Origin of the sequence: Flintibacter faecis, assembly GCF_014287875.1 — a bacterium.
Lineage (GTDB): Bacteria > Bacillota > Clostridia > Oscillospirales > Oscillospiraceae > Lawsonibacter > Lawsonibacter faecis_A.
On the sequence record NZ_JACOPN010000006.1, the window covers coordinates 57086 to 169402 of the forward strand.

At 58.7% G+C, this 112317-nt stretch carries 112 protein-coding genes and 1 pseudogene (2 of these 113 only partly in view); 56 read left to right on the forward strand and 57 right to left on the reverse strand.

Going from position 1 to position 112317, the window contains the following annotated elements:
• Positions 1 to 1576, reverse strand: partial view of a pyruvate:ferredoxin (flavodoxin) oxidoreductase gene (nifJ, locus tag H8S55_RS09295; protein WP_186878746.1) — the 5' portion only. Its footprint begins 2057 nt before the window's first position; 1576 of the gene's 3633 nt are visible here — the first part of the coding sequence; its start codon is at positions 1574 to 1576; the stop codon falls past the left edge of the window.
• 434 nt (positions 1577 to 2010) lie between these two features.
• Between nifJ and H8S55_RS09300 the strand changes: the two genes are divergently transcribed.
• The 3 genes from H8S55_RS09300 to H8S55_RS09310 all read left to right on the forward strand — a co-directional run bounded on the left by H8S55_RS09300 (position 2011) and on the right by H8S55_RS09310 (position 5412).
• A complete protein-coding gene (locus H8S55_RS09300; protein ID WP_186878747.1) occupies positions 2011 to 3519 on the forward strand; it encodes a YifB family Mg chelatase-like AAA ATPase in 1509 nt (502 codons plus the stop codon).
• Positions 3520 to 3633: 114 nt separating this feature from the next.
• A complete protein-coding gene (gene thiI / locus H8S55_RS09305; RefSeq protein ID WP_186878748.1) occupies positions 3634 to 4800 on the forward strand; it encodes a tRNA uracil 4-sulfurtransferase ThiI in 1167 nt (388 codons plus the stop codon).
• A gap of 3 nt (positions 4801 to 4803) precedes the next feature.
• Complete coding sequence (locus H8S55_RS09310) at positions 4804 to 5412, forward strand: GNAT family N-acetyltransferase (RefSeq protein ID WP_186878749.1); 609 nt, start codon at positions 4804 to 4806, stop codon at positions 5410 to 5412.
• Between the two features lie 48 nt (positions 5413 to 5460).
• Here H8S55_RS09310 and H8S55_RS09315 read toward each other — a convergent pair whose 3' ends face one another.
• Positions 5461 to 5772 (reverse strand): RNA polymerase sigma factor, encoded by a 312-nt coding sequence (locus tag H8S55_RS09315; RefSeq protein WP_186878750.1) that lies wholly within the window; start codon positions 5770 to 5772, stop codon positions 5461 to 5463.
• 225 nt (positions 5773 to 5997) lie between these two features.
• Here H8S55_RS09315 and H8S55_RS09320 point away from each other — a divergent pair, with 225 nt between their 5' ends.
• The 4 genes from H8S55_RS09320 (at position 5998) to sigG (ending at position 12019) form a co-directional block, all read left to right on the forward strand.
• The gene (locus H8S55_RS09320; protein WP_366467743.1) at positions 5998 to 6849 is read left to right on the forward strand and encodes an undecaprenyl-diphosphate phosphatase; all 852 of its coding nucleotides are present in this window, start codon (positions 5998 to 6000) and stop codon (positions 6847 to 6849) included.
• Between the two features lie 65 nt (positions 6850 to 6914).
• Entirely contained in the window at positions 6915 to 9833 is a 2919-nt protein-coding gene (locus tag H8S55_RS09325) for an FtsK/SpoIIIE family DNA translocase (protein WP_186878751.1), read from the forward strand.
• A gap of 103 nt (positions 9834 to 9936) precedes the next feature.
• On the forward strand, positions 9937 to 11163 hold the full coding sequence (locus tag H8S55_RS09330; RefSeq protein ID WP_186878752.1) for an MFS transporter: 1227 nt from the start codon (positions 9937 to 9939) through the stop codon (positions 11161 to 11163).
• Between the two features lie 85 nt (positions 11164 to 11248).
• Complete coding sequence (gene sigG, locus H8S55_RS09335) at positions 11249 to 12019, forward strand: RNA polymerase sporulation sigma factor SigG (protein WP_147562930.1); 771 nt, start codon at positions 11249 to 11251, stop codon at positions 12017 to 12019.
• 34 nt (positions 12020 to 12053) lie between these two features.
• Here sigG and H8S55_RS09340 read toward each other — a convergent pair whose 3' ends face one another.
• A complete protein-coding gene (locus tag H8S55_RS09340; protein WP_186878753.1) occupies positions 12054 to 12491 on the reverse strand; it encodes a 2-thiouracil desulfurase family protein in 438 nt (145 codons plus the stop codon).
• A 184-nt stretch (positions 12492 to 12675) separates the two neighbouring features.
• On the reverse strand, positions 12676 to 12927 hold the full coding sequence (locus H8S55_RS09345; protein ID WP_147562932.1) for an IreB family regulatory phosphoprotein: 252 nt from the start codon (positions 12925 to 12927) through the stop codon (positions 12676 to 12678).
• A 307-nt stretch (positions 12928 to 13234) separates the two neighbouring features.
• Between H8S55_RS09345 and H8S55_RS09350 the strand changes: the two genes are divergently transcribed.
• Both H8S55_RS09350 and spoVAE read left to right on the forward strand, forming a co-directional pair.
• The gene (locus tag H8S55_RS09350; RefSeq protein WP_186878754.1) at positions 13235 to 14254 is read left to right on the forward strand and encodes a stage V sporulation protein AD; all 1020 of its coding nucleotides are present in this window, start codon (positions 13235 to 13237) and stop codon (positions 14252 to 14254) included.
• A gap of 144 nt (positions 14255 to 14398) precedes the next feature.
• Positions 14399 to 14755, forward strand: a complete 357-nt coding sequence (gene spoVAE, locus H8S55_RS09355) for a stage V sporulation protein AE (RefSeq protein ID WP_186878755.1) — start codon at positions 14399 to 14401, stop codon at positions 14753 to 14755.
• A 45-nt stretch (positions 14756 to 14800) separates the two neighbouring features.
• On the opposite strand, the gene H8S55_RS09360 is transcribed toward spoVAE, so the two are convergent.
• Positions 14801 to 16648, reverse strand: coding sequence for an LTA synthase family protein (locus H8S55_RS09360; RefSeq protein WP_186878756.1), 1848 nt, complete (start codon positions 16646 to 16648; stop codon positions 14801 to 14803).
• A 324-nt stretch (positions 16649 to 16972) separates the two neighbouring features.
• Between H8S55_RS09360 and H8S55_RS09365 the strand changes: the two genes are divergently transcribed.
• From H8S55_RS09365 to H8S55_RS09375, 3 genes are all read left to right on the forward strand, one after another.
• Positions 16973 to 17818, forward strand: coding sequence for a transporter substrate-binding domain-containing protein (locus H8S55_RS09365; RefSeq protein ID WP_186878757.1), 846 nt, complete (start codon positions 16973 to 16975; stop codon positions 17816 to 17818).
• 121 nt (positions 17819 to 17939) lie between these two features.
• Positions 17940 to 18671 carry an amino acid ABC transporter permease gene (locus tag H8S55_RS09370; protein WP_186878863.1) on the forward strand — a complete coding sequence of 244 codons (732 nt, stop codon included), beginning with the start codon at positions 17940 to 17942 and terminating at the stop codon, positions 18669 to 18671.
• Positions 18658 to 19380: an amino acid ABC transporter ATP-binding protein gene (locus H8S55_RS09375; RefSeq protein ID WP_186878758.1), complete on the forward strand. Its 723-nt coding sequence runs from the start codon at positions 18658 to 18660 to the stop codon at positions 19378 to 19380. The genes H8S55_RS09370 and H8S55_RS09375 overlap by 14 nt, the downstream gene beginning before the upstream one ends.
• Positions 19381 to 19453: 73 nt before the next feature.
• Here H8S55_RS09375 and rbr read toward each other — a convergent pair whose 3' ends face one another.
• The 3 genes from rbr to H8S55_RS09390 all read right to left on the reverse strand — a co-directional run bounded on the left by rbr (position 19454) and on the right by H8S55_RS09390 (position 21200).
• Complete coding sequence (gene rbr / locus H8S55_RS09380) at positions 19454 to 19990, reverse strand: rubrerythrin (RefSeq protein WP_186878759.1); 537 nt, start codon at positions 19988 to 19990, stop codon at positions 19454 to 19456.
• A gap of 108 nt (positions 19991 to 20098) precedes the next feature.
• Positions 20099 to 20611: a spore maturation protein gene (locus tag H8S55_RS09385; protein WP_147562979.1), complete on the reverse strand. Its 513-nt coding sequence runs from the start codon at positions 20609 to 20611 to the stop codon at positions 20099 to 20101.
• Positions 20612 to 20624: 13 nt separating this feature from the next.
• The gene (locus H8S55_RS09390; RefSeq protein ID WP_207721822.1) at positions 20625 to 21200 is read right to left on the reverse strand and encodes a nucleoside recognition domain-containing protein; all 576 of its coding nucleotides are present in this window, start codon (positions 21198 to 21200) and stop codon (positions 20625 to 20627) included.
• 214 nt (positions 21201 to 21414) lie between these two features.
• On the opposite strand from H8S55_RS09390, the gene H8S55_RS09395 reads away from it, so the two are divergent.
• The gene (locus tag H8S55_RS09395; protein WP_147562940.1) at positions 21415 to 21663 is read left to right on the forward strand and encodes an AbrB/MazE/SpoVT family DNA-binding domain-containing protein; all 249 of its coding nucleotides are present in this window, start codon (positions 21415 to 21417) and stop codon (positions 21661 to 21663) included.
• A 93-nt stretch (positions 21664 to 21756) separates the two neighbouring features.
• Here the strand turns inward: H8S55_RS09395 and rsmI are convergent, their stop codons facing one another.
• Positions 21757 to 22587, reverse strand: a complete 831-nt coding sequence (rsmI, locus tag H8S55_RS09400; protein WP_186878761.1) for a 16S rRNA (cytidine(1402)-2'-O)-methyltransferase — start codon at positions 22585 to 22587, stop codon at positions 21757 to 21759.
• Positions 22588 to 22704: 117 nt separating this feature from the next.
• Between rsmI and H8S55_RS09405 the strand changes: the two genes are divergently transcribed.
• Complete coding sequence (locus tag H8S55_RS09405; protein ID WP_186878762.1) at positions 22705 to 23343, forward strand: tRNA1(Val) (adenine(37)-N6)-methyltransferase; 639 nt, start codon at positions 22705 to 22707, stop codon at positions 23341 to 23343.
• A gap of 109 nt (positions 23344 to 23452) precedes the next feature.
• Here H8S55_RS09405 and obgE read toward each other — a convergent pair whose 3' ends face one another.
• The 8 genes from obgE to H8S55_RS09445 all read right to left on the reverse strand — a co-directional run bounded on the left by obgE (position 23453) and on the right by H8S55_RS09445 (position 29367).
• Positions 23453 to 24733 carry a GTPase ObgE gene (obgE, locus tag H8S55_RS09410; protein WP_147562944.1) on the reverse strand — a complete coding sequence of 427 codons (1281 nt, stop codon included), beginning with the start codon at positions 24731 to 24733 and terminating at the stop codon, positions 23453 to 23455.
• A 33-nt stretch (positions 24734 to 24766) separates the two neighbouring features.
• Positions 24767 to 25189 carry a PPC domain-containing DNA-binding protein gene (locus H8S55_RS09415; RefSeq protein WP_186878763.1) on the reverse strand — a complete coding sequence of 141 codons (423 nt, stop codon included), beginning with the start codon at positions 25187 to 25189 and terminating at the stop codon, positions 24767 to 24769.
• A gap of 67 nt (positions 25190 to 25256) precedes the next feature.
• Complete coding sequence (gene rpmA, locus H8S55_RS09420) at positions 25257 to 25544, reverse strand: 50S ribosomal protein L27 (RefSeq protein ID WP_186878764.1); 288 nt, start codon at positions 25542 to 25544, stop codon at positions 25257 to 25259.
• 4 nt (positions 25545 to 25548) lie between these two features.
• Positions 25549 to 25878: a ribosomal-processing cysteine protease Prp gene (locus H8S55_RS09425; protein WP_186878765.1), complete on the reverse strand. Its 330-nt coding sequence runs from the start codon at positions 25876 to 25878 to the stop codon at positions 25549 to 25551.
• Positions 25879 to 26190: a 50S ribosomal protein L21 gene (gene rplU, locus H8S55_RS09430; protein ID WP_147562948.1), complete on the reverse strand. Its 312-nt coding sequence runs from the start codon at positions 26188 to 26190 to the stop codon at positions 25879 to 25881.
• Between the two features lie 170 nt (positions 26191 to 26360).
• Complete coding sequence (locus H8S55_RS09435; RefSeq protein WP_147562949.1) at positions 26361 to 26999, reverse strand: NUDIX hydrolase; 639 nt, start codon at positions 26997 to 26999, stop codon at positions 26361 to 26363.
• A 99-nt stretch (positions 27000 to 27098) separates the two neighbouring features.
• Positions 27099 to 28847: an arginine--tRNA ligase gene (gene argS, locus H8S55_RS09440; protein ID WP_186878766.1), complete on the reverse strand. Its 1749-nt coding sequence runs from the start codon at positions 28845 to 28847 to the stop codon at positions 27099 to 27101.
• Between the two features lie 76 nt (positions 28848 to 28923).
• Positions 28924 to 29367: a YwiB family protein gene (locus H8S55_RS09445; RefSeq protein ID WP_186878767.1), complete on the reverse strand. Its 444-nt coding sequence runs from the start codon at positions 29365 to 29367 to the stop codon at positions 28924 to 28926.
• A 261-nt stretch (positions 29368 to 29628) separates the two neighbouring features.
• Between H8S55_RS09445 and H8S55_RS09450 the strand changes: the two genes are divergently transcribed.
• The 3 genes from H8S55_RS09450 to H8S55_RS09460 all read left to right on the forward strand — a co-directional run bounded on the left by H8S55_RS09450 (position 29629) and on the right by H8S55_RS09460 (position 30587).
• Positions 29629 to 30042 (forward strand): hypothetical protein, encoded by a 414-nt coding sequence (locus tag H8S55_RS09450; RefSeq protein ID WP_147562952.1) that lies wholly within the window; start codon positions 29629 to 29631, stop codon positions 30040 to 30042.
• A gap of 164 nt (positions 30043 to 30206) precedes the next feature.
• Positions 30207 to 30368, forward strand: a complete 162-nt coding sequence (locus tag H8S55_RS09455; protein WP_186878768.1) for a hypothetical protein — start codon at positions 30207 to 30209, stop codon at positions 30366 to 30368.
• Between the two features lie 30 nt (positions 30369 to 30398).
• Positions 30399 to 30587 carry a hypothetical protein gene (locus H8S55_RS09460; protein WP_186878769.1) on the forward strand — a complete coding sequence of 63 codons (189 nt, stop codon included), beginning with the start codon at positions 30399 to 30401 and terminating at the stop codon, positions 30585 to 30587.
• A gap of 258 nt (positions 30588 to 30845) precedes the next feature.
• Here H8S55_RS09460 and H8S55_RS09465 read toward each other — a convergent pair whose 3' ends face one another.
• From H8S55_RS09465 to H8S55_RS09475, 3 genes are read right to left on the reverse strand one after another with little or no spacing between them, the layout of a single operon-like run.
• Positions 30846 to 31691 (reverse strand): metal ABC transporter permease, encoded by an 846-nt coding sequence (locus H8S55_RS09465; protein ID WP_186878770.1) that lies wholly within the window; start codon positions 31689 to 31691, stop codon positions 30846 to 30848.
• Entirely contained in the window at positions 31688 to 32494 is an 807-nt protein-coding gene (locus tag H8S55_RS09470) for a metal ABC transporter ATP-binding protein (protein ID WP_366467753.1), read from the reverse strand. Before H8S55_RS09470 ends, H8S55_RS09465 begins: the two co-directional genes overlap by 4 nt.
• A 1-nt stretch (position 32495) precedes the next feature.
• On the reverse strand, positions 32496 to 33479 hold the full coding sequence (locus H8S55_RS09475; RefSeq protein ID WP_186878771.1) for a metal ABC transporter substrate-binding protein: 984 nt from the start codon (positions 33477 to 33479) through the stop codon (positions 32496 to 32498).
• 124 nt (positions 33480 to 33603) lie between these two features.
• Between H8S55_RS09475 and sfsA the strand changes: the two genes are divergently transcribed.
• A complete protein-coding gene (gene sfsA, locus H8S55_RS09480; RefSeq protein WP_186878772.1) occupies positions 33604 to 34296 on the forward strand; it encodes a DNA/RNA nuclease SfsA in 693 nt (230 codons plus the stop codon).
• 122 nt (positions 34297 to 34418) lie between these two features.
• Here sfsA and H8S55_RS09485 read toward each other — a convergent pair whose 3' ends face one another.
• From H8S55_RS09485 to H8S55_RS09500, 4 genes are all read right to left on the reverse strand, one after another.
• The gene (locus tag H8S55_RS09485; protein ID WP_186878773.1) at positions 34419 to 35423 is read right to left on the reverse strand and encodes an NAD(P)H-dependent glycerol-3-phosphate dehydrogenase; all 1005 of its coding nucleotides are present in this window, start codon (positions 35421 to 35423) and stop codon (positions 34419 to 34421) included.
• A gap of 16 nt (positions 35424 to 35439) precedes the next feature.
• The gene (locus H8S55_RS09490; RefSeq protein ID WP_186878774.1) at positions 35440 to 36123 is read right to left on the reverse strand and encodes a glycerol-3-phosphate acyltransferase; all 684 of its coding nucleotides are present in this window, start codon (positions 36121 to 36123) and stop codon (positions 35440 to 35442) included.
• A 3-nt stretch (positions 36124 to 36126) separates the two neighbouring features.
• Positions 36127 to 37452, reverse strand: coding sequence for a ribosome biogenesis GTPase Der (gene der, locus H8S55_RS09495; RefSeq protein ID WP_147562959.1), 1326 nt, complete (start codon positions 37450 to 37452; stop codon positions 36127 to 36129).
• 288 nt (positions 37453 to 37740) lie between these two features.
• Positions 37741 to 39120: a DUF512 domain-containing protein gene (locus tag H8S55_RS09500; RefSeq protein ID WP_186878865.1), complete on the reverse strand. Its 1380-nt coding sequence runs from the start codon at positions 39118 to 39120 to the stop codon at positions 37741 to 37743.
• Positions 39121 to 39473: 353 nt separating this feature from the next.
• On the opposite strand from H8S55_RS09500, the gene trpS reads away from it, so the two are divergent.
• The 4 genes from trpS to H8S55_RS09520 are packed head-to-tail and all read left to right on the forward strand — an operon-like array spanning position 39474 to position 43594.
• On the forward strand, positions 39474 to 40472 hold the full coding sequence (trpS, locus tag H8S55_RS09505) for a tryptophan--tRNA ligase (RefSeq protein ID WP_186878776.1): 999 nt from the start codon (positions 39474 to 39476) through the stop codon (positions 40470 to 40472).
• Positions 40473 to 40520: 48 nt separating this feature from the next.
• Positions 40521 to 41648 (forward strand): MraY family glycosyltransferase, encoded by a 1128-nt coding sequence (locus H8S55_RS09510; protein WP_186878777.1) that lies wholly within the window; start codon positions 40521 to 40523, stop codon positions 41646 to 41648.
• Entirely contained in the window at positions 41645 to 42793 is a 1149-nt protein-coding gene (wecB, locus tag H8S55_RS09515; protein WP_186878778.1) for a non-hydrolyzing UDP-N-acetylglucosamine 2-epimerase, read from the forward strand. The genes H8S55_RS09510 and wecB overlap by 4 nt, the downstream gene beginning before the upstream one ends.
• Positions 42794 to 42832: 39 nt before the next feature.
• Positions 42833 to 43594: a hypothetical protein gene (locus H8S55_RS09520; RefSeq protein ID WP_186878779.1), complete on the forward strand. Its 762-nt coding sequence runs from the start codon at positions 42833 to 42835 to the stop codon at positions 43592 to 43594.
• 11 nt (positions 43595 to 43605) lie between these two features.
• Here the strand turns inward: H8S55_RS09520 and H8S55_RS09525 are convergent, their stop codons facing one another.
• Genes H8S55_RS09525 through H8S55_RS09535 form a run of 3 tightly spaced genes read right to left on the reverse strand, consistent with a single transcriptional unit; the run spans position 43606 to position 44664 of the window.
• Positions 43606 to 43959, reverse strand: coding sequence for a hypothetical protein (locus H8S55_RS09525; RefSeq protein WP_186878780.1), 354 nt, complete (start codon positions 43957 to 43959; stop codon positions 43606 to 43608).
• Entirely contained in the window at positions 43952 to 44371 is a 420-nt protein-coding gene (locus H8S55_RS09530; RefSeq protein ID WP_186878781.1) for a hypothetical protein, read from the reverse strand. The genes H8S55_RS09525 and H8S55_RS09530 overlap by 8 nt, the downstream gene beginning before the upstream one ends.
• Before the next feature lie 23 nt (positions 44372 to 44394).
• Complete coding sequence (locus H8S55_RS09535; protein ID WP_147562966.1) at positions 44395 to 44664, reverse strand: hypothetical protein; 270 nt, start codon at positions 44662 to 44664, stop codon at positions 44395 to 44397.
• A gap of 63 nt (positions 44665 to 44727) precedes the next feature.
• Here H8S55_RS09535 and H8S55_RS09540 point away from each other — a divergent pair, with 63 nt between their 5' ends.
• The 3 genes from H8S55_RS09540 (at position 44728) to H8S55_RS09555 (ending at position 48629) form a co-directional block, all read left to right on the forward strand.
• Positions 44728 to 45186 carry a metallophosphoesterase family protein gene (locus H8S55_RS09540; protein WP_186878782.1) on the forward strand — a complete coding sequence of 153 codons (459 nt, stop codon included), beginning with the start codon at positions 44728 to 44730 and terminating at the stop codon, positions 45184 to 45186.
• 66 nt (positions 45187 to 45252) lie between these two features.
• Positions 45253 to 46743, forward strand: coding sequence for a cardiolipin synthase (cls, locus tag H8S55_RS09545; RefSeq protein ID WP_366467759.1), 1491 nt, complete (start codon positions 45253 to 45255; stop codon positions 46741 to 46743).
• Positions 46744 to 47345: 602 nt separating this feature from the next.
• Complete coding sequence (locus H8S55_RS09555; RefSeq protein ID WP_186878784.1) at positions 47346 to 48629, forward strand: O-acetylhomoserine aminocarboxypropyltransferase/cysteine synthase family protein; 1284 nt, start codon at positions 47346 to 47348, stop codon at positions 48627 to 48629.
• 257 nt (positions 48630 to 48886) lie between these two features.
• Here H8S55_RS09555 and H8S55_RS09560 read toward each other — a convergent pair whose 3' ends face one another.
• The gene (locus H8S55_RS09560) at positions 48887 to 49690 is read right to left on the reverse strand and encodes a tyrosine-type recombinase/integrase (RefSeq protein WP_186878785.1); all 804 of its coding nucleotides are present in this window, start codon (positions 49688 to 49690) and stop codon (positions 48887 to 48889) included.
• Positions 49691 to 49984: 294 nt separating this feature from the next.
• Here H8S55_RS09560 and H8S55_RS09565 point away from each other — a divergent pair, with 294 nt between their 5' ends.
• Both H8S55_RS09565 and H8S55_RS14180 read left to right on the forward strand, forming a co-directional pair.
• Positions 49985 to 51541, forward strand: a complete 1557-nt coding sequence (locus H8S55_RS09565; protein ID WP_186878786.1) for an S-layer homology domain-containing protein — start codon at positions 49985 to 49987, stop codon at positions 51539 to 51541.
• A 403-nt stretch (positions 51542 to 51944) separates the two neighbouring features.
• On the forward strand, positions 51945 to 52328 hold the full coding sequence (locus H8S55_RS14180; RefSeq protein WP_366467807.1) for a hypothetical protein: 384 nt from the start codon (positions 51945 to 51947) through the stop codon (positions 52326 to 52328).
• On the opposite strand, the gene H8S55_RS09575 is transcribed toward H8S55_RS14180, so the two are convergent.
• On the reverse strand, positions 52261 to 53106 hold the full coding sequence (locus H8S55_RS09575) for a magnesium transporter CorA family protein (RefSeq protein ID WP_186878787.1): 846 nt from the start codon (positions 53104 to 53106) through the stop codon (positions 52261 to 52263). The two genes, H8S55_RS14180 and H8S55_RS09575, sit on opposite strands and share 68 nt — an antisense overlap.
• 139 nt (positions 53107 to 53245) lie before the next feature.
• Between H8S55_RS09575 and H8S55_RS09580 the strand changes: the two genes are divergently transcribed.
• Both H8S55_RS09580 and H8S55_RS09585 read left to right on the forward strand, forming a co-directional pair.
• On the forward strand, positions 53246 to 53647 hold the full coding sequence (locus H8S55_RS09580; protein WP_186878788.1) for a PaaI family thioesterase: 402 nt from the start codon (positions 53246 to 53248) through the stop codon (positions 53645 to 53647).
• A 243-nt stretch (positions 53648 to 53890) separates the two neighbouring features.
• Entirely contained in the window at positions 53891 to 54283 is a 393-nt protein-coding gene (locus tag H8S55_RS09585; protein ID WP_186878789.1) for a thioesterase family protein, read from the forward strand.
• A 52-nt stretch (positions 54284 to 54335) separates the two neighbouring features.
• On the opposite strand, the gene H8S55_RS09590 is transcribed toward H8S55_RS09585, so the two are convergent.
• Together H8S55_RS09590 and fba are read right to left on the reverse strand one after the other, a co-directional pair.
• Positions 54336 to 54863, reverse strand: a complete 528-nt coding sequence (locus tag H8S55_RS09590) for an amidase domain-containing protein (protein WP_186878790.1) — start codon at positions 54861 to 54863, stop codon at positions 54336 to 54338.
• Positions 54864 to 54966: 103 nt separating this feature from the next.
• Positions 54967 to 55935 (reverse strand): class II fructose-1,6-bisphosphate aldolase, encoded by a 969-nt coding sequence (gene fba / locus H8S55_RS09595; protein ID WP_186878791.1) that lies wholly within the window; start codon positions 55933 to 55935, stop codon positions 54967 to 54969.
• Between the two features lie 146 nt (positions 55936 to 56081).
• Between fba and H8S55_RS09600 the strand changes: the two genes are divergently transcribed.
• Complete coding sequence (locus H8S55_RS09600) at positions 56082 to 57326, forward strand: 6-phosphofructokinase (RefSeq protein ID WP_186878792.1); 1245 nt, start codon at positions 56082 to 56084, stop codon at positions 57324 to 57326.
• Positions 57327 to 57395: 69 nt separating this feature from the next.
• Here H8S55_RS09600 and H8S55_RS09605 read toward each other — a convergent pair whose 3' ends face one another.
• The 7 genes from H8S55_RS09605 to leuC form a co-directional block, all read right to left on the reverse strand.
• Positions 57396 to 59660, reverse strand: coding sequence for a hypothetical protein (locus H8S55_RS09605; protein ID WP_186878867.1), 2265 nt, complete (start codon positions 59658 to 59660; stop codon positions 57396 to 57398).
• Positions 59661 to 59916: 256 nt separating this feature from the next.
• Positions 59917 to 61191, reverse strand: coding sequence for an AI-2E family transporter (locus H8S55_RS09610; RefSeq protein ID WP_186878793.1), 1275 nt, complete (start codon positions 61189 to 61191; stop codon positions 59917 to 59919).
• Positions 61192 to 61266: 75 nt separating this feature from the next.
• Positions 61267 to 62703, reverse strand: a complete 1437-nt coding sequence (gene purB, locus H8S55_RS09615) for an adenylosuccinate lyase (RefSeq protein WP_186878794.1) — start codon at positions 62701 to 62703, stop codon at positions 61267 to 61269.
• 227 nt (positions 62704 to 62930) lie between these two features.
• Positions 62931 to 64130, reverse strand: coding sequence for a pyridoxal phosphate-dependent aminotransferase (locus tag H8S55_RS09620; protein ID WP_186878795.1), 1200 nt, complete (start codon positions 64128 to 64130; stop codon positions 62931 to 62933).
• A 433-nt stretch (positions 64131 to 64563) separates the two neighbouring features.
• Complete coding sequence (gene leuB, locus H8S55_RS09625; RefSeq protein ID WP_186878796.1) at positions 64564 to 65640, reverse strand: 3-isopropylmalate dehydrogenase; 1077 nt, start codon at positions 65638 to 65640, stop codon at positions 64564 to 64566.
• Positions 65637 to 66122, reverse strand: a complete 486-nt coding sequence (locus tag H8S55_RS09630; protein ID WP_147563192.1) for a 3-isopropylmalate dehydratase small subunit — start codon at positions 66120 to 66122, stop codon at positions 65637 to 65639. The genes leuB and H8S55_RS09630 overlap by 4 nt, the downstream gene beginning before the upstream one ends.
• Positions 66123 to 66172: 50 nt before the next feature.
• Positions 66173 to 67432, reverse strand: a complete 1260-nt coding sequence (leuC, locus tag H8S55_RS09635) for a 3-isopropylmalate dehydratase large subunit (RefSeq protein ID WP_147563193.1) — start codon at positions 67430 to 67432, stop codon at positions 66173 to 66175.
• A 116-nt stretch (positions 67433 to 67548) separates the two neighbouring features.
• On the opposite strand from leuC, the gene H8S55_RS09640 reads away from it, so the two are divergent.
• The 3 genes from H8S55_RS09640 to H8S55_RS09650 all read left to right on the forward strand — a co-directional run bounded on the left by H8S55_RS09640 (position 67549) and on the right by H8S55_RS09650 (position 69545).
• On the forward strand, positions 67549 to 68193 hold the full coding sequence (locus H8S55_RS09640; protein ID WP_243200548.1) for a Crp/Fnr family transcriptional regulator: 645 nt from the start codon (positions 67549 to 67551) through the stop codon (positions 68191 to 68193).
• Positions 68194 to 68245: 52 nt separating this feature from the next.
• Positions 68246 to 68689, forward strand: coding sequence for a hypothetical protein (locus tag H8S55_RS09645; protein WP_186878797.1), 444 nt, complete (start codon positions 68246 to 68248; stop codon positions 68687 to 68689).
• A 115-nt stretch (positions 68690 to 68804) separates the two neighbouring features.
• Complete coding sequence (locus H8S55_RS09650) at positions 68805 to 69545, forward strand: N-acetylmuramoyl-L-alanine amidase (RefSeq protein WP_186878798.1); 741 nt, start codon at positions 68805 to 68807, stop codon at positions 69543 to 69545.
• Here the strand turns inward: H8S55_RS09650 and H8S55_RS09655 are convergent.
• Positions 69532 to 70284 (reverse strand): LytR/AlgR family response regulator transcription factor, encoded by a 753-nt coding sequence (locus tag H8S55_RS09655; protein ID WP_186878799.1) that lies wholly within the window; start codon positions 70282 to 70284, stop codon positions 69532 to 69534. The genes H8S55_RS09650 and H8S55_RS09655 overlap by 14 nt on opposite strands.
• 251 nt (positions 70285 to 70535) lie before the next feature.
• Here H8S55_RS09655 and H8S55_RS09660 point away from each other — a divergent pair, with 251 nt between their 5' ends.
• From H8S55_RS09660 to H8S55_RS09670, 3 genes are all read left to right on the forward strand, one after another.
• A complete protein-coding gene (locus H8S55_RS09660) occupies positions 70536 to 70769 on the forward strand; it encodes a DUF6514 family protein (RefSeq protein WP_186878800.1) in 234 nt (77 codons plus the stop codon).
• A 250-nt stretch (positions 70770 to 71019) separates the two neighbouring features.
• Positions 71020 to 71256 (forward strand): DUF2508 family protein, encoded by a 237-nt coding sequence (locus H8S55_RS09665; protein WP_186878801.1) that lies wholly within the window; start codon positions 71020 to 71022, stop codon positions 71254 to 71256.
• Positions 71253 to 71525 carry a pro-sigmaK processing inhibitor BofA family protein gene (locus tag H8S55_RS09670; protein ID WP_366467768.1) on the forward strand — a complete coding sequence of 91 codons (273 nt, stop codon included), beginning with the start codon at positions 71253 to 71255 and terminating at the stop codon, positions 71523 to 71525. Before H8S55_RS09665 ends, H8S55_RS09670 begins: the two co-directional genes overlap by 4 nt.
• A gap of 84 nt (positions 71526 to 71609) precedes the next feature.
• On the opposite strand, the gene H8S55_RS09675 is transcribed toward H8S55_RS09670, so the two are convergent.
• The 4 genes from H8S55_RS09675 to H8S55_RS09690 all read right to left on the reverse strand — a co-directional run bounded on the left by H8S55_RS09675 (position 71610) and on the right by H8S55_RS09690 (position 75358).
• The gene (locus tag H8S55_RS09675; RefSeq protein WP_147563200.1) at positions 71610 to 71987 is read right to left on the reverse strand and encodes an Asp23/Gls24 family envelope stress response protein; all 378 of its coding nucleotides are present in this window, start codon (positions 71985 to 71987) and stop codon (positions 71610 to 71612) included.
• Positions 71988 to 72104: 117 nt separating this feature from the next.
• Positions 72105 to 72362, reverse strand: a complete 258-nt coding sequence (locus H8S55_RS09680; protein ID WP_147563201.1) for a heavy-metal-associated domain-containing protein — start codon at positions 72360 to 72362, stop codon at positions 72105 to 72107.
• A 41-nt stretch (positions 72363 to 72403) separates the two neighbouring features.
• On the reverse strand, positions 72404 to 74911 hold the full coding sequence (locus tag H8S55_RS09685; RefSeq protein WP_186878802.1) for a heavy metal translocating P-type ATPase: 2508 nt from the start codon (positions 74909 to 74911) through the stop codon (positions 72404 to 72406).
• 135 nt (positions 74912 to 75046) lie between these two features.
• Positions 75047 to 75358 (reverse strand): metal-sensing transcriptional repressor, encoded by a 312-nt coding sequence (locus tag H8S55_RS09690; RefSeq protein ID WP_147563203.1) that lies wholly within the window; start codon positions 75356 to 75358, stop codon positions 75047 to 75049.
• Between the two features lie 175 nt (positions 75359 to 75533).
• On the opposite strand from H8S55_RS09690, the gene H8S55_RS09695 reads away from it, so the two are divergent.
• Complete coding sequence (locus H8S55_RS09695) at positions 75534 to 76214, forward strand: TIGR00266 family protein (RefSeq protein WP_186878803.1); 681 nt, start codon at positions 75534 to 75536, stop codon at positions 76212 to 76214.
• Here the strand turns inward: H8S55_RS09695 and H8S55_RS09700 are convergent.
• Positions 76187 to 76654, reverse strand: a complete 468-nt coding sequence (locus H8S55_RS09700) for a hypothetical protein (RefSeq protein WP_186878804.1) — start codon at positions 76652 to 76654, stop codon at positions 76187 to 76189. The two genes, H8S55_RS09695 and H8S55_RS09700, sit on opposite strands and share 28 nt — an antisense overlap.
• 18 nt (positions 76655 to 76672) lie before the next feature.
• Between H8S55_RS09700 and H8S55_RS09705 the strand changes: the two genes are divergently transcribed.
• Complete coding sequence (locus tag H8S55_RS09705) at positions 76673 to 77542, forward strand: hypothetical protein (RefSeq protein ID WP_186878805.1); 870 nt, start codon at positions 76673 to 76675, stop codon at positions 77540 to 77542.
• 82 nt (positions 77543 to 77624) lie between these two features.
• Here the strand turns inward: H8S55_RS09705 and H8S55_RS09710 are convergent, their stop codons facing one another.
• Together H8S55_RS09710 and H8S55_RS09715 are read right to left on the reverse strand one after the other, a co-directional pair.
• A complete protein-coding gene (locus H8S55_RS09710) occupies positions 77625 to 78026 on the reverse strand; it encodes a DUF4363 family protein (protein WP_186878806.1) in 402 nt (133 codons plus the stop codon).
• Complete coding sequence (locus H8S55_RS09715) at positions 78023 to 78703, reverse strand: DUF421 domain-containing protein (protein ID WP_186878807.1); 681 nt, start codon at positions 78701 to 78703, stop codon at positions 78023 to 78025. The genes H8S55_RS09710 and H8S55_RS09715 overlap by 4 nt, the downstream gene beginning before the upstream one ends.
• A 250-nt stretch (positions 78704 to 78953) precedes the next feature.
• On the opposite strand from H8S55_RS09715, the gene H8S55_RS09720 reads away from it, so the two are divergent.
• From H8S55_RS09720 to H8S55_RS09730, 3 genes are all read left to right on the forward strand, one after another.
• Positions 78954 to 80036, forward strand: a complete 1083-nt coding sequence (locus H8S55_RS09720) for a carbamoyl phosphate synthase small subunit (protein WP_186878808.1) — start codon at positions 78954 to 78956, stop codon at positions 80034 to 80036.
• Complete coding sequence (gene carB, locus H8S55_RS09725; protein ID WP_186878809.1) at positions 80036 to 83245, forward strand: carbamoyl-phosphate synthase large subunit; 3210 nt, start codon at positions 80036 to 80038, stop codon at positions 83243 to 83245. The genes H8S55_RS09720 and carB overlap by 1 nt, the downstream gene beginning before the upstream one ends.
• 122 nt (positions 83246 to 83367) lie before the next feature.
• On the forward strand, positions 83368 to 83895 hold the full coding sequence (locus tag H8S55_RS09730) for an immunoglobulin-like domain-containing protein (protein WP_186878810.1): 528 nt from the start codon (positions 83368 to 83370) through the stop codon (positions 83893 to 83895).
• Positions 83896 to 83952: 57 nt separating this feature from the next.
• Here the strand turns inward: H8S55_RS09730 and H8S55_RS14370 are convergent, their stop codons facing one another.
• Positions 83953 to 84075, reverse strand: coding sequence for a hypothetical protein (locus H8S55_RS14370; RefSeq protein ID WP_255654140.1), 123 nt, complete (start codon positions 84073 to 84075; stop codon positions 83953 to 83955).
• A 142-nt stretch (positions 84076 to 84217) separates the two neighbouring features.
• Here H8S55_RS14370 and guaA point away from each other — a divergent pair, with 142 nt between their 5' ends.
• The gene (guaA, locus tag H8S55_RS09735) at positions 84218 to 85759 is read left to right on the forward strand and encodes a glutamine-hydrolyzing GMP synthase (RefSeq protein ID WP_147563212.1); all 1542 of its coding nucleotides are present in this window, start codon (positions 84218 to 84220) and stop codon (positions 85757 to 85759) included.
• A 140-nt stretch (positions 85760 to 85899) separates the two neighbouring features.
• On the opposite strand, the gene H8S55_RS09740 is transcribed toward guaA, so the two are convergent.
• Complete coding sequence (locus tag H8S55_RS09740; protein WP_186878811.1) at positions 85900 to 86436, reverse strand: helix-turn-helix domain-containing protein; 537 nt, start codon at positions 86434 to 86436, stop codon at positions 85900 to 85902.
• 421 nt (positions 86437 to 86857) lie between these two features.
• Between H8S55_RS09740 and H8S55_RS09745 the strand changes: the two genes are divergently transcribed.
• The 13 genes from H8S55_RS09745 (at position 86858) to H8S55_RS09805 (ending at position 96585) form a co-directional block, all read left to right on the forward strand.
• Complete coding sequence (locus H8S55_RS09745; protein WP_186878812.1) at positions 86858 to 87070, forward strand: DNA-binding protein; 213 nt, start codon at positions 86858 to 86860, stop codon at positions 87068 to 87070.
• Positions 87057 to 88130, forward strand: a complete 1074-nt coding sequence (locus H8S55_RS09750) for a site-specific integrase (protein WP_186878813.1) — start codon at positions 87057 to 87059, stop codon at positions 88128 to 88130. Before H8S55_RS09745 ends, H8S55_RS09750 begins: the two co-directional genes overlap by 14 nt.
• 2 nt (positions 88131 to 88132) lie before the next feature.
• Positions 88133 to 88468: a plasmid mobilization protein gene (locus H8S55_RS09755; RefSeq protein WP_186878814.1), complete on the forward strand. Its 336-nt coding sequence runs from the start codon at positions 88133 to 88135 to the stop codon at positions 88466 to 88468.
• Positions 88458 to 89744 (forward strand): AAA family ATPase, encoded by a 1287-nt coding sequence (locus H8S55_RS09760; protein WP_186878815.1) that lies wholly within the window; start codon positions 88458 to 88460, stop codon positions 89742 to 89744. The genes H8S55_RS09755 and H8S55_RS09760 overlap by 11 nt, the downstream gene beginning before the upstream one ends.
• Positions 89741 to 89974, forward strand: a complete 234-nt coding sequence (locus H8S55_RS09765; RefSeq protein WP_186878816.1) for a complexin-2 — start codon at positions 89741 to 89743, stop codon at positions 89972 to 89974. Before H8S55_RS09760 ends, H8S55_RS09765 begins: the two co-directional genes overlap by 4 nt.
• 471 nt (positions 89975 to 90445) lie before the next feature.
• Positions 90446 to 91780, forward strand: coding sequence for a plasmid recombination protein (locus H8S55_RS09770; RefSeq protein ID WP_186878817.1), 1335 nt, complete (start codon positions 90446 to 90448; stop codon positions 91778 to 91780).
• A gap of 145 nt (positions 91781 to 91925) precedes the next feature.
• Positions 91926 to 92225: a hypothetical protein gene (locus H8S55_RS09775; protein WP_186878818.1), complete on the forward strand. Its 300-nt coding sequence runs from the start codon at positions 91926 to 91928 to the stop codon at positions 92223 to 92225.
• Between the two features lie 143 nt (positions 92226 to 92368).
• Positions 92369 to 92584: a helix-turn-helix domain-containing protein gene (locus tag H8S55_RS09780; RefSeq protein WP_021659469.1), complete on the forward strand. Its 216-nt coding sequence runs from the start codon at positions 92369 to 92371 to the stop codon at positions 92582 to 92584.
• 46 nt (positions 92585 to 92630) lie between these two features.
• A complete protein-coding gene (locus tag H8S55_RS09785; protein ID WP_186878819.1) occupies positions 92631 to 93593 on the forward strand; it encodes a DNA cytosine methyltransferase in 963 nt (320 codons plus the stop codon).
• A complete protein-coding gene (locus tag H8S55_RS09790; protein WP_154039725.1) occupies positions 93565 to 94422 on the forward strand; it encodes an NgoMIV family type II restriction endonuclease in 858 nt (285 codons plus the stop codon). The genes H8S55_RS09785 and H8S55_RS09790 overlap by 29 nt, the downstream gene beginning before the upstream one ends.
• Entirely contained in the window at positions 94422 to 94841 is a 420-nt protein-coding gene (locus H8S55_RS09795; RefSeq protein WP_186878820.1) for a very short patch repair endonuclease, read from the forward strand. Before H8S55_RS09790 ends, H8S55_RS09795 begins: the two co-directional genes overlap by 1 nt.
• Before the next feature lie 58 nt (positions 94842 to 94899).
• Positions 94900 to 96039 (forward strand): GmrSD restriction endonuclease domain-containing protein, encoded by a 1140-nt coding sequence (locus H8S55_RS09800; RefSeq protein WP_186878821.1) that lies wholly within the window; start codon positions 94900 to 94902, stop codon positions 96037 to 96039.
• Between the two features lie 27 nt (positions 96040 to 96066).
• Entirely contained in the window at positions 96067 to 96585 is a 519-nt protein-coding gene (locus H8S55_RS09805; protein WP_186878822.1) for a HEPN domain-containing protein, read from the forward strand.
• Positions 96586 to 96872: 287 nt separating this feature from the next.
• Here H8S55_RS09805 and H8S55_RS09810 read toward each other — a convergent pair whose 3' ends face one another.
• The 6 genes from H8S55_RS09810 to H8S55_RS09830 all read right to left on the reverse strand — a co-directional run bounded on the left by H8S55_RS09810 (position 96873) and on the right by H8S55_RS09830 (position 108837).
• Positions 96873 to 106193: an S-layer homology domain-containing protein gene (locus H8S55_RS09810; protein ID WP_186878823.1), complete on the reverse strand. Its 9321-nt coding sequence runs from the start codon at positions 106191 to 106193 to the stop codon at positions 96873 to 96875.
• A complete protein-coding gene (locus H8S55_RS09815; RefSeq protein ID WP_186878824.1) occupies positions 106190 to 106543 on the reverse strand; it encodes a glycosyltransferase in 354 nt (117 codons plus the stop codon). The genes H8S55_RS09810 and H8S55_RS09815 overlap by 4 nt, the downstream gene beginning before the upstream one ends.
• Before the next feature lie 157 nt (positions 106544 to 106700).
• A complete protein-coding gene (locus H8S55_RS09820; RefSeq protein WP_238043779.1) occupies positions 106701 to 107330 on the reverse strand; it encodes a PrsW family glutamic-type intramembrane protease in 630 nt (209 codons plus the stop codon).
• A complete protein-coding gene (locus tag H8S55_RS14185; protein ID WP_243200550.1) occupies positions 107327 to 107953 on the reverse strand; it encodes a histidine kinase in 627 nt (208 codons plus the stop codon). The genes H8S55_RS09820 and H8S55_RS14185 overlap by 4 nt, the downstream gene beginning before the upstream one ends.
• Complete coding sequence (locus H8S55_RS09825) at positions 107940 to 108302, reverse strand: DUF4179 domain-containing protein (protein WP_186878825.1); 363 nt, start codon at positions 108300 to 108302, stop codon at positions 107940 to 107942. Before H8S55_RS09825 ends, H8S55_RS14185 begins: the two co-directional genes overlap by 14 nt.
• Positions 108289 to 108837: an RNA polymerase sigma factor gene (locus H8S55_RS09830; protein WP_243200551.1), complete on the reverse strand. Its 549-nt coding sequence runs from the start codon at positions 108835 to 108837 to the stop codon at positions 108289 to 108291. Before H8S55_RS09830 ends, H8S55_RS09825 begins: the two co-directional genes overlap by 14 nt.
• Positions 108838 to 109483: 646 nt before the next feature.
• Here H8S55_RS09830 and H8S55_RS09835 point away from each other — a divergent pair.
• Positions 109484 to 109813, forward strand: coding sequence for a plasmid mobilization protein (locus H8S55_RS09835; protein WP_186878871.1), 330 nt, complete (start codon positions 109484 to 109486; stop codon positions 109811 to 109813).
• A 32-nt stretch (positions 109814 to 109845) separates the two neighbouring features.
• Here the strand turns inward: H8S55_RS09835 and H8S55_RS14195 are convergent.
• The 3 genes and pseudogenes from H8S55_RS14195 to H8S55_RS09850 all read right to left on the reverse strand — a co-directional run.
• Positions 109846 to 110025, reverse strand: a pseudogene (locus H8S55_RS14195) (VirB6/TrbL-like conjugal transfer protein, CD1112 family); the annotation flags it as partial.
• A gap of 111 nt (positions 110026 to 110136) precedes the next feature.
• Positions 110137 to 110448 carry a ParB N-terminal domain-containing protein gene (locus H8S55_RS14525; protein WP_366467782.1) on the reverse strand — a complete coding sequence of 104 codons (312 nt, stop codon included), beginning with the start codon at positions 110446 to 110448 and terminating at the stop codon, positions 110137 to 110139.
• Between the two features lie 1724 nt (positions 110449 to 112172).
• On the reverse strand, positions 112173 to 112317 hold the 3' portion of the coding sequence (locus H8S55_RS09850; protein ID WP_186878827.1) for a hypothetical protein. Its footprint extends 92 nt past the window's final position; the window shows 145 of its 237 coding nt (coding positions 93–237); the start codon falls outside the window, past its right edge — the gene reads right to left on this strand; its stop codon occupies positions 112173 to 112175.

A 112317-nucleotide genomic window follows, 5' to 3' on the forward strand; every position in this document is an offset into this window, starting at 1 on the left:
GGTGGTGGGCCACCTCCTCGTCAGACCACTGGCAGTTGATCATGAACACGCCGCCGGGCTTGACGTCCCGGACCATGGGGAAGTCCTTGGTCACATAGGAGGGGTTGTGGCAGGCCACGAAGTCGGCCTTGTTGATGTAATAGGGGCTGCGGATGGGCTTGTCGCCAAAGCGCAGGTGGCTGATGGTCACACCGCCGGTCTTCTTGGAGTCGTACTGGAAGTAGGCCTGCACATACTTGTCGGTGTGGTCGCCGATGATCTTGATGGAGTTCTTGTTGGCACCCACGGTACCGTCGCCGCCCAGACCCCAGAACTTGCACTCGATGGTGCCCTCGGCGGCGGTGTTGGCGGAGTGCTTCTCCTCCAGGGAGGAGCCGGTCACGTCATCCACGATGCCGATGGTGAAGTGATCCTTGGGCTTGTCCTGAGCCAGGTTGTCATACACGGCGAACACGCTGCGGGGCGGGGTGTCCTTGGAGCCCAGACCGTAACGGCCGCCCACAACCACCTTGTCGGTGATGCCGGCACCGGCCAGAGCGGTGACCACGTCCATGTACAGGGGATCGCCCAGAGCGCCGGGCTCCTTGGTGCGGTCCAGCACGGCGATCTTCTTGGCGGTGGCGGGGATGGCGGCCACCAGCTTGTCGGCACGGAAGGGCCGATACAGGCGGACCTTGACCAGGCCGACCTTCTGGCCGTTGGCGTTCAGATAGTCGATGACCTCCTCAGCCACGTCGCAGATGGAGCCCATGGAGATGATGACGCGGTCGGCATCGGGGGCACCGTAGTAGTTGAACAGCTGATAATCGGTGCCCAGCTTGGCGTTGACCTTGGCCATATACTCCTCCACGATCTCGGGCAGAGCGTCGTAGTAGGTGTTGCTGGCCTCGCGGTGCTGGAAGAAGATATCGCCGTTCTCGTGAGAGCCGCGCATGGTGGGGTGCTCGGGATTCAGAGCGCGCTTGCGGAAGTCCTCCACAGCCTGCATGTCCACCATCTCAGCCAGGTCCTTATAGTCCCAGATGGCGACCTTCTGGATCTCGTGGGAGGTACGGAAGCCGTCGAAGAAGTTGATGAAGGGAACGCGGCCCTTGATGGCGGCCAGATGGGCCACAGGGGACAGGTCCATGACCTCCTGCACGTTGCCCTCGGCCAGCATGGCAAAGCCGGTCTGGCGGCAGGCCATCACGTCGGAGTGGTCGCCGAAGATGTTCAGGGAGTGGGTGGCCACGGTACGGGCGGACACATGGAACACGGCGGGCAGCAGCTCACCGGCGATCTTGTACATGTTGGGGATCATCAGCAGCAGGCCCTGAGAGGCGGTGTAGGTGGTGGTCAGGGCACCGGCGTTCAGAGAGCCGTGAACGGTACCGGCGGCACCGGCCTCAGACTGCATCTCGATGACTTTCACGGTGGTGCCGAAGATGTTCTTCTGGCCCTGGGCGGCCCACTGGTCCACATAGTCGGCCATGGGGCTGGACGGCGTGATGGGGTAGATGCCCGCTACCTCGGTGAAGGCGTAGCTGACATACGCAGCAGCGTTGTTGCCGTCCATGGTTTTAAATTTTCTTGCCATAGAGTTCCCTACTTTCTTCCTTATTTGGGTTTGTCCAGACGGTCACCCGCCTGTCCAAGTTCGCTCCACATCCGTCCTGCCCTCAGCCACCCCTCGGCGGACCGCAGACACGACAGCGCCGCCCTCCGGCAAAAGTGGAGAGCGGATCTTGTTTTTCAACGGCTCTTATTCTATCACTCTTTCGTCCGTTTGTAAATCAAAAAAAGTAACTTTCTCCCGGATTTTGGTGCTTTTTTGCCAGTAAAAGCGCACAATTTTTTATTTTATGTGCTTTCTTCTTCCGTCACATCGCTTAATTTGCATCCGTTTTCTCGTTTTTCCCTCTTTTTCAGTAACCTTTCGTTCATCCGTTGCAATTCTGTGAAAAAAAGAGTACAATGATCCTGTCAAAAACTGCCTGTGGGCGCTGTCCCGCAGCTTGGGAGGAACACGCTATGGTCTGCTCGATCCCCTCGCTGGGTCTGCACGGAGTGTCTGGCTATCCCGTCACCGCCGAGTGCGATCTGTCCGGCGGCCTGCCCGCCTTTACCATCGTCGGTCTGCCCGATGCCGCCGTGACCGAGGCCCGGGAGCGGGTGCGCTCGGCCATCAAAAACTGCGGCTTCGCCTTCCCCGTCAGCCGGATCACGGTGAATCTGGCTCCCGCCCATCTGAAAAAGGTGGGCACCCTGTACGACCTGCCCATTCTGGTGGGCATTCTGGCCGCCGGGGGACAGATCCGGCTGACCCAGCCCGGCTGCGCCTTTTTGGGGGAGCTGTCCTTGTCCGGCCAGCTGCGCCCCTGTGCCGGGATGCTGCCCATGGCCCTGGCCGCCAAACAGGCCGGCATCCGATCCCTGTTCGTGCCCGAGGAGAACGCCGCCGAGGCCACGCTGGCCCAGGGGCCGGCGGTCTATCCCGTGCGGGATGTGGCCCAGCTGGCCCGGCACCTCACCGGGGAGGAGCCCATCTCCCCCGCCCCGCCCTGGCAGCCCGGGGCCGCCGTCCACGCCGGCCCGGACTTTGCCGAGGTAAAGGGCCAGGAGCAGGTGAAGCGGGCCCTGGAGATCGCCGCCGCCGGGGGCCACAACGTGCTCATGTCCGGCCCGCCCGGCTCTGGCAAGTCCATGCTGGCCCGCCGTCTGCCCGGCATCCTGCCCGACATGACCCTGGCCGAGTCCCTGGAGACCACCCAGATCCACTCCGTCATGGGGCTCACCTCCTCCCGCTGCCCCCTGGTGGAGACCCGGCCCTTCCGCTCCCCCCACCACACCATCTCCCCCATGGGCATGGCGGGGGGCGGCTCCAACCCACGGCCCGGCGAGATCTCCCTGGCCCACAACGGGGTGCTGTTTCTGGACGAGCTGCCCGAGTTCCCGAAAGAGGTCCTGGAGGTACTGCGTCAGCCCCTGGAGGACGGCGAGGTGCAGATCTCCCGGGCGGCGGGCTCGGTGGCCTATCCCAGCCGGTTCATGCTGGTGTGCGCCATGAACCCCTGCAAGTGCGGCTGGTACGGCCACCCCTCCGGCCGGTGCCACTGCTCCGATGCGGAGGTCAAGCGCTATCTCTCCCGCCTGTCCGGCCCCCTGCTGGACCGCATCGACCTGTTCGTTCAGGTGGATGCCCTGGACTTTGAGGAGCTGTCCACCCGGCAGAACGGCGAGTCCTCCGACCAGATCCGCCAGAGGGTGAACAGGGTCCGCACTTTACAGAGCAATCGGTCCGAGGCCTCCTGCAACGCCCACATGGGTCCCAGTGAGCTGGACCGCTTCTGTGCCCTGGACGAGGACTGTCTGACCCTTATGCGGGGAGCCTTTGCCCGCATGGGGCTCACCGCCCGCAGCTATGACCGCATCCTGCGGGTGGCCCGCACCATCGCCGATTTGGATGAGAGCGAGGCTATCCGCCCCGGCCACCTGGCCGAGGCCCTGCAGTTCCGCCCGCCGGAATACCTGCGGCGGTAAATCTCCTCTCGACAAACGGGGCGCTTCCCCTTATAATAAATTTGTTTCCTGTCATTGCGAGGAGGGGCGCAGCCCCGACGAAGATATTTTTAACACTGGAATGGAGAGATACCCATGAATGAAATGTTCCTGCTGAAGCTGGGCGAGATGGTCCTGAAGGGCCTGAACCGACACAGCTTTGAAGATAAGCTCCAGGCCAACATCCACCGCCGGCTCAACGGCCTGGGCCGCTTCCGGGTGTACACCCGCCAGTCCACCACCTATGTAGAGCCCATGGAGGACAGCTGCGACATGGACGCGGCCTGGGAGGCCATGAAGAAGGTCTTCGGCGTGGTGGGCCTCAGCCGGGCCCGGGCCTGTGACAAGGACAAGGATGCCATCCTCCAGGCCTGCCACGAGTATCTGGATGACCGGCTGCGCTCCGCCCGCACCTTTAAGGTGGAGACCCGCCGGGCGGACAAGACCTTCCCCATGACCTCCATCCAGCTCAGCCAGTATGTGGGCGGCGAGCTGGACGAGCTCTATCCCAACCTCCAGGTGGATGTCCACCACCCGGAGCTCACCGTCTATGTGGAGATCCGGGACTACGCCGCCTTTGTCCACGCCAACCCCGACCCCGGTGCGGGCGGCCTGCCCGTGGGCATCAATGGCCGGGCAGTCAGCCTGCTCTCCGGCGGTATCGACTCCCCCGTGGCCAGCTATATGATCGCCAAGCGGGGCGTGGCTCTGGACATGGTCCACTTCTTCTCCTACCCCTACACCTCCCCCGAGGCCAAGGAGAAGGTGCTGGAGCTGGCCCGGCTGCTCACCCCCTGGTGCGGCCACCTCACCGTCCATGTGGTCCCCTTCACCGCCATTCAGGAGGAGCTGCGCCGCTCCTGCCCCGAGGAGATGTTCACCCTGGTCATGCGCCGGTTCATGATGCGCATCGCCCAGCGGGTGGCCAAGCGCTGCGGAGCCAAGGCTCTGGTCACCGGCGAGAGTCTGGGCCAGGTGGCCAGCCAGACCATGGATGCCATGACCGTCACCGGCCAGGTGGTGGATATCCCCGTCCTACGCCCCGTGGTGGGCATGGATAAGGAGGAGATCGTGCAGATCTCCCGGAAGATCGGCACCTATGACACCTCCATCCTGCCCTATGAGGACTGCTGCACCGTATTTACCCCCCGCCACCCCCGCCTGCGCCCCACTGTGGAGGAGGCCGAGGCGGCGGAGGCCGGGCTGGACATTGAGGCCATGGTCCAGGCCGCTGTGGACGGCATCGAGCGCATCCGGCTGTAAGCCATGAGGACCATCCGACTGGCCCGACAGGCGGACGTGGACGACCTGCTGGCCATCTATGCCCCCTATCTGTCCACCACCGTCACCTTTGAATATGTCCTGCCCAGCCGGGAGGAGTTTTCCCGGCGCATCGCCGATGTACAGGCCCGCTTCCCCTATCTGGTGCTGGAGGAGGACGGACAGCCCGTCGGCTATGCCTACGCCCACCCGCTGGGCCAGCGTGCCGCCTATCAGTGGAGCGGGGAACTGTCCATCTACCTCTCCCCCGCCGCCGCAGGGAAGGGCGGCGGGCGGCCTTTGTACCTAGCTCTGATGGAGCTGCTGCGGCTGCAGGGGATGCGCACCGTCTATGGCGTGGTCACCCATCCCAATCCCGCCAGCGAGGCCTTCCACGCCGCCATGGGCTTTCGTCTGCTGGGCACCCAGCACAACTCCGGCTATAAAAACGGCCGGTGGCTGGACGTGGCTCTGTACGAAAAGCCCCTGTCCAACTACCCAGACGCCCCTCCCGTCCCCGTCCCCCTGGACCAACTGCCCCGGGAGACGGTGGAGGAGGTGCTGGCAAAGTATACGCGAATGCTGAATGAAACAAACCGGGGACGGCTCCCGTGATCTGCATCGATCACAGGGGCCGCCCCCTTTCGTATCCCCTGCGTCGGTTCACTCCACCAGCTCCTCCAGCGAGCGCACCGCCGTTGGGTTCCGCTTTTGGGCATTCACATGATCATATCGCTTCAGGGCCAGATTTCTGGCAATGCGGGCGATGAACACGGAAAAGCGCTCCGGTCTCTGGGGCGGGATGGCGTTCCAAAGGCCCAGATAGGTGTCGTTGACACACTCCTCGCTGTCCTCCCGGCTGGACAGGATATTGTGGGCGATGGTATAGCACAGTCCGCCGTATTTGGCCGCCGTCTCATGGATGGCCGCCTCCATGCGCTGCCAATACAGGGCGATGATGTCTCTGTCGTCCATGTTCGCGCTCCTCTCTTCGGTCCCATCCTCTGCTTTCCCTTATTATTATAGTACGGTTTTCCCGGGAACGGTTGCAGAACTGGAGAGATTTTTACTATTCTTATAGAAGCAGCCCTTGAATTCCGGTTTTCTCTTTCTAGAAAAGGTCTGGAATTTTCAGAACAGTTGTGCTAATATAGTAAAAGAGATTTTATGTCATTTATCATCTGTAAGGAGGTACTTATCGTGACCTATCTCATGTCCGCCATTCTCGGCCTGGTCCAGGGAGTGGCTGAATTTCTGCCCATCTCCAGCTCGGGCCATCTCACCCTGCTCCAGCACTTCTTCGGTATGGAGGAGCCGGACCAGCTGCTGAACATCCTGCTCCACTTCGCCACCCTGCTGGCGGTGTGCGTCTATTATTTTCAGGATGTTGTGGGGATGATCCTGGAGTTTTTCCGGGGTATTGCCGAGATATTTTCCCGCCAGCCCGGTAAGGGCGAGCCGCCGGAGACCCGCCGTCTGGTCTTTCTGGTCATCGTGGGCACCCTGCCCCTGTTCCTCATCCTGCCCGTAAAGAAGTATGTGGAGGGCCTGGGCAGCAGCCCCGTGTTCGTCAGCTGCGCCCTGCTGGTCACCGGCTGCATCCTCTTCTTCTCTGACCGGATGGCCAGCGGCAGAAAAACCGCCCGCAGCGCCACGGTAAAAGATGTGCTGCTGGTGGGCGTGGCCCAGGGCATCGCCACCATCCCCGGCCTGTCCCGCTCCGGCTGCACCATCTCCGCCGGCATGGCCCTGGGCTTCCGCCGGGAGTTTGCCGTGCGGTACTCCTTCCTCATGTCTCTGCCCGCCGTATTCGGCGCCACCCTGCTGGAGGTGAAGGACACCCTCAGCGCCGGCTCCGGTATCCCCGACGGGATGCTTGGCAAGTATCTGCTGGGCATGGTCATCGCCGGTGTGGTCGGCTACTTCGCCATTCGCCTGGTGAACCTGCTGGCCAACAAGGGCAAGTTCGGTGCCTTTGCCTATTACTGCTGGATCGCCGGTGTCCTCTTCCTGGTGCTCTCCCTGCTGGGGGTCACCTTTGTCCCCGCCTGAGTATTCTTCCCTCCTCCCCCGCAGCGGGATATCTCTAACCACCTGACGAAAGGAATTGCAGTGCCATGGCAACCAAGAAAAAGAGTTCGGGCGGCAGCCGCACCGCCTCCGGCGGGAGCAGAGCCGCCAGCGGAAGCCGCTCCTCCGGCGGCAAGCGCACCACCGGCAGCGGCAGCAGAGCCTCTTCCTCCCGCTCCGGTCCCGCCAAGCGCCAGACGGCCCCCGCACCCAAGCCCTTCCGCCGGGAGGTGGGCGCCCTGGTCTGTCTGCTGCTGGCCATCTTCGCCGCCTTTGGCTATTTCCACATGAAGGCCCTGTTCATCGACCTGTTCTGCGCCCTGCTGAAGGGGCTGCTGGGCTACGGCTTCTGGCTGATGCCCCCGGCCCTGGTCCTGTGTGCCTATATCCTGGCCTTCCACCGTGGCCGCCCGGTGGCCCTGCGGCTGTGCTGTGCGCTGGCCCTGCCCCTGGCCCTGTCTGTGATGCTCCACGGGCTGCTGGGCCAAGTGCTGCCCTGGGACGCCGCCTTGCTGAAGGCCCTGTGGACCAGCGGCGAGGAATTAAAGTCCGGCGGAGCCCTGGGCGGTCTGCTGGGGCAGGGCTTTGTCAGCCTGTTCACCAAGGTGGGCTGCACCATCGTCTGCGTCCTGTGCGGCTTCTTCCTGGCTCTGGCCGCCTGCAACCGCTCCGTCGTGGACGTGGCCGAGTGGCTATTTGACCGCCCCCAGTACGAGTATGAGCCCAAGCCCGAGCGCCCCCGCCGCCGGGAGGCGCAGCAGGCCCCCGCCCAGGCTGCGGCCTCTTCCTGCCCCTCCCGCCGGGCGGAGGTGGACATCGACATCCCCGTGGACGACGGCCCCCTCGTCGCTCAAAGCCGCCGGAGCGCCCCGCCCCCGGAGAAAAAGAAGAGCTTTTTCGACCGCAAGCCCCGGGTTCCCTCCCCCGACCAGCTGCTGGCCGGCCATCTGGGCCGGGGGCAGACCCAGTCCGATCTCCATCCCGAGCCGGAACACACGCAGCCTGCAGACATGGAGCCCATGGACGAACCCATCCCCGTCACCCCCGAGGAGCTGACCCTGGAGCCGGAGGACGAGCCCGCCTTTCTCTCCCAGCCCATTTACGCCCCCCAGGACCCCGCACCTGCGCCCCAGCCGGAACCGGAGCCTGTGTTTGCCCCGGTCAGCCAGCCTGCGCCCGCAGCGGCGGCGGCTCCCCCCCGGCCCCTGTCTGTCCAGCCCAGCCCCCATGTGCCTGAGCCCTCCGCCCCCCTGCCCGTGCCGGAGGAGCCGGAGACCGTCTCCAAGGGGGAGGTGGCCCAGCAGGCCGCTCAAGTGGCCCAGGACATCCAGGGCAATCTGGGCCAGACCATCCCCCCTTATCAGTACCCCCCTCTGTCCCTGCTGACGGAGGGCCCGGCGGAGATGGGCGGTCAGGCCATGGCTGAGCTCAACGCCAACCGCCAGCGGCTCACCGACACCATCCACTCCTTCGGCATCGACGCCAACATCGTCAACGTCACCCGGGGGCCCTCTGTCACCCGGTATGAGCTGGAGCTGGACCAGGGCGTCCGGCTGAACAAGCTGACCAACCTGGCCGACGACATCGCCCTGTCCCTGGGGGCCACCGGCGTGCGCATCGCCCCCATCCCCGACCAGATCTCTATGGTGGGCATCGAGGTACCCAACAAGGCGGTCACCCCGGTGAACATCCACTCGGTCATCGGCTCCAAGGCCTTCACCGACAGCGCCTCCAAGGTCTCCTTCGCCGTGGGCAAGGACATCGGCGGCAACCCCATCGTGGGCAACATCGCCAAGATGCCCCACCTGCTCATCGCCGGTACCACCGGCTCCGGCAAGTCCGTGTGTACCAACTCCATCATCACCTCCCTGCTGTACAAGGCCACGCCGGAGGAGGTCCGTCTCATCATGGTGGACCCCAAAATGGTGGAGCTGGGCATCTATAACGGCATCCCCCACCTGCTCATCCCCGTGGTCACCGACCCGAAAAAGGCCGCCGGCGCCCTGCAGTGGGCCGTCACCGAGATGATGAAGCGCTACCGTACCTTCTCCGAGGTGGGGGTGCGCAAGCTGGAGGAGTACAACGCCCTGGCCGCCCGCACCGAGGGCATGGAGAAGATGCCCTATATCGTGGTCCTCATCGACGAGCTGGCCGACCTGATGCTGGTGGCCGCCAAGGAGGTGGAGGAATCCATCTGCCGGGTGGCCCAGATGGGCCGTGCCGCCGGGATGCACCTGATCATCGCCACCCAGCGGCCCTCCGCCGACGTGATCACCGGCCTGATGAAGGCCAACATCCCCAGCCGCATCGCCTTCGCCGTGGCCTCCAGTCTGGAGTCCCGCATCATTCTGGACATCACCGGCGCAGAAAAGCTGGTGGGCCGGGGCGATATGCTCTACTTTCCCCTGGGCTCTGGCAAGCCCACCCGGGTGCAGGGCTGCCTGATCTCCGATCAGGAGGTGGCCTCGGTGGTCAACTTTGTAAAGAAGAGCGGCGCAGCCCAGTATGACGACGATGTCATGCGGGAGATCGAGCAGCACGCCGCCGAAAAGGAGAAGGGCAGCAAGGGCGTGGGCGGCTCCGCCCCCGACGACGTAGACGGCGAGTTCGACGAGCTCATTGACGCCGCCGCCGAGGTGGTGGTGGAGACGGGCCAGGCCTCGGTCTCCATGCTCCAGCGGCGGCTGAAGCTGGGCTATGCCCGGGCCGCCCGCCTGGTGGACCAGCTGGAGGAGAAGGGCATCGTGGGCCCCTTCGAGGGCAGCAAGCCCCGCCAGCTGCTGATCACCAAGGAGCAGTGGCAGGAGCTGAAATACCGCCAGGGCGTGGTGAGCGATCCGCCGCCCCAGAGCGAGAGCGCAGCGGTGTCTCCTGCTGCTCCGGCCCCGATGCCCCCCGCTTCCGATCCTCCCCCCTGGTCCGATGCCCCCTCCCCCCTGGACCGCACGGAGGAGGACACGTTATAATTCCAATCCTCCCGGCAAAAAGCCCCTCCTCCTGCCATTGCATTGCGAGGAGGGGCTTTCGCCCCGACATGTTGATCCGTACTTTTGAAGGAGAGAGAGTTTCATGGAGGAATCCGTCCGTCAGCGCAGCATCCGCCTGTTTACTCTGGTCCTGGCCTTTCTGGCCGTGGCCGGGGGATTAGGGGCCAGCATCTTTTCCAACTACTACAGCGAGGTCTATCACATCGACGCCATCCAGCGGGGCTTTCTGGAGATCCCCCGGGAGAGCCCGGGCATCCTATGTATGCTGCTGGTGGCCGTGCTGGCTCCCTTGGGCAACCTGTGGATGTCGGTGGTGGCCCAGGCTCTGGTCCTCATCGGCCTGGTGGTCATGGGCCTGTTCTCCCCCAGCTACGGGGTGATGCTGGCCTTTCTGTTCCTCCACTCCATGGGCATGCACCTGTTCATGCCCCTGAACGACGCCATCTCCATGGACCTGGCAGAGCAGGGAAAAGTGGGCGCTATGATGGGCCGGTTCAAGTCGGTGAATACGGTGGTGACCATGCTGGCCGCCTGCGCCGTGTTCGTGGGCTTTCGGACGGGCATCTTCTCCTTCGCCGCACCGGTGATCCTGCCCTTTGTCATCGCTGCCCTGGCCGCCGGGGCCGCCATCATCCTGCTGACCGTTATGGCCCGGGGTATGGGCAGCCCCAAGGGCCGCACCCACCCCTTCCGCCTGCTGTTCCGGCGGCAGTACACCCCCTATTACCTGGTCACCCTGGCCTATGGCTGCCAGAAGCGCATCAAGATCGTCTTTGCCCCCTGGGTCATCATCCAGCTGCTGGGCAAGGGGGCGGACACGGTGGCCCTGCTGTCCATCGCCACCTACTTCGTGGGCAGCTGGTTTGCCCCTCTGCTGGGGCGGATGCTGGACAAGCTGGGCACCCGGAAAATGCTGTGGCTGGAGTCGGGCTATATCCTGGCCTCCTTCACCCTGATGGGCGTGCTGGCGGGGATGCTGTCCTCCGGGGCACTGGCCGCTGACGGCTGGCAGTGCTGGCTGGTGTACGCCGCCTATGTGCTGTGCATCCTGTTCGAGCAGTTCAACATGGTCCACTCCTTTCTGATGCGCTCCATCGCCCTGGACCCGGAGGAGGTGACGGAGACCCTGTCCGTGGGGCTCAGCGTGGACCACATCATGGCCATCTCCGTCTCCCCCGTCATGGGCATCATCTGGGCCAAGTTCGGCGTGTCCTATGTGTTCTATCTGGCCGCCCTGTCCTGCGTGCTGCAGCTGGCGGCAGCGCATTTGGTGGGGAGAAAAAATCCATCGAAACCCGTCCCACGATAAAATATTTTGCCCTCCGCCAAAAGGATAAAAGCCCCCCGCCAGGAGATACTGGAAGTACAGTATCACAGGCGGGGGGCTTTGTTTTATGCAACACAAGGTAGAGATATGCGGGGTGAACACCGCCAAGCTGAAGGTGTTGAAAAACGAGGAGACCCAGGCCCTGCTCCTGCGGGCCAAGGCGGGGGACGCACAGGCCCGGGATGAGCTGATCGCCGGGAATCTGCGTCTGGTGCTGTCCGTCATCCAGCGCTTTGCCAACCGGGGGGAGAATCTGGACGACCTGTTCCAGGTGGGCTGCATCGGGCTGATAAAAGCCATAGACAACTTCAACACCGACCTGGACGTGCGGTTTTCCACATATGGAGTACCCATGATCCTGGGCGAGGTGCGGCGATATTTGCGGGACAACAGCGCCCTGCGGGTGTCCCGGGCCATGCGGGACACGGCCTATAAAGTTCTCCAGGCCAAGGACGCCTTTATGGCCCAGCACCAGCGGGAACCCACCGTGGATGAGATCGCCGCCGTTCTGGGTATCCGCCGGGAGGACATCGTCTTTGCCCTGGATGCCATTGTGGACCCCGTGTCCCTGTACGAGCCGGTGTACTCTGACAACGGGGACACTCTGTGCGTCATGGACCAGGTGAAGGACAGCAAGAACACCGACGAGATGTGGGTGGAACGCATCGCCCTGGGCCAGGCGGTGTCCCGGCTCAGCGACCGGGAGCGGAAAATACTGGCTCTGCGGTTTTTTCAGGGCAAGACCCAGATGGAGGTCTCCGCCGAGATCGGTATCTCCCAGGCCCAGGTGTCCCGGTTGGAGAAGAACGCGCTGCGGCAGATCAGAAAAGAGATGTGACCGGCCTTCCCCCTGTGTGGGAGAAGGCTAAATTTTACCCCAATTCTCTCCAATTTATCTCGTCCAGCAGCTTCACGCCCATCTCTGCCAGCCGGCGGGCGGCGCAGCCCTGACCGGGGATGAGTTTTTTGGAAAAGCTGCCGTCATACACCTGTCTGCCCCCGCAGGAGGGGGACTTGGCCTTTAAGACGGCCACGGTGCAGCCGTGTTCTTGGGCCAGTCTGGCCGCCAGCTCCGCCCCCGCCTGATATTGGGCGGTGACCTCTTTCCCCTCCTGGTTCACCACCCGGCCGTCGCTTTGAAGCTCCGCCGGGGGGCGGGGGGTGGGCAGACCGCCGTCCACCTCCGGGCAGATCGGGATCAGGGTGTGTCCCGCCCGGGTCAGGGCCTCCTCCAAATCGGGGACGGGGACGCTTTTCCCGTCATACCGGCAGGGTACGCCCAGCAGACATCGGCTGATGAGAATGTTCATGGTCGGCTCCTTCCTTCTCTTAAAAAAGAACTTCCAAGTTCATTTTGTGTTTCCTAGACGACCAAAGCCCTGTATTCCCCGCCCCCTGCGGGGGCGGGGAATACGAAAAAGAATTGGGAGAAACAGAAAAGCGGCCCGCCGGGACAGGCGGACCGCTGTTTGTCTGAAATAAGCCTTTGGCGCTTTAGTGGGTCAGATAATACTTCACCAGCGTCTGCAGCAGCTCGTCCCGGTCCACCCTGCGGATCAGGGCCCGGGCATTGTTGTGGTTTGTAATGTAGGTGGGGTCCTCAGACAGGATGTACCCGACGATCTGGTTGATGGGATTATAGCCCTTCTCCTGTAAGGCCTGATAGACCGTGGACAAGATCGCCTTGATCTCCATGTCCCGCTGGTCGCCCAGACTGAACTTTCGGGTCAGGTCCAACTCTTCCATTTGGAACACCTCCTGTAACAACAACTGTGATTAGTTTACTCCAAATTTCCCCGTCTGTAAAGGGGGCGGGAAGAAATTAAAGGAAATTTAAACAAAGTTCCCTCCGGTCATTCGGCCGACACTACTTTTGCGCACGCGGCCCGTCATCATCATTGCGTTCACCACAAGCGGAACCCGATCTGACGGCGTACAGGCAGAATTCTCATGCAGTTTCACCCGCCGATCCTTTGTGGTTTCGTCGCAGCAGGGATAATTTTCTCCCTTCCGGGCAAGCTAATCCCGCAATGCTTGGGCGAGGTGGTGCTCTATGACGGAAAAGAAGCTGGGCGGACAGACCGCCGCCCTGGCCTGTCCCCCGGTGCTGGCGGGCTGGGCCAATGTGGTGGGCCAAAAGGAGGGGGCGGGCCCCCTTGGGCCCTATTTCGATGTGGTAGCCCAGGACGACTCCCTGGGCCAGCCCTCCTGGGAACGGGCAGAGCGGCTGATGCAGCAGCAGGCCCTCTCCCTGGCTCTAGACCGGGCGGGCCCCGGTGCGCCCCAGCCCGACTGGCTGTTTGCCGGGGACCTGCTGAACCAGTGCATCGGCGCATCCTATGCCGCCCGGGCCCACGGGCTGCCCTATTTCGGGCTGTACGGGGCCTGCTCCACCCTGGGGGAGGGCCTGTGTCTGGCGGCCATGACCCTGGACGGCGGCTTTGGCGCTCGGGCGGGGGTGGTGGTCTCCTCCCACTTCTGCACCGCCGAGCGGCAGTACCGCACCCCCTTGGAATACGGCGGCCAGCGCACCCCCACCGCCCAGTGGACGGCCACCGCCGCCGGGGCGGTGATCCTGTCCCGCTCCGGCAGAGGGCCTAAGATCACCCACGTCACCGTGGGCCGGGTCATCGACCTGGGGGTGACCGATGCCAACAACATGGGGGCAGCCATGGCCCCCGCCGCCTGCGACACCATCGCCGCCCACCTCCGGGACACGGGCCGCAGCCCCGGTTTCTATGACCTCATTGTCACCGGGGACCTGGGGCGGCTGGGCAGTCAGCTGCTGCTGGAGCTGCTGGAACGCCGGGGCATCGTCCTGGAAAACCACGCAGACTGCGGCTGTCTGCTCTTCGACCAAAAGAGCCAGGACGTCCACTGCGGCGGCTCGGGCTGTGGCTGCTCCGCCGCAGTGTTCACTGGCTATCTCCTCACCGGACTGACGGAGGGGCGGTGGAACAATCTGCTCTTCTGCCCCACCGGGGCCCTCCACTCCCCCGTGGCCACCGCCCAGGGGGAGTCCATCCCCGGCATCTGCCACGCCGTGGCCCTGACCGCCCCGGAGGGGGTCTAGCACATTGTCATTGCGAGGAAGGGCGCAGCCCTGACGTGGCAATCCGTACCCCCGTCATGGAGAAACGGATTCCCACGTCGCTGCGCTCCTCGGAATGACAAGATTCGTTGCCCTGTGATATCGATTTGAAGGGATGTCATCTTCATGGAATATATTCGTGCCTTTCTGCTGGGCGGGCTGCTGTGCGCCCTGGGGCAGATCTTGATCGACCGCACCGCCCTCACCCCCGCCAAGATCCTCACCGGCTATGTCACCGCCGGGGTGCTGCTCAGCGCCCTGGGGGTCTATCAGCCCCTGGTGGATTGGGGCGGGGCCGGGGCCACCGTCCCCCTCACCGGCTTTGGCCATCTGCTGGCCCGGGGGGTGCGGAAGGCGGTGGCGGAGCAGGGCCTGCTGGGGGTTCTCACCGGCGGCATCACTGCAGCCGCAGGAGGCATTACCGCAGCCATCTTCTTTGGTTTTTTTGTTGCTGCGATATTCAAAAGTAAGCCGAAGGGGTAAGAATTGGCCGCTGCCCTGGCATCAGGGCAGCGGCCTTGCCTTGTATTATTTTTCGTCCATGCAGAACATGGGCCTGGCCTGGTCAAACAGGTCCACCATGCCGCAGTAGTTCAAAATAGCGTATTGGTCCAGCCAGTCCTGCTGCCGGTCGCTCAGCTCCTTCTTGGACAGGAACACCCCGTCCTTTGAGACAAAGCCCACGGGGGTGACGACGGGCAGTTCCGCATACATCTGGTCCAAAAAGTTCATATAGCCCGTCAGGGGCAGCCCGGCCAGCTTGGCGGTGAGCACCCCCAGATAGTTGGGGCTGATGACCACGTCCTCGGTCTGCAGCTCCTCCGCCCCGCTCAGGTCGTAGTTGGTCCAGATGAAGAAGGGCACCGCATACTGCTGCATCACCTCTTCCGTGGTCCGCTGGTCCAGGGACTTGCCATACAGCCGCTCGTAAAAGGCATTTTTCAGGGGGGGCTGGTGGTCGCCGAAGAAGACGATCATGGTGGGCTCGTCGCACCGGCTGTAATAGCCGATCAGCTCCCGCAGGGCGTTGTCCGTCTGGCGGGCCAGGGCGAAATACTGCTCGGCGTTGCTGTCTGCCAGCTTCAGGCTGTCTGGCAGAGAGATGGTCCGCTCCAGGTTGTTCCACCCCTGGGCATAGCCGCTGTGGTTCTGCATGGTCACGTTGAAGAAGAAGGACTTCACCTGCTGCTGGGTGGTCTGGAAGATGGTCTGAAAGTCGCACGCGTCGGAGATATAGTGGCGGATATACTGGGGGTCCGTCACGTCCTCCTCATACATCTGGTTGTCAAAGGCCAGGTCGTGATAGGCCACAGGCCGGTTCCAGCCGGAGGACTTATAGGGGTGGAAGGCGGTGGTCTCATACCCCTGGCTCCCCGCCAGGGCGGCCAGGGAGGGCATCCCCTCGTCCACATACAGCTGATAGGCCACGGTGTGGGGGGGCTGGAAGTAGGTGGAGAAGCCGGTGAGATATTCAAACTCCACGCTGGCCGTGCCCCCGCCGGTGACGGGGGAGTACATCCAGCCCTTGATCGTGTTTTTCTTCAAGGAGTGAAGGAAGGGCGTGGGGTCCTCTGAGGACTCAAAGCCGTCGAAGATGGTAAAGTCGGCAAAGGACTCGTCCATAATGCCGATGATGTTCACCGGATGGGTGACGCTGTCGTCCCCCGCCACGGTGGGGTACTGCTCCATCAGATCCAGCACCGCCTGCTTGGAATAATCCCGAGGCTTGTCCACCGAGCTGTACCGCAGGGCCACGGTGAAGTTCAGCAGAAAGCCGTTGCGCTGGGTGACCCACTGCTGGGTGTAGATGTCCAGGGCGGGCAGCATCCCGGTGAAGAAAAAGGCGTAGGTATAGCCCAGGATGGCCGCCCACAGGGGGATGGACGCTGCCAGGGGCAGCCTGGCCCGCTTCCGCTGGGGGGCACACATCCACAGCAGAAACAGATAGCCCACCAGCAGAATGGCCGCCTGGACGATGTACTGGTCCATGGAATAGTCAAAGCCGTCGGCCACGTTGGCCGCCGTCTGCCACCCAGCCACGTCGGCAGGGAACAGAATGCGCCCGCGAAAGCGCAGGATATAGTGGTTCAGCAGCCCCACCAGAAAGGACAGGACCGCCGACAGAGCTGCCGCCCGGCGCAGCCGGCCCAGGATCAGACGGCAGACAAAGAACAGGGCATAGTACCAGATCAGGTTCATGGCCACCTGCCAGACATCCAGGTCCTGGAATACATCGTTCTGGTTGAGCACCTCCACCATCCACAGGCACAGCCAGGGGCCCAGCAGGAACACCAACCGGGCCAGATACCGGTCCAGATGCTCCCCAACGTCCCGCCGCAGCCATTGCAGGGGGTGTTTTCTTTCTTTTTGTATCATGGTTTCCTCCTAGAGATCAGGGCCCCCAGGCCCGGGTTCATATGTAATAGCATACCGCGCCGGCGAAAAAAAGCAAGAGGGCAGGGAAATTTTTCTGCTGCCCGTCTCAGCAATATACATATTTTTCTGTATATTCATTTTGTGTTCTTTTCCCTTTCTCCGGCCCTGATTTTCCCGTATCACGAAAAAATCCCTGTTTTTCCGGGTTATTTTTCCGGGTTATTTGTATATTTATCTATTGACTGTGCATAGGCTGCTGGGGTATACTCAAGCTAACGCCCTGGGGTCCGCCCCGGGGAAATAAGAAAGGAAGATCCCATTACTATGAAAAAGATTCTTGCAATGGCCATGGCTGTTGTCATGGCGCTGGGCCTGTCCGCCTGCGGCGGCAGCAATTCCGCTGCCTCCAGCTCTGCCGCCGGTTCCGTCTCCGGTTCTGCCAGCGGCTCTGTCAGCAACGGCGACCCGGCCTTTACCACCGTCACCCCCGGCAAGCTGACCATGTCCACCAACGCCTCCTTCCCTCCCTATGAGATGGTGGCCGACGACGGCTCCTTCGAGGGCATCGACATTGAGGTGGCCGGCGCCATCGCCGAGAAGCTGGGCCTGGAGCTTCAGGTGGACGACATGGGCTTCGATGCCGCCCTGCAGGCCGCTCAGACCGGCAAGAGCGACATGGTCATGGCCGGCGTCACCGTCACCGAGGAGCGCCAGGCCGTGATGGACTTCTCCAACAGCTATGCCAACGGCGTGCAGGTGGTCATCGTGAAGGAGGGCTCCCCCATTCAGACCGTGGACGACCTGGCCAACGCCAACATGATCGGCTGCCAGATGGGCACCACCGGCTACATCTACTGCTCCGACACCCCCGAGAACGGCGGCTTCGGCGAGGACCACGTCACCCCCTATGACGACGGCGCCGCCGCTGTCCAGGCCCTGATGAACGGCCAGATCGATGCCGTGGTCATCGACAACATGCCCGCTCAGGAGTATGTGGCCGCTAATCCCGGCCTGAAGATCCTGGACGGCGAGTTCACCAACGAGGACTACGCCATCGGCGTGGCCAAGGGCAACACCGCTCTGCTGGATGCCATCAACGGCGCGCTGGAGGAGCTGACCAACGACGGCACCATCCAGTCCATCGTGGACAAGTACATCTCCGCGAATTAAATCTGTCGCGGCTTGCAGAAAAAGGGCGGCGCTGTGCCGCCCTTTTTCCCTATGAGAACAAACAGAAAGGAGCATGTCTGTGAACCTGGCGGAACTGTATTCCTCCCTGAACCAGCGCATCATGGGGGGAGAGACGCTCCCCTTTGCGGAAAAGACCTTTGTAGGCTTTTACAAGGCCTTTGTGGACGGGGGCCGCTGGCAGCTGTATATCGACGGCGTGCTGAACACCCTGCGTATCACCGCCATGGCCCTGATCCTGGGCGTGATCCTGGGCATTTTGGTGGCTGTGGTCCGCACTGCCCACGACCAGCAGCGCCCCGGCCGCAAGAACCCTGTCCTGGGTCTGCTCAACACCGTCTGCCAAGTGTATACCACCATTATCCGGGGCACCCCCATGATGGTCCAGCTGCTGATCATGGGCTTTGTCATCTTCAGCAAGAGCCGGGAGTTCACCCTGGTGGGCACCCTGACCCTGGGCATCAACTCCGGGGCCTATGTCGCCGAGATCTTCCGGGGCGGTCTGATGAGCGTGGACTCCGGCCAGAACGAGGCCGGGCGTTCCCTAGGGCTGAACTATCTGGACACCATGCGCTTTATCGTGGTGCCCCAAGCCTTTAAGAACGTGCTGCCCGCCCTGGGCAACGAGTTCATCACCCTGTTCAAGGACACCGCCCTCATCAACATCATCGGCGGCAAAGAGCTGGTCTATGCGGCCAAGGCCGTGGGCAGCAAGACCTATGATGTGATGTATCCCTATCTCGGCATCGCCGTCATCTACCTGGTCATGGTGATGCTGCTCACCTGGCTCCAGGGCAAGCTGGAAAGGAGGCTGCGTCAAAGTGATCGACGTTAAACATCTGTCCAAGTCCTTCGGCGACCACCTGGTACTGGACGACATCTCCGAGCACATCGCCCCCGGCGAAAAGGTGGTAGTGCTGGGCCCCTCCGGCTCCGGCAAGTCCACCTTTCTCCGCTGCCTGAATCTGCTGGAGACCCCCACCAAGGGCACCATCACCTTCCAGGGCACCGAGATCACCGACCCCAAGGCGGACATCAACAAGATCCGCCAGCAGATGGGCATGGTGTTCCAGCACTTCAATCTGTTCCCTAACATGACCATCCGCAGGAACATCACCCTGGCCCCGGTGCGCACCGGTCTGATGGCCCAGGCCCAGGCCGATGACCTGGCCACCACCCTGCTGCGGCGGGTGGGGCTGGAGGAGAAGGCGGACGCCTATCCCAACCAGCTCTCCGGCGGCCAAAAACAGCGCATCGCCATCGTCCGGGCCCTGGCCATGCAGCCCAAGGTGATGCTGTTTGACGAGCCCACCTCCGCCCTGGACCCCGAGATGGTGGGCGAGGTGCTGGAGGTCATGAAGCAGCTGGCCGATGAGGGCATGACCATGGTGGTGGTCACCCACGAGATGGGCTTTGCCCGGGAGGTGGGCAGCCGGGTCCTGTTTATGGACGGCGGCCATATCCTGGAGCAGAACACCCCCAAGGAGTTCTTCGACCACCCCCAGAACGCCCGTACCCAGCTGTTTTTGTCCAAGGTCCTGTAAAGCTTCCAAACGAAAAAACGTCCTGCCGCAAAGCCTTTTGGCCCCTGCGGCAGGACGTTTTTGCGATTCTCTGTTAATAGTTTTCCGCTCTCAGCTGGAAGTAGGACTGGGGATGGGCACAGACGGGGCAGACCTCGGGGGCCTGCTTGCCCACCACAATGTGGCCGCAGTTGCTGCACTGCCACACCATGTCCCCCTCCCGGGAGAAGACCAGGCCGTTCTCCACGTTGGAGAGCAGCTTGCGATAGCGCTCCTCGTGCTCCTTCTCGATCTGGCCCACCTGTTGGAACAGGTCGGCAATGTGGTCAAAGCCCTCCTCCCGGGCCTCCTGGGCCATGTGGGCATACATGTCAGTCCACTCGTAGTTCTCCCCCTCGGCGGCGGACTTCAGGTTCTCCTCGGTGGAGCCGATACCGTTTAGCAGCTTGAACCAAATTTTCGCGTGCTCCTTCTCGTTGGCAGCCGTCTCCTCAAACAGCTTGGCGATCTGGACATAGCCGTCCTTTCTGGCCTTAGAGGCAAAGTAGTCATACTTGGTGCGGGCCTGGGTCTCCCCAGCAAAGGCGGTGCGTAGGTTCTGCTCAGTCTTGCTCCCTTTCAATTCAGGCATCTTGTTTTCCTCCTTATTTCTACTAACAAGAATTATTCTTACTTGTAGTCTTAATATACGCCTTTTATTCTACCCTGTCAAGCGGTATTTCAGCAGAAATTTTCTCTGTCACCCAAACACCACGCCCACCGCCCAGGCGGAGGCCAGAAAGCCCGCCGCATCGGCGCACAGGGCGGCCGGAAGGGCATATCGTGTGCGGGTGATGCCCGCGGCGCTGAAATAGACGGCGATGGTGTAAAACGTGGTCTCGGTGGAGCCCAGCATCACCGCCGCCATCCGCCCCAGGTCAGAGTCCGGGCCATAGGTGTTTATCAGGTCGGCCCCCACACCCAGGGCCGCCGAACCGCTGATGGGCCGCACCAGCATCAGGGGCAGCAGCTCCGGCGGCAGCCCCAGCCGCCCCAGAACCGGGGACAGCCAGCTTGCCAGCGCCTGCAGCAGGCCGGATGCCCGAACCATGGACACCGCCGTGAGCAGGCAGATCAGGGCCGGGGCGATGCGGGTCAGTGTCTCCAGCCCCTGCCCCGCTCCCTGGACCAGGGCCCCGTATACATCCACCCGGCGGAGGGTCCCGTACAGGGCCGTCCCCGCCAAAACACAGGGGACCAACAGCTGGGTCATCAGCGTCACGCCCTCACCTCCCCCGCCACAGCCGGGAGAGCAGCCTGCAGGCCCATATCCCCGCCGTTACCGACAGGGCGGAGGCCAGCCACACCGCCGGCAGAATGTCGAAGGGACTCCGGCACCCCGCCGCCGCCCGCACTGCGGCCACCGTGGTGGGCAACAGCTGGATGGACGCGGTGTTGCACACCACCAGCAGGCATAGCTCATCGCTGGCCACGCCGGGACTTTTCCGGCTCATGCCCTTGGCGGCCTGGATACCCAGCGGAGTGGCCGCATTCCCCAGGCCCAGCAGATTGGCGGACACGTTGGCCGACAGGCTGTCCATCACCGCCCCGTCCTTCGACGCATCGGGGAACAGCCGCCCCAGCACCGGGCGCAGCAGACGGGACAGCCCGCCGGCCAGCCCGGACTGGCGCATGACCTCCATCACCCCCGTCCACAGGCACAGCATTCCGGCCATAGACAGACACAGCTCCACCGCGTCTCTGGCCCCCGTCACCGCCGCCGCCGCCACCGCCTCTCCCCGGCCCCCAGCTATTCCAAATAGTATGGATGCCGCCGTCATCCCAGTCCACAAAATCGACATAACCACGCTGTCTGCCCCCTTTTTTCCACTATATGCCGTATAATCCGGTGTTATACCAGAACGTATGTTTTGTTTCATAAAATTTTCTTCATTCTTTCAATAAAATGTAATGAAAACAGTTGACAGTTTTCCCCTTTTTCGCTAAAATGTCAATGTTGACAAAATGACGACAACTCGCTTACATAGGTCACGAAAAGAGAAAGGATTTGGTGGTATGAAATCTACCGGTATCGTGCGTAAGGTGGACGAGCTGGGACGCATCGTGCTCCCCATCGAGCTCCGCCGCACCCTGGACATTGCAGAGAAGGACTGTCTGGAGATCTACATGGACGGCGAGTCCATCGTGCTGAAGAAGTATCAGCCCGCCTGCATCTTCTGCGATGAGGCCGACGGCATCACCGTCTTCCATGGGAAGAACATCTGCGCCGGCTGCATGAAGGCCCTGCGCGAGGGCAAGCTGTAAGCTGACCCTCAAAAGACCGCAAAAAGTCCCCACGCCGAGATTTGGGATCTTCGGCATGGGGACTTTTCTCTTTCTTGTGCATGTATCTGGTGCTTATTTGCCCACCACAGCGTCATACAGCTGGTTTCTGGACAGTCCCAGGGTCTTGGCCGCCTGCTTCACCGCGTCCCGCTGAGAGGTCCCCTGGGCTATCAGCTCCTCCACCAGGGCCTGTCCGTCCTCCAGGGTGGCCTCTTCCTCCCGCTTGGGGGGCGCCCCCCGGACCACCAGGACAAACTCCCCCTTGGGCGGGTTCTCCCGGTAGTATTCCTCCGCCTGGCCCAGGGTGGTGCGGCGGATCTCCTCGTGGAGCTTGGTCAGCTCCCGGCACAGGGACACGGGCCGGTCCGCTCCAAAGGTTTGGCACAGGTCCTTCAGGGTGGCCTGGAGCTTGTGCGGGGCCTCGTAAAAGATCATGGTCCGCTCCTCCTCCCGCAGGGCATCCAGGTGGGTCCGGCGGTTTTTCTTGTTCATGGCCAAAAAGCCCTCGAACGTAAACCGCCCGGTGGGCTGGCCGGAGGCGGCCAGGGCCGTGACCAGGGCGCAGGGGCCGGGGATGGTCACCACCGGGATACTCTGCTGGGCACACCGGGCCACCAACTCCTCGCCGGGGTCAGAGATGGCGGGCATCCCTGCGTCGGTGACCAGGGCGCAGTTCTCCCCCGCCAGCAGCCGGTCGATCACCGCCTGTCCCCCCGTCTCGGTGTTATGCCGGTGATAGGTCACCATGGGCTTTTTCAGCCCCAGGTGGTTGAGCAGCTTGATGGACACCCGGGTGTCCTCCGCCGCGATAAAGTCCGCCTGTTCCAGCGTCTGGGCCATACGCTGGGAGATGTCCCCCAGATTGCCGATGGGGGTTGGGACCAGATAGAGTGTACCTGCCATGATATGCTCCTTTCGCCCGCCAAACAAAACAGCAGACGTTGTTTTTCATTTATTATAGCACAGGCCGCCCCGGTTGTGGTATATTCTTTTCACGGACCACGCAAGGAGGCGGCAAATATGCACATTGAATACTTGGACCCCTATACCCTCTCCTGGCCGGAGGGGGTGTTCCCCCTGGGGAGCGACGCCCTGGCTTTGGGGGAGTTTGCCACGGTACGCCGGGGCTGGCGGGTGTGCGACCTGGGCACGGGCAGCGGGGCGCTGCTCCTTCTGCTGGCCCGGCGGGCACCCGACCTGGCCCTCTCCGCCGTGGAGCGGGACCCCCTGGCCGCCCAGACCGCCCGGGACAACCTGGCCCAAAACAGCCTGACGGGGACGGTGGTCACCGGGGACCTGCGGGACAGGCTCCTCCCGGCGGGGCAGTTTGACCTGGTGGTGTCCAATCCGCCTTATTTTCCGGTGAACGCCGGGGGCAGCGGCGGCCCGGAGCGCAGCGAGGCGTTCTGCACCCTGGAGCAGCTGTGCGCCGCCGCCGGATACCTGGTGAAAAACGGGGGCCGCTTCGCTCTGTGTCACCGGCCGGAGCGGTTGGCCGACCTGCTCTGTTCCCTCCGGGCCCACGGCCTGGAGCCCAAGCGCCTGACCCTTCTCTCCCACAGTCCAAACCACGCCCCCTCCCTCCTGCTGGTCGAGGCGGTGAAACAGGGCAAGCCGGGGGTGAAAGTGGAGACGCGCCTTCGCGTGAGAGATGAGTGATGAGTTAGGAGTGATAAGCTGCAACTCCTATCTCATCACTCCTAACTCCTACCTCAAAAGAGCCGCCCCCAGCTGCCGTATCACAAGCGGCAGCCGGGGGCGGTTTTGCTCAGCGCTGATATTCAAATTCCAGGTCGTACATGGAGACGATGTCGCCGTCGCGGATGCCCATCTCCTCCAGCTTGTCGAACAGGCCGGACTGGCGGAGCATCCGGTCGAACCAGTTCCGGGACTCGAAGTCGGAGAAGTTCACGTTGGCGATGAGCCGCTGGAGCCAGGGGGCCTCCACCACCCAGGTCTCGTCAAACTGCTGGATGTTCACCTCGCCGGAGGTGTCCACCTCCGGGGGCCGCTCCACATAGGTGGGCTCATACACCACCACGGCGGGCAGCTGGGCCAGCTCCTGGGCGGCCCGCTTCACCAGTTCCCGCACCCCCTGGTGGGCGGCGGCAGAGATTTCAAAGAGCTCATAGCCCTTGCCCTCCACATGGGCACGCAGCTTCTCCAGCAGGCTGGGGTCGGTCATGATATCCACTTTGTTGGCCGCCACGATCATCTTTCGGGAGGCCAGCTCCGGGGAGTACTGCTCCAGCTCGGCGTTGATGGCCTCAAAATCCTCCACGGGGTCCCGGCCCTCAGAGCCGGACACGTCCACCACATGGATGAGCAGGCGGCAGCGGTCGATGTGCCGCAGAAAATCGTGGCCCAGGCCGGCGCCGTCCGCCGCCCCCTCGATGATGCCGGGGATGTCGGCCATGACGAAGGAGACCCCCTCCTCCACATACACCACGCCCAGGTTGGGGAACAGGGTGGTGAAGTGATAGTTGGCGATCTTGGGCTGGGCCCGGCTGACCACCGACAGCAGGGTGGACTTGCCCACGTTGGGGAAGCCCACCAGACCCACATCGGCCAGCAGCTTCAGCTCCAGCACCACATCCCGGCTCTCCCCGGGCAGCCCCGCCTTGGCAAAGCGGGGCACCTGGCGGGTGGGGGTGGCAAAGTGCTTGTTGCCCCAGCCGCCCCGGCCGCCCTTGCACAGGATGAAGGGCTGCTCGTCCGACATATCCTTGATGATCTCCCGGGTCTCTGCGTCCCGGATGATGGTGCCCCGGGGCACCCGCAGGATCAGGTCGGCCCCGTCCTTGCCGGTGCACCGCTTGCCCTGGCCGTCCATGCCGTTTTCCGCCACATACTTGCGCTTATAGCGAAAGTCCATCAGGGTGGACATGTGGTCGTTCACCATGACCACCACATTGCCGCCCCGGCCGCCGTCGCCGCCGTCAGGGCCGCCCGCGGCCACATATTTCTCCCGGTGAAAGGAGACCACGCCGTTGCCGCCGTTGCCGGAACGGACGGTAATGCGTGCGGTATCTACAAAAGGCGCTGCCATAGGATGCGCCTCCTTCCATGATAAATTAGAATATTAAAAGTCCAGCAGATTCAGCCCGATCCGGTCGCTGAATCTGCGCCCCACCTGTCCATCCCAGGTCTGGACGAACAGCTCCGCCGTGGCGCTGATGACGCACTTGGCCAGGTGGCCCGCATACACCTCGCCGGTGGTGGGGCTGCCGAAGGTGATGTGCAGATGGAGATAGGGTTCCCCGTCCTTCCGGGTGATACTGCCCACCAGAGAGGCGATCTCATACTCCCCCTGGCAGTGCCGGGCCTGAAACTGCTTCTCTGCGTTGTTGAAGATGCCAACGGTGATGTCGTTGGCCGCCCCCAGTCCGGTAACGCTGGCCAGTTGAATATTCTCCTGCTCCGCCAGACGGGTGAGACCGTCCACGATCTCCTCCCCCGGGTCCAGCCGCAGTACATAGCCCTGGGAAAATTTCCGATATTCCATCAAAAGCCCTCCTCCCTGAAAAAAGAAGCCGCAAACGGTTTCCGTTTGCGGCTTTTGTCAGCAAAAATTACTGGGCAATCTCCTCAACGATGGAGACCTGCTTGCGATCCTTGCCCAGACGCTCGAACTTGACCTTGCCGGCCTTCAGAGCGAACAGGGTATCATCGCTGCCCTTACCCACGTTGACACCGGGGTGAATGTGGGTGCCGCGCTGGCGGACAATGATGTTGCCGGCCAGAACGAACTGACCGTCGCCCCGCTTCACGCCAAGGCGCTTGGCCTCGGAATCGCGGCCGTTACGGGTGGAACCAACGCCCTTTTTGTGGGCGAAAAACTGCAAACCGATATTCAGCATAAACTTACACCTCCAAGACAGAAATATAGTCGGGGTACTCCTCAGCCAGCTGGACGAAATGGACCATCAGCGCCGTCAGAAGTGCCTGACAGGTGCTCTCGTTGGTCTGGCCCAGGCTGCTGGGGAGTTTCAGGGTGATGGATGCGTCTTTTTCCCGCACCTTCACGGCGGCCTCCAGCCCCAGTACGTCGTTAATGGCGCACTCGGTCAGGCGGACGGCACTGGTGACGGCGGCACAGACGATATCCTCGCCCTGGGGGGCGTATCCGCTGTGGCCTTTGACCTCAAAGCCCACGATGCGGCTGCCCTCGGAACAGAAGGTCACGGTGGTCATTTAGGCCTTGATCGCGCCGATCTGCACCTTGGTGTAGGGCTGACGATGGCCCTGACGCTTGCGGTAGCCCTTCTTGGGGGTATACTTGAAGATACGGATCTTCTTGCCCTTGCCATTCTTCACCACGGTGGCATCCACAGAAGCACCCTCCACGGTGGGAGCGCCGAAGGTGGCCTTATCGCCATCCAGAACGGCCAGTACCTGATCGAACACCACGCTCTGACCGGCCTCGGCCTCCAGCTTCTCGATGAACAGGACGTCGCCCTCGCTCACCTTATACTGCTTGCCGCCGGTAACAATGATTGCCTGCATTTATTTCAACTCCTTCACTACGGACTCGCTCTCCTGGGAGGGGACTTGCCTGTCCCGCTTGACCATCTGAAAATACAGATGTCCCACTCAAAGCGGCTCTGTTATTTTATCAGCACACCCGCCCCGTGTCAATAGCTTTGACCGGATTTTTGGGGAATTTTGAAATTTTTTTACGTCTCCCTCGGCAGGCGGCGAATATAGCCCAACAGGTTCCGGGTGATGCGCCCGGTCAGACCCCAGATCACCCGGTCCCGCCAGCGGTAGACGGGTACGGTCTCCCGCCCCAGCCGCCAGGCATAGTCCCGTGGGATACCCGCCTGCTCATAGGGGAAGTCCGGGCCAGGTTCCGGCACCAGCTTATAGCTCAGGTCCATAGGCGGGTGGGTCAAAAGATACTCCAGGGGGACCAGAAAGGTCTCGTCCACCTCGTCCGGGCCTGGGTGCATATGTTCCACCGCCTCCCGGTCCACCTTGGCCGCCACGGCGTGCATGAGAAAGCCCGCCCGGTGGGCGATGAAGTCCAGCCGCCCCAAGATATGGACCGCCCGGGGCGGGATGGCAAGCTCCTCCCACGTCTCCCGCAGGGCACACTCCTCCGGTGTCTCGTTCCCCTCCGCCCGGCCTCCGGGAAAGCAGATCTCCCCCGGCTGGCTGTGCATGGTCTTTGCCCGCACCTCGTACAGCAGGGACAGTCCCTCGTCCCCCTCCACCAGGGGGACCAACACGGAGAACTCCCCCCGCTTGTCCATCAGATCGGGCTTCCGCCCCGCCAAAAGCCGGGACAGATCGTCGGTCAGCTGCTGCCCCATGTGCATTCCTCCTACGAGAAGTAGGGGCGGCTATTAGCCGCCCGTCGTTGGCGCATCGGACATCGCGGGCGGATGATATCCGCCCCTACTTATTATTTATCACATCTTCTCCGGTGCGGACACGCCCAGCAGGCCCAGGCCGTTGGCCAGAACGGCACGGACGGTGTCGGCCAGCTTCAGGCGGGCCAGCAGCAGATGCTGCTCCTCCCCCTTGATGCGGCAGGCGTTATAGAACCGGTGGAAGTCCCCGGCCAGGGCCACCAGATAGCGGTTGATGCGGCTGGGGTCATAGTCCCGGGCGGCCAGGTGCAGCTCCTCGGGGTACTGGGCCAGGGCCTTTACCAGGGCCAGCTCCTCGGGAGCACTCAGCAGGGCGGCATCCATGTCGGCGGCGGCGGGGACGGCGGAGCCCTCCTCGGCCAGACGGGCCGTCAGGGAGCAGATACGGGCGTGGGCATACTGGACATAGTACACCGGGTTCTCACTGTCCTGGCGCACGGCCAGGTCCAGGTCAAAGTCCAGGGGGCTGGTAGAGGCCCGGGAGTTGAAGAAGTACCGGGCGGCATCCACGCTGATCTCGTCCAGCAGATCGTGCAGGGCGATGGCCTTGCCGGAGCGCTTGGACATGCGCACGGGCTTGCCGTCCTGCATCAGGTTCACCAGCTGCATCAGCACCACCACCAGGCGCTCAGAGCCGTTCAGGCCCAGGCCGTCCAGAGCGGCCTGGAGGCGGGCCACATGGCCGTGGTGGTCGGCACCCCAGATGTTGATGGCCAGGTCAAAGTTCCGCACGGCCAGCTTGTTGCGATGATAGGCGATGTCGGCGGCAAAATAGGTGTAGAAGCCGTTGGCCCGGCGGAGCACGTCGTCCTTCAGGTCCAGCTTGTCCACCTGCTCCTGGGTCTTGCCCTCCCGCAGATACTTCTCCTTCAGCAGCTGGGTGGTGTTCAGCCACAGGGCCCCGTCCTTCTCATAGGTATAGCCGCGCTCCCCCAGCAGGGCCACCGTCTCGGCCACATAGCCGGACTGGTGCAGGCTGGACTCGAAGAACCACTGGTCATACTCGATGCCATAGCGCTTCAGGTCGGCCTTCATATTGGGGATGTTCACGGACAGGCCGTATTCGGACAGCTTGTCCAGCCGCTCCTCCTCGGGCAGCTGAAGCCAGCTGTCCCCGTGGGCGGCATACACCGCCTGGGCCAGGGCCTTGATGTCGTCCCCGTGATAGCCCTCCTCGGGGAAAGGCACGTTCTCCTCCCCCTGGATGAGCTGGCGATAGCGGGCATCGATGGACACGGCAAACTTGTGGATCTGGTTGCCGGCATCGTTCACATAGAACTCCTTCCAGGTGTCCCAGCCGTCCCGGCGCAGCACGTTGGCCAGGGTGTCGCCCAGCACGCCGCCGCGGGCGTTGCCCATGTGCATGGGGCCGGTGGGGTTGGCGGAGACGAACTCCACCATCACCCGCTTGCCGTGGCCCTCGTCCCCGGAGCCATAGGCTGCGCCCTGGGCCTCCACGGCGGACAGCACGTCGCCAAACCACTTGGGGCCCAGCGTAAAGTTCAAAAATCCGGGCCCGGCGATCTCTGCCTTCTGAAAGAAGCTGCCCTCCAGCTCCAGATGGTCCACAATGGCCTGGGCGATGGCCCGGGGGGCCATGTGCATGGCCTTGGCCCCGGCCATGGCAAAGGAGGTGGCATAGTCCCCGTGGGCGGTATCCTTGGGGATCTGGATGGTGGCGTTCACCTCCACCCCGGCGGGCAGAACGCCGGCCTGGGCCGCCTTCTCATAGGCGGCCTGGGTCAGTTGGGCCACCTGCTGCCGGGCGGCCTGGATCATGTTGCTCATATTATCACCTTTTCTATCAAAATCAAACTCACACATTGTTCCCGCCCCGTTGGAGCGGGAGCGCATATCAAGGGCCTTACTGCCGCAGGGTGGCTCCGTCGGCCTCCCGCACCTTGATCTGAAACACGCTGCGTCCGGCGATGGCGTGGTCGATCTCGATGGCATAGTCGATCTCGATGTCGCCCCCCTTGTCGCTCAGGTCGGCCAGCAGGTGCCGGGTATTCACTCCAACGGACATTGCACCATAAGGTGTATTGTACATAGAGAGATGCCGCCGCCCCTCCTGAAAGACCATCTGAGAGTTGAATTCCCCCATGCGCATCAGGGTCACCTGCTCCCCCTCCACCTGGATGGTGGTCAGGGTGCCCTCCAGGCCGGTGATCTCGCTCTCCTGATAGCTGAGGGTGTAACCGGCCTTGTCCTTCATCAGGCGGCCCGCCGTCACCAGTTCCACGGTGTCCGGGTCGTTGCCCTCGTATTTCTGCATCCCCTTAATGGAGATGACCACGTCTTTTTCCATTGTTCCGCCTCCAAATGGCTCTCATTCCCACGTTCGCCCAGAGACGTCCACAGGTGGGGGTATTATACACGCTTTCCCCCCGCTTGTAAAGGCTGGGGTCCAAATTCAGGCAGAGTTTATTTTATGTCATTTTCTCTGGAATGACAAGGGGAAATATTTCTGCTCTGCCCCCATTTTATTCCCTTCCCCATTTGACAAATGGTTTTCCCCGACTATAATAAGAATGACTTCGTATCAACTCCGGGAAAGGAGGTCCCATCTATGAACCTGGAATTGAGCAAAAAACAGTTTCGCCGTCTGCTGGACCTGGTCTACATCGGCAACTGGATTCTGAACTCCACCCGGGGACAGGAGCGCTTTGCCGACTATGACGAGGTGGAGAGCCTGGTCTTCGCCCGGGCCGCCATAGAGGGTATGCCCGGCCTGGCCGAGCTATATCAGGGGGAGATCGTCCCCTCCCGTGCCTTCGTGGAGGGCGGCATCCACGAGGCCATCGCCGAATACGAAAACAACGTCTTTTTCGACATCCTGGCCGAGGACCTGGCCCGCCGGGACATGGACGACGTGCCCATCGACGAGAGCAACTACGCCGAACTCACCAGCCGCATCGACGCCTACATCGCCGAATTTGAAGAACATGGCACAGATAACGTGCTGGTGGACATCGACACCTGAAATTTTCAGAAAAACAGCCGCTGAGAAAGCGGCTGTTTTTTCGTCTATTGACGCGATCCTGAAAACCCTTTATAATACAGATATAGACAATCACCATTTCAAATTTTCAAGTTATATTGGTCAATATTTATAATTCTCATACAGTCTTTGCGGAGGTGACCTCGATGCTGCTGTTAAAACTAGGCTCCATCGCCATCGTCCCCGTCATTTACAGCGTCGTGCTGGGCGAGGATGCGTTCTTTGACCGGATGCGCGTGCAGGGCGAGCTGTCCAAGATGCTCTTTTTGACCTTTTATGTGACCGTACTCTTCTTCCACATTCTCTGACTGCAAATCAGCATCGTGAGGTGAATGCGAATGACAACAGAACTTCAGGTATTGTTGACTTTGGGGTCTATCGCCATCGTGCCTGCCATTTACCGCGTGATACTGGGCCAGGAAAAATTCACTCAGCGGATGCGTGTTCAGGGTGAACTCTTCAAACTGCTCTTCCTGACCTTTTACGCCACGCTGTTCTTCTTCCAAGTCTTTGGCCGGATCAGATAAATAACCCCAAAAAAGTCCAAGGGGGCCTGTGTTTTCCCACAGGTCCCCTTGATACTGTCAAAAAAGCCTGTCATTGCGAGGAGGCCCAACGGGCCGACGTGGCAATCCGTTCCAAAAAGCTATGATTATCAGTATATTTTCGGCTTTTGAGTTACGGATTCCCACGTCGCTGCGCTCCTCGGAATGACAGAAATGGGTTTATCGACACGCTGAAGGGGGCCTGTGTTTTTCCCACAGGTCCCCTTATTTTTATATCTCTTAATTCTTCTTCCGCAGCAAAAACGTGACCAGGAACCACGCCGCCAAATACAGGGTGATGGACGCACCGGCGGAGGGGCCCATGTAGTAGGAGGTCAGCAGTCCGGCCACCCCGGCGCACACCGCCCCCAGGAAGGACAGCAGGTGATACTGCCACATATTCCGGGCGATGTTCCGGGCCGCCGCGCCGGGCAGCACCAGCAGGGAGTTGATGACCAGCAGGCCCACCCAGGTCATGGACAGCGTGACCACCACGGCGATGGCGATGGAGAACACCGTCTCCTGCCAGAACACCCGGATGCCCCGGCTGTCGGCCAGGGCGGGGTGGACGGCGGAGAGCATCAGCTGGTTGAAGGACAGCACCCACAGGGCGATGACCAACGCCAAAATCAGGGCCAGCACCCCGATCTTTCCCGGCTCCACCGACAGGATGTCGCCGATGAGCAGGTTATTGAACTTGGTGAAGGAGCGGCCGTTCAGGGTGGACAGGAAGATGCCCAAGGCCACGGCGGTGGAGGAGAACACCCCGATCACCGTGTCGCTGCCCAGGGCGGACCGCCGTCGCACCACGTTAAAGAGCAGGGCGAACAGAATGGCAAAGATCACCGCCGCCCAAGTGGGCTCCTGAAAGCCGCAGATGGCTCCGATGGCCATGCCGGTGAAGGCGGAGTGACCCAAAGCGTCGGAGAAGAAGGACATGCGGCTGTGGACCACCATGGTGGACAGGATGCCGAACAGGGGCGAGATGACCAGCACCGCCAGCAGGGCGTTTTTCATGAACAGCATGGTATCCGGCGCGGCCCACTCAAAGGGCAGCAGGGACACCAGGGAATACCACCAGGTCATTGGTGCTCCCCCCCTTTCCCCATGCGCAGATGGAAGGTCTGATAAAATTCCGGGGAGGACAGCACCTCATCCGGGGAACCCATCTTCAGCACCTTGCGGTCCAGCAGAATGACCTTGTCGGCATACTGGTCCAGGGTGGCAAAGTCGTGGGTGGACAGAAAGATGGACAGGTCATACTGGGTGCGCAGCTCGTCCAGCATCTCCAGCAGTTGGTGTTCCCCCTCGATGTCCACGCCGGACAGGGGCTCGTCCAGGATAAGGATGTGGGGCACCGGCTCTAACGCCAGAGCCAGCAGCACCCGCTGGAGCTGACCGCCGGATAGACCGCCCATGGGCCGGTCCAATAGTTCCTCCCCGTGGACCCGGGCCAGACTGGCCGCCGCCTGCTCCCGGTATTTCCTGGGGATGGGCAGCCACACAGGCCATTTGGCCGTGGCCGCCACGAAAAAGTCCAGCACCGACACCGGGTCCCCCCGGTCAAAGCTGGGGGCCTGGGGGACATAGCCGACCAACGGGCGCTTTCCCCCCGTCGCCGACCCGTCGGACAGGCGGATGGCTGGCCCCCCCGCCGGGGAGAAGGTGATGGTGCCCTTATAGGGCAGCTGGCCCAGGATGCTGCGAAACAGGGTGGACTTCCCTGCCCCATTCGGGCCGATGAGAGCCACGATCTCGCCGCAGTGGAGGTGGAAGGCCACATCCTGTAAAATGGCCTCCCCCTGCATACTGACGGACAGCCCCGTCAGCTTCAGACAGCAGGCGTCGGCACAGCCGGAGGCCAGCTTGCCATGTTTGATCTGTCTCACGTTACTTCACCAGTTCCTCTCCCGCAAAGCCGTCGATCACGGCCTTGGCGTTAGCCAGCAGGGCATCGTAGTAGTTTTCCAGCTGGTCGTCCGGCCCGTCCATGATCATGGTCAGCTGCTCCACGGCACAGCCCGTCTCCCGGCGGATGGCCTGGGCGGTGGCATCGGAGCCGTTGACCTCGGTGAAGATGACGGGGATGCCCTTTTCCTTCACCAGGTCGGTGATCTCAACAATTTCTTTGGCGCTGGCCTCGCTGCCCGCCTCCTCCTCGATGGAGGCCAGCAGGGGCAGGTCATAGGCGGCGGCAAAATACTGGAACCCGTCGTGGAAGGTGATGAGGCCGGAGAAGTCCACCTCCTGCCGCCGGGCGCTGTCAAACAGATCGTTCAGCTCCTCCTCCCAGCCGCTGAGCTGCGCCGTGCAGCTTTGGGCCGCTCGGGCGTAGTCCTGGGCGTGGGCCGGGTCGGCCTGACTCAGCCCATCGGCCAGGTTTTCCATCATCTGCACCGCCCGCCGGGGGTCCATCCAATAGTGGGGGTCGATGTCCCCGTGGTCGTGGTCCTCGTGGTCGTGGTCATGCGCGTCGTGCGCGTGATCCTCCTCCACGTCGTGGCTGTTCAGGGCGGGCAGCAGGTCCACTCCCTGGTCGCAGTCGATCACCGCCGCATTGGAGGTGGCCAGGGCGTCATCCATAAAGTCCTCCAGCCCCGCCCCGTTTAGGGCGATCACATCGGCATCGGCCAATTTTTTCATGTCGTTCACCGACAGGGTGTAGTCGTGGAGACAGCTGGTGGAGCCGGTGTCCAGCCGCTCTACCACCACTCCGTCCACGTCCCGGGTCAGGGCGCTGGTGAAGAGATAGATGGGATAGGTGGTGGTCACCACCCGCATACGGGCGTTTTCTGCGCCGACAGAGCCGCCGCTCCCGCACCCGGCCAAACACAGAGCAAGGATCAGGAGTAAAGGAATGATGCGTTTTTTCATAGAGTACCTCATTCTATAAAATCTTGTAGACTCTTAGTATACCCTACTTTTCTGCCGTTGTAAATTGCTTTTCGCTCCCCAGGACGCTATACTAAAGGTATCCTTGACCCACGGAGGTATTTTCATGCACTATTCCAACTGTACTGCCGGAACATTTCTCTCCCGGCCCAATCGGTTTGTGGCTCAGGTTGCGCTGGACGGCCGCACCGAGACCTGCCATGTGAAGAACACCGGCCGCTGCCGGGAGCTGCTGATCCCCGGCTGCCGGGTCTATCTCACCCGGAGCGACAACCCAGCCCGCAAGACAAAATACGACCTGATCGCCGTGGAAAAAGAGACGGTCCACGGCCCCCTGCTCATCAATATGGATGCCCAGGCCCCAAACCACGTCTTTGAAGCGTGGGCCAGGGAGGGCCGATTCCGCCCCGGACTGACCCTGCTGCGGCCGGAGACGGTATACGGTGCCTCCCGCTTCGACTTCTATTGGGAGACGGACACCGACCGGGGCTTTGTGGAGGTGAAGGGGGTCACCCTGGAGGAGGACGGCGTGGCCCGCTTCCCGGATGCCCCCACCCTGCGGGGGGTGAAGCACCTGGAGGAGCTGATCGCCGCCCGTCAGGCGGGGTATCAGGCCGCCCTGTGTTTCATCGTCCAGTTCTCCGGTGCCAAATATGTAACGCCCAACGACACCACCCACCCCCAGTTCGGCCAGGCCCTCCGCCGGGCCGCCGCCGCCGGGGTGGAGGTGTTCGCCCTGGGCTGCGCCGTCACCCCGGACACTCTGACGGCGGAGGAGTTTGTGCCGGTGCGGCTGTAACCTCCCGCATTGCTCTTTGTACTCATAACTGTATTTCATATAGCTGTACCCCCAATACTGGATGCCCAGTATTGGGGGTACATATCATCATATCATCGCAGATGGGTCCTATTGTTTATCTGTTATCTCTCCCAGCTCTCGTCGTGCTCTGAGCGCTTGGAGCGGGTCATCAGGTCGGCGACCACGCCGTGGACGTCCCGGCCCTCGTACAGGACCTCATAGGCCGCCTGGGCGATGGGCATCTCCACGCCGACCTTCTGGGCCAGGGTGCGGGCATTGGCGGCGGCGTAGTAGCCCTCCACCACTGCGCCGATCTCCTTCACGGCCTCCTGCACCGGCTTGCCCTGGCCGATGAGGATGCCGCAGCGGCGGTTGCGGGAGTGCATGGAGCAGCAGGTGACGATCAGATCGCCTACGCCCGCAAGGCCTGTAAAGGTCTCCTTCTTGCCGCCCAGGGCCACGCCCAGCCGGGCCATCTCCGCCAGCCCCCGGGTCATCAGCAGGGCCTTGGTGTTGTCTCCGCAGCCCATGCCGTCGCAGCAGCCGGCGCACAGGGCGATGATATTCTTCAGGGCGGCGCAGATCTCTGTGCCGATCTTATCGTCGCTGGTATACACCCGGAAGCGCTGGTTCATAAACAGGTCCTGCACCTGTTCGGCGATCTTGGGATCGTCGGCGGCGGCCACCACGCCGGTGGGGATGTGGCGGCCCACCTCCTCGGCGTGGGAGGGGCCGGACAGCACCACCACGGGGCACTTGTCCCCGATCTCCGCCTGGATGACCTGGCTCAGGCGCAGGGAGGAGTCCTTCTCAATGCCCTTGGACACGGACACCACAATGGTACCCGGGTCCAGCAGGTCCTTCACCTGGGCAGCGGTGGACCGCACGGCGAAGGAGGGGGTGGCCATGACCACCAGACCGCAGCCCTTCACGGCGGCCAGGTCGCAGGTGAACTTCATCTCCTCCGGGATGACGACCCCCTTCAGCAGGGGGTTCTCATGGGTGGTGCGCAGGGTGTCAGACTCCGCCTGGTGATAGGACCAGAGGGTCACGTCGTTTCCGTTTTCCAGCAGCAGCAGCGCCAGGGCCGTGCCCCAGCCGCCGCTTCCCAATACTGTGATCTTCATAGCTGCGTCCTCCTTGTCAGGATTTTTTGTGCAGGGTGAATTTATTTTCCGTACCGGTGAGCAGACGGTGGATGTTGCCCCGGTGCATGTACAGGATCAGCCCGCCGATGATGACGGCCAATACCGTCACGGGCACGCTGCGATAGACAAACCAGGTGATGAAGGGGAAGCTGGCCCCCGCCCAGCAGGAACCCAGGGACACATATCGGGTAAGCACAGCCAAAATAAGGAAGCCGCCCCACACCACCAGGGCAATGCGCCAGTCGATCATAATGGCGATGGTGCCGCCGGATAAAATGCCCTTGCCCCCCTTAAAGTGGAACATACAGGGGAACATGTGCCCCAGCAGGCAGAACAGGCCGCCCCAATACTTGAAGAACACCAGGATCATGGCCTGGTTCTCCAGGGGCGTGGTGGGCAGGATACGGGGGTCGAACAGCCCGCCCAGCCACACAGAGACGAGAATGGCGACGATGGCCTTCAGCACGTCGGTGAGGATGACCACAACGGTCAGCGGCCCGCCGAAGGTGCGGAAGAAGTTGGTCAGCCCCGCGTTGCCGCTGCCGTGGTTTCTCACATCGTCCCGCAGGATATATTTGGAGACGATCACCGCCCCGTTGAAGCAGCCGCAGAAATAGGCGACGAGGGCGGCCAGCCACAACTGACTGTAGCCCACAAGGAAATAAACCAGCGCACCCACGCCTTACCCCTCCTTGTCGCCCTTCTGCCGGATGGTCATGCGCACGGGGGTGCCCTCCAGGCCGAAGGTGCTGCGGATCTGGTTTTCCAGATAGCGCTGATAGGAGAAGTGGAACAGCCGGGCATCGTTGCAGAAGCAGACGAAGTGAGGGGGGCGGATGCCCGTCTGGGTGATATAGTAGATCTTCAGTCGGCGGCCCTTGTCCGTGGGGGGCTGCACCCGGGCGGTGGCATCGGCCAGAACGTTGTTCAGCATACCGGTGGAGATACGGGTGGCGGCCTGGTTGTTTACATAGTTGATCAGGTCGAACAGCCGGTCCACCCGCTGGCCTGTCAGGGCGGAGATGAACACCACGGGGGCATAGGTCATATAGCTCAGGTCCCGCATCACGTCCTGGCGCATCTTATCCATGGTCTTGCCGTCCTTTTCGATGGCATCCCACTTGTTCACCACAATGATGCAGGCCTTGCCCGCCTCGTGGGCCAGGCCGGCCACCTTGGTGTCCTGCTCGGTCACGCCCTCCTGGGCGTTGATCATAATAAGGCACACGTCGCTGCGCTCGATGGCCATGGTGGCCCGCAGGACGGAGAACTTCTCGATGCGGTCGTCCACCTTGGACTTCTTCCGCATTCCGGCGGTGTCGATGAAGCGGTATTTGCCCTTTTCGTTTTCAAAGTAGCTGTCCACTGCGTCCCGGGTGGTGCCCGCCACGTTGGAGACGATGACCCGCTCCTCCCCCAGAATGCGGTTGATGAGGGAGGACTTGCCCACATTGGGCTTGCCGATGACGGCCACCTTGACCACGTCGTCCTCCTCTTCCTCCTCCTCGTCCGGGGGGAAGAACTGGAAGCAGGCGTCCAGCAGGTCGCCGGTGCCGTGGCCGTGGAGGGCGGAGACGGAGATGGGGTCGCCCAGGCCCAAGTTATAGAACTCATACACGTCCGGGTTCTCCCGCCCGGTCTGGTCGGCCTTGTTTACCGCCAGCACCACCGGCTTGCGGGAGCGCAGGAGCATGTTGGCCACCTCCTGGTCGGCGGCGGTCATGCCCGTTTTGATGTCGCACACAAAGACGATGACGGTGGCCGCCTGGATGGCGATCTCCGCCTGCTCCCGCATAAAGGACAGGATCTGGTCGTCGGTGCCCGGCTCGATGCCGCCGGTGTCCACAATGTCGAACACCCGGTTGCGCCACTCGCACTGGGCATACAGCCGGTCCCGGGTGACGCCGGGGGTGTCCTCTACAATGGACAGTCGCTGGCCGCACAGCTTGTTAAACAGCATGGACTTGCCCACGTTGGGCCGTCCCACAATGGCTACTAAAGGTTTCACGCGATCACTCACTCCTATTTTCTCCCGGGCGGAACGCCGCCCGCTGTTGGTTTTCATTATGCTGCATCTCTTCCCTAGGCGTAGGGGCGGATGTCCTCATCCGCCCGGACCACGGGCCGCTGGGGACAGCGGCCCCTACTGAGCTGGCCGGGTGCAGGGGCGGATATCATCCGTCCGGACGGTACCGGTCCACCGAACACGGGCGGATCATATCCGCCCCTACTGCGTCCCCCTTGCCTCCCCCTTTGGGGGAGGTGCCCAGTGCACACACTGGGCGGAGAGGGCCTGTCATCGTGTCCCCGGGTTATAGCGGTAATACTCGTCCTCGGGCAGGTTGGGCTTAAAGTCGGGCGGGGCGGCGGCCAGACCGCACATGGCATCCAGCAGCTCATAGCCGTCCTGGGCCACCGGGATCACCGGCACGCCCAGCTCCCGCTCCACGTCGTCCAGGCTCACGTCGTCCAGAAACACCCGCTCCCCAGCCCGGAGCATGTTGGCCGGGATGAGCAGCCGCTCCCCCAGCTCCTTGCCCCGCAGCTGGTCGATCAGGTCCCCTCCCGTCACCAGTCCGGCCACCGTGATGGTCTCTCCAAAGAACCGGTTGGCGATGGGGTACACCTTCCCCTCTATTGTACCACACTTCTCCCGGGCCAGGTCAACCAGTTGGGCCAAAAACGGTCCGGCGGACACGCCGGTGGCGATGGAAAAGGGCCGGGCCTGGGCCAGCTCCTCCGGCTCCATCAGCTTCAGCCCCCGGCCAAACTCCTCCATCAGCATCCGCAGCATCCCCACGCCGTTGTCCAGCTGGGTGAACTCCTCGAAGAACTCCTCCGCCGGCAGGGGGCGGCGGGCGATGAGATAGAACTCGTCCGAGCACCACACCAGCCTTGTCCCCTGCTTCTCCAGATGCCGGGCCGCAAAGGCCTCCACCTGGTCGATGACCGCCCCGGCCTGCTCCCGGGTATAGGGCTTCAGGGGATACAGCCCCTCCCGGAACTTAGTCACCCCCACGGGCACCACCGACACGCTGTTCACCGAGGGGAACATCTCCGCCAGGTCATTCAGCGTCTTATCCAGGGCGGGCCCGTCGTTGATGCCGGGGCAGGACACGATCTGGCAGTTCATAATGATGCGGTGCTCCGCAAAGCGGCGCATGATGTCGATGGTCCGGCCCGCCCGCTTGTTTTTCAGCATCATCTCCCGCAGCGCCGGGTCGGTGGTGTGGACGGAGATGTTGATGGGCGAGATGCGCAGGTCGATGATCCGCTGCACCTCCCGGTCCGACATGTTGGTCAGGGTCAGATAGTTGCCCAGGAGGAAGGACAGCCGGGCATCGTCATCCTTAAAATACAGGCTGGGCCGCATTCCCGGGGGCATCTGGTCCACAAAGCAGAAGATGCAGTTGTTGGCGCAGGAGCGGGCCCGGTCCATCAGATAGGTCTGGAACTCCAGCCCCAGGTCCTCCCCCTCCCGCTTGCGCAGCCGGACGGTGCGGGTGGAGCCGTCCTCCTCCCGCAACACCAGCTCCAGCCGGGTGTCATAGCTGAAGAACTTATAGTCCAGCACGTCCACGATCTGGTGGCCGTTGATGTGGGTCAGGGTCTCCCCCACCCGCAGCCCCGCCCGGTGGGCCGGACTTCTGGGGTCCACCGACTGGATGACCGTCATGCTCACGATGCTTCACCGCCTCTCCGCTCTCGTTTCTCGTTTCTCGTTTCTAAAATGGGCATTTCTATTTATTTTACAATAGGATGGAGCATATTGCAATAGTTCGTGCCTTTTTGCACGCTATTTTCATGAAACATCTTCTAAATGCCTGAAAGCACCAAGGAGCGCAAAGGCCAAACCTCTGCTCTCCTTACAAGCAACTCTCTTATTTTGTGTGTCACTAATATCTATAATGTTTCCGTCCTAACTTTACACACCTTAAATATTGCTTAATGCCGCGCTCCGTGGTAAAATAGTACGATATTATGCGGGCGTATTTCTTTATGCGCCTGAATTCAAAGGAGCCGACAACCATGGAGGAAAAGAAAGTAATGCTCTCCGGCATCCAGCCCAGCGGCGATCTGCACCTGGGCAACTATCTGGGGGCCATCAAAAACTGGGGTGCCCGGGCCGAGGAGTTCGACTGTTACTATTTTATGGCCGATATGCACACCATCACCGTCCGTCAGGAGCCCGCCAAGCTGCGCCGCCGCACCCTGGAGCAGCTGGCCCAGTATATCGCCTGCGGTCTAGACCCGGAGAAGAACACCCTGTTCGTCCAGTCCCACGTCCCCGCCCATGCGGAGCTGGGCTGGGTGCTCAACTGCTACACCATGTTCGGCGAGCTGTCCCGCATGACCCAGTTCAAGGATAAGTCCGCCAAAAATGCCGACAATATCAACGGCGGCCTGTTCACCTATCCCGCCCTGATGGCGGCGGACATCCTGCTCTATCAGCCCGACTTTGTCCCCGTGGGCAACGACCAGAAGCAGCATGTGGAGCTGACCCGGGATATTGCCAAGCGCTTCAACGGCATCTATGGCGACGTGTTCAAAATCCCCGAGCCCTACATCCCAAAGGCGGGCGCCCGGATCATGGGCCTGTCCGACCCCACCTCCAAGATGTCCAAGTCCGCCCCCGAGGGCTGCGTCTTCCTGATGGAGAAGCCCGAGGACATTCAGCGCAAATTCAAGCGGGCCATCACCGACAGCGATACCGAGCACTGCGTCCGTTTTGACCCGGAGCACAAGCCAGGCGTGTCCAACCTGATGAACATCTACTCCGCCGTCACCGGCAAGACCATGGAGGAGATCCAGCAGGAGTTTGACGGCCAGGGCTACGGCGCGTTCAAGCCCGCCGTGGGCGATGCGGTCATCGAGGCCCTGCGCCCCATCCGGGAGGAGGCCACCCGCATTCTGGCCGACAAGGCCTATCTGGAGTCTGTGTACAAGCAGGGCGCGGAGAAGGCCGGCTATGTGGCCAACAAGACCCTGCGGAAGGTCTATAAGAAGGTGGGCTTTCTGCCCCGCTGAAGGCATTCCGCACAGAGGAGGAATCTGGAATATTAAAGAGGATTTACCATGACCATTGAACTTTCTGTTGTGGGCACTGCTGCTGCCGCCCTGCTGGCGGCGGCGGTGGTGGCCCTGATCTCTACGCCGGTGGTCCGCTCCCTGGCCTTTCGTGTGGGTGCGGTGGACGTGCCCAAGGATGGCCGCCGGATGCACAACCACCCCATCCCCCGCATGGGCGGCCTGGCCATTTTCTTTGGTTTTCTGCTCAGCGTATTGGTCTTTCTGCCCCTGTCCAAGCAATACCGGGGCATGCTGCTGGGGGCCGTTATCATCGTGATCCTGGGCATTTTCGACGATATCTATGCCCTGCCCGCCAAGCCCAAGTTCTTGGTGCAGATCGTGGCCGCTCTCATCGCGGTCCACGCGGGCTGCCGCATCTATATCCTGTCCAACATCAACATCTTCAGCAGCGACCCCTTCTGGATACTGGGCTGGCTGTCCATCCCCATCTCCGTGTTCTGGATCGTGGGCATCACCAACGCGGTGAACCTGATCGACGGGCTGGACGGACTGGCCTGCGGCGTGTCCACCATCAGCTCCATGACCCTGCTGGTCATCGCCCTCACCGTGTCCGAGCCGGACGTGGCCGTGCTCACCGCCGCCCTGGCCGGGGCCTGCATCGGTTTTCTCCCCTATAACCTGAACCCGGCCAAGATCTTCATGGGGGACACGGGTTCCACCTTTCTGGGCTTTATCCTGGCCACCGTATCCATTCAGGGGCTGTTCAAGTTCTATACCATAATCTCCTTCGCCGTCCCCTTCCTGATGCTGGGTCTGCCTATTTTCGACACCAGCTTTGCCATTCTCCGCCGTCTGGCCAAGGGGCAGTCCCCCATGACCCCGGACCGGGGGCACATCCACCACCGGCTCATCGACATGGGCTTTTCCCAGAAGCAGGCGGTGGCCGTGCTGTATGTCATCAGCGCCATTCTGGGCCTGTCCGCCGTGGTCCTCACCACCAGCGGCGTGGTAAAGGCCACCCTGCTGCTGGTGGCCCTGTGCGTCACCGGCTGGATGGCCATCCGCATCTTCATCTCTCACAACAGCACCATTGAGGAGCACCTGCGTCAGCTGGAAGAACAGGATGACGAGTCTCCCAAAACTTCCGACAAGAAGGAGGATACCACTCCATGAGCGATATCAAAGTGATGACCATTTTCGGCACCCGTCCCGAGGCCATTAAAATGGCCCCCCTGGCCCTGGAACTCCAGCGCCGCCCGGGCATCCAGGCCCTGTGCTGCGTCACTGCCCAGCACCGGGAGATGCTGGACTCGGTGCTGAATATTTTCAAGCTCAAGCCCGACTATGACCTGAATATCATGGAGCCCCGGCAGACCCTGTCCACCATCACCTCCAAATGCCTCTTGGGCATGGATGGCGTGCTGGAGCAGGCCAAGCCCGACCTGGTCCTGGTCCACGGGGACACCTCCACCACCTTCGCCGGGGCCCTGGCCGCCTTCTATCACAAGATCCCCGTGGGACATGTGGAGGCCGGTCTGCGCACCTATGACAAGTGGTCCCCCTTCCCCGAGGAGATGAATCGGAAGATGGTGGGCTCCCTGGCCGACCTGCACTTCTGTCCCACCACCGCCAACCGGGACAACCTGGCCCGGGAAAACATCACCAAGAACGTCTTTCTCACTGGCAACACCGTCATTGACGCCCTCCAGACCACAGTTGTAAAGGATTTCACCTTTGCAGAAGATATTCTGAATCAGCTGGACTATCAGGGCAAAAAGATCATTCTGGTCACCTGCCACCGGCGGGAGAATTACGGCCAGCCCATGACCAACATCATGACCGCCCTGCGCCGGGTGGCCGATGCCTTCCCCGAGGTGGAGCTGGTCTATCCCGTTCACCTGTCCCCCGTGGTGCAGGAGGCCGCCCACAAGTATCTGGACGGTCACCCCCGCATCCACCTCATCGCCCCCCTGTCCGTGGACGAGATGCACAACCTGATGGCCCGGTGCTATCTGGTGATGACCGACTCCGGCGGCTTGCAGGAGGAGGCCCCCGCCCTGGGCCGCCCCGTGCTGGTGCTGCGCAAGGAGACCGAGCGCCCCGAGGCCGTGGCCGCCGGCACCGTCCGCCTGGCCGGTGTGGAGGAGGAGGATATCTTCCGCATGGCCAGCCAGCTGCTGTCTGACCCGGATGCCTATCACAAGATGGCCCACGCCGTCAACCCCTACGGCGACGGTCAGGCCTGCCGCCGCATCGTGGATGCCATCCAGTGGCACTTCGGCCAGCTGCCCCAGCCGCCGGAACCCTTCGGCGTATAAATTCAAGTCTTCCTGTCGGGGGCGAGGTGAGAAAAGGATATGGAACCCAAGAAACGGCTGTTGGTCACCCTGGCCGTGGTGGCTCTCATCGCCGGAGCCATGCTGGTCAGCTTTGGCCGCAATCTGGTGGCCCTGAACACCCCCCGTGTGGTGCTGGCCGATACCAGCGGCAGCGGCAGCGACACCTCCGACGGCTCTCTTTCCCCCTCCAACGTCTACCAGCGGGTGGAGGTCACCCCCCGCACGGTCCAGAGCGTCATCGCCACCCTGGACCGGTCGGACAGTTATTACCGGGAGCTGACGGTGGAGTCCTTCTGGACCGGGGGCTCCTCCTCCACCGCCGTACAGGTGTGGTGCGACGGCGACTGGTGCCACGTGCGCCAGGCACTCCCCTCCGGGGCGGTGCGCCACGACCTCACCGGCGGGGGCAAGCTCTATTACTGGTACGACGGCTCCCAGCAGTACCAGGCCGCCCCGGCGGACGGCCTGTCCGCCGACCTGGCCCAGCACATCCCCACCTATGAGACGGTGCTTCAGCTGCGGCAGAGCGCCATCGTCGCCGCAGACTACCGCCAGCTGGAGGGCCTGTCCTGCATCTATGTGGAGGTCCGCCTGGACGACCCCCAGCGCACCGAGCGCTATTGGATCGGGCTGGACAGCGGCCTGCTGGTCCAGGCGGAGGCAGAGGAGACAGGGACGCTGACCTATCGCCTGTCCGCCCTCTCCCCCATCACCACGGCCTATAACGCCGCCGCTGCCTTCTCTTTGCCCGACGGCACGTCCCTGCACAATGTAACGTAATTTTCAGACACCTACGGGGCGGCCACTGTGCCGCCCTGTGTGCTATCCTTCCCCTTCTCCTTTCCGCTCCCCAATCCCAGTACCAGGGTCAGCCCCAGGGCGATCACCAGGTCCAGGTCGTCCCCCTCCGCCAGCAGATAGAGGACGATGAGCAGCAGCAGAATGTCCCCCGCGTCCACGCCGTCCGGCAGCAGGCGGCTCACCAGGCCCTCCGCCCCGGAAAACAGGTTGCCCAATCCCAGGGCAGACAGCAGGGAGGCACCGGGGGCGCTCTGTCCCCCTGTTTTTTCAGCCTTTGGGGGCGGCGGAGCGGGCTCGGCCACGGGGATGTAGTCCTCCTCCTGCGGGATATAGCGGTTATACACGGCCCTCCTCCCCCTTTCCGCCCATGGTTTCCAGGGCCGCCCGGATGATCCGTGTCACCCCCACGATCTGCAGGGCCCGATCCAGCCCCGCCCGGCGCTCCTCCCGGACAAAAGGCCGCAGGGCCCGCAGCAGGGCGGCATTCCGGTCATCCCGCTCCCTGCAGTTTTTCATCAGGCCCATTCCCAGCTGCATCAGCCTGGGGTCCACTTGACTCAGCAGGGCGGACAGGTCGGGGGGGCCTGTTTGAGACACCGGGGGCGGCGGAGGACTCTCTCCCGGCTCCGGCGGCGGGGCGCTCTGCTCCGCCGGGCTGTCCCCTCCCCCATTCAGGGAGCGGGCCAGCGCCATGATCTGCCCCATGGCGTCCGGGTTGCCCAAAATGGCATTCAGTTTTTCCTCCAGCTCCGCCACAGGCCGGCCACCCCCTCAATTTGTCATTCCAGCCCCGCCCGCTTGGCCTGGGCCCCGATGCGGTCCACCAGCTCCGCCCCCTCCCGGGTGTGCATCAGCCGGTCCATCATGGCCATCAGGGCCGCCGGGTCCCCCGATGCCGCAGCCTGAGCCGCCTGCTCCACACCCCCGTCCCGGTGCAGCAGCTCCATCAGCCGCCTGGCATCCCCCGACCGGGCCAATTTCGAGATGGCTGCCCGGTTCTCCTCCAGCGCCTGAGCCGGGCCGCTTTGAGTCCCTCCCTTTCCCTGCATAGGTATCCCTCCCAATACGATTTCAATCTAAGTATATGCGCCTTGGGCGCAGAGGTGACCGTTTTGAAGATTCTTGTTTTCTCCGATTCCCACCGGTCTGTGGCCGGTATGCTCTCCGCCGTGGCCGACGAGGCCCCCGATCAGATCATCCACCTGGGCGATCTGGAGGAGGACGCCGAAGCGGTGTCCTATGCCTACCCCCGCATCCCCGTGTGCATGGTCCCCGGCAACTGCGACGGCTGGACCACCCACGCCCTGAAAAAGCAGATCACCCTGGATGGGGTGCGCATTCTCCTCTCCCACGGGCATCTGTGGGGTGTCAAAGACAGCTATGATGCCGCCGTAGCCGACGCTCGGGCCTGTCAGGCGGACATTCTCCTCTTCGGCCACACCCATCGCCCTCTTTGCCGACAGCTGGAGGACGGCCTGTGGATGCTCAACCCCGGCTCCGCCCGGACCACCTATGGCGTGATCGAACTGGACCGCGGCCATCTCCAGTGCACCCTACGCCAGATGCCCTGATGCCGCCCGCGCCAAAGGAGGTGCTTTCCCCTGAAAAAACTGTTCTATTTTCTGTTCCACCGCTCTGTGCTGGTGGCCATCTCCCTGTTTATCCAGCTAGCCCTGTTCGCAGTGATGGTCTTCACCTTCTCCGAGCATATTCAGAATTTCTACTGGGTGTGCATCCTCATGAGCATCGCCGCCGCCCTGGCCATTGTGGGCAGCCGGATGGAGCCGGCCTATAAGATCGCCTGGCTGCTGGTCATTCTGCCCTTCCCGGTGTTCGGCGGCATTTTCTATCTGTTCATCGGCGGCGGCCGGGTGTCCAATCGGCGGCAGCGCCGGATGCAGGGCATTCTGGGCCAGTCCTTTAAGGCTCTGGAGCCCGACTTCAAGGCCGACGACCTGCTGCCCCTGGGGGGCGAGGCCGCCACCCAGGCCACCTATTTGGAACAGCGGGCCGCCTGCCCGGCCTATACCAACACGGTGGCGGAATATTTCTCCCTGGGCGACTTGGCCTTCCCCCGGATGCTGGCGGAGCTGGAGAAGGCCCAGCGGTATATCTTTCTGGAATACTTCATCATCCAACCCGGGGTGTTCTGGGACAGTATTCTGGCCGTGCTGGAGCGGAAGGCCGCCCAGGGGGTGGAGGTACGCCTTTTATACGACGACATGGGCTGTATGTTCACCCTGCCCCGGCACTATGACCAGCAGATGATGGCCCGAGGCATCCAGTGCCGGGTATTCAACCGCTTCCGCCCCATCATGACCCCCCGGCTGAACAACCGGGACCACCGCAAGCTGATGATCATCGATGGAAAAGTGGGCTTTACCGGGGGCATCAATCTGGCCGACGAGTATATCAACCAGAAGGAGCGTTTCGGCCACTGGAAGGACAGCGCCATCCTGCTGGAGGGGGACGCGGTGTGGTCCATGACGGTGATGTTCCTGTCCATGTGGGACCACTGCGCCGCGCTGGAGGAGGACTTTGACCGCTTCCGCCCCCCCGCCGCCCCGGTGCGCCCCTGGACAGGCTATGTCCAGCCCTACACCGATACCCCCCTGGACCAGGAGGCGGTGGGCCAGTCGGTCTATCTGAACATGATCGCCCGGGCCAAGAAGTATATCTATATCACCACCCCCTACCTCATCGTGGACGTGGCCACCAACACCGCCCTGTGCAACGCCGCCAAGTCCGGGGTGGACGTGTATCTCATCACCCCCCACATCCCGGACAAGCGCTATGTGTTCGAGGTGACCCGGGCCCACTATCCCCCCCTGCTGGATGCCGGGGTCCACATCTATGAGTACACCCCCGGCTTCATCCACGCCAAAAACTTTGTGGTGGACGGCCGCTTCGCCACGGTGGGCACGGTGAACCTGGACTACCGCAGCCTGTTTCTCCACTTTGAGGACGGCGTTTGGCTGTGCGATGCCCCCTGCATCCACGATATTGAGCGGGATTTTCAGGACACCCTGACCCTTAGCGAGCCCATCACCCTGCGCCGCTTCCGCCATTTGAACATCCTCCTCCAGCTCTATCGAAGCATTCTGCGCGTATTCGCGCCGCTGATGTAACAAAGAACAAAATAACAGCCTTCCCCTGGGGGAAGGTGGCATGGGCGCAAGCCCGTGACGGATGAGGGGAAGGCCCTCGGGTATCTGCGCGTTTTCATCGGGAGACGCAGCGACCCTTTGGCTTTCCCCTCATCCGGCCCTGCGGGCCACCTTCCCCTAGGGGAAGGCTGTTTTAACTCCTTCCGTCAGAAACACGAAATTACCCTCTGAATTAGTAGGCTGATTTTTCGTAAATACCCATTGACTTCATAGGTAAAACAGGTTATACTTGGCTCATCCTCAAGAACAAACCCACTGAAAGGAGGCCCCCAGCATGATCGTCGCATTTGAAAAGCTGCTGCGCAGCAACTTCCGCTTTGGACGAATGTCCCCTTCCCGGACACAACTGCTGTGCGGGTCTTTTTCCTGTGTCCTTCTTCCCCTGGAATAAGGGTAAAGCGATTTTCCCCGTCAGTGTTTTTGCGTCCGGGTGCTGTTTCTTCATGTAACGGCTGCCCGGATTTTTTGTGTCATAAAATGTGTCCGGTGCCGCCGGACCGTTTCTCGCATCGTTCTTTCCTTTTCGAGATCAGAATCAAAAAATCTGAATGAGGTGTTTCTCCATGCGTCAATATAAGTTCGAGACCCTGCAGCTCCACGTCGGTCAGGAGCAGGCCGACCCCGCCACCGACTCCCGCGCCGTCCCCATCTATCAGACCACCTCTTATGTGTTCCATAACTCCGCCCATGCCGCCGCCCGGTTCGGTCTGGCCGACGCAGGCAACATCTATGGCCGCCTGACCAACTCCACTCAGGACGTGTTTGAAAAGCGCATTGCGGCTCTGGAGGGCGGCGTGGCCGCTCTGGCCGTGGCCTCCGGTGCCGCCGCCATCACCTATGCCATCCAGGCCCTGGCCGCCGACGGCGGTCACATCGTGGCCCAAAAGACCATCTACGGCGGCAGCTATAACCTGTTGGAGCACACCCTGCCCCATTTCGGCGTGTCCACCACCTTTGTAAACGCCCACGACCTGGCCGAGGTGGAGAACGCCATTCAGGACAACACCCGTGCCTTCTATCTGGAGACCCTGGGCAACCCCAACAGCGACATCCCCGACATTGATGCCATCGCCGCCATCGCCCACAAGCACGGCCTGCCTCTGGTCATCGACAACACCTTCGGCACCCCCTATCTCATCCGGCCCATTGAGCACGGTGCGGACATTGTGGTCCACTCCGCCACCAAATTCATCGGCGGCCACGGCACCTCCCTGGGCGGCGTGATCGTGGATTCCGGCAAGTTCGATTGGAAGGCCAGCGGCAAGTATCCCGCCATCGCAGACCCCAACCCCAGCTATCACGGCGTATCCTTTGTGGATGCCGTGGGCCCCGCCGCCTTTGTCACCTACATCCGGGCCATCCTGCTGCGAGACACCGGTGCCTGCATCTCTCCCTTCAATGCTTTCCTGCTGCTCCAGGGCGTGGAGACCCTGTCCCTGCGTCTGGACCGCCACGCAGAAAACACCAAGAAGGTGGTGGAGTTCCTGGCCAACCACCCCCAGGTGCCCCACGTGAACCACCCCTCCCTGCCCGACCACCCCGATCACGCCCTGTATGAGAAGTACTTCCCCAACGGCGGCGCCAGCATCTTCACCTTCGAGATCAAGGGCGGCCAGGAGGAGGCCTTCCGCTTCATCGACAACCTGAAGATCTTCTCCCTGCTGGCCAACGTGGCCGACGTGAAGTCCCTGGTCATCCACCCCGCCACCACCACCCACTCCCAGCTGTCCGCCCAGGAGCTGGCTGACCAGGACATCACCCCCGCCACCATCCGCCTGTCCATCGGCACCGAGCACATCGACGACATCCTGGCCGATCTGGAGCAGGGCTTCGCCGCCGCCAAGTGATCGCAGTCAATCAGCGGCTCGGTACCCCTATCTTACCTTTTCTTTCTTCTTTCTCCCTCTTCTAAAGTCATCCGGGAGGAGAGCACCCGCTCTCCTCCCGGATGGCTTTTTTGCGTGTTTTGTCGTTTCCTGTCGAACGAATTGTTTTGCATTATTTGTCAGTTTCTTCTATAATATGGTAGAACAAGGGCCGATAATTTGCCTTATATGTACAAAGTTGAAAAAAATCCTCATAGGCAGAAAAATAGCACTTTTCCTCACCAATCTACCACCCGGTCCACAATGGCCCGCTGCTCCGTGGCCGTCTTGCGCAGATAGATGCGGGTGGTCTCGATGCTCTCGTGACCCATCAGGTCGGCCAGAAAGGCGATGTCCCCGCAGCGGTCCAAAAAGCTCTTGGCAAACCGATGGCGAAAGGAGTGAGGATAGACCACATCCGGGTCGATTCCATAGCGCACCGCCAGTTTTTTCAGTTGGGCGGACACCCCACGGGCGGTGATACGCTGGCCTTGCCGGTTGAGAAAGACAAAGCCGCTGGTCATTTTTTGTCCGGCCAGCCACTTGCCCGCCTCCTGCTGAAGAGCCTGGGGGATATAGATGCGCCGCAGCTTGCCCCCCTTGGTGTACAGGTCCAAATAGCCCAGGCGGATGTGCTCGGCCTTCAGCTGAAGCAGCTCGCTGATGCGGGCCCCGGTGGCCGCCAGGAACCGGACCACAAAATACCAGAAGAGCTCATCATCCTCCTTTAAGCGGGTCTTAAAATACTCATAATCTGCCTCGCTGATGACGTTTTCCAAAAAAGCCTTCTGCTGCACCCGCACAAAGGGCAGCCGCCACTTCTCCCGGCCCACGCTCTCCAGATAGCAGTTGATGGCCTGGAGCCGCAGGTTCACCGTCTGGGGCTTATAGCGCTCCATCAGCCAGCTCTTATACCGGCACAGGTTGGTCTGGGTCACCGCCCCATAGCGCTGGCGGAACTGCCGCAGGGCGAAGAGATAGGCCGTGATGGTGTTCTCCGAGAGATGCTTCTCCCGTAAATGTCTTTCGTACTGTTCTGTCATGATGAAAGACCTCCTTTCCCCGTCATTATACGATGTTCCTTTTTCCCCAATTTGCCTTTGCGTTTTGCGCCCTTCGTATAAGGCAAATTATCGGCACCGTCCAGCCCTGTCGAGGCACAAAAACGCCGCCGCTTTTGCAAGCGACGGCGTGACGCGGATTAGCGTTATCCCGGCCTTTTCATATGAGGTTCAAGCTATTCGCAGAAAAATATGCTAAAATTTGCAAGAAAGATACCCACTGTCGACACTATATGATATAATGGTATTAATCTGAAATCTATGGAGGAATCGGCCATGAAAAAACGAATGATATCATTGATCTTGTCGCTGACTTTGCTTTTATCTCTTTCCGTCCCAACCTTTGCTGCGGCTCCCACTACGCAGCCGCATTTCACGGATGTCCCCACATCCCACTGGGCTTATACTCAGATTGAGAGAGCCTATTCTGATGGCGTTATTGCCGGCACGGCAGGCAACGCAGCGAACTACACGGGTGTGTTCTCTCCCAGCGGAACCTTGACGGAGGCACAGTTCGTTACTATCATGACCAGAGCGTTCTTTAACGACGAGCTCGAAGCGGCAAAGAAAGTCGTTGGTTCTAACGCAAAGTGGTACGCTGCCGCACAAAAGGTCGCCGAGGACCAGCATCTGCTGACTTTCGTGCAGGGTAAGATGGATGCGCCTATCACTCGCTACGATATGGCGGCCATCATGACGAACATCATGGATGCAAAAGAATTTTCTGGACGCCCTGGACTTGCTGAAACAGAAGCAACATTTGACAAGATTGCGGACTTTAAGAGTATCCCGAATTCTTATCAAATTAGTGTCGCTTCCGTGTTCGCTATGGGACTCATTTCAGGTGTTGATTCAAAGGGGACATTTGCTGGTTCTTCCTATATGAACAGAGCACAGGCTGCTGTAGTCTATGGACGCATGAAGGATGCATTCCTCAATGCGGGGGGCAACGGCACGACAACGAAGCCGGAAACAACTGAGCCTACCCCGACGCCGACTCCGAGTGCTCCTGGCGGAGATGGTGAGAGCAGCGTTGTTGGCACCACAAGCTCTCAGCCTGTAACGCTTTCCTATGCAACTCACAAGCCCGTTGATGACTATTGGTCAGAGCAGAGCGATGCTGTGAAGAATGCTACAGACAAGGACGCCTTCAATGCTGCAGTTAATACTCTTATCCATGCGGAAGAAATTGCTAAAAGTAGCACAAGCAGGCAAGTCAATCCAAATTTCAACTACGCAGTATATGGTGAGAACGAAAACATAGACGCTCTTGATAAGAAGGAAATCGCCGTATCCTCAACGCTTGGGTCTATCAATGCTTATGGCTCAAAATTTTCTGCAGAAACAGCAAATAACTGCGAGGTTTTTAACGCTTACAAAATGAGCGATAAGGTTACTGCCGCAGTTACCGAAGCTACCAGTAAGTTTACACCAAATATGAGTGACAAGGAAAAAATCAAAATTTGTGTCGACCTTATCACTCAGAAATTTAGCTACGATGCCAACGGTAAGGGTTTCACATGGACAAATGGCGGCACAGCAGGCGTATGTGATGATTTTGCTATTGCTACTCGCAATATTCTTGGAGTGTCTGGCATACCAACCCTTACGATTTCGGGGGATGTTTCAACCGGCCCTCATGTGTGGAATATGGCTTATGCAGACGGCGAATGGGTTATTGTCGACGCTACGGCTGCGGAATACGGATATCCTCAGTATATGTCCATGAGCGAACATGAGAAAATCTATGGTTATAATCACTCTATCTATAATGGTACAGGTGTCCAAATTTCAAAAGCGCTAATTGAAGCAGCAGAATCTGCCAGAAAGTAATTATGTTGGTTTAAAGAAAGGCCGCTGGCGTAATGCCAACGGCCTTTCTTTTTGCGAATTTTGTAACAAATACGGTCAAAAAGTTATGAGTCAAACATCTTGTAAGGGCATTCACGGATTGCGGGAGGATAGCTTGCTCAGTTCTGAACAAACTCGAAAGAAAAGATGAGCTCGTATCTTTATCACAGTTCAGCAAATCAAGAATGTCCAACTTGGACATTCCAGTCTGTCGAAAAAGTCCGGCTGGAGCTGGGCTTTTTCTGATAGATAAGGCTTTCGTACCGTAACGAAAAGCGCAACGGACCCGGACTGCGGCTTATTCGTAAAGGGCGAGCATAAGCGATAGTTCGCCTATGAGGCGCATACCGCCTGCGACAAGAATGGTTTCGTGCTGGAAACAGTCGTGACACCCGGCAATGTCCATGACAGCGTGGCCTTTGACGAAGTTTACGACAAAGTAACGGAAAATTTCCCACAGGTAGAGGCCGTTGTGGCCGATGCCGCATACAAAACGCCTCATATCTGCAAGAAAGTGTTCGGCGATGGCAGAGTCCTTTCCACAGCCTACAAGCGCCCGCAGACCATGAAGAATGGACACGAGTCGCTTTGCTGTTTTTTCGCTCATATATGTTCGAGATCCAGTCTGCTCCTGAGTACAGACCGGGTTCCTCGACAGACTGACGCCGCCGCTTTTGCAAGCGACGGCGTATCTTTTCGGCTTAAAGCCACTTGTTTTTTCGGAAATACCACAGCAGCCACGCCACGATCAGCACGCTCAGGACGATGACCGCCGGATAGCCATAGCGCCAGCCCAGCTCCGGCATCCCCACAAAGTTCATCCCATACCACCCCGCCAGCAGGGACAGGGGCAGGAAGATCACCGTGACCACGGTGAACAGCTTCATCAGCTCGTTCTGCTGGATGGACAGCTGGGACTGATAGGCCTCCCGCAGCTGGGTCACCGACTCCTGTAGGTTCCGGACGGCGTTGAGATACCGGTCCATGCGCCCGCCCAGAATGGCCATGCGCCGGACGCTGGCGTGGGACAGCAGGCCGTTGTCGTTGGCGGTCAGCTCGTCGAAGATGGAGTCCAGCTGCTCGTAATACCGTTTCAGCCGCAGCAGCTCCCGCCGCCACTGGACGATGCGGTCCATGTCCTCCCGGTGGGTACCGGACAGGATGGCCGTCTCCCCCTCGCTGATGTCCGCCTCCAGCTGCTCCAGGTGGGACATGTCCCCGCGGATGAGCCGCACGAAAAAGCGGTACAGCAGCTGCTGGTTGTCCAGCGGCCCGTCCGCCGTCACCTCGCGGAAAATGGCGTTGGCCTTGTCCTCCGCCGCCCGATCCTCGCAAAAGATAAACAGATCCTCCCGATCCAGATACAGCAGCATCTGTTCATTCTGGGTGCGATCGCTGTGTACGTCATACCAGTCAAAGGCGATCAGGCTGAATTCTTCAAAGCTCTCAAAGCTCTCGATCTGCCCCTCGTTTAAATATTGCAGGGTCTTGGGGTCCATATGGGGCGCGGCCTCCCCCATGCGCTGCATGGACAATACCCTCTGCATAGCCGGGTCCTCCTTTCTCTCGGTTGCTCTTTTATTTTATAGCACGTTCCGCCGGAAATGTCACCCCCGCTTTTCTCTGTCTTGTCTTTTCCCGCAAATGGGGGTACACTAGGGAAAACGCAGAAAAGGAGCGTTCCCCATGAAATTGGTCACTGAAGAAGATTTCCGTGCCTATGCCAAAAGCAATCCCTTTATGGAATATAACCACATCTCCATCGTCTCCGTCTCCCCCGACCACTGCGTGGTGAAGGTGGAGCTGGCCCCGGAGTCCAAAAACCGCAACGGCTATGCCCACGGCGGCCTGCTGTACGCCATGGCCGACTGCGTGGCGGGCATCGTCTCCCGCACCGACGGGGCGGACTATGTCACCCAGAGCGCCCACATGAACTTTCTCCACAACGTGCAGAGCGGCACGCTCTATGCCGCCGCCGAGACGGTACGCCGGGGCCACAAGCTGGCCATCTTCCACGTCACCGTCACCGACGAAAAAGGCGATCTGCTCATCGACGGCGTGGTGGACATGTTCCGCATCACCCCCTGACCGGATTTGATGCAGTTTGACGCTGGATTTTTGGGCTGAATTGTTGTAAGATACAGTGTGTGTATGTCGCTGAATCCCTCAGTCATCGCCTGCGGCGATGCCAGCCCCCTTTCACAAGGGGGCCTAATGGAGCAAAAAACAGCCCCCCTTGTTAAAGGGGGGAGGGCCGCGAAGCGGCGGGGGGATTCCGTCATCGTAAAAAACCTAATACCCACCACTTCGTTTTACAAGGAGGACACTATCATGTCTGTCACCGTTGGTATGAAGGCCAAGGCCGAGGCCGTGGTCAACGACCAGAACACCGCCATTTCCGCCGGCTCCGGCACCCTGCCCGTGTTCGCCACCCCCTGGATGTGCGCCCTGATGGAGCAGGCCGCCTGGACCGCCGTGGCCCCCGGTCTGGCCGAAGGGGAGAGCACCGTGGGCACCAAGCTGAACATCTCCCACGTCTCCGCCACTCCCGTGGGCCTGAAGGTCTGGGCCGAGAGCGAGGTCACCGCCGTGGACGGCAAGCGCCTGGAGTTCAAGGTGGCCGCCTATGACGAGAAGGGCCTCATCGGCGAGGGCACCCACGAGCGCTTCATCATCACCGACGAGCGTTTCCTGGGCAAGGCCGCCCGCAAGCTGGAGCAGTAAGTCAAGCCCCAAAATATCCGGGACCGCAGCAAAATGCGGCCCCGGATATTTTTCATTTCTCCTGATTTTCTTCCCGCTTCCAGGCCCCTAAAACATGCAGGCAGCGCAGGGCTCGGCAGTCATAGCGATCCAAAGGACAAAAGTCCGTATCGTCGCTGTGGGCCGCCACCAGAATGTTGTCCGGCGCAGCCGGGCTGCCCACCTCCACCACGATGGGCGTGTGCGTAAAGCGCTCCTTATCAAATCGCAGTTGAATAAAATCCCCCGGCTCCACCTCCTCCAGAGACACCTCCCGGGCAAAGGGCCCCGGGGACGGCTCAGTCCGGACGAGGAAATTGCGGAAATAGGGCACCCCCGTCCAGGCCGGAGCCTTGTCGTTGGGATCTAAGTAGTACCAGCCGTAGATGGGCGTGAAGTTCATCACCCCCGTCCCCGCATACAGGCACTGGGAGGCGAAATTGGTGCAGTCTCCCCCGATGCCGTCGTAGTTAAAATATCTCGGGTTGCGGCAATAGGCCCAGGTGTGGGCATACCGCACCGCCGCCCCCCGGTCATAGGGTATCTCCGTCAGCCGCTTCATACTACGCTCCCCCCTCTCCCCTGATGGTATGCGGGAGAGGAACAAAAAATCACCCCGATCCGCAGACCGGGGTGATTTCTTATGTTGCTTGAAGAAAAATGGATCAGGCCTTGCCGGCGCAGCCCAGCACGTCGATGAGCTTGTGACGCACCAGCTCCTTGATGGCGGCACGGGCGGGCTTCAGATACTGACGGGGATCGAAGTCGCCGGGGTGCTGCACAAAGTGCTCGCGGATGGTGGCAGTCATGGCCAGACGCAGATCGGAGTCAATGTTGATCTTGCACACGGACAGCTCGGCGGCGTGGCGCAGCTCGTCCTCGGGGATGCCGATGGCGTCGGGCATCTTGCCGCCGTTCTCGTTGATCATCTTCACGAAGTTCTGGGGCACGGAAGAGGAGCCGTGGAGCACGATGGGGAAGCCGGGCAGGCGCTTGGAGACCTCCTCCAGCACGTCGAAGCGCAGGGGAGGGGGAACCAGGATGCCCTGCTCGTTGCGGGTGCACTGGGCGGGGGTGAACTTATAGGCACCGTGGCTGGTGCCGATGGCGATGGCCAGAGAGTCACAGCCGGTCTTGGTGACGAACTCCTCCACCTCTTCGGGGCGGGTGTAGCTGGAGTCCTCGGCCTTGACATTCACCTCGTCCTCCACGCCGGCCAGGGTACCCAGCTCGGCCTCGACCACCACGCCGTGGTCGTGGGCGTACTCCACCACCTTCTTGGTGATCTCGATGTTCTCCCCGAAGGGCTTGGAGCTGGCGTCGATCATGACGGAGGTAAAGCCGCCGTCGATGCAGGACTTGCAGGTCTCAAAGTCAGGACCGTGATCCAGGTGCAGGGCGATGGGGATCTCGGGGCACTCGATCACAGCGGCCTCCACCAGCTTGACCAGGTAGGTGTGGTTGGCATAGGCGCGGGCACCCTTGGAGACCTGGAGAATCAGAGGTGCCTTCTCTTCCTTGGCGGCCTCGGTGATGCCCTGGACGATCTCCATGTTGTTGACGTTGAACGCGCCGATGGCGTAGCCGCCGTCGTATGCCTTCTTAAACATTTCGGTAGTAGTGACCAATGGCATTATTACCATCTCCTTCAAAGTTTTTACGATTCATATTGTACCATTAACGATTGCTAAATACAAGGGTTTGTGATATCTTAATAAAGGAGAATTTCCGAGTTAAATCTATTTTAGAATTATCAATATCGTTTAAGGAGGACGCAAACATGGAGAAATTGACCGGAGCTTGTATCATTGGCCAGTCTGGTGGCCCCACCGCTGTGATTAACGCCAGCGCTCAGGGCGTAATTCAGACCGCCTTGAAGGCCGACTGCATCACCCGGGTACTGGGCGCAGCCCACGGCATCAAGGGCGTTTTGGAGGACAAGCTGTATGACATGGGCCAGGAGGACCCCGCCGAGCTGGACCTGATGAAGTTCACCCCCTCCTCCGCCCTGGGCTCCTGCCGCTATAAGCTGGCCGACCCCGATCAGGACGACACCGATTATAAGCGCATCCTGGAGATCTTCCAGAAGTACAACGTGCGCTACTTCTTCTACAACGGCGGCAACGACTCCATGGACACCTGCAACAAGATCTCCAAGTACATGCAGAAGGTGGGCTATGAGTGCCGCATCATGGGCGTGCCCAAGACCATCGACAACGACCTGAACGGCACCGACCACTGCCCCGGCTTCGCCTCCGCCGCCAAGTACATCGCCACCTCCTGCGCCGAGGTGTGGCAGGACGCCCACGTGTACGACACCGGCATGGTCACCATCATCGAGATCATGGGCCGTCACGCCGGCTGGCTGGCCGGCTCTGCCGCCCTGGCCTCCCTCACCGGCTGCGGCCCCGACCTGGTCTATCTGCCCGAGACCGACTTTGATATGGACAAATTCCTGGCCGATGTGAAGGCCATCTATAGCAAGACCGGCAAGTGCATGGTAGCCGTGTCCGAGGGCATCCACTATGCCGACGGCACCTTCGTGTCCGAGGCCAAGACCTCCGCTACCGACGGCTTCGGCCACGCTCAGCTGGGCGGCCTGGCCGTGATGCTGGCCGATACCGTGAAGCAGGCCACCGGCGCCAAGGTCCGTGGCATCGAGCTGTCCCTGCTCCAGCGCTGCGGCTCCCACCTGGCCTCTAAGACCGACGTGGACGAGGCCTGGCTGGCCGGCTCCGCCGCTGTGGAGGCCGCTGTCAGCGGCACCACCGACAAGATGGTTGCCTTCCACTGCACCCGGGACAACGGCGAGTATCACTGCGAGATCGCCCTGGAGCCCCTGGACATCGTGGCCAACTTCGAGAAGAAGGTCCCCCGTGAGTGGATCAACAAGGAGGGCAACGGCGTGGAGCAGCCCTTCATCGACTACGTCCTGCCCCTCATCCAGGGCGAGACCGAGGCCGTGAAGAAGAGCGCCCTGCCCCGCTTCGCCCACCTGAAGAAGGTTCTGACCACCTCTATGTAATAGTAGCCAAGCATTATAAAAAGCACTACCTCTTATCAACTCGGGGTAGTGCTTTTTCACATTTTCTATTTATTTCAGATATTCATACTCAAAAAGCACAGGAACAATTTCAGAATTATAATACTCTTTTACCAACGTTTTCAGGCCTGCTAATGCGGTATGCAGTTCTACGTTGTCCCAAACAGTAGTTCCTTCCTCCTCATGCGATGTATCCAATTCTGCATAAATCTGATAAACTCCGTAGGTTAACGCTGGATTATAATTCTCTGTCCGTTTTGCACAACATAGGACAGTTTCCCATTGTTTCAAAAGTTTCTTTTCTTTGTTGCTCATTGCAAGGCCTTTTATATCTCGCAAAGCAATCGTTTCTCCGTTTGTCCCATCAAAGCAAAGTTCATTTCGGTAAACCCGTCCATCACTTCCTGCAAACGTTCTCATATGATTCTGCATTTCCAGACAGGTAAACAGAAGGCATTTCAAAAGGAATTGCGCCAGTTTTCCATTCGCAACATCAGCATAATACCTGTCTGCTCCATCTGCGGACTTCATAATACGGGCACGTTCCGTCCATGCTTTGTTATAGGTAATGTAGCGTGAAGCACAGAACATAGGCAATTTTTCAATGTAATTATCAATGCGCACGTAGAAACCGTGGGCATTGTAGAATGCGCATGTCGTTAATGTACAATTTAAATCTGGTTTGTCAAACCCGTTCCCTTTAGGAGCAAGATAGCATACTATATTTTTATTATATACAGGCTGCAATGATAGTTTTCTTTTAAGCTCTTCTAACCCATCAGAATAGCATGCCACTCCAACTATATCATCGGTAAACTTACGCTTATCATAAAACCTTTGCGCATACGATGAGTAAATCTTCTTAACTGGTAATTCACCGTATTCGACCATGCTGTTCGTCTTAGTATCAATATCAAATCCTTGAATAACAACCTCATCAGTTACTATATCATCAGTATTCGCCCATAATGCACACATAATACATGCATCAATATCTGTATGGAAATGTCTTCGATTAAATCCGTAACCCTTAATGAATCTTTTGTTTACAAGATTCTGGCTCTTCCAATACTTAACTGGAGAAAAGACAACATAACTATCTGTAGGCTGCCGTAGATAGAATTTAAATCCTGACCAAATGAACACATTCCCTATGTCATCAGATACGCTACCTTTTAGCTCTGATTTCATTTTTGTGTGAAGATACGTATGTTTCCATGCCCCTGACATCTTCTTTTCTGAACCATGTGCCTCAGCATATGGAGGATTTTCAAATAAAATCACCGTGCATTTGGGATTATCTATATACTGTTTGATAACAGGATTCTCTACATATTCCCGACTGAGTGCATCCGCACCGTTTACCAGTCCTGCATTGAATGTTTCCGCCGTCTCAATCGGAGGAATAATATGGCGAACTTTTGCACCAATCAGCTCTTGGAGCACCTTATATTCATAGTATTCTATTGTGGAAACGATGCAATGCGAAAGTTCTTCCTCTGTCAACCCCGCTTCTAGGTTCCCCGTTCCTGCACATCTATCCAAAATGATATAATCATTTCCAGCAGGTACACGGGCGATGGCGGCACGCACCAACTCAAGTGACTTTTCGGCATACAATGTATGTGTGTAAAAAGCTCCAAGATTTTTCTTTTGCAAAGTATCATTCAATTTATCCATCAGGTAATTGAATTTAACATTCGACTGCCCCGTATAAGGATAAATATATTCAGCAAAATGGACGGGTCTTCTGATTTCTCCAATCGTCTTATGTTTCCCCGTCTCGTCACCAAGAAAATCTTCTTTTCGAGCAGTTGGCACCTTTTTATAAAAAGCAGTCGCCCACCCTACAATGCAGTTTTCATCAATATGGATTTTTGTAAAATTACTCTCTTTAAGCAGGGCAATCAAACTCTCTGCGCCAAGTGGGCCATTATAATACAGAACTTTTTCAGCATTTCCACCTACAAAACCACTGTTGTCTTTTGATGCTCCGCCGGAATATACTTTCTCAATATCTGTTAAATACGGCTCAGAATGATATAGCCAAGCCGTTGCGCTATTCACGTCAATAATCAGAATATTAGCAGGAACCGGCTTTCCTTTAATTCGCAATGCAGAAAGGTACTTGATACACTGGAAAAGTACGGTGTTCAAATCTGTAACATGAAGTTTAAATTCCAGCAGATTGCCGTTGACAACACCATCGTTATTGTCAGCTATGATTTCGTCAACGTCTAGTTGTGGATTAACGCGCGGTAAAAAGGCTTTGTAAAAGTCAAGCTGACCGTCTCTTTCTATTATATATTTATCCATACTAAGCCCGCCTTTGGTAGTTACTGTTTCAGAATTCTCGTGGCAGGCCTTTAAGATGGTTATCATGGTTTATAGAATAAACCATGAGGCTGGCCAGCCTCATGGTTTATAGAATAAACCATGAGGCTGGCCAGCCTCGATTTTTATAATTATTATAATACCATCTATAACTTTGCCTGACAACACAAAAAGCTCAGAAGTCATCTTGACTTCCAAGCTTTTTGTAACTACAGTCTATCAAATCTACTCTCTACTCTCAACGCTTCTCCATCGGCCCCGTCGGACCAATATAGCACTCAGTGTCCTCGGGCAGGCCCCGGCGGCGCAGTCCGTAGAGGACCAGGCGGCGGAGGATGCTGTAGATCATGGCGAACACGGGCACGCCCAGCACCATGCCGGCAAAGCCGAACAGGCCGCCGAAGAGCAGGATGGAGAACAGCACCCAGAAGGAGGCCAGTCCCGTGGAGTCCCCCAGGATCTTGGGGCCCAGGATATTCCCGTCAAACTGCTGGAGCACCAGGATAAAGACGGCGAAATACAGGCACTTGATGGGGCTGTCCAGAAAGACCAGCAGGGCGCAGGGGATGGCCCCGATGAAGGGGCCGAAAAAGGGGATGACGTTGGTCACGCCGATGATGGTGGCCAGCAGGGCGGGATAGGGAAAGCTGAGTATGTTGCAGCACACGAGGGCGATGATGCCGATGACCAGGGAGTCCAGCAGCTTGCCGTTGATAAAGCCGCTCATGATGCGATAGGCGCTGCGGGTCTCCTCCACCACCAGGTCGCCCACATGGGTGGGTAAGGCGCTGTAGATAATCTTTTTGGACTGGGCCGCAAAGACATCCTTGCGGATGAGCAGATAAAAGGTGACGATCAGGGCGATGAGCAGGTCCTTCACCAGCAGGGCCAGGGAAACCACCAGGGCGGACACACTGGACATCACCCCGGTGAGGTTGGGCAGCACCGACTGGCGCAGCCACTGCACCGTGGTGGTGACGGACTCCAGATTGGGCAGGATATCCGCATTCAGCCACTCCTCCAGGGAATCGGCAGCAGAGACATACACCGACATCACCGTGTTCTGAATGTCCGGGTTATCTGCCAAAAACTTCTGCAGCCAGTCCTGCACACTGTTGATATACTCCGGGAAGGCGTTCACCAGGCCCACGATGCTGAGATAGATCTGGGGCAGGGCCATGGCCAACAGCAGATACAGCAGGAACACCGCCAGCAGCAGGCTGAAAATAATGGCCAGCACGTTGAGAAACTGCACGTCCCCCTTGTTTTTCAGCCGCTTTTCTGGGGTCATGGCGGTGAGAAATCTGAAAATGCCCCGGTGGATGGGCAGCAGCAAAAAGGCGAAGATCATGCCCAAAAAGATGGGCCGCAGGATGTGGGCCAGGGTGCCGAAAAAGGCCCGCAGGGCGGACAGGTGGAACAAGGTGAAAAACAGCAGCAGCGCCGCCGCGATCACCGCAAAGGCCGTCACGCCCACCGCGACGTAGGGTCCATACTGGTGGCGCTTATTCATGGCCGCCTCCCCCCTTTCTTATTCGGCCCCGCCCCGCTTCTTTTCAGCGGGACGGGGCCTGTTTTCAAATTCAGCTCAGACTTTCAGCTCGGTGGCCTGTTCGTCCAGGGCATCGGCGTACTGCGCCAGCACAGGGGCCACTTCCTCGTCCAGGAACTCCTCCACCTGCTGGGGGCAGCGGCCGATATAGCGGCTGGGCTCCAGATGGGCGGTAAGCTCCTCCCGGGTCATGCCGAAGGCGGGGTCGGCGGCGATGAGGTCGATGAGGTTGTTGGGCAGACCCAGGTCCTTCACGTTCTTGCCCGCCTCGATGGAGTGGAGCCGGATGCGCTCGTGGAGCTCCTGGCGGTTGCCACCCCGCTTCACCGCATCCATCATGATGTTCTCGCTGGCCATGAAGGGCAGCTCCTCCAGCACATGCTTCTCGATGACCTTGGGGTGGACCACCAGGCCGGAGGCCACGTTCTGATAGATGTTCAGGATGGCATCCACGGCCAGGAAGGCCTCGGGGATCGAGATGCGCTTATTGGCGGAGTCGTCCAGGGTGCGCTCGAACCACTGGGTGGCGGTGGTGATGGCGGGGTTGGCCGCGTCCACCATCACATAGCGGGCCAGGGAGCAGATGCGCTCGCACCGCATGGGGTTACGCTTATAGGGCATGGCGGAGGACCCGATCTGGTTCTTCTCAAAGGGCTCCTCCACCTCCTTCAGGTGGCACAGCAGGCGCATGTCGGTGGCGAACTTGCTGGCGGACTGGGCAATGCCGGACAGGGTGGACAGCACATTGGCATCCATCTTCCGGGAATAGGTCTGGCCGCTGACGGGGACCACGCTGTCAAAGCCCATCTCCTTGGCGATCTTCCGCTCCAGCTCCTTCACCTTCTCGTGGTCGCCCTCGAACAGCTCCAGGAAGGAGGCCTGGGTGCCGGTGGTGCCCTTGGAGCCCAGCAGCTTCAGGGTGGAGATGCGGTAGTCCACCTCCTGCAGGTCCATGAGCAGCTCGTTCATCCACAGGGTGGCCCGCTTGCCCACGGTGACCAGCTGGGCAGCCTGGAAGTGGGTAAAGCCCAGAGTTGGCATGGCCTTATACGCCCGGGCGAATTTGGCCAGGCAGTTGATGACCCGCACCAGCTTGTGCCGCACCAGCTCCAGGCCCTCCCGCATGAGGATCACGTCGGTGTTGTCGCCCACATAGCAGCTGGTGGCCCCCAGGTGGATGATGGGCATGGCCTTGGGACACAGCTCGCCATAGGTGTGGACATGGGCCATCACATCGTGGCGCAGCTTTTTCTCCCACTGGGCGGCCTTGGCATAGTCGATGTCGGTGAGATGGGCCTCCAGCTCATCCACCTGCTCCTGGGTCACGGGCAGACCCAGCTCCATCTCTGCCCGGGCAAGAGCCACCCACAGCCGCCGCCAGGTGGAAAATTTCTTGTCCGGGGAGAACAGATACAGCATCTCGTCGCTGGCATAGCGGGAGGAAAGGGGGCTCTCATAAGTATTGGTAGGCATAGTCTCGACCTCTTTTTGTCCGATTTTCGCAGGGCTCTCCCCTGCGTCCGCCCCGCGCCGCGGCGCAAAAGGGCTCGTTTTTCCTATTATATCGTATTTATTTTCCGAATACCACTGTTTCCAAAAAGTTTTCAGAAAAATTCATAAGTCTGAAAACAGCACAGCCGTTAAGGGGGGCTGCTCACGGCGCTTTCCCTTAACGGCTGTCGGCTTAGATTCGGTTTAAATTACACGGCCTTGCCCTGGAGGAACATCTCCAGGCGGTCCAGGCCGGCCTTGATGTTGTCCATGGAGGCGGCATAGGACCAGCGGATGAAGTTGGGGGCACCGAAGCCGCCGCCGGGGACCACGGCCACCTTGCCATACTTCAGGAACAGGCTGGCAAAGTCGTCGTCAGAGTGGATGACCTGGCCAAAGAGCTCCTTACCCACGACCTTCTCCACGTTCATCATCACGTAGAAGGCACCCTCGGGCTTGATGCAGCTGATGCCCTCGATCTGGTTCATGCGCCGGACCATATAGTCCCGGCGCTCCTCAAAGGCCTGGCGCATGGTCTCCACCTGGTCCTGGGGGGCGGTGAGGGCGGCCAGGGCGGCCTTCTGAGAGATGGCGCTGGGGCTGCCGGTGCAGTGGCCCAGATAGTTGCCGACGACCTTGGTGATGTTGGCAGGGGCGGCGATATAGCCGATCCGCCAGCCGGTCATGGCATAGGACTTGGACACGCCGTTGATGAGCAGAGTGCGGGCCTTGATGTCCTCCCCCAGGGCGGCCAGGCTGGTGAACTGCTCGTTGTCATAGGTCAGGCTGTAGTAAATTTCATCGGACAGGACATACAGGTCGTTGTCCACACACACCTTGGCGATGGCCTCCAGCTCCTTGCGGCTGTACATCATGCCGGTGGGGTTGCAGGGGTTGTTCAGGATCATGCACTTGGTTTTGGGGGTGATGGCGGCGGAGAGCTTCTCGGGGGTGATCTTAAATTGCTCAGCCTCGGTGGTGTCGATGACCACGGGCACGCCGCCCACCATGCGGATGAGCTCGATATAGCTGACCCAATAGGGGGCGGGGAGGATCACCTCGTCCCCGGGGTTGACCAGAGCCCGCAGGGCCACATAGACGCAGGTCTTCGCGCCGTTGGATACGGCGATCTCCTTGAAGTCATAGTCCAGCCCGCAGTCGGCCTTCAGCCGCTGGCAGATGGCCTTGCGCAGCTCCACGGTGCCCACACTGGGGGTATAGCGGGTGTCGTTGTTCTGAATGGCCTGGATACCGGCCTCCTTAATGTGGTCGGGGGTGGGGAAATCGGGCTCGCCCGCGCCGAAGCCGATGACATCCTGGCCCTCCGCCTTCATCTGCTTGAACATGGCATCAATGGCCATGGTGCTGGAGGGCTGGATGGCAAGTGCGAACTCAGACAAAGATTTCATAAAAGATTCCTCCCGTCGGGCGAGCCGGCTTCTCCCGGTCTCTGCTCCTATCTCACTCCTGAAAGGCATCCAGTCCCGGCATCGGGCCTTCTCCTCAGCGGCCCGTTTTCGGGAAAACCCGGACGGTTTCATTTCCTCTCAGGGATCGTTTGCATGGGATATTATACCCACGGACTTGCAAAAATGCAATGGGTTTTTTCATTCTTATGGCAAAAATGAATTTTGCAGCCGAAGAGGTTTCAGAATTCGTCATTTTTCACGATGACACCCCCCTGCTACGCTCTCCCAAGGTTTTGTGAGATTTTTCCGCTGAAAAAATCCGGCCTGATTTTGAGACAGATGCTGAAAAAACAAGGTGCGGACCGGGGGCATTCTGCCTCGGTCCGCACCTTGTTATAAAAGGGAAAAGAAGATTTTTGCAAGTTGTATGGGGTCAAATTTTCTCCCGGATGAGCTGGCCCATCCTCTGGGTGCCGATGACCTGCTGGCCGGGGGCGGCGATGTCAGCGGTGCGCCAGCCCTCGTTGAGCACGGCATCCACCGCGTCCTCAATGGCCTTGGCCTCCCGGGGCAGCTGGAAGGAATAGCGGAACATCATGGCCACAGACAGGATGGTGGCCACGGGGTTGGCCTTGTCCTGGCCGGCGATGTCGGGGGCAGAGCCATGGATGGGCTCATACAGGCCGGGGGCGGTGTCGCCGATGGAGGCGGAGGGCAGCAGGCCGATGGAGCCGGTGATCATAGATGCCTCGTCAGACAGGATGTCGCCGAACATGTTCTCGGTGACCACCACATCGAACTGGCCGGGGTCCCGGACCAGCTGCATGGCGGCGTTGTCCACCAGCACATCCTCATAGGCCACGTCAGAATACTCCTTGGCCAGGCGGTGCATCACCTCCCGCCACAGGCGGGAGGACTCCAGCACGTTGGCCTTGTCCACGCTGGCGACCTTTTTGCCGCGCATCCGGGCCAGCTCAAAGGCACGGCGGCCAATGCGCTCGATCTCCATCTCGGAATAGGCCATGCGGTCGGCGGCCTCAATGCCCCGGTCGGCGGTCTCATACCGCTCCCGCTTGCCGAAGTACACGCCGCCGGTGAGCTCCCGGACGATCATCAGGTCGATGCCCTTCTCGGCGGTCTCTTTCTTCAGGGGGCAGGCCCCGGCCATGGCGGGGCGCAGGGCGGCGGGGCGCAGGTTCGCGTACAGGCCCAAGTCCTTGCGGATGGACAGCAGGGCGGTCTCGGGCCGCTGGTCAGGGTCGCTGGAGTGGCCCCACTTGGGACCGCCCACCGCGCCCAGCAGCACCGCATCGCAGGCCCTGCACTTCTCCGCCGTGCCGTCGGGATAGGACTTGCCCACCGCGTCGATGGCACAGCCGCCCATCATCACGTCTGTAAATTCAAAGCTGTGGCCGAACTTGGCACCCACGGTCTCCATGACCTTGACCGCCTCGCCCACCACCTCGGGGCCGATGCCGTCGCCCCGGATCAGCGCGATCTTATAGTTCATTTTGCCACACCTCTCGCTTTCAACGAATTCAGTAGGCCGCCGCTCTGGATGATGCCGTTGATAAAGGCGGGGAAGGGGGCGGCCTGATAGGTCTTGCCGGTGGTCTTGTCGGTGATCACGCCGCTGTCAAAGTCCACGTCCACCTGGTCCCCGGCCTGAATCTCTTCGGCGGCCTGGGGGCACTCCACGATGGGAAAGCCGATGTTGATGGAGTTGCGGTAGAAGATGCGGGCGAAGGAGGGGGCGATGACGCACTTCACGCCGCAGGACTTGATGGCCAGAGGGGCGTGCTCCCGGCTGGAACCGCAGCCGAAGTTGGGGCCGGCCACGATGATGTCCCCCTCCTCCACGGTGGAGGCGAAGTCGGGGTCGATGTCCTCCATGCAGTGGGAGGCCAGGGCCGCCGGGGAGGGATCGTTGAGATGACGGGCGGGAATGATGACATCGGTGTCAACATTGGCCCCATATTTATAAACCTTCATATAAAGTTTCAGTCCTTTCCTATGTCTCCGGTCCAACGGGCCAAATCAAATCACAGCTTCCGGGGGTCGGCCACGCAGCCGGCGATGGCGGAGGCGGCGGCCACGTCGGGGCTGGCCAGGATGACCTCGGAGGTCACATGGCCCATGCGGCCCACAAAGTTCCGGTTGGTGGTGGAGACGGTGCGCTCCCCCTCGGCCATCACGCCCATGTGGCCGCCCAGGCAGGGGCCGCAGGTGGGGGTGGACACGGCGGCGCCGGCCTGGATAAAGGTCTGGATCAGCCCCTCGGCCATGGCCTGGAGCACGATGTCCTGGGTGGCGGGGATGACGATGCAGCGCACGTTATCAGCCACCTTTTTGCCCTTCATCACGGCGGCGGCGGCCCGCAGGTCGCTGATGCGGCCATTGGTGCAGGAGCCGATGACCACCTGGTTGATGGGCAGCCCGGCCACCTCGCTGACCACTTTCGTATTCTCGGGCAGGTGGGGCATGGCCACGGTTGGCTCCAGGGTGTTCAGGTCGATGACCACCTCGCTGTCATACACAGCGTCGGGGTCGGCGGCAAAGGCCTCGCAGGGGCGGTTCACCCGGCCATTGATATACTCCATGGTCTTCTCGTCCACGGGGAAGATGCCGTTCTTGCCGCCGGCCTCAATGGCCATGTTGGCGATGGTGAACCGGTCGTCCATGGACAGGGAGGCGACCCCCTCCCCGGCAAACTCCAGGGACTTGTACAGGGCCCCGTCCACGCCGATGGCCCCGATGAGGTGCAGGATCACGTCCTTGCCGGACACATGGGGCTGCAGCTTGCCCTTCAGGGTCACTTTGATGGCGGAGGGCACCTTGAACCACAGCAGACCGGTGGCCATGCCGGCGGCCATGTCGGTGGAGCCCACGCCGGTGGAGAACGCACCCAGGGCACCATAGGTACAGGTGTGGGAGTCGGCACCCACGATGACCTCGCCGGGGGCGCAAAGGCCCTTCTCGGGCAGCAGGGCGTGCTCCACGCCCATGTGGCCCACGTCGAAGAAGTTGGTGATGTTGTGCTTGTGGGCAAAGTTCCGGGCCTTCAGGCACAGCTCGGCGGACTTGATATCCTTGCAGGGGGTGTAGTGGTCCAGAACGATGGAGATCTTATCCCGATCAAACACCTGGGTAAAGCCGGCCTTCTCAAACTCGGTGATGGCGACGGGGGTGGTGATGTCGTTGCCCAGCACCATGTCCAGCTTGGCCTCGATGAGCTGTCCGGCCTCCACCCGGTTCAGCCCGGCGGCCTTGGCCAGGATCTTCTGCGTCATGGTCATTCCCATTGAAAACTCCTCCTCAGTGCGCATTGCTTTGTAACTGCCCTATAGTATGACAGGGTGCTTGCCAAAAAAATGTAAAGCATGTTATAATTGAAGAAAATTCTTTGGGAGGCTTTTCTATGGACCGACAGACCTTGGGCGAGATGGACCTGCCCGCCCACATCTGGGAGCCCTTTGCCCAGAGCCGGGCGGCCATCCGCTGCTCCCCCGGCTTTCTTATCTACCTCCAGGGGACGGAGGCCACCTGCTTCTATTATTTAAAGGAGGGCCGGGTAAAGAGCTTCATCCAGTCGGAGACCGGAGGCGAGCGGGTGCTGAACATCTACCGGGCGGGCAGCCTGTTCGGCGAGGCATCTTTTTTGGACGAGCTGCCCCGGGTGTCCTCCGCCGTGTCCCTCACTCCCTGCCAGCTGGTACCCATCGACCGGGAGCTGGTCACCCAGGCCATCAGCCGGGACCCGGAGTTGGCCCTGGCCATGATGAAATATCTGGCCCGCACCGTGCGTCTGCTCTCCCATCAGGTGGATCAGATGGCCTTCCGCCCCGCCCAGTGGCGGGTGGCCCGCTATCTCCTCTCTCTGGCCGATGGGGACGACTGTCTCCAGTGCAGTCAGGACGACATCGCCGATTCCGTCTCCGTCAGCCGCGTCACCGTCAGCCGCATTTTAAACGACCTGTCCCGCCGGGGCCTGGTGGAACTGGGCTACCGCCGCATCCAGATCCTGAACCGCCCGGGGCTGGAGGGGCTGTGCCGGGAGGAGTGAACTTCCGGCCTCAGCACTAAAACACACACGACTTGATGAAAAGGAGGCCCTTATGAAAAGAACACGTTTCCATCGCTCTCTTGCGTTCAGCGCCGCCCTCGCCTGTCTCCTCTGCTTCGCCGCCTGCGGCGGTCAGAACACCGCCAGTTCTTCCCCAGCCGCCCCCTTGGAGTACACGGTCAGCTGTCAGAACAACCGCGGCGACTCCAATCCCTTTGACATCCACTCCAACGGAACCGTATCCCTCAGCTTCACCAACAACGGCCTGGAGGATGTCTTTATCACCGTACACAAGCAGGGCCTTCTCAATCGCTGGGGCGGAGCAGTATCCGTCAACGGATGTGACAGCTTCTCTGTCCCGGTAGGCCAGAGCGTCCAAATTGACACCGACGGCAGCGCCTGGTCCAAGGGCACCTATCGTTTCCAGGCATCCAACGATACCGGAACGGACTTTGACTACGCCTGTACCCTGCAGGAGCTGGACTATATCCCATGAGCTGAACAGGCTATGATAAGCGCCCCCGGCTGGAACGAATCTGTTCCGCCGGGGGCGCTTCACCGTTTTTATGGGGCTCTCATAGGATGGGGCACGAAAATCAGGAGGTGTTCTTATGCCCATCATCTATCTCTCCCCCTCCACCCAGGAGAACAATTCGTTCGTCACCGGGGGCACGGAGGAGCAGTACATGAATCTGCTGGCCGACAAGCTGGTGCCCTATCTGGATGCCTCGGGCATCCGGTATGTACGCAACACGCCGGAGATGACGGCGGCCTCGTCCATTGCGGCCTCCAACGCCGGGCGGTATGACCTGCACCTGGCCCTGCACTCCAACGCCGCTCCGCCGGGCAGATACGGCTCGGCCCGGGGATCCCTGGTGTTCTACTATCCGGGCAGCGTCCAGGGGCAGCGGGCGGCGGAGCTCATCGCCGACGGACTGAAGGCCATCTATCCCCTGCCCAATCTGGTGCAGGCCCAGCCCACCACTGCCATCGGGGAGGTGCGGCGGGTCCGGGCCCCCTCCGTCTTTTTGGAGCTGGCCTTCCACGACAACACCTCTGATGCCGTCTGGATTCAAAACAATCTGGACGCAGTGGCCCGCAATCTGGCCCTGTCCCTCACAGAGTATTTCGGTATCCCCTTCTTCTCCACCCGGCAGGACCGCCCTGCGGTGGTGGACCTGTCCTGGGGGGTGCTGAACATCCGGGACCGGCCGAACATCGACGGGACGATCCTGGCCCAGGCCCCGGACGGGGCCCCGCTCACGGTATTCAACCAGTTTGACGGCTGGTATCTGGTGGAATACGGCGATGTCACAGGCTATGCCAGCGGGGATTTCGTCACTCTGGCTTGACGGAGGGCAGCCGCTCCACCACGCTCCGGGCCCGCTCCTTGGCGGCCAGATAGTCCAGATAGCTGGCCCGGATGCGCTTGAGCTCCCGCTGGCGGATGGGCACCGCGTCTCCGCTGGACAGGTGGAATGCCTGGTCAACGGAGAGTATCTCGTCCATGTTCACCAGAAAGCTCTGGTGGCAGCGAAGGAACCGCCGGTCCCCCAACTCCCCCTCCACGGTGTTCAGCGTCTTATAGACCACATGGGTCTGCCCGTCCCGGCAGTGGAGGATGCACTTGGCGTTTTGACTTTCCACAAACAAAATGTCCTGATAGGGCAGCTGGATCACGGCCGCGCGCCGGCGGATGGCATATCGCTCCTCCGGCCCCGTCTCCGGCAGAAACTTGTCCAGCACCGCCGCCACCGTCTGATAATCATAGGGCTTGAGCAGATAGGCTGCGGCGGACACCTCGTATCCCGCCACGGCGTAGGCATCGGTGGAGGAGATGAACACCAGCGGGCCCTGGTAATTCAGCTCCCGCAGGCGGCGGGCCACCTGGATCCCCAGCATGTCGTCCATCAGGTTGTCCAGAAAGACCAGGTCGTAATATCCCCCGTCCTCCATGTCGCGGACCAGACCCAGGCCGCCGTCATAGGCCGTCACCTGGATGGCCCGGCTCCTCTGGGCGGCATAGTGCCCCACCACATCCACCAGCAGCTCCCGGTCCAGCTGGCTGTCCTCACAAATTGCGATCCGCATAAAAACAGTCCTCTCCGTTTCTCTACTCTCGCTGTCTTCCGCTTACTTCTGTTTCAAGATACTATGACATCCTCATTTTACAGCTCTTGTTGTTATATAAATGAAATCGTCTGCTTCCTCAAACACACCTCTTTCGGATCTGTCAAATTCATCGGCATTTGTTTCATTTTCATCGGCAACATCCACAACGGCGGCACATGTGATATAGTAGCCCCATCAAACCCACATGAATCAGAAAGGGGCCCACATGTATGATCGAATATCGTTCCGTGCAGGAGCATCTCCACAGTCCCGACCTGGGCAATTACTGTGCCTATGGCATCTACGCCTATCAGGTGGAGCCGTCCAGCAGTAAGAATATCCTGGCGATCCACGATGTATTTCTCAACGCCGCCGATGCCATCTCCTTTGTTCATCGCTGCAACCAACTGGAGCTGAGTCCCGTCTCGCTCTATGATGTGATTCAGGATACCCTGGGCATCTAAGCGGGACCAAAGCCCACCTTTTCCATTTTTCCTGAGGTAATTGTTACAGATACTCGCATTATTTTCACTTTAGCGGCTAAATTATACCCCCTTCTCGCTGCCTTGTCAAACCATGTTTCCATTCCCCGGACCGTTTTGGAGCGATTCGGGGAATTTTTCTCTTCTGTCCGGTCCGGTTGGTTATCCGGCAGCATATCTGTCCAGAATATCCATACAATGGGATAACCGGAACAGAAAGGAGCCTGCCCCCATGATCCTGCCAGCCCACATCTCTTCCCGCCGCCCCCGTGACCGGGATGAGGCAGAGCGCCGGGCGCTCATGTCCTCTCTCTCCCGCACCCGTGCCCAGATCAACCAGGCCTACGGCAGCTTTAACCAGACCAGCGACGGGGATCTGATCGAATCCTATGTCTTCGAGATCAATGCCCTTCAAGCCCGGTACAACTATCTCCTCCGCCGCTTAAAGCAGCTGGAGGTCCAGCCGTGACCGCCCTCTCCTCCCCCGCCCTGTGGTGCGCCGTGGCTCTGGGTCTATGCGCCCTGTTGTGTCTGCGGGGGTTGATCGGGCGGCTGCTCCGCCTGGTACTGCGCTCCGGCGCAGGGCTGGTCCTGCTGGCCGCCCTGGCCCGGTTTGGCTCCGCCCTGGGGCTGGGCCTTGGGGTCAACCTGACCAACGCCCTGGTGCTGGGCCTGCTGGGTGCCCCCGGCTTTGCCCTGCTGTGCCTGCTGCACTGGGTCCTGGGACAGACAGCTTGATTTCATCACATGAAAAAGGCCCAAAGCGGTCTGTTTACACAGAGCGCTTTGGGCCTTCTTTTGGTTTTGGCAGATTTATGACGATCACGCGTCCTTGGGCGGGAACACGATGCCGCCCACGTTCACGTTGACGGAGGAGACCTCCAGCCCGGTCATGGACTCGATGGCGGCCTTTACGCCGTCCTGGATGGCCTTGCCCACCTGGGGGATGGTGTGTCCGTAGACGATGAGCACGGACAGCTCCACCTCCACCTTGTCCTCCTCGGTCTTGATCCGCACGCCCTTGGCCAGGTTCTTTTTACCCAGCAGCTCGGCGATGTCGCTGCCCAGGTTGGCGGCCAGACTGCTCACGCCGTCTGTCTCCAGCGCGGCGGCAGCGGCGATGCCGGCCAGAACTTCCTCAGAGATATGGATATTCCCCAGCTCGTCACAGCGGGAGACATATTCCTTGTTTTCACTCATGCTTGCCACACTCCTTGTGCGCCTGCTTGGCGGCGCAGTAATGGATATGGTTTATTTTAGCACACTTTTTTCCCGTTGACAACTGCGGCGGGCAAAAACTTTCCCGCTCCGCCGGGTTTACTTTCCGAAGGAGAACAGGCCCTTCTTCTCATAAGGTTCGGTGGACACAGACAGCACCTGATAGCCCGTGGCCTCCACTACCTTCTTCAACGCCTCCTGGTCCAGCTCCTCCGGGCTGATGACCACCGTCTCCCCCTTGCCGTGGGAGGAGGTCACCTTTTTCACCTTGGGGAACTCCTTCCGAACGGCGTCGTTCACATGGGCCTCGCACATGCCGCACATCATACCTTCTACCTTCATAGTCGTCTTAAACATGGTCATTTCCTCCTGATTTGTTGTGTATTTTTGTTCTTATCTCAACGCTTCACGTTCTTCACCTGGTAACCCTGGTCCTCCACGGCCCGCTTCACAGCCTGGTCGTCCACAGGGGCGTTCAGGGTAATGACAGCGGTGCCGGCCTTGTGGCTCACCTGGGCGGAAGTGATCTGAGGCAGGGCCTCCAGGGCGGTGCGCACCCGGTTTTCGCAGTGCTCACACATCATGCCCTTGATACGCAGGGTACAGGTCCGGTCGTCTTTTTCCCCGTCCCGGGCAGGCTGCTGAGCGGGGGCCTCCCTGCCATACAGCCTGCAGAAGTTCAGCCGCAGGGCGTTGGACACCACGCAGAAGCTGGACAGGCTCATGGCCGCCGCGCCGAACATGGGATTCAGGGTCAGTCCCAGGGGGACGAACACCCCCGCGGCCAGAGGGATACCGATGACATTATAGAGGAAGGCCCAGAACAGGTTCTCCCGGATGTTCCGCAGGGTGGACCGGCTGAGCCGGATGGCGGCGGGCACATCGGCCAGGGTGCTCTTCATCAGCACCACGTCTGCCGCGTCGATGGCCACGTCTGCCCCTGCGCCAATGGCGATGCCCACGTCCGCCCGGGTGAGAGCCGGGGCATCGTTCACCCCGTCGCCCACCATGGCCACCGGGCCCCGCTGCTGTAACTTACGGATGGTCTCCTCTTTCCCGCCGGGGAGCACCCCGGCAATGACCTCGTCCACCCCCGCCTGGGCCCCGATGGCCTGGGCGGTACGTTCATTATCTCCGGTGAGCATGACCACTTGGATACCCATCTCCCGCAGCTGAGCCACCGCCCGGGGGCTGTCCGGCTTGATGGTATCGGCCACGGCGATCATGCCCAGCAGGGCCCCATCCCTGGCAAAGAGCAGGGGGGTCTTGCCCGCCTGGGCCAGGGTATCCGCCTGCTGCCGGGTCTGGTCAGAGACCGTCGTCTGCTCGGACAGAAAGCGCAGGCTGCCGCCCACCAGGGTCTGGCCGCCCAGCTTGGCCGTCAGGCCGTTGCCGGGCAGGGCAGTGAAGTCCTCCGTCTCCGCCGGGGTACGACCCTCTGCCCGGCCTTTTTCCAGAATGGCCCGGGCCAGGGGGTGCTCGCTGCGGGCCTCCAGCGCCAGGGCAACATCCATCAGCGCTTCCTCCGTCACACCGGGAGCGGGCAGCAGGTCGGTCACCTGGGGCTGGCCGGAGGTGATGGTGCCCGTCTTGTCCAGGGCCACCACTTTGATTTTCCCCGCCTGCTCCAGAGAGACGGCAGTCTTGAACAGGATGCCGTTTCGGGCCCCCAGGCCGCTGCCCACCATGATGGCCACGGGGGTGGCCAGACCCAGGGCGCAGGGGCAGCTGATGACCAGCACCGAGATGCCCCGGGCCAGGGCAAAGCTGAAGCTCTGACCCAAAAACAGCCACACGGCGGTGGTAATGACGGCGATGGTGATGACCGTGGGCACGAACACCCCGGCCACCTTGTCGGCGAGCTTGGCGATGGGGGCCTTGGTGGCCGCCGCATTCCCCACCATCTGAATGATCTGGGACAGGGTGGTGTCCTCCCCCACCCGCAAGGCCCGGCAGCGGAGATAGCCGGACTGGTTGATGGTGGCGGCGGACACCTGGTCCCCGGGGGCCTTATCCGCAGGGATGCTCTCGCCGGTGAGGGCCGACTCGTTCACCGCGCTGGCCCCCTCCTCCACCACGCCGTCCACTGGGATGCTCTCCCCCGGCTTCACCACGAACAGGTCTCCGGCCTTCACCTGCTCCACAGGGACGGTGACCTCCTGCCCCGCCCGCAGCAGCACCGCCGTCTTGGGGGCCAGGCGCATCAGGCCCTTCAGGGCATCGGTGGTCTTGCCCTTGGACCGGGCCTCCAGCAGCTTGCCCACGGTGATCAGGGTGAGGATCATGGCGGCGGACTCGAAATAAAACTCGTCCATCAGCTCCATCACCCGGTCCATATTGCCGTGGAGCTGGGCGTCGGTCATAAGAAACAGGGCAGCCACGCTCCACACAAAGGCGGCGGTGGAGCCCAAAGCTACCAGGGTGTCCATGTTGGGGGCCCTGCGCCACAGGCTCTGATAGCCGCTGATGAAAAACCTCTGGTTGATGACCAGGATGATGCCCGCCAGCAGCAGCTGGACCAGGCCCATGGCCACGTGGTTCCCGTCGAACCAGCGGGGCAAGGGCCACCCCCACATCATGTGCCCCATGGAGAAGTACATCAGCGCCAGCAGAAAAACCACCGACGATGCCAGCCGCCTTTTGAGCCTGGGGGTCTCGTGGTCGGCCAGGGCCTCCTCCCGGGCGGCGGGAGAGGCGCTCTGTCCCGCTCCCTTCACGCTGGCCCCATAGCCCGCCGCCTGCACTGCGGCCACGATGGTCTCCGGCGCGGCCGTGCCCTCCACGCCCATGGAGTTGGTGAGCAGGCTCACTGAGCAGGCGGTGACACCGGGGACCTTACACACCGCCTTTTCCACCCGGGCCGAGCAGGCGGCGCAGCTCATCCCGGTCACGTTGTATTGTTCCATGCTACTCCTTCTTTTCTGTGGGTATCCCACCTGTCATTCCGAGGAGCGCAGCGACGTGGGAATCCGTAACCCCCGTCCTTGGGAAAACGGATCGCTGCGTCGGCCCTTTGGGCCTCCTCGCAATGACAGTGCGCTTTATCTCATCAGTTTCTGTATCGTCGTCACCAGCTCGTCGATCACCTCGTCCTTCCCCTCCCGGATGTCCCGCGCCACGCAGGTGCGGATGTGGCTGGCCAGCAGTTCCTTATTAAATGCGTTGATGGCGGCGTTGACCGCCGCCGACTGGATGAGAATGTCGTTGCAATAGGCATCCTGTTCCACCATGGCCTGAATGCCCCGGATCTGTCCCTCCAGCCGCTTTAAGCGGTTGACCAGCCTTTTCTTCTGCTCCTCTGCCCGCTGGGTGGTCTTCACCCCGCAGCAGCAGCCCTTTTTTTCTTCGCTCATATTCCCTCCAAATACCCCTGTCGGGTATCTGCATCGTATACCCCCCCAAGGTATTTGTCAAGGTGTTTTTTTAAGACTGTCTTAATTTTTCCTCTTTTCCGCCCCCGCTCCTTGCGTCGGCCGGAAAAAGGCGGTATACTGGTAATAACAAATGATAGAGAAAGGGCGCGACATTATGACATACGAACTGAAAGGCGGGGCCTTCCCCGTGGTGGTCTGCCAGCTGGCCGATGGAGAACAGATGGTGACGGAAAAGGGCTCTATGGTGTGGATGTCCCCTAACATGGAGATGAGCACCTCCGGCGGCGGCCTGGGCAAGATGTTCTCCAAAGTCTTCTCCGGCGAGAGTATGTTCCAGAATATCTACACCGCCCGCGGCGCTGGTATGATCACCTTTGGCTCCAGCTTCCCCGGGCGCATCCTGCCCCTGACCATCCAGCCCGGCCGGGAGGTCATCCTGCAGAAGGCGGCCTTTCTGGCCGCGGAGACCGGGGTGAACCTGTCCGTCCACTTTAATAAAAAAATGGGCACCGGCTTCTTCGGCGGCGAGGGCTTTATCATGCAGCGCCTGTCCGGCTCCGGCATGGCCTTTGCCGAGGTGGACGGCGAGCTGGTGGAGTATACCCTGGGTCCCGGCCAGCAGATGGTGGTGGACACGGGCAACGTGCTGGGTTTTGAGGGCGGCGTGTCCATCGACATCCAGCAGGTGAAGGGGCTGAAGAACAAGCTGCTGGGGGGCGAGGGCTTCTTCAACACCGTGCTCACCGGCCCGGGCAAGATCTGGCTGCAGACCATGCCCATCTCCGGCGTGGCCAGCGCCCTGATCCCCTACCTTCCTACCGGCGGCAACAGCTGAGTTCCTTTCGCAAGAAAAAGAACGTTTTCTTTCATTCCAGCACCCATCTCGCCCCCGTCCCCGCCTATCTTTCCGGCGGAGGCGGGGGTCTCCCATGTGGCAGGAGCGTCTAATCCGGTCTTTTGAAAAGAAAAAACGAAAGATTTTTTCGTCCGCTTTGACGCACACTCTGTTATCTTTTTCACAGTCCGACAAATATTAGACGCAGTATTTTCTGTCTTTTTCGGAAAAACAGCCCTGTTTTTGCGATAATTTACGCCATCTTTATTTGTTATTCTTTTCACATGCCAATCTGGAGCGGAAAAACTTTTTCGTTTTTCTGCTGCTCTCGTCTGTTTTTCAGACGGAAATTTGACAGCCGGGGTGTATTCTGCTGTCAGAAAGATAAAACGACCCGGCGCATGGCGCACCCGTTGTTTTTGGCCCACATAGAGTAACAAGAGAAGGAGGCTTCCGATATGAAACAGGAAGATGTCAGACGTCACGCTCAGAATTTGACCGAGTCTTTAAAGCTCAACCCCACCACTCAGACCGGCGACAGCGAGGTGGAAGCGGCTGTTTGCAAGATCATCGAGGCCATCCTCCCCCGTCTGGAGGGCGGTCAGGACAAGGAGCAGCTGCTCCAGAACCTGGGTCAGCTCACCGAGTGGATCGACAAGATGCCCCAGTCCCTCCATCCCGAGGGCCGCTGGAGCCGGGACGAGTTCAACGCCGTTCTCTCCGGCCCTGTGGAACAGCAGGACGAGAAGTTCGACGACTACATGGATGCGTTTTACGAGGAGTATCAGGGCACCGACGACCAGAAGATCAACGAGTTCTATGACCATCTCTTCCAGAACGAGCGCCAGGTCAGCGAGGTCAACTGGATCTCTCTGTGGGACTCCGTCCACACCTCCTATGAGAACTGGCTGGAGTCTGAAAAGCTGGAGGACGACTGGATCCGCGCCGAGCGGGCCGAGCAGCCCGACAACCAGCAGCTGGGTCAGTTCGCCGACTGGGTCAGCAACCTGCCCCAGTCCCTCCACCCCAAGGACCGCTGGAGCCGGGACGAGTTCCATGCTGTTCTGGCCGGCCCTGTGGAGCAGCACGATGCCAAGTTCGATGACTACATGAACGAGTTCTATGAGGAGTATAAGGACACCGACGACCAGAAGATCAACGAGTTCTATGACCGTCTGTTCCAGAACGAGCGCCAGATCAGCGATGTCAACTGGATCTCCCTGTGGGAGTCCGTGCGCACCTCCTATGAGAATTGGCTGGAATCTGAAAAGCTGGAGGACGATTGGATCCGCGCCGAGCGGGCCGCCAATGCTGCCAGCAAATCCTGACCCCCGATACCCTTCCTCATTCTAATACACTGCCCTTCCAACGACCAAGGCCCTCCCACCCGGGTGGGCCTTGGTCGTTGGCCTATAATACGTTCACCAGCGCGGCCTGCTCCATCTCAGCCAGCAGTTCCAGCTGGGCCAGCAGGTCGGCATTGGCAGCTGCGTATTGGTCCAGCTCCTCCAGCTTCAGATATTCCAGCGTGGCCCGAAAGGAGCGCAATATCTGGTCGGTATCCGAGTGGCGCAGCACGGCGTGGAGGTAAAAGTGGTGCCCGTTCCAGTTGTCATAGGACCCTTGGGTCAGCTTCGCCGCCTCCTCCCACCGGTCCGCCCGGGCCAGGTGTTGGGCCTGCTCCAGCGGCTTTGCGATGGCCTCGGTAAGCCTTTGAGCATACCAGGCGTTGCCCAGGCTGCACCCCAGCAGAACGATCAGCAGCGCCATAGCGGCGGCCAACTGCTTTCCCTCCGTCCCGCTCCCTTTCACGGCTCTCCCTCCTTTTCCACGATGTAGGGCGGATCACTGCCGTTGGACAGCAGCAGAAAGACGGTCTCTGTTCCGGCGCAGCCCGCCCCTTTTAATTGCTTGTTCAGCCAATTTCTGTCCCGGCCCAGAGCCCGCAGATTGCCCTCCAAAATCTCTCCGTCGCTCACCAGCACCCGGGGCGGGTCGGTCTCCGCCACAAAGAGGGCCATCTGCTGGGCAGTGGGCGGCTTTTGGGCGGCATAGGGCAGGACAGACAGCTGGCCGTTGGTCTCTAAAATGGCATAGCGGATGGCGGCGGGGTCGGCGTAGCCCTTGCACCGCAGCTCCTCCAGCAGCTCGTCCACTGTCAGCCGGTTCCGGCGCATCTCCCCCACGTCCAGCTTTCCATTGCGGATGACCATGCTGGGCCGCCCGCAGAGCAGGGCCCGCAGCCGCCGACTCTTCATAGTCCCCACGGACAGCACCATGGTCAGCGCCAGCAGGGTGAGGATGGGAGCCACCCCGGTGAGCAGGGGGATGCCATAGTCCTGCATGGGCACGGAGGCCAGGTCGGCGATGATAAGGGACAGCACCAGCTCCGAAGGCTCCAGCTCCCCCACCTGGCGCTTGCCCATCAGCCGTACTCCAGCGATGATGACGAGATAGAGGATGCCCGCCCGCACCACTCCGGTAAACATGGCCCCACCCCCCTTTGCAAAAGCCGGATGCCCGGGGCTGGTTTCCCGCTCCCGGCGTGTGTTTTCAGCATTCCCGCCTGAGGAAAAAATATTCCTTAAGTTTTCCCGGAAAAAGCGTGAAAAATATACAGAAAAAAATCCTCCCGGCATCTTGCAAAAAGCCCCGTTTTCCGATACAATAATTTGAAACCTTTTGTGTTGACATAGATGTGACCACAAAGAACTGGAACGGAAGGCGTGTGAGATATTGATGAAAGCGACCTTGATTCTGGCCAACGGGAGCATTTTCTCCGGGACCAGCATCGGCGGCACCTCCGACCGGGTGTGCGAGATGGTGTTCAACACCGCAATGACCGGCTATCAGGAGATCTTGACCGATCCCTCTTACGCGGGGCAGGGCATCGTGATGTCCTATCCCCTGATCGGCAATTATGGCGTGAATCACGAGGACAACGAGTCCGGCCGTCCCTGGGCGGAGGCCTTTGTCGTGCGGCATCTGTCCCCCCGGGGCAGCAATTTCCGCTGCGAGGGCACCCTGGACGACTATTTGAAGAAGCATGATATCACCGGCATCGAGGGCGTCGATACCCGGGCTTTAACGAAAATACTCCGCAGTCAGGGGAGCATGAATGGCATGGTCACCTGTGCGGAGCATTTTAATGTTGCGGAAGCACTGGATAAAATTCGCACCTTCCGGGTGGAGGGCACCGTGGCCCGGGTCTCCCGCAAACAGCCCGAGGACTGCCCCGCCTATGGCGAGGAAAAGTACCGGGTGGCCATGATGGACTTCGGCGTGAAGCAGAACATGATCGAGTGTCTGCGCCGCCGTGGCTGCCACGTCACCGTGTTCCCCGCCTTCACCCCCGCCGAGACGGTGCTGGCCGGTCATTTCGACGGCGTGATGCTGTCCAACGGCCCCGGCGACCCCGCCGACAACGTGGCCATCATCTCCGAGGTGAAGAAGCTGTATGACAGCAGCGTGCCCATGTTCGCTGTCTGCCTGGGCCACCAGATCCTGGCCCTGGCCACCGGAGCCAAGACGGGCCGCCTGGACTACGGTCACCGGGGCGGCAACCACCCCGTCCGGGACATTGAGGCCGGCCGGGTGTTCATCACCAGCCAGAACCACGGCTATATGGTCCTGTCCGACAGCGTGGACCCCAGCGTGGCCACCGTCTCCCATGTGAATGTGAACGACGGCACCTGCGAGGGCCTGCGCTACCAGCGCCCCAACTGCTTTACCACCCAGTTCCACCCCGAGGCCAGCCCCGGCCCCCAGGACACGGAATATCTGTTTGACCGCTTTATCGCGTCTATGGGAGGTGACCAGTAATGCCTAAGAATCCGAATATCAAAAAGGTCCTGGTCCTGGGCTCCGGCCCCATCGTCATCGGCCAGGCCGCCGAGTTTGACTACGCCGGTACCCAGGCCTGCCGCGCCCTGAAGGAAGAGGGCATCGAGGTGGTCCTGGTCAACTCCAACCCCGCCACCATCATGACGGACAAGGACATCGCCGACCATGTGTATATCGAGCCGCTGAACATCCCCTCTGTGACCCAGGTCATCGAGATGGAGCGGCCTGACTCCATCCTGCCCACCCTGGGCGGCCAGACCGGCCTGAACCTGGCCATGGCCCTCCACGAGAACGGTACTCTGGCCAAATACGGCGTAAAGCTGCTGGGCACCAGCCCCGAGTCCATCCGTAAGGCCGAGGACCGCCAAGGCTTTAAGGACTGCATGGAGGAGATCGGCCAGCCCTGCGTCACCTCCAAGGTGGTGGAGAGCGTAGAGGATGCCGTGGACTTTGCCAATGAGATCGGCTATCCCGTCATCGTCCGTCCCGCCTACACCCTGGGCGGCACCGGCGGCGGCATCGCCTATGACGAGCTGTCCCTGCGGGAGATCTCCGACCGGGGCATCAACCTGTCCCGTGTGGGTCAGGTGCTTATCGAGCGCTGCATCGCCGGCTGGAAGGAGATCGAGTTCGAGGTCATGCGCGACTCCGCCGGCAACGTCATCCAGGTCTGCTCCATGGAGAACATCGACCCCGTGGGTGTCCACACCGGCGACTCCATCGTGGTGGCCCCCACCCAGACTCTGGCCAACAAAGAGTTCCAGATGCTGCGCAGCGCCGCTTTGAACATTATCTCCGCCCTGGAGATCGAGGGCGGCTGTAACTGTCAGTTCGCCCTGAACCCCGACTCCTATGAGTATGCGGTCATCGAGGTCAACCCCCGTGTGTCCCGCTCCTCCGCCCTGGCCTCTAAGGCCACCGGCTATCCCATCGCCAAGGTGGCCGCCAAGATCGCCCTGGGCTATACCCTGGACGAGATCCCCAACGCTGTCACCGGCAAGACCACCGCCTGCTTCGAGCCCACCCTGGACTACTGCGTGCTGAAGATCCCCCGCCTGCCCTTCGACAAGTTCACCACCGCCAGCCGCACCCTGGGCACCCAGATGAAGGCCACCGGCGAGGTCATGGCCATCGCCAACTCCTTCGAGGGCGCACTGATGAAGGCCATCCGCTCTCTGGAGCTGAACGTCCGGGCCCTGAAGCTGGACAAGCTGGAGGGCCTGTACACCGACGAGATCGAGGATATGCTCATCAACGTCACCGACGAGCGCCTGTTCGTGGTGGCCGAGGCCCTGCGCCGGGGCTTCTCCCCCCAGAAGATCAACCACATCACCAAGATGGACATCTGGTTCCTGGACGGCTTCAAGCGCATCATCGATATGGAGGAGGAGCTGAAGCAGTGCAAGGGTACCCCCGATGCCGACCTGCTGAAACGGGCCAAGGAGATGTGCTTTGCCGACAGCTATATCGGCGCTCTGTGCGGCATGAAGCAGGCCGAGGTAAAGACCCTGCGTGAGAAGTACGGCATCATCCCCTCCTTCAAGATGGTGGATACCTGCGCTGCAGAGTTCGATGCCGAGACCCCCTATTACTACTCCACCTACGACGGGGAGAACGAGGCCGTTCAGGCCGACTCCGGCAAGCGGAAGGTCCTGGTCCTGGGCTCCGGCCCCATCCGCATCGGCCAGGGCATCGAGTTTGACTATTGCTCCGTCCACTCCGTGTGGGCCCTGAAGCGCCTGGGCTGTGAGACCATCATCGTCAACAACAACCCCGAGACCGTGTCCACCGACTTCGACGTGGCCGATAAGCTGTATTTCGAGCCGCTGACCGCCGAGGACGTGCAGAACATCGTGGAGCAGGAGAAGCCCTGGGGTGCCGTGGTCCAGTTCGGCGGCCAGACGGCCATCAAGCTGGCCAAGGCTCTCACCGAGATGGGCGTGCAGATCCTGGGCACCTCCTCTGACGGCGTGGATGCCGCCGAGGACCGGGAGCGCTTCGACGAAATTCTCCAGAAGTGCGGCATCCCCCGAGCCAAGGGGCGCACCATCTTCACTGTGGAGGAGGCACTGGCCGCCGCCCACGAGCTGGGCTATCCCGTGCTGGTCCGTCCCTCCTACGTGCTGGGCGGCCAGGGGATGGAGATCGCCTACTCCGACCGGAACATCGAGGAGTTCATGCGCATCATCAACTTGACCGTGCAGGAGCACCCCATCCTCATCGACAAATATCTCATGGGCCGGGAGCTGGAAGTGGACGGCGTGTTCGACGGCGAGGACATCCTGATCCCCGGCATTATGGAGCATGTGGAGCGGGCCGGTGTCCACTCCGGCGACTCCATCGCCGTCTATCCTCCCCTGCACCTGGAGCAGAAGCACCGGGACCTGATCCTGCAGCACACCCGGAACATGGCCAAGCACCTGGGCGTCATCGGCCTGATCAACGCCCAGTATATCCTCTATAACGACGACATCTATGTCATCGAGGTCAACCCCCGCTCCTCCCGCACCATCCCCTATATCTCCAAGGTCACCGGCGTGCCCATCATCGACCTGGCGACGAAAGTCATGCTGGGTCAGAAGCTGAAAGACCTGGACTACGGCACCGGCATCTATAAGGAGGCCAACTACTATGCCGTCAAGGCCCCCGTCTTCTCCTTCGAGAAGCTCACTGACGTGGACACCGGCCTTGGCCCCGAGATGAAATCCACCGGCGAGGTGCTGGGCATTGCCGAGACCTTCTCCCAGGCCCTGCTGAAGGCTTTTAAGGGCTCCGGCCTGCGTGCCCCCAAACGGGGCGGCCGCATCATCCTCACCGTGAAGGACGAGGACAAGCGGGAGATCGTCTCCATCGCCCGGGGCTTTGAGGAGATGGGCATCGAGCTCTTCGCCACCTCCGGCACCTGCGATGCCCTGAACGAGGCGGGCGTGGAGTGCAAGCGGGTCAACCGTGTGTCCCAGTCCCACCCCAACATTCTGGATATGATCGCCTCCGGCACGGTGGACCTGATCATCAACACCCCCACCAAGGGCCGCAAGCACGACACCGACGGCTTCCGCATCCGCCGCTCCGCCGTGGAGCACGGCGTGGGCTGCGTCACCGCCATCGACACCGCCCGTGCCCTGCTCACCGTCCGGCAGCAGAGCCGCTCCGAGGACCTGGAGCCCATCGACATCACCAAGATCTAAAGATCCAACCAAAAAAACTCCCCGGCGCTTGTCAAAAAGCGCCGGGGAGCTTGAAGCACCCGGAACCTTTTGTCTCTCTCCCCGTCTAACATAAGAGAAAGGACAAAAAGGAGGTCATCTCTATGAAGCGGTTTTTCCTTACCTGGTGGAAGCTGCTGTCTGTGCTCTCTCTGGGTGCTGTTATCTTGGGAACAGCCATCTGGCACACCACCCGCCCTGTCGTTCTGGACCCCGAAGCGCTCACCCTGTCCCAACTGCCTCCCTCCTGCCCCGGCACCCAGCTCCGGCTAGAACTGTCTTCCCACCGCATCAGCACTGCCACATTCTTCAACGGCAGCGATCTGACGTTTTATCACGGGGACCCGCCGGACTACTGCGGCGTTGACGTGCAGCTGAACGGCCAGTGGTACGATGTACCCTGCCGGGACTTTGTCACTGCCGGCACAGGAATGACGATCGCTCCCGGAGAGCAGTATGCCTTTACGCCGCACATGGAGCCCTATGGAACATTGCCCGATGGTCATTACCGGCTGTGCTTCGGCTATTGGCAGGATGACGGCTCCGGTCCGCTGCAGGACGAACTGTTTTATGTCTCCGCTGTCCCGTTCGACATTCAGCGTGGGCGTTACGTCTCCGCCGAATTGCCCTGAAAAACAAAAAACCCACACCCTTCGGTGTGGTTTCTTGCGTGGGTTTTTAATTTTGCGTTACCGCTCGCTGGCCACGGTCTTTTGATTCTCATAGATCAGGTCCTCCAGGTCGGCCAGGCTGCTCCAGTTGGTTCCGTTCATATCTTCAACCTCCTTTCTCTCTTGTTCTGCCCCTATCATACGCTTTCGGGCGGAGGAAAGCAAGCAGAAAAAGGTTAATAAATTGTTAAATATTTGTGTCCTTCCTCTCCGTTTTGCAGCATTGTGTGCAAAAAATGTGCAGAAAGGCGAACATATCACGAAAAGAAGGGATCGTGTCAGTATGTCTCACCAGACCGTTATTGTTCTGGACTTCGGCGGACAGTACAACCAGCTCATCGCCCGCCGGGTCCGTGAGTGCAGCGTTTACTGCGAGGTCAAGCCCTACACCACTCCCCTGGCCGAGCTGAAGGCCATGGACCCCATCGGCATTATCTTCACCGGCGGTCCCAACTCCGTCTATCTGGAGACCTCCCCCCACGTGGACCCTGAAATCTTCACCTGGGGCGTGCCCATCCTGGGTATCTGCTACGGCTGCCAGCTCATCGCCCACACCCTGGGCGGCCAGGTCACCGAGGCTCAGGACGACTCCGCCCGAGAGTACGGCAAGACCCAGACCTATTACAACACCGACTGCAAGCTCTTCAAGGGTCTGCCCGCTGAGGGCGTGTCCTGGATGAGCCACGGCGACTATATGGCCAAGGTGCCCGAGGGCTTCGCTCTGGTGGCCCACTCCGACGCCTGCCCCAACGTGGCCATCGCCGACGAGAAGCGGGGCTTCTACGGTGTGCAGTACCACCCCGAGGTAAACCACACCGAAAACGGTGTGAACATGATCCGCAACTTCCTGTATGAGGTCTGCGGGGCCAAGGGCGACTGGACCATGGGCGACTATAAGAACACCGCCATCGCCGCTGTGCGGGAGAAGGTGGGCTCCGGCAAGGTGCTGCTGGCCCTGTCCGGCGGCGTGGACTCCTCCGTGGTGGCCGCCCTGCTGGCCGAGGCCGTGGGCAATCAGCTCACCTGTGTCTTTGTGGATCACGGTCTTATGCGCCTGAACGAGGGCGACGAGGTAGAGGCCGCCTTTGCCAAGTGGGACATCAACTTTGTGCGTGTGGATGCCGAGGCCCGCTTCCTGGGCAAACTGGCCGGGGTCACCGAGCCCGAGCGCAAGCGCAAGATCATCGGCGAGGAGTTCATCCGGGTCTTTGAGGAGGAGTCCAAGAAGATCGGCAAGGTGGATTTCCTGGCCCAGGGCACCATCTACCCCGATGTCATCGAGTCTGGCGCAGGCAACGCCGCCACCATCAAGAGCCACCACAACGTGGGCGGTCTGCCCGACTATGTGGATTTCAAGGAGATCATCGAGCCCCTGCGCCTGCTGTTCAAGGACGAGGTCCGTCAGCTGGGCCGTGAGCTGGGCCTGCCAGAGTATCTGGTCTCCCGTCAGCCCTTCCCCGGCCCCGGTCTGGCCATCCGCATCATCGGCGACATCACCAAGGACAAGGCGGACACCCTGCGTGAGGCGGACTTTATCTTCCGGGATGAGATCGCCAAGGCCGGCGAGGACAAGAACCTGAACCAGTACTTCGCCGTGCTGACCAACACCCGCTCCGTGGGTGTTATGGGCGACGGACGGACCTATGACTACACCCTGGCCCTCCGTGCCGTCACCACCAGCGACTTCATGACCGCCGACTGGGCCCGCATCCCCTACGACGTGCTGGATAAGATCTCCGTCCGCATCGTAAACGAGGTCCAGGGCATCAACCGCATCTGCTATGACATCACCTCCAAGCCCCCGGCGACCATTGAGTGGGAGTGATTTCAGAGGCCCGGAAAAGCCTGATATGACTGGGCTTTTGAGGGGTTAAAGCCCTCCGCGGCAACGATTTGGCAACAGTTTTCATTATTCCAAAGATAAAGAGCTGCCTGATTTTCGCAAATCAGGCAGCTCTTTTTGTTTTACTTCTCTTTGCCAGGGTTCTTTTTCAATTCTTCTACCAGCAGATCACTGAGGCCCTGAGAAGGGACAACCTTGTGCCAGTGGCCTGTGGTATCAAACTCCGGGTAGCGATAACGCCAGCGGTCGTAGTCCTCTTTACTGATTTCCCCCGACTTCAGCTTGGCCGCCTGCTCTCCCCAGGCGCAGAGCATCTCATGGAGCCTTGCTGCGTCCTTACCCTGGAACACATCCACCCGAAGCTGTATCTCTCCGTCGCATTCGCAAATTTTCAGGCCATAGCGATCCTCCAGGGTAAAGAGAGTGTGCATAAGCCCCACATAGGAGTCTATGTCCGGCACGGCCAGGGCATGGGGAGAGACCTCCAATATCTGTGCCAGTGCGGCAGTTAGGTCTGCCTTGGGCGTCCGCGACCCGTTCTCGTATTGGGCAAGGCGGACATCGGCAGACTTCTCCGGGAAGCCCAGCGCCATACCAAGATATTTCTGCGTCATGCCTCGCAGGGTACGGAAAAAGTGAATGCGCTCTCCAATCGCCATAACGGCCAACTCCTATCTGGATTCTTGATAGATTCAGCATAGCAGAAATGTTTAGGATAGTCAAGAAAATTCTAAACAAATTTATTTAATATTTTTCTGCAAACCGCTTGACTTTAACTGTTATGCTTAGTATAATGAGGATGATATAAGCAAATAAGTTTAAGTCGAGTAAATTTTGCAAATTGAATACCCTCCAAACGGCGAAAAAATGTCCATTGTAAGGTGAGAGGGGGAATTTCAGACACTGAAAAACTGAATGACCGTCCGACAGATACTTTCTCCGGGGAAGCAGGCGACGATATGAGCGTGCCAAGGAGAAGAACAAACGGCACAGCGCCGGGAAGGGTTGCCTGCCAGAGTCTGAAGGGTGAAACGGCAAACGAGAAGCGATTACGGCAAGGAAAGGAAGGTATTTTTGTGTATGGCAGAAAAACAGTCGTTTATGCGAGTCGATGAAGTGGCGCAGGAATTGGGCGTTTCCAAATCCTATGCTTACAAGATCGTACAGAAACTCAATGCGGAACTGAAAAGCCTTGGTTACTTGACCATATCCGGCAGAGTCAACCGAAAGTTCTTCTATGAGAAGTTGTGCTACGGCGAAAAGGAAGGGAGGGGTATTGATGGCGGTCTATAAGGAAGAAAAGACCAACACCTGGCGGGCGGTCTACCGCTATACCGACTGGAATGGTGCGCGCAAGCAGACCCAGAAGCGGGGCTTCAAGACCAAGCGGGAGGCACAGGCATGGGAGCGGGAGCAACTTAATAAATCCACTGCCGACCTGGACATGACCTTTAAGAGCTTCGTGGACCTCTACACGGCAGACATAAAAACCCGGCTCAAGGAGAATACCTGGGCCACCAAGGAACATATCATCCGTACCAAGCTGCTGCCCTATTTCGGCAAACTGAAAATGTGTAAAATCACAGCCCAGCAGATTATCACCTGGCAGAATGAGATGCTGAACCACAAGGACGAGAACGGCAAGCCCTATTCGCCGGTCTATCTCAAGACCGTCCACAACCAACTCAGCGCCATCTTCAATCACGCGGTGCGATATTACAATCTGCGGGAGAACCCCTGTAAAAAGGCCGGGAGCATGGGCAAAAAGAAAAACCGGGAGATGCTGTTCTGGACCAAGGATGAGTATCTGAAATTTGCGGAGGCCATGATGGACAAGCCCCTCTCATTCTATGCGTTTGAGATGCTCTACTGGTGCGGCATCCGGGAGGGCGAACTGCTGGCTCTCACGCCCGCTGATTTCGATTTTGAGAAAGGCACCGTATCCATCAATAAATCCTATCAGCGGCTGAACGGTCAGGACCTGATTACCACGCCAAAGACGGAGAAAAGCAACCGTGTCATCACCATGCCGCAGTTCCTGGCGAATGAGATCCAGGACTATCTCAAAATGCTCTACGGCATTGGGCCGCATGACCGGATGTTCACCGTCACCAAGAGCTATCTCCACCGGGAGATGGAGCGGGGCGCGAAAGAGGCTGGGGTCAAGCGCATCCGAATCCACGACATCCGGCACAGCGCGGTGTCGCTTTTGATTGATATGGGTTTCTCGGCCACGGCCATTGCAGACCGGGTAGGCCATGAGAGCATCGACATCACTTACAACTATGCGCACCTGTTTCCGTCCAAGCAGGCGGAAATGGCGGATAAATTGAACATGGAAAGGGGTAATTAAAAATGTCGGCAAAGAATTTGGACAAGCACAACCGCTGGCGGAACAAAACGGTAGCTTTTCGCGTTTCGCCGGAAGAGGACGAGCTGCTAGAAATCTTTGTCAAGCTGTCCGGCCTGACGAAACAGGACTACATCACCCGGCGGCTGCTGGAAAAGGAGGTCGTGGTGCAGGGCAATCCCAGGGTCTACAAGGCTTTGCGGGACCAACTTGCTGCTGTGCTGGACGAGCTGCGGCGCATTGAGGCCGGACAGGGCGTAAACGATGAGCTGCTGGACACCATCCAGATGATTGCAACTATTATGAATGGAATGCAGGAGGAAGCTGCCTATGGGAATTGACGCAAAAGAAAAGACTGCCCGAAGCACATCTGTTGGCGCAGATGAAAGGCAGTCCATTCAAAAAGATTTTGACAATAGTATACCCACTTCGGAGGCAAAACGCAACGGGGAAATGGAAAATTCTACGGAAAGTCTGGAAGAAATGTACCGCAAGATGCAGCGTATGGCTGACCCGCGTTATCTGCACACGCTCACCATGACCGAGCTGTTTCAGACCTCCTACAAAAGCCGCCCGCCCATCATTGAAAATTTGCTCCATTCGGGGGCGTATCTCCTCGCGGGTGCGCCTAAGATCGGCAAGTCGTTTCTAGTGGCGCAGATCGCCTACCATGTCAGCACCGGGGAGGATTTGTGGGGCTGCAAAGTCCACCAGGGAACCGTCCTTTACCTAGCGTTAGAGGATGATTTCCAGCGCATCCAGAACCGGATGTTTATGATGTATGGCGTGAACGATACCCCGAATCTCCACTTCGCCACCGCTGCCGGAAAAATCGGGAACGGTCTGGACGAGCAGTTGGAGAATTTCATGCGGGAACACCCGGACACCAAACTCATCATTATTGACACCATGCAAAAAATCCGGGAGGTCGGCGGCGAGGCGTACAGCTACGCCAGCGACTATGAGATTATCGGCAAGCTCAAGCAGTTTGCGGACAAACATTGTATCTGCGTATTGACCGTCCACCATACCCGGAAGCAACCCGCCGGGGACGCTTTCGAGATGATCTCCGGCACCACGGGCCTGCTGGGCTGTGCGGACGGCTCACTGCTGATGCAGAAGAAAAAGAGAACCGCATTGGAGGCCACCATTGATGTGGTAGGCCGGGACCAGCATGATCAGATTCTCTACTTGAAAAAGGACCCGGAAACGCAGATTTGGAATTTGGAGCGCATGGAAACGGAACCGCGCAAGGAACCGCTAGACCCTGTGTTGGAAGCGGTGGCCCGGATGGTCAATGCCGGTCAACCGGAGTGGACGGGCTCTCCCTCGGAGCTGGCCGCAGCGGTGCAGGTGGGCATGGCGGCAAATGCGCTGACCAAGTATCTGAATGTCAAATCCGGCAGGCTGCTGGAAGAATATCATGTGAGCTATGAGAATAAGGCGCGCCACGCCGGACGACAGGTAAAGCTCACCTATATGCTGGTGGAAGCTCCGGCCTTTGAAGTGGTCGAGGATGGGCGCGACGGTAGCGACGGTTGCAACGGTGAAAATGCTGCCACCCAAACAACCGTCGCTATCGTCGCAGCCGTCGCGGAAAGGAGCGGAAGCAAATGAAAAATGTGCAGATTCCCTATGACTTGTTCGCGGCGCTGGTGGAATATCACCTCGGCTATGATGACGAATACGAGGATGAAATCCGGCAGGGATTGGAGCGGAAGCTGGACACCCTGGTGCGGCATGAACTTTATGCAAAATATAAAACTGCGCCCAGCGCAGAAGAACGGGAACAGGCCCGGCAGGCGTACCTGGACCGGCGCGGCGTGTTCCCGGATTTCCGCTGGTAACAGGGATTTACTTTCATACTAATCCAGCAGACGAAATTAGCACCAAAGTCAATCTTCTCCCTGCTGGCATGGACAGGAGCGTGACACGCTCCTGTGGCTGGCGGACAAGGTGAATTGACCATCAACGCATCTTCCGTATCCCCCGTCCCCATCGGAAAATCCGCAGATTTGGAGATGGCTAAGGCCGGGAGAATCCGGTGGGTTTTCCCGGCCTGTGGACGGCGGAATCGAAGCAAACGGCAGTTGCGAAAAGGCCGCCGGTCACACCGCATTTTGAGGCTGTGGGTATCACCTGCAAGCCGAAAAAGGCGGCGAGGCTCCCGCAGGAGCCGCATACCCCCTCGGAGAGCCCACGATACTTTGCAGCCGCAGGATGAAAGTATCATAGTGGGTTATTACACTTCCGCAGAAGTGCATCCCCCAAAAGCTACCCGCATCTCAACCGCCCTTGTGGGGCGAGAAAGGAGTTCTATGGCAAGAGGCGACGGTATCCATCGTACCAGCGCAAGAAACATGAGACTGACCACAACCAAACTGAAAAACGCACAGCAGCACAACGAGCGTGAAAAAGAATCGTATGTCAACCAGGATATAGTCCCGGAACGCTCCCATCTGAATGTTCACTTCAAGCAACCGGACAGCGGCTATCTGGAACAGTTTGAACAAATGGAGGCGGACGGGTTTATCTCCACACGGGGCATCAAAGAGGATGCTTTCCGCTACGGTGAGCTGATCTTCGATGTAAATTCCGCCTACTTTTTCAACCACGGCGGATATGACTTTGCAAAACAATTTTACCACGACGCCTATCAAGCCGCAATCAAAATTGTGGGCGGCGAGCAGTACATTCTGTCGGCAGTCATGCACGCCGACGAGCGCAACCGGGCCATATCCGAGGCGCTGGGGCAGGATGTATACCACTACCACCTTCATGTGGTCTATATGCCGGTGGTGGAGAAGCAGATTCGATGGTCCAAACGCTGCAAGGACAAGTCGCTGGTGGGCAAGGTAAAAGAAACGGTCATGCAGGTCAGTATGAGCAAGAAGTGGGCCTCTAAGCCGGTTCTGGATGAGGTCACCGGCGAGCCGCTGAAAACGGCAAAGGGCAAGCCTGTCCTTAAAAAATCATACAGTGTGTTGCAGGACGATTTCTTCCAGTATATGCGTGAGGCCGGATACGCGGATTTAGAGCGCGGTGAGCGCGGCAGTTCTGAGGAACATCTGACGGTGACACAGTTTAAGGTGGAAAGAGAACAGGCGCGGCTGGCGGAGCTGCAAACAGAAAAATCGGAGGTTCAGGCGGAGATTGGCCAGCTTCGGACAGATAAGGCCGAGGCCGAGAAGGCAGCCAAAGAAGCACAGACCGAACTCCGGTTGTTGGCTCCCAAACTCAAAAGCATGGAGAAGCTGGCGGCTGAGTATTCCTCCGACCCGGAGGACCTGCTGCCACTCCCCGATAGAATGGAGTCCGCCAAATCTTACCGGGAGAAAAAATCCAAACCGCTGCTGGAGAAAATCGTCAAGGTAGTGTGCTCCGTTTACCGGGCTTACCTGGATGTCTGTCAGAAATTCGAGCTGTTGCAGCGCAAATATGATACGGAGGTCCCGTATTTGAAGGAGCAGTTGGCCGAGGTCAAGGGTGAAAATGCAGAATTGCAGGAAACCGCCAGAGACTATCACCGGCTGTGCCGGGCCTATGGGCCGGAGCGGGTAGCCGAAACGGTGGCCGCTGTCAAGCAGCAGGAACAGGCGGAAAAAGAGCAGAAACGCAGTCAAAAGCGGCGGCATGACCGGGATGAGCGGTAATCCCGTGTGGAGCTGAGAAAATAGGATTTTTGCTGATAGAGTCACCTGAACTGAATCATGTATCGTCCGGACACTTTCTATCCGAAAATCCGCTTACTTTTGCAGGTGTAGAGGCGGAGAAAATTTGTGAAAATACGGAGGTTTTATGAGAACAGGTCTTTCCAAGAAGCAAAAGACAACCAGCGTCTTTTTTGACGAGGCAAGCCCTATCATTGAGGTGTGTACCTACAACACTTCCCTCAAAAACCGTTTGAACGAGTATGCGGGAAAGTATCCGGCCGAGTGCCAGTTGGTGGATGATGACGAAAATGGATGCCTCACATTTGAGATCAGGAAGGGGCGGTTCAGTTTCAAGCTGAACGCCCCATACAGCGCAGAGCGCCGGAAGGCGGCCAGTGAGCTGGCAAAGAAGAATATCCAGAACTTGCAGCAAGGCAAGAAGTGACGGCACGCCGCCCGTGGGGAGAATGTTTCCCTACGGGCGGTTTTTTCTGTTTTTGATGCTCATGTTTTTGTGAGATTATCTTGAATATTCGTGCCTGACGTGCTATAATAAAAACGAATTCGACAACGAATGGAGATTTCGTTATGCCGGTTAGCTATGATAAGTTATGGAAAATGCTGATAGATAAGAAAATGAATCGTACTGACCTAAAAGATGCGGCTGGTATCAGCTTCAATGTTTTGGCCAAAATGGGACGGAACGAGTTTGTTTCAATGGAAAGCCTGCATAAAATCTGCCACACCTTATCTTGTGATATAGGCGAAATCATGGAGTTTACTGACAATGACGAACACGAATAGCACCAAAGTTTCCCCGTTTTACGGAATTACCAGGAGAGATTACTTTATGCAGCAACCATTGACTTGCGTTGAGATTTGTGCCGGCGCGGGTGGACAGGCTCTGGGCCTTGCTATGGCGGGCTTTGTCCACGTCGCCCTTGTGGAATATGAAGCTGACTATTGCAAGGTTTTGAAAGAAAACCGTCCGGAATGGAATGTCATTTGTGCCGATGTCCACGATTTTGATGGGCATCCATATAGGGGCGTAGACTTGCTTGCTGGCGGTGTTCCGTGTCCTCCTTTTTCTGTGGCAGGCAAACAGCTTGGAAAAGATGATGAACGCGACTTGTTCCCGGAAGCGATCCGGCTTATTGAGGAAATTAAACCAAGAGCAGTCATGTTGGAAAATGTGCGTGGGTTCTTGGACCCTGGATTTGATGAATACAGGGAGCATATCTTCTCCGAAATCAAGAAACTTGGCTATGTAACTCACATTAAATTGCTTAATGCATCCAATTTTGGAGTTCCGCAGTTGCGGCCAAGGGTTGTAATTGTTGGAATACGGAAAGACCAGCTTGGTGCATTTGCTTATCCCGAAGAAAAGCCTGACAGTGCGCCCCCAGTTGGGAAAGTGCTGTATGACTTGATGGCTGAGAACGGATGGGAAAAAGCCAAGGAATGGGCAGCTCATGCAGATCGGATTGCTCCCACCTTAGTCGGCGGCTCAAAAAAGCATGGCGGGCCCGATCTCGGCCCCACACGGGCCAGAAACGCATGGGCCGAACTAGGAGTTGATGGACGGGGGATTGCCAACGAAGCACCGTCTGCTGGATTCGAGGGAATGCCCCGATTGACAAGCCGAATGATGGCCAGAATTCAAGGATTTCCAGACACATGGACCTTTGGCAAACGAAAGACGGTGGCTTGCCGCATGATTGGCAACGCTTTTCCGCCCCCGGTTGCCCAAGCAGTAGGAGAAAAAATTAAGGAGTGTCTTGAGTATGGATGCGCTTATCGCCAAAGCTCGTAAAGAATACCATAGCGAATTATTGCATCGTGGAGTGTTAGCTATTAACGCTCAGGGTATTGCTACAAACGCTGATAAAGATAGTGTAGCCTCTGTAAGCATTGCAAGAGGGATTGCGGATAGGTTGCTGGCTGAAACAGATGAACGTATAGCGGGTCAAACATCAGGTAAGGCGTTTGAAGAAATTACCATGATGTTCATTAAATCTACTTTTCCCAAATTACAACACCTCCGGCCTGGTAAATGGGAAATTAAAAAATTGGGGAACCGCAGTAAGATCAAGACTTCTGCTTTTGCTCAGTACGAACACTTGGCTTATCTCACTGAATTGACAAAAGCAAACAGAAAGCTATCTGCTATGATTGGAAACGATTATATGGTCGCTCCTGATATTGTTATCTATAGGGGACTATGCACCGACGAAGAGATTAATACACCCATGCTAGTGGTGGATGATACACTTAGCAGAATGGCAGATTTACGAGAGGCCAATGGAGGCAAAGCTATTCTTCATGCGTCCATCTCGGCAAAGTGGACCATGCGCTCTGATCGGGCTCAGAACAGTAGAACGGAAGCTCTAAACCTTATACGCAATCGGAAAGGGCATCTTCCTCATATCGTAGTTGTCACAGGGGAGCCGCTCCCTTCAAGAATATCATCGCTGGCGTTGGGGACCGGGGATATTGACTGTGTCTATCATTTTGCTTTGAATGAGCTAATTGCAGCTGTAAATGATTATGATCATGACGATATAAAAGAGATGCTAAAAACTCTTGTCGAGGGTAAGAGATTAAAAGATATTTCCGATCTACCCCTAGATTTATCTGTATAATGGCTGATACGATTTCTTCTGACCGGAGAAGTAAAATCATGTCCCACATTAAGAGCAAAGATACCAGCATTGAGATGATGGTACGCCGCCGCCTCTTTGCGATGGGATACCGGTATCGTGTCAATTATAAGGCGCTTCCAGGCAAGCCTGATATTGTCTTTACCAAGAAGAAAATAGCCATTTTTATTCACGGGTGCTACTGGCACGGGCATGACTGTGGAAGCCGGTATGCCCATACGAGTCAGTCAAACAGAGCATATTGGGGCCCCAAAATAGAGCGGACAAAGCAGCGGGATCAGGAGCATATTCAAGAGCTGGAAGCCCTTGGGTGGAAGGTTGTTGTGCTTTGGGAATGTCAAATAAGAATGAATTTGGAAGACGTTCTTCAAAACTTGGTAGATGAATTACACAGAAAATAGCCTCTAATTATTTGTGTATTTAACTGAGTACTGCGGCATAATATTAAGGAGGACAATTATGAGTAGTGAGCTTCGGAGAAAAAGCGTAAACGAGGTGGCAGTTACGCAGTACGATATCAGTGTTATTCCAAATGACTTTAATATTACAACTATTTTCAACTTGATTGATTCTGGCGCAGTTGAAATGCCTGTATTTCAGCGTAATTATATTTGGGACAAGAAGAGAGCATCTCGGTTTATTGAATCGCTCATCTTAGGACTCCCAGTTCCGCAGATATTCCTTTATCAAAAAGAAAGAAATAAATTTTTAGTAATTGATGGTCAACAACGGCTTCTTTCCATCTACTATTACATTAAGCAAAGATTTCCACTTGTTGAAAAGCGTGCGGAATTAAGAAAAGTATTTGACCTAAATAATGGCATCCCTGACTCCATCTTGTTCAATGATATGTATTTTCAAGATTTCAAATTGCAATTGTCCAAATCTGAAAACGGAGAAAAAAATCCTTTAGATGGATTGCGTTATAATACGCTTGGGCTATATAAATCAAATTTTGAATTTATGACAATACGATGCATGGCTATTCGTCAAAATGAGCCTAAAGAAGATGATAGTTCTGTTTTCGAGATTTTTAGTCGTTTAAATACTGGTGGAGTAAATCTTAGCAATCAAGAAATTAGAGCTTGTCTGTATTATTCAGATTTCTTCAGAATACTAAACATTCTTAATCAGAATAGTATTTGGAGAAATATTTATGGTAAGCCAGAAGATGGGAAATTTAGGGATGTAGAAATTATATTACGTTTATTTGCGTTACTTTGTGATGGTGAAAATTATAGTGGCTCTATGAATGGTTTCATAAATCGCTTTGCAAAAAAGGCAATGAACTATTCAACAAGTGAAATAGAATATTTTGAAAATCTTTTTACTTCATTTTTAGAATCATGTTCAGAAATTTCCAGAGAAACTTTTGCCACTAAAAAGGGGGAGTTCAATGGTGCGTTATTTGACTCCGTCTTTGTTGCAACGGTAGATAGATACTACAAAGAAAAGTCGCTAGTTGGTGGAAAAACCCAGCCTGATAAGATTAATGCGTTAAAGAAAGACGTGGAATTTGAAGAGGCAATTACACACAGTACTTCCCATACTAAAATGGTTAAAAAAAGACTGGAAAAAGCTCGTGAATACTTGCAATAATACATGGTATAAAGCGAGGTTTATACTATGTATAGTGCAAAGATAAAATCTTTATATGATGAGTATGGTGAATTAATCGAATTTTGTAGATCAAATGGTCAGATCTCATTTGAGCTATATATCAATGATACCTACAAAAAAGCGTTGCTTCTTTCCGCGGCAAGCTACTTTGAGGCTGTAATTACGAGGGCTATCCATGACTTTGTAAATGGTAAACCACGTAATAATCCAGAAATTGTAGCGTTTGTTGACAACAAGGCGGTAAAGCGTCAGTATCACACTTTTTTTAATTGGGATGGAAAGAACGCCAATCAGTTTTTTGGATTGTTCGGCGACACATTTAAGCGCAGGGCTAGAGAAGAGATTCAAACTAAAAGTCTTGATGACGCTGAAGTTGCTTTCCTGTCAATTGGCCAAGAACGAAATCGATTAGTGCATCAAAATTATATTGAGGCGCAGATCAACGATACATTTGAAGAAATTTACATTAAATACGAAAAAGCGTGTGATTTTGTCGAGTTAATAACTCAACTTCTGAGTGTGTAACATCTTGTCCAAAATTCATGGCAACGCTATGGCAACAAAAAATCAGATAGCCTCTACTATCTGAATAATGAAAAGAATACCAATAATCTGAGCTAAATCCCATAAGCAAGTTCGTTTAGAATATGTCTGACGGGAGCGAGTGGGAATAAGAACCACACCCCGGAAACCATTGAACCCCAAAGGCACCCCCGCAGAGGGGCATCAACCAAATACCGTTCATGAGCAGAGCGCAAGGCCACCGGATAATTTCCGGTGGCCTCGCTTTGCATTATATAGGCTGATGCCCCTTATTTGCCCTGATAGGCGCGATACAGGAAGGTCACGATCTGCGCTCTGGTGCAACCCGCGTTGGGGCTGAATGTCGTGCTGGTGGTTCCCTTGGTGATGTTCTCCTTAACCGCCCACAGTACCGCGTCGGCGTAGTAGGCGTCAGACTTCACATCGGCAAAGGGATTGGCTGTACCCGCTGCCGGGGACTTCTCGGAACGCCACAGGAACGCGACGATCTGGGCACGGGAGCAGGTCATGTTGGGGCTAAACGTGGTGTCGCTGGTGCCCTTGGTGATGCCATTCTCCACCGCCCACAGCACAGCGTCATAGTAGTAGCTGCCCACGGGGACGTCGGTAAACGGCATGGCGCGGGTTTCGGGTTTGGGACTGCCAGCGGTGCGCCACAGGAAGGTCACGGCCTGCGCACGGGTGCAGATGCCGTCCGGGGAGAAATGGGTATCATCGGTTCCCTTGGTAATGCCGTTTTCCACTGCCCAATCCACAGCGTCCTCATAATAGCTGCCGGTGGCTACATCCACAAACACGCCGGTCTGGGGGGTGCCGTTGGCTTTCATAAAGATGACCTCGATGGTATGGGTTCTGCGGACATTCTCAAAGGTGTAGGACTTCACCGCGCCGATGCTCTTGCCGTCGATCTTGACATTGGCGACAGCATAGCCCTTATCCGGGGTGATGGCGAAGGTCTGATCTCTGCCCTTGCGGACGCTGACATCGCCGGAGGGAGAAATGGAGCCGTCAGTTCCGGCGGTTGCCTTGATGGTGTAGTAGCTGTAGCCGCTGCCGCCACCGCCTTGATTGCCGCCTGTGCCGCTATTGCGCAGAATCGTCAGCGTGTAAGTTTTAGCACCGATTCCCACGACAATGTCGGTTGTGCCGCTGTTGGGGATGGCAACGGTTGCGCTGCCGCCGGTGGAGAGAGCCTGTCCGTTGATGCTCACGGGCTCGCCATTTCCAGACACCGCTGTGACTAGCGTAGATGTTGCTCCGCTATCATTTTGCAGCGTATAGGTATAGTTCGTTCCGTTGGCGGTAAAATCGCCGAGCCCCACTGCCAGACCTTCAAAGGTCAGAAGGTCATTACCGGGCACTGCGGCTCGCACCACTACGCGGGTGCCAAGCCGGGAGAAGGTGACGGTTTCCGCCCGGAAGGTTTCCCCGGAGATGGCACCGCCAATACCGGTCTTTTTCGTTTCCAGAACGGTCCCGGCAGCATCCAGCAGCGTGGCCACCAGTTCTGCGCTATTCTGAGACTGCAGGCAGTTGTTGCGCAGGGTAATGGCGGCGGTGCTGCGACCGTTGCCGTCGTTCCCCTGTGTCACATCCATCGTCAGCTTCTCTCCGGTGCGGGCCAGTGCGCCGGTCATATGGACGCTGGCCTCGCTGTCACTGCCGTCATACTCCGGCAGGCGCTGATTGCTTCCCGTTCCACCGATCTTGCCTTCCGCCCACGCCTCGGCGTACAGATAGGTACCCACATTGGAGATCTCGGTTTTGCCAATGGAGTTCATATACTTGCCCAGATCATAGGTCAGGTCCAGTGTAAAGGTTCCCTGATCGATGCGGGCGAGGGCGCTGTTTTCGGAAATGGTGATTTCATTATCGCGAACCGATACGCCGTTTGTGGCGCAGGCTACCTCTGCATGTTTGGTATGCAGATCATCCGCATAGAACGCAATCTTCACCTTGCGGTTCTTTCCGTCGGCCAGCGTGGCGGCAGAGGAATTATAGAGGGTCATGCGCACCGTGCGCTTGCCGGCACTCTCCGCAATCACTTCCATTTGCGAGATGCCAATGTCGGGATAATCCAGATACACTGTGCCTGTTTCGTTGATGCCGGCGTCGGCGGTGATGGTATAGCTCGGGTCGGTCACGCGGTCCTTCACATGGTGCCAGACGGTAAGGGTGGTGCTTTCATTGGGCAGCAGTTTTTCCGTAAGGGTGGCGGTTTCCCCGCCGCCAAGGCTGACCGTTAGGCTTGTCACATCGTTCAGCCCGGTGTTGCGGATGGTAAAGCGAATGGGTGTCAGGCTGTTCAGCGCCAGCGTTGCATAATCTACACCGATCTGTTCCACTGCAACCGCATCAGTGATAAAATCAGAGGTAGCGGTATAGAGGATCGTTTTCTCACCCGGAACGGTCACGTTGCCGATTACCTGCGGGTTTTCATCGTCATAGAAGTTGGCCTGAATGGCGGCCTGCACCTGATTGGGGCCGCTGACATAGGCATCAAAGTGGTCAGCCAGCGTACGCTTCGGCAGCTCTGCCAGTTCCAATGGTGCGGAGAGCGTGTAGGTATTTTCGGCATAGCGCAGCTTGGCCGCCTTCAAAATGCCGTGATCTACCGCGCCCTTGTCGTCATTGACAGTCTCATTCCAGACGATGGTAAGGTCATTGATGCTGCGATGATCCCCGCTGAGGGAAGCGAAGCGGAAGTCTCCGCCCACGACAGCGTTGCCGCTGCTGGTCAGGGCAGACAGAGAGCCGGGGAAACTGTTGGACATGGTGCCGCTGCCGTCCACAGCCAACAGCTGGATATCGCTGCTGCCGTCTCGGACACTATGCCAACCGATGACAAATCGGTCATCCCCGATGCCAAAGTTGGCTGCAACGACCTGGGGGTTTTCATCAAGATTGCTGTCACAGGTCGCCAGCATGGCTGTACCGGGCGTTCCGTCAGCAGCCACGGTACAATAGGCGATCTCGTAGGCGGAGGTATCTCCGGTTCCGCTGCGGTCCAGCGAGTAAACCGCCATAGCGGTTCCGTCGGGCAGCATGGCCGCCTGCAACGCCTTCACGCTGCCGGTAGCACCGTTATAAAGCATTTTGGCATCGCTCCAGCGGCCGTTACTGCTGTCATAGCAACTGTACATGATGCAATCTCTGGTCGTGAAGTTCAGCAGGTTGTTGCTGCCTGAAGCGCTCACGGGATCGGGGGTGTAGACGCTGCGCCAGAACACGATGGCCTTGTCGTCGCCGCCCACTGCCGTGGCCGGGGCCAGATCCGGCGTGCCGTCCTTGGTTAGGCGGGTGGAAGTCCAGTTTGTGCCATTATAGACGGACACTACGATCTCCGTGCTGTTCATCAGCAGGTTTTGCTCTTCCAAGGTCACGGCATTACCGGCATTTTTACCCGGTAGCTCGGTGCCCATGCGAACCCAAGCCGCCGCCGCGAAGCTTTCAGTGCCGGACAGAGAAACGCTTGTGTCGCCGTAGCCGGGGAACTCTGTGAGATTGTCAATTTGGCTGGAGGGAGTATAGACGCCGTCATTGAGGGTGGAGAAATGTGCCCGGCTGTCGTAAATATTGCTGCTGTTGCCGTCGTTGATGTAGGCCAATATCTTCCCGTCATCGCTGAGCTGTGGATAGGATGTGGGGTTGGCATTGGTCTGGATGCTTTCCAGCCCACTGGGGGAGTTCAGAGAGAACAGCATCATCCGCTGCTGGGGCTGGCCCCAGGTACGGGCATATTGCTCCAGATAGTCCCGGCTTTGGAGCGTTGCACTGGCAGAAGCCACCTGCATTCCGCTCTGGGCTGCCGCCATCTGCAGCGAGGCAAGGCTCAGCCCACTGGTGGCGCTATTCCAGTAGTCATCGATTGTTTTCCAGTTATTAAAAGTCCTGGTGGCTCCAAGGGTTCCGGAGGCGATCACCGCCTCGTAGGAGATAAACAGGAAGGTGGCCACAAATTTGATTCCCACTTCGCTTTGGATCCCCAGGGCCTGACCGTTGATCTGGCGCTTTGACTTGTCGGCAAGATAGGTGCGGGAGAGGAACTTATTCTGACTGTCCACATCCAAATTGCCGAATAGGCCGATCTTCAGCGCCACGACCGAATAGTCAAAGCCAATGCCGCCAAACGCGTGGACATAGGCGTTGATACGCAGCGTGGTCAAAAAGTCATTCACTGCCGTGGCCGTGGGATCGCTCCAGGCAAGCTCTGTGCCCTGTCCCTGCTGGCCGTAGCGCACTGCGGTACGGAAATCCAGCTGAATGGCACCACCCAGCTCAAAGGTTGCTGTCAATGGCACGGGGCCAGCCATGGCGTTCACGCTGAAGGTGAAGCCCACGCCAACGCCGGCGGTAAAGCCGCCGCCTACGGTGAAAACCTCCCACTCCTTTTTTTCGGCGTTATAGCGGATTTCCGCTTCGTAAAAGCCCTCCAACTGCAAGTTGAGATCCGTGCTGGTGACATTGTCGGCCAAGGAGTTGGCTTTGTATTCCCCCTTGGGATCATAGGTGCCCTGGGCCATCTGGCTCAGATCCCCGGTACCGGGCACGCCCACCTCCAGGTTCTGCGTCAGCACATTCGCACCCAACGCCACGCCGTCCTCGGAATAGTCCATGTCCTCCATCTCCAGCGTATTGTACCCGGCCCAAATCATGGCACGGAACACGGAGGGATCTTCGCTGGGGGTGATGATCATTTTGAACACGGAACTGTCCACCGGACCGCTCAGATCATCCAGCCGTCCGGTCAGCACCTTGAGAATGCTGCTATCGCCCACTCCGCCAAAGTCGACTTGATTCACTCCACTGGAGGAGCTCATCGTCGCCAGAATACCGGTGACGCGCTCATCCTCTGTCACCTTGGGCACTCGGGTCAGATCAACGACCCGGAAGGGCATTATTTTCTCCTGCAGCAGGCTGCCGTTCAGGCTCAGCTGCGTTTTCATACCCACATCCTTGCCGTCGGCGATCCATCCAGAGGTGGTCATGGTGGCCTCGGTGAGGGTCAGATCGTTTTCCGCCACAGGGATGGATGAGAAGGGATACTGCTTGGTACTGCTGCTCTGGGCGGCAGGAAGAACGCCGTATTCGTCCGCCAGCTTGAGACTGTAATTCTTCGCGTTGGCAATATCCTCGCCCCAGAGGAACATGGTGGTGTGCAGGGTTGCTGTTTTAAAGCTGCTGTTAGGGCCGATCTTCCCGGTCGAGCTGCGGACATCCACCTTCTGACCGTTGGCAAGACCGTAATCAACGCTTTGCGCCACAATGAAGGGTTTGTTTTTCTCCTCCGCCGGCACGCCCTCCAGAGAGACAATGCCCTCTGCGGTGCGCATTACATCGTCCACGCCCAGCTTGCCGTTGACGGTCAGCAGCAGTGGACAGTAATTGTCGCCGTCAATTTCGCTGATTTCCAGAATGTACTCCAGCTGATCCAGAGCGGAAAGCGCCGTGGTGCTGCTCTCGCCCTTTTCGGCCGACCAGAACTGGGTGGAATCCAGATAGACGGTTATAGTTCCCGCCGCATCCGTGGTATAGGTGTCGCCGGTGATGCCGCTGACAAGTGCTCCTGCCTTGGAGCCCAGCAGAGCTGTCTCGCAGTAGCCTCCGTTTTTATAAACGCCGCCGCGAACGGTCACCGTCTTGTTCGCCAGCGGATCGCCGCCCGGTGTGATGAGCGTCACAGATGCCCGGGCGACTTGCCGAAGGGTGAAGGTATTCAAGGGATAAAGCTGCAGTTTTGTGGCATCCCGCTCGCCGGAACGCAGATTTTCTTTATAGATGGTGCCCAGATAAATATCCTTGTCGGTGCCGGACCGCAGAGACACCTCACTGGCGATTCCGTTGGGTTCGTAAAGCGCCAGCACGCCATCACGGTTGGTCGTGACTGTTTTGGGCGCACCTGTGCCGTCGGTGTATTGCAGCGTAGTTTCCGCTGCAGGCGTCAGCTGGAAGAGATAGAACTTATTTTGCAGCGTCTCCGCTGTCACCTGTACGGAGGCGCTCATGCCCGTGGCGGCATGGATAGCCGTGACGGTTGCGGTGCCGTTGGCCCGGCCGGACAGCGCCATTTTGGTTTCGGGAAGGTAGGAAGCAAAGGAGAAGTTTCTGATGTCCTCATACAGTCCGCCCTGCTTGTAGTTGACGGAAATGGCATTGTTGTTGCTGGAGACCCACTTGATGCCGTCTTTAAAGGAGTTCCAACCGTACTCGTTATAGTTGATGCCGATGTACTCGATCAGCCCCAGCTCCTGGCGCAGCTGCAAAATTTTAGCTGTATCGGTGGGCAGGGTGCCGCTGACCTTGGAGGTATTGTCCATGGTCAGCGCAGAAATCGGGTTTCCTTCGTCGTCCTGCACCTTCAGTGCGTCGGCATCGTAGACATACAGGGGGAAGGAGTCGGTGCTGGGAGATTCCTCACCAGGGTTCTCCACGCTCAAAACCACTTGATAGGTGTCCTTTAGATTGCCGGCTTTCACACTCTGTAATGGCAGGGAGAAACTTCCGGAGGGACCGGATAGGCGCTCACGGGCCACCTCTTGGGTGGTGTTGTCCTCTGTGACCCGGGTAATGGTCAGCGTGGGCTGCGGAGAGGCACCGGCAGTGGCGTTTTCCACCGACCAGTCGATATTGACGGCGCCGTCGGTATCCTTGAGGTAAATGCTCTGGGGCGGTGTCAGCTTGGCTGCGGCAGGCGGTGCCTGCACGATGATCCAGGCAAGTGCTGACAGGCGGACGTCCTCACCCCCGGCGTTGGGGTGCGGCATGGAGACCAATACCGTGTAGGCAGGGGTATTGCCGTTGGAGAGCTTGGAGAGCACATTCTCCTCGATCCGCACGCTGTTTTTATCCTTGCCGACGGTATAAGTCGCAACGGGCTGGCTGGCGCTCAGTTCCGCCTCATTCGTGTAGTTGCCCTCATACAGGTCAATCCTGTAATGGAACTCTTTGTTCGGTGCCATCAGCGCGGCGTTGGAGCTCCACAGCACGGTGGCGGGTTGATTTAACCGCGTCACGATGGACGCGTTGCCGGGAATCACCAGTGCCAGGGAATCGCCTGCCGTCACGGTATAGGGCTTTGACTCGCCCTTCACATCATCGGCAGTGTCCTCAGTCCCGTTGTCCGCCGTAAAGGTAAAGGTGACGGATCCCACCTTGGCTCCTGTGGTGGCAACAAGGCCGGTATTCTCGTTGATGGTGGCAATGAGCGGGTCACTGCTGCTCCATTTACCGGTGGTGTAGCTGGCCGTCTCACCGTTTTTCCCCAAAACCTTGGCCTGAAGCGTGGGGCGGACGGTTGTGGCGAGGGAAATCGTATAGTCGGCGTCATTCGCTTCCGGGACGACGTTCACCGTGCTCACGGAAACTTTCCTTTGCACCGTGAACTGCCGGGTCAGGGGAAGAACATTCACCCAGTCAGGATCGTCTTTCGTGCCCTCGTTGGCCTGCAGCGTCACCGTATAGGTGCGGTTGGAAGCAGAGGGTGCGATTTCGTAGTCGCTAACGATGAAACCTCCGCTCTTTGTATCCAGATAGACCTGCAGATAGGCTGGTGCTTCAACCGTGGAGTTGTCCCTCAGTTCGAGGCGGAAGGGGGCTTCCTTCGGCTCTGTTTCATCCGGGGTGTGATAATTGCTGTATACGGTCATGTAGGCCTCCGCCATGTTGGCGTTCATCGTGAACGATGCCTTGCCGTTGGCGTAGTCGGCGGTCAGTGCGGTGGGAGCGTTGCGCATCAAGACGCTCTTCAGCGCAACGTCGGCAATCGGCTTGCTTGGATAGTGTGCGGTATTCAGCTCATGGCCGAAAACATCTTCCACACCGGTCATACCATTGACGGTGACCGTGGTGGCATCCGCATCCTGCACCGGGTACCAGAGCATTGCCGTGACGCCGTAGTCGTTCATGGAAAGTTCAGCGGCGGTATACTCTTCGCCATTGATGGTCACGCGGGCGTTTCTAAGATCCACGAACTCGTTAAAGGTAACTGTGATGGGCACGTGCTGTCCGCTGGCATAGGTTCCCTCCGGGGCCGTGACGCTTTGAATGGTGGGCTTGTCCGTGTCCACCAGCTTGGCGTGGACGCCGCTGGTCTTGGCGGTGGTGGTGGAATTATGGATATTATTATTTACATTCTTCAGATACAGTTCGAAGGGCAGATAGTACTTCTCATCCACTCTGTTTTTCGTGGTAGACTGCAGGGAGATGCTGACCGTACTGCCCTTTTTAATCGTACAGTCCTCCGTTTTCTTTCCATCGACGATGGGCGTCAGAGGTGTTTCATCGAGCTTGTACTCCGTCAGACAGAACGGGGCATAGGGTCTCGGGTTTTTAGAATTATAATAGCCATACGGCGCAGGGCCATTATAGGCAGCTATGTCTCCGCTCCAGCTAAACTCGATGCTGGCGTCGATTTGGTATGGCTGATAAAATTGGGAGGAGCCGCTGGGAAGCACCAAGTTGCGGGCACCCTCCAAAATTCCGATGGTATTGCTTAGCGCAACAAAGTCCGAATTGTTGGCACTGCCGCCAGTGTAACTTTCTGTCAGCAAAGGAATAAACAAATCATCATATAATACGGTTGTATTTTTGACTTCTTCAACATAGCTCGGCGCGGTCATTGATCTTTTTATTGTGGGGACGGGAACCGTCTTTATTAGCTTGAGCTGACAGTGGTCGGCATAACTGTCACCGTCATAGAACACCAGATTTTCCGCATCGTAAAGTTCAATCATCCCCAGCAGGTCGCCATAGGAATAAGAATCCTTGCGCCAGTCTGGGTTCCCTCCTTTGGTTTTAACCTCGACAGTGATTTTCTGATTACTTAAACTGAAAGTCGAGCCTACGTCATAGGTCAGCTTGTAGGACCCGTCGCTTTGCTCGACGACCTCACTCGTCTCGCCTATCGAGACCTCCACACCGGTGATATACTCGCTGAGCTGGCCTTTTTGAATGCGGTAGGAAAAGCCGACCGGTTTTCCGCCGTATACAGTAAAAGCCCCGGAGCTCCATTTGTTGTTTGCGAGATCCTCCAGCGTTTGGCTCATCATGCCGCGCATATCCACCGTCTCAACGCCCTCAGGCTTTGTGGCAGAGGCGGAATACTGCAAGCTGATGCCCTGCAGCTCCAGCTGCTCCATCAGGCTATTGAGATTCTCCAGAGCTTCCCCGGTAAACTCCCTGCCGGAGAAATAGGTGTCCTTGATCCGCTGCAGCTCCTGTTCGATTTGGATCATGGTCTTCAAATCGCCCAGCGCCACCGGAGTCCCATCCACGTCGGCTATGCGAGTGAGATCCGTGGCGGGATTTTCCAGCAGCTCCATGACAGCCGCCAGTGTCAACACCTGGCCGTCCAGCGTGATGGTTTGATCCACCTTGAAATTGCCGTCTTCATCCAGCAGCCCCAAAGCGTTCAGCATGGAAAGCACTTGGTCGCTGCTGCCGCCGGTCAAGGCGGAGAGCTGCTCCAAAATCGCCTGATTTTCCCTGGGTGTGTTGCCCAGCGAATCGCTCAGCGCTGCAAACGCCGCTGTCGGCAGCATGGTCAGCACCATGCAGCAGACGAGCAGTATGCTAAGTATTCGTTTTTTCATTGGCTTTTCTCCTCCTGTTCGTGTCGGGCGGGCTTGTCCGTTCCGTCTTTTTTCTGGTTTTCTCTGATTCTGAGCCGGAAGCACAGTGCGGTGATGACTGCCGCTGCCGTAAAGGATACAACACCCACCAGTACATAGCCGCCCGTGTCCTCCCGCAGCAGCATCGCGCCGAACACGCCACACGCGGCGGTCTGCCCCGGCCCGACGACCGTGCCCGCCGTCTGCATCAGTGCCGCGAACAGCAGCATACACATAGCGCTCAGTCCATAGATGCCGCGCCGCTGTCTCCGGCGGGTGTTTTCCCGCACCCGCTGCTTGACGAGTGCGACCCGTTTTGCGGTATCGTACATTTCGTTTGAACCCCCTTTCCGGTTTGTCTGAAACTGTGATAAAAACCCTTTCACTTATATAGGTACAAAAAATCGAAAAAACTCTCACCCAAAACGAAAGATTTTTCAAAAAATTTGAGAGCCGCCAAAAAGCAGCTCTCAGGGAGTAAATATTCGGTTATTTCCTCTGTGATAAGCGGAAAGCAGACAATCTTCCCGCCGCCACCAGCAGCACCGGCAGGGCGTAGGCGATGTACTGCGCCGCGCCGCCGTAGGCGATGAGCAGATTGTAGATGGCGTGGAGGGTGATGGCCGCGCCCAGCAGCCCGCACGCGCCGGCTATTTTAAGCCACGTCCGCCGCCATGTGTAGGCAAGCCCGCCGCCCACGATCAGGCCGCAGAGGACGTGCATGGCTCCCGTGCCGAAGCCCCGGAAGAAGATGAAGGAGAAGCGGTCCGCGCCGTTCTGGATGAGATAGCAGACGTTTTCAAAGGTGGCGAAGGCGAGGGCGACCGTTATTGCCGCAGCCTTGATTTTATCCCCCTCCGGCTCGAATACCAGAAGATAGAACACCAGCGGCAGCAACTTCATCATTTCCTCCACCACCGGCGCGATCTCCGCCGTGGCGGCAAGGGCGTCCGCCTGACATACCGCCGCGAGGAAGGTGTTGATATAGGCCGAAAGCAGGCACACCCCCATCCCGGCAATGCAGAACAGGAAGAAGCGAAGCTGCCGCCTGCCCATACACAGGGCGGCCACCAGCAGCGGGGACACCATGCAGATAAAAATATTTTCGATGTAGGTCATGCGTCCACCGCCTTTCTCGTGGCGGGCAGCAGCCCCAGAATCGCAAGGGTCAGCAGCATATCGCACCAGAAGGTGGGGCTGGCCGGGGAGGTGTTGGGCCAGAAGCAGCCCGCCGTCCAGAGCAGATACTCCGCGAACGCAAAGCAGAGCACGCCGATGTGGAAATACCGTATATTCCGCGCCGCGCCCGTCTGCCCATTGGCGTAGACCAGTCCTCGAATGGCGCAGAAGGAGAGCCATATCATCATGCCGCACCAGATCAGGTTGGAGAGAATATCCCCGAAGATGCAGTAGTACGCCAGCAGCGGCACACCGAGCGCAGGCGCAAGCCATGCCCGGCGGCAGCGGAAGCTACGCTCATCTGCTCCCGCCAGAGTGGCCTGCAAAATGCGCAGGAAGATGAGGCTGGCCACCCAGCCGAACTCCGACACATAAAAGACCCGCGGTGTGGTATCGAACAGCAGCAGATACAGCGTCCAGTAGAGCGCGCCAAGGGCAAAGCAGCCGTAGAAGCACAGCAGCAGGAAATATGCCTGTCGCCCGCTTTTCCGGTAGGATATGCCCGAAAGCAGCGCGCCGACGAACGTGGTCAGCAATTGCAGCAGGTTCTCAATCAGCTCCATGAATCCCCTCGCTTTCCTCGTCCTGCCCGTCCTCCCGGTTCATCTGCCGGATGCGAAAGCACAGGATGGTCACGCACACGCCGAGTAAAAACGCCAGCAGCCCAATGACGATGTATCCCAAGGCAGCGCCGCCGTGAAAGATGCTTGCCGTCATTTCAAAGCCGGAGTAATCCCCGGTCTGGATGTTTGCGGCAATGCCGGGCATGGCGAGGGACGCGCCTATGAGCAACACAAGGCATGCCGCCACGGCGGAAGCCATGGTGACCGTATTGCGCCGACGCCGTTTCTCTCGTTCCATTTTGGCGATGCGCCGCTTTGTCTCCGCGACGCGCTCCTCATGACTCCGCATTTGTGATTCCCTCCCGTTCTAAGAGCCTTCGCAGGCTCTCTTTTCCGCGATACACCATGTTGGTGATCTGTTTTACCGTTTTCCCCGTGACCTCCGCCGCCTGCGCGTAGCTCATATCCTCGAAATAGGTGAGGTACAAAACCTCCCGGTAGTCCGGGTTCATTTCATCCATGCAGAAGTGCAAGACGCGGTTTCGCTCCTCTGTCCGTATGACCTCCTCCGCCAGCAGCTGTCCGTCCGGCTCGCCGGTCAGCGCATCAAGGCTGAACAGAGGCTTTCGTCTGCTCTTGTGGCGCAGCGCCATGTGCCGTGCCGCCTTATAGAGATACGCCTTGAAGCCGCCGTCCCGGATGCGGGGCTTTTTCGTGAACAGATAGGCGAAAACATCCAGCATCAGCTCCTCCGCCTCGTGAACGTCATGCAGATAGCCGTCAATATACAGGGTCAGGGGGTCGCCGTATTTTTTCATCAGGGCATTGAGCCCTTCGTCGTCACCGCTCAGATATTGGCGGTATAGGGTTTCGTCGCACGCCATGCCGTTCACTTCCTTTTTGCGGATGCTAAAATGCAGAGGGGTATCCGTCAGGTGCTTGTCCTTCTGGGATCGCGGCGCTGTTCCTGAAAGCGCGGGTCGGACGGCTTTTCCGCGTTTTCCGGGATCGCCCATGAGCGCCCGAACCGGGACGCGCCGGGGATCCGCCCCTCGGCGCAATATTGGTTGCCCCGCCGCTCTGACACGCCCCAACGGTAGGACGCCTCCCGAATGGAGATATAGCCCTTGATCCCGTTCGTACTGCACCTCCGCATGGATAATACTCAAGATGATACATTATATACGAATATCCGAAGAAACGCAAGGCATCTGGCGAAGTGTTCAGAGAAAAGTTACGGATAAGGTTGATGTTTTTTGAAAAAATCCTCCGAAATCTGGCCAAAACGCCCTATTCGGATTGTAGTATGGGTAGAGGGGGAAATATGGGGGAACGAAGTAATCAGCAAGCACAGCAAGCGAGTACCCGCTTGCGGATTTTGCGCTGTTCAGGTCCCTTGCCCGAACAGTCAAAATTGCTTGCTGGGGTGCGGGTCTCCGGTGGAGACCTCAAAGCGTGAAGCGCTTTGAAGCGCCGACCGAGCCGACAGGCGAGACCATCCCAGACCCTTATGAAGAACGGAGGCGGCGCATGGCAAACCGAAAGCGGAATATCCAAATGAAATTCTATGTTACGGAGGACGAAAAGCGACTCATAGATGAAAAGATGGCGCAGCTCCCCACACGGCGGTATGGCGCCTACCTCCGCAAAATGGCGATCAACGGATATATCATCTATACGGACACAGCAGATATCAAGGCGTTCACCAAAGAACTGTCCGCCATCGGCCGGAACATCAACCAGATCGCCAAACGGGTCAACGCCGAAGGGAGCGCGTACAAAGCGGATATGCGGGAGATACAGGAGAGGCTGGATGAGATATGGCAGTTACAAAGACGCATCCTATCAAGCGGGCGCTGAAAGCGGCCATTGACTATATCTGCAACCCGGAAAAGACGGATGCCGGCGATGGGGACGATGACCGTTTCAGAGAGGCCGCGGATCATGTTGAAGATGCCGCCATTCCAACCGGCCGGCGTCATGCCCACCTCGCCGGCGATCTCGCCCACCTTCGTATTCACGGTACCACCAACCGTACCAAGGATCAGGGAAACAAAACTTTTCTTAGACATTTGAAAGACCTCCATGTATTTTTCCTCATCGGATGACTGTATGATACATCAGCTTTGTTGGCTGGATGTTTGAGTTCTGTTTGCGAAATATTAAAATGATGATGTCCAAATTCACGGAGATAAACGGCGGTTGATAAAGGGCATTTCCTCCAGCCCCGCCAGTTCACTGCCGTGGGTACGGCGATGGCCCGCTACAATTTCATAGCCGTTTCCATCTTTCTCCGGGCGGGCAAGACCGGGAACCATTACACCGTTTACGCGGATAGAAGCAACGATTTCCTGCATCTTCGCATCGTCCCGTACCTTAAAGGGGTGCGGACGGAATGTGTGAAACGGATGAACCTCGGAAAGTTTCAGATAAACCAGCTTGCCTTCCTCAACCGGGCGGGGCGGTGTAGTCGGCTCGGGAGCCGTCTGTTCCACAGCAGCAGTTTCCTTCAGTGCCGTATCCTGTGCGGGCTTAATGGGCTCCTTGGCATCCGGGGCCTTTCCATCGCTTCGGGACACTTTGTCTCGTTTGGACGGCTTGGGCTTGTCAGGGGCCGCCTTATCCGCCTTGGGTGGGCGGCCCTTGCGGGCCCCAGCCGATTTCTCCGCTTTCTGATTTTCAGTCGCAGCCTTTTCCGCTTTCGGCGGACGGCCACGGCGCGGCTTTTTCGGTTCCTTCGTATTGGCGGGCTGCGGTGTTTCTCCGGGGGCTGCCGCCTCTGGCGTTTCGGGGGGTTCCGCCTTTTCGACTTCGGCGCGGGCGTTCTGCCTCTTTTCCGCCATAAGTTCAGTGATTTTGTCAAAGGACACAACCACATCGCCGGACCAGGTATGGCAGGCCCGGTCTGTTCCTGCTGGGGCTCAGACGCTGCGGCCTGTTCGGGTGTGGTGATAGGCTCGGCGGCCTCCGGGGAAATATTCTCCGCAGGGCCAGTATTCAATTTTTCATCGGCCATTTGCGATCCTCCTTTTCGTTAAAGTTGCACAAATTTGAACGCTAAAATTTTGTAGTTATTTTTGCACCTCCTTTCCGTCTATCCACGCAAAAAAGCCGCCCGTTTTTCATGCCGGACGGCTTTTTGCGTAATGTGATAGATCAAATATTGTTTTTTCTGGTTTGTAGGCTCCGAAAAGCCTTGTATTTACAGTGTTCCTAATAGGAAGTAATCATATGTGCTTGACGCCATCAGGGAACCTCATGGAATCCCTTATATTCTTATTCCTTATCCGCTCCTTTCTCACCGCTCGTCGGCTAGTGTCCACTAACTGCCGACAAAATATATTGCCGCCCCGCAGCCTCTCTGCGTATTATGCGCAAGGATGTCAGGCGGCTCGACAAGTGTACTAATAATCACTAACACTTCGAGGTTTACTTACATAAGTTAGAGTCATCTAACCGCTGTGAATAGACTCACACTGGTTTCTGGTAAAACTCCAGCGCGAGTTAGATGCAACTAACTCACATCTTAAAGGTACTCCCTGTTTATTGCGGCATCTGTTCTCGCGCAATACGCAGGGAGAATACTTTACAATCAAAGTTGTTCTTTAATCGAAATGATTTACCGTGCAGTCAGTTCATTCTCTAAAGAAAGATTGCAGAGGGGAATTGTCCCACAGGGGAATCCTGTGGGACAAGGGTGCGCACCCTTGTCTCTGTTTTGATTGTGAGTTTAATTATATCAGTATCTTTTAAAAAGTCAATCGTTCTGGGGAATGAACTATAAATGTAGGCATGCTTAGGTGGGAGTGATATTAACTCTGTTGGAGCAAAGATTCAAGTCTTTACGGATTCTTTCTGGCCTTTGGATACCGGCTTTGGTCAACAGCACGGATTGGCGGGGCCAAAGTCAACGCCGCCTATGGCGGCATTGACGCAAGCATAGCGTTTGTATGACAAACGCGCTTGCTGGGGTAGACCCCAGTCCCCCATGCCGCCCGCGGGCGGAAACTTCTCGGCAGCACTGCCGGAAAGTAGCATATAAAATCGGGTTGGCAATATGGCCGAACCCGATCACAGTGGACCGCTCTAAAGCGCTTCAGACAATCTTGTCAAAAGCGGTAGACGCTGAAAACCGGGTTCGGTGAATTCACCGAACCCGGTCAGACCTTTTGACGCGCTTGTCTAAAAGTAAGGGTTGGCAATCTTGCCAACCCTTACTTTACCAGATCATCTCCCGCACCGCTCGAATCAGCGTCACCATCCATGACAGCGCCACAAGCCCCACCAGAGCAAAGAAAATCCCGTCCGCCAGAGCGGTATGGGCCAGATACCACGGGCGGAATACCGTGATAACCAATGCCCCG

Excerpts from the sequence above, each read along its gene's own strand:
- H8S55_RS09715 (WP_186878807.1), bottom strand. The coding sequence starts at position 78,703 with ATGTTTACCGGAGTGGTGCGGGCGGGCATCCTCTATCTCGTCATCATC.
- H8S55_RS09650 (WP_186878798.1), top strand. The coding sequence starts at position 68,805 with ATGCCCATCATCTATCTCTCCCCCTCCACCCAGGAGAACAATTCGTTC.
- H8S55_RS09765 (WP_186878816.1), top strand. The coding sequence starts at position 89,741 with ATGAAAAATGTGCAGATTCCCTATGACTTGTTCGCGGCGCTGGTGGAA.
- H8S55_RS09680 (WP_147563201.1), bottom strand. The coding sequence starts at position 72,362 with ATGTTTAAGACGACTATGAAGGTAGAAGGTATGATGTGCGGCATGTGC.
- H8S55_RS09565 (WP_186878786.1), top strand. The coding sequence starts at position 49,985 with ATGAAAAAACGAATGATATCATTGATCTTGTCGCTGACTTTGCTTTTA.
- H8S55_RS09675 (WP_147563200.1), bottom strand. The coding sequence starts at position 71,987 with ATGAGTGAAAACAAGGAATATGTCTCCCGCTGTGACGAGCTGGGGAAT.
- sigG (WP_147562930.1), top strand. The coding sequence starts at position 11,249 with ATGCAACACAAGGTAGAGATATGCGGGGTGAACACCGCCAAGCTGAAG.
- H8S55_RS09605 (WP_186878867.1), bottom strand. The coding sequence starts at position 59,660 with ATGGATAAATATATAATAGAAAGAGACGGTCAGCTTGACTTTTACAAA.
- H8S55_RS09310 (WP_186878749.1), top strand. The coding sequence starts at position 4,804 with ATGAGGACCATCCGACTGGCCCGACAGGCGGACGTGGACGACCTGCTG.
- H8S55_RS09330 (WP_186878752.1), top strand. The coding sequence starts at position 9,937 with ATGGAGGAATCCGTCCGTCAGCGCAGCATCCGCCTGTTTACTCTGGTC.
- H8S55_RS09360 (WP_186878756.1), bottom strand. The coding sequence starts at position 16,648 with ATGATACAAAAAGAAAGAAAACACCCCCTGCAATGGCTGCGGCGGGAC.
- H8S55_RS09500 (WP_186878865.1), bottom strand. The coding sequence starts at position 39,120 with ATGACGGTCATCCAGTCGGTGGACCCCAGAAGTCCGGCCCACCGGGCG.
- rpmA (WP_186878764.1), bottom strand. The coding sequence starts at position 25,544 with ATGCTGAATATCGGTTTGCAGTTTTTCGCCCACAAAAAGGGCGTTGGT.
- guaA (WP_147563212.1), top strand. The coding sequence starts at position 84,218 with ATGTCTCACCAGACCGTTATTGTTCTGGACTTCGGCGGACAGTACAAC.
- H8S55_RS09810 (WP_186878823.1), bottom strand. The coding sequence starts at position 106,193 with ATGAAAAAACGAATACTTAGCATACTGCTCGTCTGCTGCATGGTGCTG.
- H8S55_RS09825 (WP_186878825.1), bottom strand. The coding sequence starts at position 108,302 with ATGCGGAGTCATGAGGAGCGCGTCGCGGAGACAAAGCGGCGCATCGCC.
- sfsA (WP_186878772.1), top strand. The coding sequence starts at position 33,604 with ATGCACTATTCCAACTGTACTGCCGGAACATTTCTCTCCCGGCCCAAT.
- H8S55_RS09770 (WP_186878817.1), top strand. The coding sequence starts at position 90,446 with ATGGCAAGAGGCGACGGTATCCATCGTACCAGCGCAAGAAACATGAGA.
- rbr (WP_186878759.1), bottom strand. The coding sequence starts at position 19,990 with ATGCCTGAATTGAAAGGGAGCAAGACTGAGCAGAACCTACGCACCGCC.
- H8S55_RS09510 (WP_186878777.1), top strand. The coding sequence starts at position 40,521 with ATGACCATTGAACTTTCTGTTGTGGGCACTGCTGCTGCCGCCCTGCTG.
- purB (WP_186878794.1), bottom strand. The coding sequence starts at position 62,703 with ATGCCTACCAATACTTATGAGAGCCCCCTTTCCTCCCGCTATGCCAGC.
- H8S55_RS09340 (WP_186878753.1), bottom strand. The coding sequence starts at position 12,491 with ATGAACATTCTCATCAGCCGATGTCTGCTGGGCGTACCCTGCCGGTAT.
- H8S55_RS09630 (WP_147563192.1), bottom strand. The coding sequence starts at position 66,122 with ATGAAGGTTTATAAATATGGGGCCAATGTTGACACCGATGTCATCATT.
- H8S55_RS14185 (WP_243200550.1), bottom strand. The coding sequence starts at position 107,953 with ATGGAGCTGATTGAGAACCTGCTGCAATTGCTGACCACGTTCGTCGGC.
- H8S55_RS09450 (WP_147562952.1), top strand. The coding sequence starts at position 29,629 with ATGAACCTGGAATTGAGCAAAAAACAGTTTCGCCGTCTGCTGGACCTG.
- H8S55_RS09395 (WP_147562940.1), top strand. The coding sequence starts at position 21,415 with ATGAAATCTACCGGTATCGTGCGTAAGGTGGACGAGCTGGGACGCATC.
- H8S55_RS09620 (WP_186878795.1), bottom strand. The coding sequence starts at position 64,130 with ATGAAATCTTTGTCTGAGTTCGCACTTGCCATCCAGCCCTCCAGCACC.
- H8S55_RS09350 (WP_186878754.1), top strand. The coding sequence starts at position 13,235 with ATGACGGAAAAGAAGCTGGGCGGACAGACCGCCGCCCTGGCCTGTCCC.
- H8S55_RS09740 (WP_186878811.1), bottom strand. The coding sequence starts at position 86,436 with ATGGCGATTGGAGAGCGCATTCACTTTTTCCGTACCCTGCGAGGCATG.
- H8S55_RS09390 (WP_207721822.1), bottom strand. The coding sequence starts at position 21,200 with ATGTCGATTTTGTGGACTGGGATGACGGCGGCATCCATACTATTTGGA.
- H8S55_RS09780 (WP_021659469.1), top strand. The coding sequence starts at position 92,369 with ATGCCGGTTAGCTATGATAAGTTATGGAAAATGCTGATAGATAAGAAA.
- H8S55_RS09800 (WP_186878821.1), top strand. The coding sequence starts at position 94,900 with ATGAGTAGTGAGCTTCGGAGAAAAAGCGTAAACGAGGTGGCAGTTACG.
- leuB (WP_186878796.1), bottom strand. The coding sequence starts at position 65,640 with ATGAACTATAAGATCGCGCTGATCCGGGGCGACGGCATCGGCCCCGAG.
- H8S55_RS09345 (WP_147562932.1), bottom strand. The coding sequence starts at position 12,927 with ATGGAAGAGTTGGACCTGACCCGAAAGTTCAGTCTGGGCGACCAGCGG.
- H8S55_RS09585 (WP_186878789.1), top strand. The coding sequence starts at position 53,891 with ATGTCTGTCACCGTTGGTATGAAGGCCAAGGCCGAGGCCGTGGTCAAC.
- H8S55_RS09575 (WP_186878787.1), bottom strand. The coding sequence starts at position 53,106 with ATGCAGAGGGTATTGTCCATGCAGCGCATGGGGGAGGCCGCGCCCCAT.
- H8S55_RS09805 (WP_186878822.1), top strand. The coding sequence starts at position 96,067 with ATGTATAGTGCAAAGATAAAATCTTTATATGATGAGTATGGTGAATTA.
- H8S55_RS09535 (WP_147562966.1), bottom strand. The coding sequence starts at position 44,664 with ATGCAGGGAAAGGGAGGGACTCAAAGCGGCCCGGCTCAGGCGCTGGAG.
- H8S55_RS09385 (WP_147562979.1), bottom strand. The coding sequence starts at position 20,611 with ATGACCCAGCTGTTGGTCCCCTGTGTTTTGGCGGGGACGGCCCTGTAC.
- H8S55_RS09610 (WP_186878793.1), bottom strand. The coding sequence starts at position 61,191 with ATGAATAAGCGCCACCAGTATGGACCCTACGTCGCGGTGGGCGTGACG.
- H8S55_RS09475 (WP_186878771.1), bottom strand. The coding sequence starts at position 33,479 with ATGAAAAAACGCATCATTCCTTTACTCCTGATCCTTGCTCTGTGTTTG.
- H8S55_RS09485 (WP_186878773.1), bottom strand. The coding sequence starts at position 35,423 with ATGAAGATCACAGTATTGGGAAGCGGCGGCTGGGGCACGGCCCTGGCG.
- trpS (WP_186878776.1), top strand. The coding sequence starts at position 39,474 with ATGGAGGAAAAGAAAGTAATGCTCTCCGGCATCCAGCCCAGCGGCGAT.
- rplU (WP_147562948.1), bottom strand. The coding sequence starts at position 26,190 with ATGCAGGCAATCATTGTTACCGGCGGCAAGCAGTATAAGGTGAGCGAG.
- H8S55_RS09745 (WP_186878812.1), top strand. The coding sequence starts at position 86,858 with ATGGCAGAAAAACAGTCGTTTATGCGAGTCGATGAAGTGGCGCAGGAA.
- H8S55_RS09405 (WP_186878762.1), top strand. The coding sequence starts at position 22,705 with ATGCACATTGAATACTTGGACCCCTATACCCTCTCCTGGCCGGAGGGG.
- leuC (WP_147563193.1), bottom strand. The coding sequence starts at position 67,432 with ATGGGAATGACCATGACGCAGAAGATCCTGGCCAAGGCCGCCGGGCTG.
- H8S55_RS09520 (WP_186878779.1), top strand. The coding sequence starts at position 42,833 with ATGGAACCCAAGAAACGGCTGTTGGTCACCCTGGCCGTGGTGGCTCTC.
- H8S55_RS14370 (WP_255654140.1), bottom strand. The coding sequence starts at position 84,075 with ATGATAGGGGCAGAACAAGAGAGAAAGGAGGTTGAAGATATGAACGGA.
- spoVAE (WP_186878755.1), top strand. The coding sequence starts at position 14,399 with ATGGAATATATTCGTGCCTTTCTGCTGGGCGGGCTGCTGTGCGCCCTG.
- H8S55_RS09560 (WP_186878785.1), bottom strand. The coding sequence starts at position 49,690 with ATGACAGAACAGTACGAAAGACATTTACGGGAGAAGCATCTCTCGGAG.
- H8S55_RS09755 (WP_186878814.1), top strand. The coding sequence starts at position 88,133 with ATGTCGGCAAAGAATTTGGACAAGCACAACCGCTGGCGGAACAAAACG.
- H8S55_RS09600 (WP_186878792.1), top strand. The coding sequence starts at position 56,082 with ATGGAGAAATTGACCGGAGCTTGTATCATTGGCCAGTCTGGTGGCCCC.
- H8S55_RS09705 (WP_186878805.1), top strand. The coding sequence starts at position 76,673 with ATGAAACAGGAAGATGTCAGACGTCACGCTCAGAATTTGACCGAGTCT.
- H8S55_RS09760 (WP_186878815.1), top strand. The coding sequence starts at position 88,458 with ATGGGAATTGACGCAAAAGAAAAGACTGCCCGAAGCACATCTGTTGGC.
- H8S55_RS09365 (WP_186878757.1), top strand. The coding sequence starts at position 16,973 with ATGAAAAAGATTCTTGCAATGGCCATGGCTGTTGTCATGGCGCTGGGC.
- H8S55_RS09665 (WP_186878801.1), top strand. The coding sequence starts at position 71,020 with ATGATCCTGCCAGCCCACATCTCTTCCCGCCGCCCCCGTGACCGGGAT.
- H8S55_RS09815 (WP_186878824.1), bottom strand. The coding sequence starts at position 106,543 with ATGTACGATACCGCAAAACGGGTCGCACTCGTCAAGCAGCGGGTGCGG.
- H8S55_RS09795 (WP_186878820.1), top strand. The coding sequence starts at position 94,422 with ATGGCTGATACGATTTCTTCTGACCGGAGAAGTAAAATCATGTCCCAC.
- H8S55_RS09790 (WP_154039725.1), top strand. The coding sequence starts at position 93,565 with ATGGATGCGCTTATCGCCAAAGCTCGTAAAGAATACCATAGCGAATTA.
- H8S55_RS09830 (WP_243200551.1), bottom strand. The coding sequence starts at position 108,837 with ATGGCGTGCGACGAAACCCTATACCGCCAATATCTGAGCGGTGACGAC.
- H8S55_RS09435 (WP_147562949.1), bottom strand. The coding sequence starts at position 26,999 with ATGGGGCAGCAGCTGACCGACGATCTGTCCCGGCTTTTGGCGGGGCGG.
- H8S55_RS09820 (WP_238043779.1), bottom strand. The coding sequence starts at position 107,330 with ATGACCTACATCGAAAATATTTTTATCTGCATGGTGTCCCCGCTGCTG.
- H8S55_RS09300 (WP_186878747.1), top strand. The coding sequence starts at position 2,011 with ATGGTCTGCTCGATCCCCTCGCTGGGTCTGCACGGAGTGTCTGGCTAT.
- thiI (WP_186878748.1), top strand. The coding sequence starts at position 3,634 with ATGAATGAAATGTTCCTGCTGAAGCTGGGCGAGATGGTCCTGAAGGGC.
- H8S55_RS09590 (WP_186878790.1), bottom strand. The coding sequence starts at position 54,863 with ATGAAGCGGCTGACGGAGATACCCTATGACCGGGGGGCGGCGGTGCGG.
- H8S55_RS09655 (WP_186878799.1), bottom strand. The coding sequence starts at position 70,284 with ATGCGGATCGCAATTTGTGAGGACAGCCAGCTGGACCGGGAGCTGCTG.
- H8S55_RS09315 (WP_186878750.1), bottom strand. The coding sequence starts at position 5,772 with ATGGACGACAGAGACATCATCGCCCTGTATTGGCAGCGCATGGAGGCG.
- H8S55_RS09425 (WP_186878765.1), bottom strand. The coding sequence starts at position 25,878 with ATGACCACCGTGACCTTCTGTTCCGAGGGCAGCCGCATCGTGGGCTTT.
- H8S55_RS09835 (WP_186878871.1), top strand. The coding sequence starts at position 109,484 with ATGGCAAACCGAAAGCGGAATATCCAAATGAAATTCTATGTTACGGAG.
- H8S55_RS09730 (WP_186878810.1), top strand. The coding sequence starts at position 83,368 with ATGAAGCGGTTTTTCCTTACCTGGTGGAAGCTGCTGTCTGTGCTCTCT.
- H8S55_RS09785 (WP_186878819.1), top strand. The coding sequence starts at position 92,631 with ATGCAGCAACCATTGACTTGCGTTGAGATTTGTGCCGGCGCGGGTGGA.
- H8S55_RS09445 (WP_186878767.1), bottom strand. The coding sequence starts at position 29,367 with ATGGAAAAAGACGTGGTCATCTCCATTAAGGGGATGCAGAAATACGAG.
- argS (WP_186878766.1), bottom strand. The coding sequence starts at position 28,847 with ATGAGCAACATGATCCAGGCCGCCCGGCAGCAGGTGGCCCAACTGACC.
- rsmI (WP_186878761.1), bottom strand. The coding sequence starts at position 22,587 with ATGGCAGGTACACTCTATCTGGTCCCAACCCCCATCGGCAATCTGGGG.
- H8S55_RS09415 (WP_186878763.1), bottom strand. The coding sequence starts at position 25,189 with ATGGAATATCGGAAATTTTCCCAGGGCTATGTACTGCGGCTGGACCCG.
- H8S55_RS09370 (WP_186878863.1), top strand. The coding sequence starts at position 17,940 with ATGGGGGGAGAGACGCTCCCCTTTGCGGAAAAGACCTTTGTAGGCTTT.
- H8S55_RS09555 (WP_186878784.1), top strand. The coding sequence starts at position 47,346 with ATGCGTCAATATAAGTTCGAGACCCTGCAGCTCCACGTCGGTCAGGAG.
- H8S55_RS09690 (WP_147563203.1), bottom strand. The coding sequence starts at position 75,358 with ATGAGCGAAGAAAAAAAGGGCTGCTGCTGCGGGGTGAAGACCACCCAG.
- H8S55_RS09660 (WP_186878800.1), top strand. The coding sequence starts at position 70,536 with ATGATCGAATATCGTTCCGTGCAGGAGCATCTCCACAGTCCCGACCTG.
- H8S55_RS09750 (WP_186878813.1), top strand. The coding sequence starts at position 87,057 with ATGGCGGTCTATAAGGAAGAAAAGACCAACACCTGGCGGGCGGTCTAC.
- H8S55_RS09465 (WP_186878770.1), bottom strand. The coding sequence starts at position 31,691 with ATGACCTGGTGGTATTCCCTGGTGTCCCTGCTGCCCTTTGAGTGGGCC.
- H8S55_RS09460 (WP_186878769.1), top strand. The coding sequence starts at position 30,399 with ATGACAACAGAACTTCAGGTATTGTTGACTTTGGGGTCTATCGCCATC.
- obgE (WP_147562944.1), bottom strand. The coding sequence starts at position 24,733 with ATGGCAGCGCCTTTTGTAGATACCGCACGCATTACCGTCCGTTCCGGC.
- carB (WP_186878809.1), top strand. The coding sequence starts at position 80,036 with ATGCCTAAGAATCCGAATATCAAAAAGGTCCTGGTCCTGGGCTCCGGC.
- H8S55_RS09775 (WP_186878818.1), top strand. The coding sequence starts at position 91,926 with ATGAGAACAGGTCTTTCCAAGAAGCAAAAGACAACCAGCGTCTTTTTT.
- H8S55_RS09685 (WP_186878802.1), bottom strand. The coding sequence starts at position 74,911 with ATGGAACAATACAACGTGACCGGGATGAGCTGCGCCGCCTGCTCGGCC.
- H8S55_RS09455 (WP_186878768.1), top strand. The coding sequence starts at position 30,207 with ATGCTGCTGTTAAAACTAGGCTCCATCGCCATCGTCCCCGTCATTTAC.
- H8S55_RS09640 (WP_243200548.1), top strand. The coding sequence starts at position 67,549 with ATGGACCGACAGACCTTGGGCGAGATGGACCTGCCCGCCCACATCTGG.
- fba (WP_186878791.1), bottom strand. The coding sequence starts at position 55,935 with ATGCCATTGGTCACTACTACCGAAATGTTTAAGAAGGCATACGACGGC.
- H8S55_RS09695 (WP_186878803.1), top strand. The coding sequence starts at position 75,534 with ATGACATACGAACTGAAAGGCGGGGCCTTCCCCGTGGTGGTCTGCCAG.
- H8S55_RS09325 (WP_186878751.1), top strand. The coding sequence starts at position 6,915 with ATGGCAACCAAGAAAAAGAGTTCGGGCGGCAGCCGCACCGCCTCCGGC.
- H8S55_RS09645 (WP_186878797.1), top strand. The coding sequence starts at position 68,246 with ATGAAAAGAACACGTTTCCATCGCTCTCTTGCGTTCAGCGCCGCCCTC.
- wecB (WP_186878778.1), top strand. The coding sequence starts at position 41,645 with ATGAGCGATATCAAAGTGATGACCATTTTCGGCACCCGTCCCGAGGCC.
- H8S55_RS09720 (WP_186878808.1), top strand. The coding sequence starts at position 78,954 with ATGAAAGCGACCTTGATTCTGGCCAACGGGAGCATTTTCTCCGGGACC.
- H8S55_RS09580 (WP_186878788.1), top strand. The coding sequence starts at position 53,246 with ATGAAATTGGTCACTGAAGAAGATTTCCGTGCCTATGCCAAAAGCAAT.